Below are 112,175 nucleotides of genomic sequence, written 5' to 3' on the forward strand. Positions count from 1 at the left end.
GGGCCAGCGCGACCGTGTCGGCGAAGACCAGCGCGACGGAACCGCCATCGCCCTCCGGTTCCTCCGGCGGGGTCGATGGCCAGAGCAGCAGCGCGGCCAGCGCCGCCGCGTGCAGCCCGCCCGAGGCCGCGAGCCCGAGCGCCAGCCGGGCCGCGCGGCGCGGCGGGCGGGCGGAGGGGCTGCGCGGGCCCGCCTTCACAGCACGGGGACGCCTTCGTGCTTGGCTTTCGCCTCGGGCTCGACATGGATGGTGATGATGGCGGTCTCGAGTTCCGCCTTCAGCGCGGCCTCGATCCGGTCGCAGATCTCATGCGCTTCCCGCACCGTCATGGCGCCGGGGACGACCAGGTGGAATTCCAGGAAGGTGAAGCGGCCGGCGTGGCGGGACCGCAGGTCATGCGCCTCGATCGCGCCGGCGGCTTCCTTGGCCACGATGCGGCGGATGCGCTCCATTGTCGCGGGCGGCACGGCCTCGTCCATCAGCCCGCCCAGGCTTTCGCGCAGCAGGCGGAAGCCGGAGAACAGGATGTTGGCGGCGGTCAGCGCGGCCAGCAGCGGATCGAGCCAGAGGATCCCGGTCAGCGTCACCATCGCCACGCCGGCGATGACGCCGACGGAGGTGACGACATCCGACCAGAGGTGCCGCGCATCGGCCAGCAGCGCGGGCGATTTCAGCGCGCGGCCGCGGCGCGTCAGCAGCATCGCCCAGGCCGCGTTGGCCGCGCTCGCCACGGCCGAGACGGCCAGGCCGATCGCCGCCTGTTCCGGCGCGCGGGGGTTGAGGAAGGCGCCCCAGGCCTCGTTGAGGATCAGCAGCGCCGCGACGATGATCAGCGCGCCTTCCAGCACGGCCGAGAAATACTCGGCCTTGGCATGCCCGTAGGGATGGTTGGCATCCGCTGGCAGGGCGGAATAGCGCACGGCGATCAGCGCCGCCGCGGCGGCGGCGACGTTCACCACGCTTTCCAGGGCATCGGCCAGCAGCGCGACGCTGCCGGTCAGCCACCAGGCGGCCGCCTTCAGCGCCAGCACCGCGATGGCGACCACGACGCTGCCGGCGGCGAGCGTCGTGGCCTTGTTCGAAACGCCTTCCCTCATGGACGGGGTTTACCCCCCGCCGGTCAGACGGAAAAGTATTTCGCCCGCGGGTGGTGCAGCACGATGGCGCTCGTGGACTGCTCGGGGTGCAGCTGCCATTCGTCGCTGATCGAAACGCCGATCCGCTCGGCATCCAGCAGGCGCAGCAGCGGCTCCTGGTCCTCGAGCCGCGGGCAGGCCGGATAGCCGAAGGAATAGCGCCCGCCGCGGTAGCCCTGCTGCAGCATCCGGTCGATGTCGCGGTCGTCCTCGGCCGCGAAGCCCCATTCGGCGCGGATGCGCTTGTGGACGTATTCGGCCATCGCCTCGGCCATCTCGACCGACAGGCCGTGCAGGTACAGGTAGTCCTGGTAGCGGTTCTCCTCGAACCAGTCGCGCGCCATGTCGGACGCCTTCTGGCCGACGGTGACCACCTGCAGGCCGATCACGTCGCGATGGGCCGGGCCGTCGCCGATGTCGCGCACGAAGTCGGCGATGCACTCGCCATCCTCCTTAGGCTGGCGCGGCAGGGTGAAGCGGGTGGCCTCGGTCACGCCATCCTGCTCGAACAGGATCAGGTCGTTCCCCTGCCCGGCGCATTTCCAGTAGCCGTAGATGGCCTGCGGCTTGAGGATGTCCTGCTCCTCGGTCAGCGCCAGCATGCGCTTGAGCACCGGGCGCAGTTCCTGCTTCGCCCAGCCGAGGAAGTCCTCGAGCGACCGCCCCTGCTTCCGGAAGCCCCACTGGAACTGATAGAGGCTGCGCTCGTTGATGAAGGGCACCAGCGCCTTGGGCGCCGCCTCCATCACCTTCGCGCCCCAGAAGGGCGGCGTGGGCGCGGCACTCTCGGCGCTGACACGCCGGCGCCGCGACTCGGCATAGGCGACATCGACGGGGGCGAAGCCGCGCGGGTCGGCGGTGCCGAGCGTGCGCTTCTCGTTCTTCGCCTTGCCCGCGCGCTTGACCTGCAGCGCGCCCAGGTAGTCGTCGAAGCCGTTGCCGACCACCTTGTCCATCAGGTGCAGCCCGTCGAAGGCGTCGCGCGCATAGGCCACGCGCCCGCAGGCATAGGCCTTCACGCAATCCTCCTCGACGTAGTTGCGCGTCAGCGCCGCGCCGCCGAGCATGACCGGGATGTCGAGGTTCTGGCGCGACATCTCCTCGAGGTTCTCGCGCATCACCACCGTGGACTTCACGAGCAGCCCCGACATGCCGATGGCATGCGCGCGGTGTTCCTTGGCCGCCGTCACCATGTCGGCGAGCGGCACCTTGATGCCGAGGTTCACCACCCGGTAGCCGTTGTTGGTCAGGATGATGTCGACCAGGTTCTTGCCGATGTCGTGCACGTCGCCCTTGACGGTGGCGAGCACGATCGTGCCCTTCTCCTGCCCCTCGACCTTTTCCATGTAGGGCTCGAGGTAGGCGACGGCGGCCTTCATCGTCTCCGCGCTCTGCAGCACGAAGGGCAGCTGCATCTTGCCCGCGCCGAACAGCTCGCCCACCACCTTCATGCCGTCCAGCAGCACGTCGTTGATGATCGACAGCGGCGCGATGCCCTGGGCGAGCGCGTCGGCCAGCTCGTCGTCCAGCCCCTTGCGGTCGCCGTCGATGATGCGGTCCTTGAGCCGGCCCTCGACCGTCTCGGCCTTCTTCTTGGCAGTCGCATCCGCGGCCTTCCGGCCGGCGAACATCTCCAGCACCTTCTGCAGCGGGTCGTAGCCCTCGCTGCGCCGGTCGAAGATCAGGTCCTCCATGACCTTCACTTCCTCGGGCGGGATCTGGTGCAGCGGCTTGATCTTCGACACGTGCACGATCGCCCCCGTCATCCCCGCCTTCACGGCGTGGTCGAGGAAGACGGAGTTCAGCGCGTGCCGCGCCGCCGGGTTCAGGCCGAAGGAGATGTTCGACAGGCCGAGGATGATCTGGATGTCCGGGAACTCCTCCCGGATCATGCGGATGCCCTCCAGCGTCCACTGGCCGAGCTTGCGGTCGTCCTCGTTGCCCGTCGCGATGGTGAAGGTCAGCGGGTCGATCATCAGGTCCGACTGCGGCAGCCCGTAGCGGTTGCAGGCGAAGTCCACCAGGCGCCGCGCGATGCGCAGCTTGTCCTCGGCGGTCTTGGCCATGCCCACTTCGTCGATGGTCAGCGCGATGACGGCGGCGCCGAACTTCTTGGCCAGCACCATGCGGTCGGCCGCGGCCTTCTCGCCTTCCTCGAAGTTGATCGAGTTGATGATGGCCTTGCCGCCATGCAGCTTCAGCGAAGCCTCGATCACCGGCGTCTCGGTGGAATCGATCACCAGCGGCGCGTTCACGCTGGAGGTGAAGCGGCGGATCACCTCGCTCATCTCGGCCATCTCGTCGCGGCCGACGAAGGCGGTGCAGACGTCGAGGCTGTTGGACCCCTCCTGCACCTGCTCGCGCCCCATCGCGACGCAGCCGTCCCAGTCGCCAGCCGCCTGGCGTTCGCGCCACGCCTTGGACCCGTTCGCGTTGCAGCGCTCGCCGATCGAGAAGTAGGAGTTCTCCTGCCGCAGCGGCACTGCGGTGTACAGCGAGGCGACCGACGGCACCCAGACCGGCTTGCGTGCGACCGGCGCCGGCCGCGCGGCGGCGCCGCCCAGCTTGCGCAGCATCGAATCCAGCGCCTGGATGTGCGGCGTCGAGGTGCCGCAGCACCCGCCGATCAGGTTCAGCCCGTCCTCGGTGACGAAGCGCTCCATCCAGGTGGCGAGTTCGGCCGGGCCGAGCGGGTAATGCGTCTTGCCGTCCACCAGTTCCGGCAGGCCGGCATTGGGCTGGCAGGAGATCAGCCCGGGCCAGTTCTGCGCCAGCCAGCGGACGTGCTCGGCCATCTCCTGCGGGCCGGTCGCGCAGTTCAGGCCCATCAGTGGCACGTCGAGCGAATGCACCACCGCCGCCGCCGCACCGATGTCGGGGCCGACCAGCAGCGTGCCGGTCGTCTCGACCGTAACCTGCACGAAGACCGGGATGTCGGACTTCGCCTCGGCGCGCGCGATCTTGGCGGCATTGACCGCGGCCTTGATGAACAGCGTGTCCTGGTTCGTCTCGGTCAGCAGCGCGTCGGCGCCGCCGGCGATCAGCCCGCGGCACTGCACCACCAGCGCGGCTTCCAGCGCGTCGTAGGAGATGTTGCCGAGCGTCGGCAGCTTGGTCCCCGGCCCGATGTCGCCGATCACCCAGCGGTGGCGGCCGTCGGCGAAGCCTTCAGCCGCCTCGCGCGCGATCTCGACGGCGCGCTTGTTCAGCTCGAAGGCCTTGTCCTCGAGCTCGAACTCCGCGAGCGTCACGGGCGACCCGCCGAAGGTATTGGTCAGCACCATGTCGGCGCCGGCCTCGTAGTAGCCGCGGTGGATCTCCCGCACCACGTCGGGGCGGGAGAGAACGAGCACGTCCGTGCAGTTCTCCTTGCCCCAGAAGTCGCGGTCGACGTCGAGGTCCATCACCTGCACGCGGCTGCCCATGCCCCCGTCGCAGAGAAGCACGCGGTCGCGGAGCGCATCGAGGAGGTGCGGGCGGGACATGCGGGTAAACCCTCTAGACGTTCGAGACGGAGGCAGGCTGGGTCCGGCGTTCGGCGACCCAGAGCCGGACGGGCATCGGCCCGTCGATGGTGGCGGTGCGCGCCGGCACGCAGCCCGCCGGGCCGAGCCAGCCGGCGATGCCGGCATCGTCGAAGCCCGGCCAGCGATGCGCGAAGGCGCCGCCCAGCAATTCGGCGCGCCCATGCGGCGCGAGGTCGAGGATCAGCAGCGTCCCGCCCGGCCGCAGCACGCGCGCGGCTTCCGCCAGCGCGGCGGCCGGGTCCTCGGCGTAGTGCAGCACCATCTGCAGCGTGACGGCGTCGAAGGCGGCGTCGGGCATCGGCAGCCGGTACATGTCCGCCTGGCGGACCGAGACATGCGACAGTCCGCGCTCGGCCAGCCGCGTGCGGGCAAGCGCCAGCATGTCGCGGGAGGCATCGACGCCGATGCCTTCCTCGATCCGCGCCGCGAGGTGTTCGAGTAGCCCGCCCGTGCCGCAGCCGATGTCGAGCAGCCGGCCGACGCGGTCCGGCAGGGCGCCGAGCAGCGCCGCCTCGATCGCCGCGCCGGGCAGGCCCAGAGCGCGCATCTCGTCCCAATCCGCGCCGTGGCGGCGGAAGGATTCGGAGGCCGCGCGGGCGCGCTCGGCCGCCAGCCGCGCGGCGACGCGCCGGTCGGCGGCGAGCAGCGGGTCTTCCTCCGGCAGGCGGGCGAGGATCTGGCGCGCAAGGTCGGCTTCCGCCGCCAGCTGGAACCAGGCGTTGGAGCCTTCCGGCGTGCGCTGCAGCAGCCCGGCATCGACCAGCAGCTTGAGATGGCGCGACAGGCGCGGCTGGGACTGGCCGAGGATCGCGACGAGGTCGCTGACGCACCAGGCGCCGCGCGCGCACAGCGCGAGCAGACGCAGGCGCGTCGGCTCGGCGGCGGCACGAAGCTGGGCCAGGAGGTCATCCATGGGGCTTGCTATACTCATAAAGATATCCTTATGTCCAGCACATCATGGCCTGGACCCTCGACGCCCGCATCCCGATCACGCTGCTTTCATCGCCCGGGGCGCTGGACGCGGCGCTGGCCGGCCGGCCCGCCGCCCTGCTGGCGGAAGGCGCGGCGCCGGACGGCGCGCCGGCCGCGACGGAATGCTTCGAACCCGCGGCCGCCCCGCACCTGGCCGGATGCGCCTGCTGCGCCGGGCGCCTGCCGGCCGCGCTCGCGCTCGACAGGCTGTTCCAGGCCCGCGTGCGCGGCCAGGTCGGCTGGTTCGACCGGGTCGTGGCGCTGCCCGGCACCGAGGCCGGACGGGCGGAAATCGCGGCGGCGCTGCGGGAGGACCCGCTGACGCTCGCCCGCTACAGGCTCTCGGCCTGACCCGGCAGGGTCTTGTCCCCCTCGCCGAGCGCGCGCTGCATCTGCACCACGTCCACCCAGCGGCCGAACTTCATCCCCACCGCCTTCAGCACGCCCACCTGGCGGAAGCCGAGGGAGATGTGCAGGCCGATCGAGCCGACATTCTCGGCATCGCCGATTACGGCGACCATCTGGCGGATGCCCATCGCCTCGGCGCGGGCCAGCACCTCGGCGACCAGCGCCTTGCCCACGCCCTGGCCGCGGATGTCGTCGCGGACATAGACGGAATCCTCGGCCGTGTGCCGATAGGCCGCGCGGGGGCGGAAGGGCGCGCAATAGCCGAAGCCGAGCACCGCGCCGTCCTCGTCCTCGGCGACCAGCCAGGGGTAGCCGGCGTCCTGCACGCGGGCGATGCGCGCGGCCATCTCGGCCGCGTCGGGGGGCGTTTCCTCGAAGGTGCCGGTGCTGTGCAGCACGTGGTGGCCGTAGATCTCGGTCATGGCCGGCAGGTCGGCCGGCGTCGCATCGCGCACGCGCATGGTCAGGCCGGCAGCCCGGCGGCCGCGGCCACCTTCTCGGCCAGCGCCAGCAGCGCCCGGTCCCGGCCCGGGCCGGCGACGAGCGAGAGCCCGACCGGCGCGCCGGCGATCCGCGCGACCGGCAGGGAGATCTCCGGCAGGCCGGCAAGCCCCGCGATCGCGGTCACGCCCATCGTCCTCTCCCGCACCGCGTTCTGTTCGGCCTGCGTCGCCGTCAGCCGCGGCGCAGGCGAGGGCGAGGTCGGATAGACCAGCACCGCTCCGCCGCCGAGCAGCGCGTGCAGCCGCGCCTGGACGATGCGGCGGAAGGCGCGCCCCGCGGCGGCCTTGGCCGGGTCCATCGCGCGGGCCGCGGCGAAGCGTTCCTTCACGCCGGGGCCGAAGGCGGGATCCGTCGCCTCCACCCAGGGGCCGAGGCTGGTCCAGGCTTCCTCCGCCTGGGCGCAGCGGAAATTCTCGTAGAAGGCGTCGAGTCCCTCCGGCGCGATGGAGACCGTCAGCGAAGGCCCGAGGACCTTTTCCGCTGCCTCGAGCCCCGCGCCGCCGCAGAGCGCGGCCGCCGTGGCGGGCTCGGCATTCACCCAGGCTTCCTTGACCTTGAGCAGCGGGCCGAGCGGCGCGTCCCCGCCCGGGGGCAGCAGCACCTCGCCCGCCCGGCGCAGCACGGAAGCCCGCGCGGCGAACCAGCCCGCCGTGTCGAAGGTGGGCCCCAGCGGGCAGGCGCCGACCAGGCTCACCGAGCCCCAGCTCGGCCGGATGCCGAAGACGCCGCAATAGGATGCCGGGATGCGCACCGACCCGCCCGTGTCCGACCCCATGGCGATGTCGCACAGCCCGGCGGCGACGGCGGCCGCCGAGCCGCAGGAGGACCCGCCGGGGAATCGGTCCGGCGCGCCCGGATTGACCGGCGTGCCGTGCCAGACATTCTCGCCCGTCAACCCATAGGCGAGTTCGACCGTCTTGGTCTTGCCGACGAGGCGAGCGCCCGCGCCGAGCAGCGCCGCGACGGCCGCGGCATCCCGCGTCGCCGGCGGATGGGTGCGCGCCCAGTCCGGGTTGCCGTAGCCGGTGACGTCGCCCGCGGTGTCGTACAGGTCCTTCACCGCGAAGGTCAGCCCCGCGAGCGGCCCTTCGGCGGCACCGGCGCGCTCCGTGCGCGGCCCGGGCACGAAGGCGCCCACGCTGTCCTCGGCCATGCTCGCCGCTCCTTGCCTTGAAGGAGCGAAATTGCGGCAGCGCGGCCGGGGTTGCAACGGGGATCGGGAAGATGGCCTTCCCGATCCCCCGTCCACATCAACGGGCGCGCAGGAACTCCGGCACGCGCAGCAGGATCAGCTCGTTCGCATCGGCCTGGAAGAAGTGCCGGCCGGCGCTGAAGGGCAGGTTGTTGTCGTTGCCGACGATGATGTGGTCGGCATCGACCGCCGCGACGTTCTCGATCGTGAAGAAGGGGAAGGTGAAGCGCTCGCGCGGCGCGTTCGCCGGCAGGTCGCCGCGCACCCGCGCGAGGCCTTCCGTGTCGCGGATCGCCATCAGGTCGATATGGCCGATCTTGCGCACGAAGCCTTCCGCGTCGACCTGCTCGAAATCGACCAGGTAGACGCGCTTGAAGCGCGCCGGCAGCGGGAAGCAGGGCGCCTGGGCGGTGGGCCGCGCGCCCTGCGCGCAGGCGAGGCCGGGGTCGCCTTCGCCGTTGTCGCGCTCGATCACCAGCGCGCGCGTCGCATCGATGAAGTTGAAGTCGCCGATCGCGGTCGCGCCGGGCTCGAGCCGGTAGCGCAGGGTGCGGCCGGTCCACTCCATGCGCGGCACGTTGAATTCCAGCACGCGCAGGAACTGGCCTTCCGGCTGGTCGGAATTCGGCGCGAAGAGCGGCTGTTCCAGCATCGCCCAGAGCGTCTGCGCATCCGGCGTCAGCGCCATGCCCTCATACCCGCCCGAACGGCGCACGCGATGCGGCACGCCGGCGGTGGGGCTCGCGGCCACCTGCAGCGACGGATGGTCGGGGGACATCAGCACCTGCCCGTCCATGCGCGTCTCGATCACGCGCTGCACCACGCCGTCGGCCGCGACGTGGATCAGGAAGGGCCCGAATTCCTCGCCGATCATGAAGGAGCCGTCGGGCAGCGGCTGGATGCTCTCGAGGTCGAAATCGGCGCCGGTCAGGTAGCGCGCCTCGGTGCCCTCATACGCGATGCGGAAGGGGATGCGGCGCAGCGGGTCGCGCAGGAAGGTCGTCTGCAGCAGCGCGACCTGGCCGGTCGCGAAATCCGGGCGGACCTTGTGGAACATCAGCAGCGAATCGGGGCTGTTGCGCCGGTTGCCGAAGCCGTTGTCGGTCAGCACCCAGTACGCGCCGGGCTCGTTCGCCACCGGCTTGATGCCGGAGAAGCCCTGCACCGCCTGGCCGACGAAGGGAAAAGCGATGCCCGTCGGGCGGTTGCCGTGCATCGCGCCGGTGTCGCCCATCACCGCGCCGGGGCGGTCGATGCGCAGGTTGCCCGGGCCGGCGAACTTGCCCGACAGCAGCGCGTCGCGCGGCGCATCGGCCGGCGGCACCGCCATGGTGAAGGCGGGCAGCACGGCATGGCCGGCGAGCGTCGCCTCGAAGCGCTGGTCGGCGAACGCCGGGCCGGCGGCGATGAGCGCGGTGGCGAGAAGGAAACGACGCATGGGACCCCCGTTGGATTGCGGATGGGGGCCTCTATCGGGGTCGCGTTGCGCGCCCGTGACAGGCGCGTTGCAGGCGCGCGAAAGCGGCCTTCAGGCGCGGAAGGCCGCCAGGCTTTGCTTCGGCCGCCCGCCTGCATCCCAGTTCGCGGCATCGAGCCAGGCCGCGATCGCGTCCCGGCGGGCGGGCCATTCCTCGGCGAGGATCGAGAACCAGGCCGTGTCCCGCCTGCGTCCCTTCACCACCAGCATGTTCCGCAGCGTGCCCTCATAGGTGAAGCCGAGCCGCGCGGCCGCGCGCCGGGATGGCATGTTGAGCGCGTTGCACTTCCAGGTGAGCCGCCGGTAGCCCAGGTCGTCCATCGCGTGGCGCATCGGCAGGAACATCGCCTCGGTCGCCGCGCGGGTGCGCTGCATGCGCGGGCTGAACCAGATGTTGCCGATCTCGATATGCGCGTGGGCGGGGAAGATCTCCATCAGCGTCAGCCAGCCATCCGCCGTGCCGGTCGCATGCGGGCGCACGGCCCAGGCGATCGGGTCGTGGGTGGTCGAGAAGCCGCCGAGGAAGCCGCGCAGCGCGGCTTCGTCCGCGAAGGGCCCGTAGCCCATATAGGCCCAGGAGGCATCGCCGCGGTCGCCCTGCATCGCCCGCCACAACTCCCCGGCATGGCGCAGGTGCAGCGGCTCGAGGTCCACCGACTGGCCGCGATGGGGGATGCGCGCGGGCAACGGGCGCGGGGAGGCGTCGGGCAGCAGGGGCCCGACCGGCGGGTCGGTGGCGGGGTCGAAGGGGACGCCCTCGGGCAGGTCGGTCATGGCGCCAGGGAAGCGCCCCGCTTGCGCCGGCGCAAGGACCGGGCCGGATTCCCTGTTGCACAGGCTGCCGCAGCGCAGCACAAGACGCGGCCATGAACGACGCGACCAGCCCCGCCACGCCCGTGATCCCCGCCGCCTATTTCGGCGAGCGCGTCACCTGGGTGCATCACTGGACCGACCGGCTGTTTTCCTTCCGCTGCACGCGGGATGCGCATTTCCGCTTCCGCGCCGGGGAATTCGCCATGATCGGGCTGATGGTCGGCGCCAAGCCGCTGGTGCGCGCCTATTCCATGGCGAGCCCGACCTGGGACGAGGAACTCGAATTCCTGTCCATCAAGGTGCAGGACGGCCCGCTCACCTCCCGCCTGCAGCACATCGGCGTCGGCGACACGGTGCTGATCGGCAAGAAGCCGACCGGCACGCTGGTGACGGACAACCTCCGCCCCGGCCGGACGCTGTGGCTGCTGGCGACGGGCACCGGCCTCGCGCCCTTCCTGAGCCTGGCGCGCGAGCCCGACGTCTACGACCGTTTCGAGACGGTGGTGGTGGCGCATACGGTGCGGCAGGTGGCCGAACTCGCGCATCGCGAATTGTTCGAGCGCGACCTGCCGCGGCATGAATTCCTCGGCGAGATGGTCGCGGGCAAGCTGCGCTACTATCCCTCGGTGACGCGGGAGCCCTTCGCGACGCAGGGCCGCATCACGACGCTGATCGAGAACGGGCGCATCTTCGCCGATCTTGGCCTGCCGGCGCTGAGCCCCGAGCATGACCGCGTCATGCTCTGCGGGTCGGAAGCGATGAACCGCGACTGCAAGGCGATGCTGGAAGCGCGCGGTTTCGAGGAAGGCGCCAACAACGCGCCCGGCACCTACGTGGTCGAGAAGGCGTTTGTGACGAAATGAAGGCATTCGTCGCGACATGAAGGCGCTCGTTACGAAATAGTCTTCACGCGGGCGCGATGCATGCCTCGCATGACGAAACTTTCTGCTTCCCCCATTGCCTGTCGCCATCCGTTCACATATGGGCGGCACTGATCAATGTGCCGGCGAGCATCATCGACCGGCCAAGGGAGGATGCATGACCGAGCACAATGCGCCCGTTCCGGCGCGCCGTGGGTTCCTCAAGGCAGCAGCCGTCGGTGGCGTCGGCGCTGCGGTCCTCGCCACGCCGAATGTCAGCCGCGCGCAGACAGTCACCTGGCGCTTCCAGTCCACCTGGCCGCAGCGCGACATCTTCCATGAATTCGCGGGCGACTTCGTCAGCCGCGTGAACGCGATGGCCGGTGGCCGGCTGCGCATGGAACTGCTCGCCGCCGGCGCCGTCGTCGGCGCCTTCCAGCTGATCGACGCCGTCTCGGCCGGCACGCTCGACGGCGGGCACGGCGTCTCGGCCTATTGGTTCGGCAAGAACAAGGCGTTCAGCCTGTTCGGCACGCCGCCGGCCTGGTTCTACGACGCCAATTCCTACCTCGCCTGGTTCTACTACGGCGGGGGCGAGGCGCTGTACAATGAGCTCATCAGCCAGGTGCTGCGCGTCAACGTCGTCGGCTTCCAGACCGGGCCGATGCCGACGCAGCCGCTCGGCTGGTTCAAGAATCCGGTGCAGAACGCCGAGCAGCTGCGCGGCCTCAAGTACCGCACGGTCGGCCTGGCGACGGACCTGTTCAACGCGCTGGGCGCGGCCGTCACGGCCCTGCCGGGCGGCGAGATCGTCCCCGCGCTGGAACGCGGCGTGATCGACGGGGCGGAGTTCAACAACCCCTCCTCCGACCGCGTCCTCGGCTTCCCGGACGTGGCCAAGAACTACATGATCCAGTCCTACCACCAGAACACCGAGACCTTCGAGGTCCTGCTCAACAAGCCGAAATACGACGCGCTGCCGGCCGAGCTGAAGGCGATCATCCGCCATTCCGCGGAAGCGGCCTCGGCCGACATGTCGTGGAAGCAGCAGCTGCGCTACCCGAACGACCTGCAGCAGATGGCGGCGACGCAGGGCGTGAACGTGCAGGTCACGCCGCGCCCGGTTCTCGAAGCCCAGCTGCGCGCCTGGGACGGCGTGATCCGCAACCTGGAGAGCGACCCGTTCTTCAAGAAGGTGACGGACAGCCAGCGCGAATGGTGCCGCCGCGTCAGCGCCTTCTACCTGCGCTACCAGGCGAGCCCGGCGCTCGCCTACAACCACTTCTTCGCCCGCGGCTGACGCGCCGCGGCGGCATGCGCGCCCGCCCCGGGACACCGGGGCGGGCGTTCGCATGCGGAAGGGAGCCTCCGGATGCAGCTTCAATCCGTGCTGCTGGGGATCGATCGCCTCAGCGCCTTCGTCGGCAAGACCTTCGCCTGGTCGATCCTCGTCCTGACCTTCGCGGTCGTCTACGAGATCGTCATGCGCTACGCCTTCCGCGCGCCGACGAGCTGGGCCTACGACGTCTCCTACATGCTGTATGGCACGCTGTTCATGATGGCGGGCGCCTATGCGCTGTCGCGCAACGGGCATGTGCGCGGGGACTTCCTGTACCGGAACTTCAAGCCGACGACGCAGGCGAAGTTCGACCTGGTGCTCTACGTGCTGTTCTTCTTCCCCGCGATCTTCGCCTTCATGATCTCGGGCTGGTCCTTCGCGCACATCTCCTTCATGCAGAACGAAAGGTCCGTCTTCAGCCCGACGGGCCCGATCGTCTGGCCGTTCAAGTTCCTTATCCCGATCGTGGGCGTGCTGCTGCTGCTGCAGGGCGTGGTGGAAGTCGTGCGCTGCATCCGCTGCATCCGCACCGGCGCCTGGCCCGACCGCCTGTCGGACGTGGAGGAGCTGGAGCAGAAGATCCTCGCCGCGGCGGCCGAGAAGGACCCCGAGCAGCTGGCGCGCGAGATCGCCGCGACCGGCCACATTCCCGGCGAGAAGGCCGGCGACGAACACACCGGACGTTGAGGCCCTGACGAGATGACCGACGGCGCGCTGGGGCTGCTGCAGCTCTTCCTGTTCCTTTTCTTCATCATGCTGGGCTTCCCGATCGCCTTCACGCTGATGGCGATGGGCCTGTTCTTCGGCTACCTCGGCATGGGTGACCGGGTCTTCGACCTGCTGGTGCAGCGCACCTATTCGGTCATGTCGAACGACGTGCTGATCAGCGTGCCGCTCTTCGTCCTGATGGGCTACATCATCGAGCGGGCGAACATCCTCGACCGCCTGTTCCGATCCCTGCAGATGGCCTCGGGCAACATCCCCGGCTCGCTCGCGGTCGCGACACTCGCCACCTGCGCGCTCTTCGCCACGGCCACCGGCATCGTCGGCGCGGTCGTGACGCTGATGGGGCTGCTCGCCTTCCCGGCCATGCTGCGGGCGGGCTACGACGTGAAGCTCGCCTCGGGCGTCGTCGCCGCGGGCGGGTGCCTGGGCATCCTCATCCCGCCCTCGATCATGCTCATCCTGTACGGCGCGACGGCGGGCGTGTCGGTGGTGCAGCTCTACGCCGCGGCCTTCATCCCGGGCGTGATGCTCGCCGGGCTTTACATCGTCTACGCGATGGGAATCGCGATCGTGAAGCCGTCCGTCGCGCCGCGCCTGCCGCCGGAGGAAGTGAACATCCCCTTCGGCAAGATCCTTTTCGCGCTGGTCACGTCCTTCATCCCGCTCGCCGCGCTGATCGCCATGGTGCTCGGCGCCATCCTGTTCGGCCTCGCGACGCCGTCCGAAGCGGCGGCGATGGGCAGCCTCGGCTCGATCCTGCTCGCCATCGTCTACCGGTCCTTCAGCTTCGAGAAGCTCAAGGAAAGCGTGTTCCTCACCGCCCGCACCTCCGCCATGGTCTGCTGGCTGTTCGTGGGCAGCGCGATCTTCTCCTCGGTCTTCGGCTATCTCGGCGGGCAGGAGCTGGTCGAGCAGTTCTTCAAGTCGCTGCCGCTCAACACCTTCACCTTCATGCTGCTGGCGCAGGCGCTGATCTTCGTGCTCGGCTGGCCGCTCGAATGGACCGAGATCATCGTGATCTTCGTGCCGATCTTCCTGCCGCTGCTGGACGATTTCGGCGTGGACCCGCTGTTCTTCGGCATCCTGATCGCGCTGAACCTGCAGACGTCCTTCCTGTCGCCGCCCGTCGCGATGGCGGCCTTCTACCTCAAGGGCGTCGCACCGAAGCACGTCCGGCTCGAGGACATCTTCAAGGGCTGCATGCCCTTCATCTACATCGTCATCTTCACGATGTTCTGCGTCTACTTCTTCCCCGGCATCGTCACCTGGCTGCCGAGCGCGCTCTACGACGTGGCGCCGACCGGCGGCACCTCCAACGTGCTCGAGGCCCCGGCGGGCGGCTTCCAGGTGGACGAGGAGCCGCAGCTCCCGTCGCTCAACTGAGGCCGCGGGAGATGGACGACGCGGCGCGCCGCGTCCTCGCCGCCGCGATCGTCGAGGCGCTGGAGACAGGTAACCCGATCGCGCCGCTCGTCGCCGGGCTCCGCCCGGCGGATGTCCCGGCGGGGGAGGCGGTCGCCGAGGATGTGCTCGACGAGCTCGCCCTGCCGCCGAGCGGCCTGCGCCTCGCGCCCGGGCCGGACGGCGCGATGCTCGCCGGGCCGATGATCGATGCGCGGCTGCTGTCCTCGGGCGCCCGCGTGGCGCTCGGCGCGCTGCGCCATCCGCGCGTCAGCGCCGCGGCGATCGGCGTGCTCGCCGCCCCGCTCGGCAAGGGCGCGCCGCGCTTCGCCGCCGTCCTGCCCGCGCTCGACATCGCCGCGAGCCGCTTCCGCGACGGCGCGCCGGACGACGCGGTGGCGGCGGCCGACCTCGCCGGCCTCGGCCTGGTCGTCGCGGGACGGCGCGCGACCTGGGACGGCGCCGGCGTCGCGGCCGCGCTGACCAGGGGCAAGGCGCGTCCGCGCGACCTGCCGGTCGACCTCAAGGCGCGCTTCGCCGCCGCGGCGGCGCGGGCGCGGGACCTGGGCGGCCTGCCCGCCGGCGGATTGCTGGTGGTGGCCGGCCTGACGCCGGCGATCGTGCCGGCGGCCGGCGAGACCTGGACGGCGCGCCTCGCGGGCCTGGGCAGCGCACGGGCGGAATTCGACGGCGGCGCGGAACGCTGACGGCCGCAGGACGACGAAGCCGCGTCAGTGCCGCGCGCGGATCTTCGCGCCGCGCCTAGAGCAATATCCGACCAGCCGGAAACGACTGATCGGATTTCTTGCTCTGGAAACCATTGACTCTACAGCACGAAATCCGATCGTACTGATTCAGTGTGATCGGATAGTGCTGTAGCCGCTTATCCACGGCCCGGCCGTCGGACGTGGCAGGACCGGCGACGACTCATGCCCCTCGCACGAATGTTCGACCCTGATGCGATGACCACCGCGCGCGGCGCCGGCGGGGCGGCCGCGCGCGATGCCATGGGATGAACCCACCGCGCACAGGGTGACCCCATGCGCGGATGGACTCAGCGGCGCCACCAGCCCTGTCGGCGGGGCCGCTCGGCCGCGGGCTCGTCGCCCAGCACCACCGGTTGCACAGGCGCGCCGACCACCGGGCCGGCGGGTGCCTCGGGTTCCGGCGCTGGCGCGGGCGCGACCACGACGGGTGCGGGCTCCGGCTCGGGCGGCGCGACCACCGCCACCGGCTCGACCACCGGCGCCGCGGGCGGCTCGGCAGGGGCGGCGTGGGGTTCGGCAGGCGCCGCGGCGACGGTCTCGACGACCGGTTCGGCCGCCGGTGCGGCGACAGGCGCCGCATCCTGCGCGACATCCGGCGCGGGCGGCATCGGGGCGGGGCGGGCCGGACGGGTCGCGGCGCGCTCGGCCGCGGCCTCGGCCGCTTCCAGCGCCTCGAAGATGTCGTCGATCTGGCCGGCGAAGGGGTCGGCCGGCGTCGGCCCGGTGTAGCGCGGGGCGCGCGGCGCGGGGGCGGCGACCGGGGCGGCGGCTTCCGCCTCCGGGCGTTCCTCCTCGGCGGCACCGGCCTCGGGCGCGGCGCCGTCCTCGCGCCGGCGACGGCCGCCACGGCGGCCACGACGGCGACGGCGGGCCTCGCCCTCCTCGGCCAGGCGCGCGGCCTCGGCGGCATCGGGGGCGGCCTCGCCCTCGACGCCGTCCTCGGCGCCAGGCTGCGCCTCGGGCGACGCCTCGCGCTCGCCATCGGCCTCGGCGGCGCCCTCAGCCGCGCCCTCCTCGCCTTCGGCGGCGCCCTGCGCGCCCTCGCGGCCATCCTCGCGGCGGCCGCCACGGCGACGGCGGCGACGGCGACGGCGGCGCTCGGCCTCCTCGGCGGTCTCGCCGCCCTCGGCCTGGCGGGGCGTGTCGGCGCCTTCCTCCGCCTCGGCCTCGACCTCGGCGGGCTCCTCCGCCTCGACCGGCTCGGGGGCGTAGTCCATGCGCAGGGCGGACGGCGCGGCGGGCACCGCGCCAGGTTCCGCCGCGCGCAGCCGCTCGATCTTCACGGCGGGCGGGATCAGGCTGTCATCGGGCTCGAACAGCACGACCATGCCGAAGCGCGCCTCGATCTCGGCCAGCCGGTCGCGCTTGCGGTTCAGCAGCCACAGCGCGACGGGCGCGGCGACGCGCACCATGATCTCGGCGGCGCGGCGCTTGGCACCTTCCTCCTCGACCGCGCGCAGCACCTGCAGCGCGCTCGATTCCACGCTGCGGACGATGCCGCGCCCCTGGCAATGCGGGCAGGCCACGAAGGTCTGCTCGGCGATGGACGGGCGCAGCCGCTGGCGGCTCATCTCCAGCAGGCCGAAATGGCTGATGCGGCCGACCTGGATGCGGGCGCGGTCGTGCTTCAGCGCCTCCTTCAGGCGGCGCTCGACCATGCCGTCGTGCTTGGACGACTCCATGTCGATGAAGTCGATGACGATCAGGCCGGCGAGGTCGCGCAGGCGCAGCTGGCGCGCGATCTCGTCCGCGGCTTCGAGGTTGGTGCGCAGCGCGGTGTCCTCGATGTGCCGGTCGCGCGTCGCGCGGCCCGAGTTCACGTCGATGGCGACCAGCGCCTCGGTCTGGTTGATGACGACGTAGCCGCCGGACTTCAGCTGCACGACGGGCGAGTGCATCGCGTCCAGCTGCGCGTCGACGCTGTGCCGGGCGAACAGCGGCACCGCGTCGCGATGCATGCGGATGCGGCCGGAATTGGCCGGCATCAGCATGCGCATGAACTCGCGCGCCTGGGCGTAGGCGTCGTCGCCCTCGACGACCACCTCGTCGATGTCGCGACCGTAGACGTCGCGGATCGAGCGCTTGATGAGGTCGGCTTCCTCGTAGATCAGCGCCGGAGCGGTCGAGGCGAGCGTGCGCTCGCGGATGCTGTCCCACAGCCGCAGCAGGTATTCGCAGTCGCGCCGGATCTCGGGCTTGGGGCGCTGCGCGCCGGCGGTGCGCACGATCAGCGACATGCCGTCGGGCAGGCTCATCTCCTCCACCACCTCGCGCAGCCGCTTGCGGTCGGCGGCCGAGGTGATCTTGCGGGAGACGCCGCCGCCGCGCGGGCTGTTCGGCATCAGGACCGAGAAGCGGCCGGCGAGGGAGATGTAGGTCGTCAGCGCCGCGCCCTTGTTGCCGCGTTCCTCCTTCACGACCTGCACGAGCATGATCTGGCGGCGCCGGATCACCTCCTGGATCTTGTAGTGGCGGAGGAACTTCGGCGGGATGCGGCGCTCGCGGCGCTCCTCCTCGCTCTCGGCGGGAAGGTCCTCGCCGCCGATCGTCTCGGGCGGCGGCACCTCCTCCTCGGCGGGCAGGCTCTCGACGCGGCCATGGCCGGCCTCCTCGCCCTCGGCGGCCGGGGCCTCGGGGTCGAGCCCGGCATCGGGCGTGCCGGTGATGCGTTCCTCGGCCATGTCGAGCGGCTGCGCGGCGGCGGGCTCGCTCGGTTCCGCGGCCTCGGCGGCGGGGGCGGCGTCGGTCGCCTCCGGCGCGGCGGCGGCCGTGCCTTCCTCGCCGTTGGCTTCCTCGCCCGGGGTCCAGCCCTCGGCGCCCTCGCCGTTCCAGTCGGCGCGGTCCATCGCGGATTCCGGAGGCATGTCCGCCTCCTCCTCCTCGCGCGCTTCCTCGGCCTGCATCTCGATCAGGCGCTGCCGGTCGGCGACGGGGATCTGGTAGTAGTCCGGGTGGATCTCGCCGAAGGCCAGGAAGCCGTGGCGGTTGCCGCCATACTCCACGAAGGCCGCCTGGAGGCTGGGTTCCACCCGCACCACCTTGGCGAGGTAGATGTTGCCCTTGAGAGGGCGGCGGGTCGCGGTCTCGAGGTCGAATTCCTCGACCCGGTTGCCGTCCAGCACCACCACCCGCGTTTCCTCGGGGTGGGATGCGTCGATCAGCATGCGCTTGGTCATCGAAGGCGTTGCTCCGCGCCGCGGCGGGGCCGACGGCGCCACGAAGGGCGGGGCCCGGGCGGGGACGGGTGGGCGGCGCGGCGTCCTCTGGCACGCGCCGGACTCGTCCTCGTCCGGCGGGTCCGGCGCCGCGCGCGGCGCGGTACGGACCCTGGGGAGGGCGTGCCTGGACTCTGCCCCGGGAACCCTGGACACGGCCGCGGATCGCGGTGGTCCCAGGCACGGGCGGGCCGGCTTGATCCTGCGGCGGGTCCGGCGCCGGCGAAGGGGCGGTCGGATCCATGCGCGCATCGTCCCCGCGCTGGCGGATCCGGCAGGAGGGCACCCGGCTGAGCCACGGAACGGGCGGGGGGCATGATCGCCGCCCCGGTTCCAGGCCGGGCGCCCGTCGGTTCGAACCGGCCTCGCGCCCCGCCTCAGGCCCGGGGGTCGCGTGCCGGGCGATCCTGCCCGGGACTCCGCCCGCAGCGGTTGCCGCCGGGGCAGGTCACCATAGTCGGCGGGCGGGGGCGCCACAAGCCATGTAACGATCCCGTTCTCTTTCCCGCCCGCCCTTCACGTCGCGTCGCAAGGCGCATGTGGCAAGATGCTGGAATATTTGGCATCATGCACCCGCCCGGTGGGGGATCGGGCGTGACAGGGGATGCTGCGATGCCGCGCCTTCGCCGGCGCCATCTGCTCGGCCTCGCGCTCGGGGGCGTCCTGGCGCCCGCGGCCGCGCGCGCCGCGACCGTGGGCGGTGCGGCGATCGGCCGCGCCGGGCCCGCCGCGCGCCTGTCGCTCGCCATCGAGGGCGAGCAGCGCTGGCGCGTCACCGCCGCCGCCGAGCCCGAGCGGCTGGTCCTGCACCTGCCCGGCGCGACGTGGCGCGGCCCCGCCGCGCTGCGCGGCGCAGGCCCGGTGCGCGCGGCGCGCTTCGTCGCCGCCGACGACCTGCTGGTCATCGAGCTGGCCGGCCCCGCCCTCGCCGCCCCCGGCCCGGCGCGGGACGGCCACCTGGTTCTCGACATCGCGCCCGTCCCGCCGGCCCGCTTCGCCGCCGCCGTGCGCGCCGGGCGGGACGTGGTGGCGGGGCAGGTCCGCCCGGCCCGCGCCCTGCCGCTCGTGGTGCTCGACCCGGGCCATGGCGGGCGGGACCCCGGCGCGATCGGCACCGAGGGCACCGAGGAGAAGCGCATCGTCCTGTCGACGGCGCTCGAGCTGAAGCAGCGGCTCGAGGCCGCGCGCACCTGCCGCGTGCTGCTGACCCGGACGCGCGACGTCTTCGTCCCGCTGGCCGAGCGCGTCGAGATCGCCCGCCGGCGGGACGCCGACCTGTTCGTCTCCCTGCATGCCGATTCCGCCCCCGGGGCGCGCGGCGCCTCGGTCTACACGCTGTCTGAGACCGCCTCCGACGCCATGTCCGACGCGCTGGCGCGGCGGGAGAACCGCGCCGACCTCGCCGGCGGGTTGCGCCTGCCCTCGGTCAGCCCCGAGGTGCAGCGCATCCTGATCAGCCTGATGCGGCAGGAGACGCGGGCGGGCTCGGCACGCCTCGCCCGGCTCGCCGTGCGGGAGTTGGGGGAGGACGTGCCGCTACTGCCCAACACCCACCGGGAAGCGAGCTTCGTGGTGCTCAAGGCGCCGGAGATCCCCTCCGCCCTGGTCGAGCTCGGCTTCCTGTCGGACCCGCGGGACGAGGCGGCGCTGCGCCGGCCCGAGCATCGCGCGCGGCTCGCCGGGGCGCTGTCGCGCGCCATCGGCGGCTGGCTCGCGGCGCCGGGCTGACGCGGCGCGCGGCCGGTCCATGCCGCGGGAAGGGAAGTTGATGCGTCGCAAAATCCACGCCCTTGGTGTAATCCCTGCCCCGTGACAGCCACGCCGCTCCGCGCCGACGCCCCGCTCGATCCCGCTCGCCGCCGGCGCGCGGGCGGGCAGCCGCCTGAAGCCCCGCCCCCCGGGGGCGGCGACACCCCGCCGCCCGAGCGCCCGCGGCGCGAAAAGCCCGCGCGCCGCCGCCGCCGGGGCCTCGGCCTGTTCCGCCTGTTCTTCATGCTGCTCGTCGTCGGCGGCATCGTGGCGGGCGTCGCCGGCTACGGCATGTATCGCCAGATCGCCGAGGACCTGCCCGACCATCGCTGGCTGGCCAGCTACGACCCGCCGCAGATGTCGCGCATCTACGCCGCCGATTCGCGCCTGCAGGCGGAACTGGCGACCGAGCGCCGCGTCTTCGTGCCGATCGAGGCGATTCCCGCGCGGGTCCAGCAGGCCTTCGTCTCGGCCGAGGACCAGCGCTTCTGGGAGCATCACGGCGTCGATCCGCTGGGCATCGGCCGCGCCCTGCTGACCGCGGCCGAGCAATGGGGCAGCGGGCGGCGCATGGGCGGCGCCTCCACCATCACCCAGCAGGTCGCCAAGAACATGCTGGTGGGCGCGGAACGCTCCATGATGCGCAAGGTGCGGGAGGCGATCCTCGCCGTGCGCCTCGAACAGGCGCTGTCGAAGGACCGCATCCTCGAGCTCTACCTGAACGAGATCTTCCTCGGCCAGTCGGCCTATGGCGTCGCCGCCGCCGCGCAGGCCTATTTCAACAAGGGCCTGGACGAGCTGACCCTGGCCGAGGCCGCCTTCCTCGCCGCCCTGCCCAAGGCGCCCAACAACTACAACCCGCTGCGCTTCCCCGAACAGGCGCGCGCCCGGCGCGACTGGGTGCTCGACCGCATGGCCGAGGACGGCCACATCACGCGGGAGGAAGCGCGCTACGCCAAGGCCGAGCCGATCGTCCCGCGCCCCACGCGCCGGCCCGAGGTCGTGCCCGTCGGCCAGCACTTCACCGAGGAAGTCCGCCGCGAGCTGATCAGCCGCTTCGGCGCCGAGCAGACGACGATGGGCGGGCTCGTCGTGCGCACCAGCCTCGACCCGGAGTTGCAGGCGGCGACGGAACGCGCGCTGCGCGACGGGCTGCTTGCCTATGACCGCCGCCGCGGCGGCTGGCGCGGCGCCTTCGCGAGCATCGCCGCCGGCCAGACCGAATGGATGGCCGCGCTGGAAGCCACGCAGCGCCCGCCGGGCGGCCTGCCGGAATGGCGCCTGGCCGTGGTGCTGGAAGTGCGCGCGACGGAAGCGCGCCTCGGCTGGCTCGAGCGGCCCGAGCCGCGCGCCGCGCTGCAGCCGCGCACGGGGCTGATGTATCTCGCCGACCTGTCCTGGGCGCGCCCGGCGCGGGACGGCCGCGTCGGCGCGGCGCCCAGCCGGATGAACCAGGTGCTCAATGTCGGCGACGTGGTCTTCGCCGAACCGATGCCCACCCAGGCGCCCGCCCAGGGCCGCCCGGCGCGGCCGGAGCGGCTGGAACTGCGCCAGATGCCGCAGGTGGAAGGCGCCGTCGTGGCGCTGGACCCGCAGACCGGGCGCGTGCTGGCGATGGCCGGCGGCTGGTCCTTCGAGCGGTCCTGGTTCAACCGGGCGACGCAGGCGATGCGCCAGCCCGGCTCCTCCTTCAAGCCCTTCGTCTACATCACGGCTCTCGAGCAGGGCATGCCGCCGAACACGGAACTGCTCGACGAGCCGATCGAGGTGATGTCGGGCGGGCGGGTCTGGCGGCCGCAGAACTACACGGCCGGCACCGCGAATGGCTGGGTGACGATGCGCACCGCGATGGAGCGCAGCCTCAACCTGGTGACCGTGCGGCTCGCCCAGCAGGTGGGCATGGACGCGGTCGCGGATGCGGCCGCGCGCTTCGGCGTCATCCCCAACATGCCGCGCTTCCTTGCCCTGTCCCTTGGTGCCGGCGAGACGACGGTGATGCGCATGGCCGCCGGCTACGCCGCCTTCGTCAATGGCGGGCAGGAAGTGACGCCGACGCTGATCGATTCCGTCCAGGACCGGCGCGGCCGCGTCGTGTGGCGCGCCGACCGCCGCACCTGCGCGGCCTGCGGCGGCGGGCCGGAACAGGTGCCCGACCTCGTGGACCCGCAGCGCCGGCAGGTCACCGACCCGATCGCCGCCTATCAGATGGTGAGCCTGCTGCAGGGCGTGGTGCAGCGCGGCACCGGCGCCAACGCCATCGGCAACCGGCTCGGCCGCCCCGTCGCCGGCAAGACCGGCACGACGGACGACTACAAGGACAACTGGTTCGTCGGCTTCACCCCCGACATCGTGGTCGCGGTGTGGATCGGCCATGACGACCCGCGCAGCCTCGGCCAGGGCGAGACCGGCGGCGGCAACGCCGCGCCGATCTTCCGCGACGTGGTGGCGGCCGCGCTGCGCGACAGCCCACCCGTGCCCTTCCGCGCCCCGCCCGGCGTCGCGCTGGTGCGCGTGAACGTCGGCGGCGGCTCGATCCTGGAAGCCTTCCGCCCGGGCACCGAGAACAGCGCGCGGCGGATGCGCGACGCATCGGAAGGCGGCGGATCGGCCGTCGGCCTCGACAGCAACCTGGGTGGGCTCTATTGAGGCCGCGCCATGCGCGCTGAAGCCACATCCCTGAACGAGCAGATCACCGCTTCGGTGTCCCTGCTGAGGAGGCATCTTTGACTGGGATGCCGCTGTCCGCCGTCTCGAGGAACTGAACGCCAGGGCCGAAGACCCGACGCTCTGGAACGATGCCGCCGAAGCCGGGCGCGTGATGCGCGAACGCGGGCGCCTCGCCGACCAGGTCGAGGGCGTGCGCCGGCTTGAGCGCGAGGTCGAGGACGCGCTCGGCCTGATCGAACTGGCCGAGGCCGAGGGCGACGAGGCGACCATCGAGGCCGCCGTCGCCGATCTCGAGCGCCTGGCCGAGGAAGCCAAGCGGCGCGAGATCGAGAGCCTGCTGTCCGGCGAGGCCGATTCCAACGACGCCTATGTCGAGGTCAATGCCGGCGCCGGCGGCACCGAGGCCCAGGACTGGGCCGAGATGCTGCTGCGCATGTATGTCCGTTGGGCGGAAAAGCGCGGCTACAAGGTGACGGTGACCGAACGCAGCGACGGCGAGCAGGCCGGCGTGAAGTCCGCCACCGTCCAGGTCTCGGGCCCCAACGCCTATGGCTGGCTGAAGACCGAGGGCGGCGTGCACCGCCTCGTGCGCATCAGCCCCTTCGACGCGGCGGCGCGGCGGCAGACCTCCTTCGCCTCGGTCTACGTCTATCCGGTGATCGACGACCGGATCGAGATCGACATCAACCCGGCCGACCTGAAGACCGACACCTTCCGCGCCTCCGGCGCCGGCGGGCAGCACGTCAACAAGACGGAATCGGGCGTGCGCTTCACGCATATGCCGACCGGCATCGTCGTCGCCTCGACCCAGGACCGCAGCCAGCATCGCAACCGCGCCATCGCGATGGAGATGCTGAAGGCCCGGCTGTACGAGCTGGAACTGCGCAAGCGCGAAGCGATCAGCGACGCGGTCGAGGCCGGCAAGACCGATATCGGCTGGGGCCACCAGATCCGCTCCTATGTCCTGCAGCCGTACCAGATGGTCAAGGACCTGCGCACGAGCGTCGAGAAGGGCAATCCGGACGCGGTGCTGGACGGCGAGCTCGACGACTTCATGGCCGCCGCGCTGGCGCAGCGCGTGGGCGGCACGCGGTCCGAGGCGAGCGCCGCCGCCCGCTGATCAGGCGGCGGCGACGTCCTGTTCCAGCAGCCGCGCCAGCCGCGCGATGTCGTCGAAGTTGGTGACGATCCCGCGCTTGTCCGGCGCCGTCTGCCGGAGCGGCGAGGCGCCGAACAGGTTCGCCGCCGAGCCCGGCGGCAGGCCGACCAGCCGCGCGAGCCGTGTCGCCGTCTCCGCCGCGACGGTCTGGCCGTCGATGAAGGACGGGTAGGTCAACTCGACCATGCGGGGGTAGCCGGCGAGAGCCTCCCGCACGAAGCGGCGCGCGCGCAGGATCGGCAGCATGTAGGCCGTCGCCTGCTCGGCGCCGATCGTCACCGAGATGTCGCGCGCGGCTTCCTCCGCGTTGCCGGTGTGGTAGACGCCGCGGCTCTCGGCGATCACGTGGCTCGCCAGGCATTCGGCGAGGTCCGGCCGCACCAGGTGGATCACGCCCGCGCCGCGATGCCGCAGCCAGGTGAGGAGCAGGTTCGTGCGCGGCGCCGCCCCTGGCAGCGACCAGACGGGGGAGAAGGCGCCGAGGTTGTTGTACATCAGGTCGATGTGCAGCAGCGCCGGGGCGACCTCGGCCGACAGCCGCGCGACGAAGGCGTCGAGCATCGCGACCACCTCCCCGCTCTCGAAGCCGAAGCTGCCGCGCTGCGCGGCGAATTCGGCGAAGAAGGCGCCGAAGCGCGCCGGGCCTCCGGGCTGGAACGCTTCCCCGCGCGAACGCACCAGCGCGCCGGCGCTGAACGCCGTGCCGAGGAACTTCGTGCCGCTGCGCTGCGTCGCGATGGTGACGAGGAAGGGCGGCGTGGTGTCCGACATGCGCGGTGGCGATCCGATAGACGTTTCGATTTCATAACAAGAGGCCCGCGCGCCCCCAAGTCAAGCGGCCGCCCGGCTTGACCATTGCGATATCGCAGTATACCGCAACCGGAACGTATTCGCATGCAGTGCGGGGGCCGCGCGTGGCGCTGACGGTGATGCATCTCGCCCATGGCGCGGGCGGCGGGGCGGGCCGCGCGGCGCGGCGGGCGCATCTCGCCACGCGGTCGGCCGGCATGCTCTCCGCCTTCGCCTTCGCCGAGGGCACGGCCGGGCCGGGCGACATCCTTCTCCGCGCGGCAGCCCCCGCCGATCAGGGCGAGGCGGCGCTCGCGGCCACGCTCCGCCAGCGCGTGCAGTGGGAGATCCTGCCGCAGGCGCGGCGCGGCGACGCCAGCACGCTGTTCTCCATCCCGCATCCGGGCCTCGCGCTCGACCGCCACCCGATGATCGCCGCGGCGGACATCCTGCACCTGCACTGGACGTCCTGGCTCGCCGCGCCGGCGCTGCTGCGGCGCTGGCACGATGCCGGCCGCGCCATCGTCTGGACGCTGCACGACCTCTGGCCGATGACCGGCGGCTGCCACTACGCCGATGGCTGCGAGCAGTTCCGCACCGCCTGCATGGCCTGCCCCCAGCTGGCCGACGGCTGGTCGCTGGTGCCGAACGCCTTCGCCGAGAAGCGCGCGGGCTGGGAAGGCGTGCCGCTCGTCGTCGCACCTTCCGCATGGATGGCGGCGCAGGCGGCGGACAGCGCCATCCTCGGCGGCTGCCGGATCGAGATCGTCCCGAACGCGATCGAGACCGACATCTTCGCCCCGCCGCCGGACCGCGACGGCCTGCGCGCCGCGCTGGGCTTCGGCCCGGACGACCTGCTGATCATCGCCGGCGCCTACGACAACCGCGAAAGGCGCAAGGGCGGGGCGCTGCTCGCCGCCGCGCTGGCGCGCATCGCGGCGGATGGCAGCCTGGCCGCACTCCTGCCCGCTGGCGCGCGCGTGGCGCTGGCGGTCTTCGGCCGCTCGGCGCCCGGCGCGCCCACGGGGATCGAGACATTCGACCTGGGCGAGATGCGCGAGGATGCCGCGATCGCCGACATGCTCGGCGCCGCGGACCTCGCCTGCATCCCCTCGCTCGAGGACAACTACCCGAACCTGGCGCTGGAGGCGCTGGCCTGCGGCACGCCCTGCGTCGCGACGCCGGCGGGCGGGCTGCCCGACCTGGTGCGCGACGGACGCAGCGGCGTGCTGGCCGCGGCGACGGAGGAGGAGGCGCTCGCCGCCGCGCTGCTGCGCTTCGCCACCGACCATCGCGGCGACCGGGCGATGCGCGAGGCCTGCCGGCTTCAGGTCGAAGCCGAGAACGCGCCCGGCGTCGTCGGCGCACGCCTCGCCGAACTCTATGCCGGGATCGCGCCGCGCGGCCGCGCCGCGCCACCCGACGGCGCGTCCCATGCGCGCGCCGTGGCGGCGCTGGCCGCCGTGCCGGTGCCGGCCACAGCGATGCCCGCGGCGCCCTTCCTGGGCTTCCCGACGAACCTGCTGCTGCGGTCCGAAGCCGGGGCAGGCGCGGCGCAGCTCGCGCCATCGCCGATGCGGGACGACGCGCCGCGCATCCTCGCGCTGCAGGCGCGCCACGCGCATCACGGCGCGCGGTCGGGCCCGGCGCAGTTCCTGCGCCACCTGCCCGCCGGGCAGCGGGCGACGAGCATGGTGACGCCGCTCGGCGCCGACCTCGCCGCGGGGCGCGACGGCGACTTCCTGGCCTGGGGGCGCCTACTGCGCGCCGGGCCCTTCGGCCAGCAGGGCAATGCCTGGCTCGCCGAGGCGGAGCTCCTCGCCGCCTGCGCGGATGCGGCCCCCGACCTGATCCACGCCATCGACGGCGAACTCGCGCTCGCGCTGCTCGCGCGGCTGCCGGCGGCGCTCTGCACGGGCGGGCGGCGGCCGCGCCTGGTCGCGACCTTCCACCAGCCCGCCGCGCTGCTGGGCGCGATGGTCGCGCCGCGATGGCTCGCGCGGCTCGATGCCGCGGTGATGCTGTGCGAGGCGCAGCGCCCGGCCCTCGCCGGGCACGTCGCGGCGGATCGGCTGCACGTCATCCCGCATGGCATCGACACGGATTTCTTCACGCCGGGCCCGCGCGCCGACGTGTCGCGGGACGGCGTCCGCCTGCTCAGCGTCGGTCATTGGCTGCGCGACCACGCGACGGGCTTCGCCGCCCTCGCCATGCTGCGGCAGGTTGGCGTCCCGACGACGCTGCGCCTCGTCACGCCCGAGCCGCCGGCATCGAAGCCGGAGGGCACGGTGGTGGACGGCGGCCTGAGCGACGCGGCGCTGCGCCAGGCCTATCGCGACGCCGACGCGGTGCTGCTGCCGCTGCACGACGCCACGGCGAACAACGCGATCCTGGAGGCGATGGCCTGCGGTCGGCCGGTGATCGCGACCGATGTCGGCGGCGTGGCGGAGATGACGCAGGGCGCGGCGCGGCTCGTGCCGCCGGGCGACGCGACGGCGATCGCGGAAGCCGTGCTCGACCTCGTCGAGCAACCCGCTTCCGCGGCGGCGCTGGCCCGGGCCGCGCGCGCGCGCGCCGAGGCGCTGGACTGGCGGCACGTCGCCGCGCGCCACGCGGCACTCTATGCGCGGCTGACGGAAGGCCACGCATGCGCGGCGTGATCCGCCTGTCCGCCGCCGACTGGCTGGGCACCGACGACGGCGTGCGCGCCAGCCTGCCCGTGCCCCGCGCCGCGCGCTGCGCCGTGCTGGCCGAAGGCTGGGCGGAACCGGGCGCGGCATCGCTCGTGGCGGGCGCGGGCGCGCCGGTCGCCTTCCTGCCGCTCGGCGCGGCGGCCTTCGCGTGGTGCGCGGCGGATGGCGGGGACGCGATCACCCTTCACGCGCCCGCACCGCCCGCGCGCTGCCGCGTCGCCTTCCATCCGTCCGGCATCGCCGCGACCTTCGCCGCGGCCCTGCCGCGCGCCCTCGCGACCACCACGGCGCGGTCGGCGCAAGGCTCCGCCCCGCACGCCGAAAGCCTCGCCGAGGCGCTGGGCAGGGCGGAGCCGGACGCGGCGCTGGCGATCCTCGCCGACATGCTGATCGCCGCGCGCGAGGCGCCGGAGACGATCGCCGCCGCGCGCGCGCTGCTGCGGCACGCCGCGCGGCACCCGCTGTGGCGCGGCCCGGCGCTCGGGGCGCTCCCCGCCGCGTTGATGGAGGAGGAGGCGCGCAGCGCATGGCCCTGATCATCCTCGACCCGAACCTGGAGGGGGAATCGGGCCACCACCTGGCCTATGACCTCGCCATCGCGCGGGAAGCGATGGCGCGCGGGCAGACCGTGACGATCGTCGCCAACCGGCGCTTCGGCGTCAGCGCGATCGAGGGCGTGCGCGTCCTGCCGCATTTCACCGCGACGACCTACGCCGTCCGGCACGACGACCCGGTGACGGGCCGGTTCGACGACATCCGCCACTTCAACGACCTGCTCGGCGCGGAACTCGCGCTGCTGCCGGCGGACCTGTTCGGGCCGCGCGACGCGGTACTCGCACCGACGGTGACCGAGACGCATCTCGCCGGCCTGCTCGGTTGGATGAAGGGGTTCGAGCCGGCCTCGGCGCCCTTGTTCGTCGTGCACCTGATGTTCCCCTCCGGCGTCGCGCTCGACGCGGCGGGGGTCCTGCAGGTGGAGGACCCGATCGCGGCCCTCGCCTACCGGCTGGCCGGGCGCGTCGCCGAGGCGCCGGGGCCGCCGGTGCACCTCTTCGCCAGCGGGCGGCAGCACGCCGTGGAGTTCAGTACGCTGTTCGGCCGGCCGGTGCCGGCGCATCCCCTGCCGATCCTGCCCGATCCACCGGAGGCCGTGGCGACGTCGGGCGACCGCGTGCTCCTGTTCGCCGGCGATGCGCGCGCGGACAAGGGCATCGCGCTGCTGCCGCCGCTGGTCGACCTGCTCGCCCCCGCCCGTCCCGGCTGGACCTTCGCCGCGCATGTGAACAGCGCGGCGGCCTGGGGGGAGGCGGCGGCGGCGGCGACCGAACTGCGGTCGCGGGCGGCGCTGCATCCGAACCTCGCCCTGGCCGAGGGGCGGCTGCAGCCGGAGGCCTATACGGCGCTGCTCGCCGGCGCGCGCATCGCGCTCCTGCCCTACGACCCGCAGCGCTACCGGCGGAAATCCTCGGGCGTGCTGTGGGAAGCGGTCTGCCTCGGCCTGCCGGTGGTGGTGCCGGAGGGCACCTGGCTCGAGAACGAGGCGCGGCACTGGGGCGCGGGGCATGTCGCCTACGCCGCGCAGGATCCCGCCGCGATCGCCGCAGCGCTCGGCGGCGCGATCGCGGAACGCGACGCGCTCGCGCAGGCCTCCGCCGGCGCGGCGCTGCGCTATCGCGCGGCCAATGGCGCGGCGGCGCTGCTCGACCAGATCGGCGAGCTGTGGGTGCGCCACGCGGCGACGATGAGCCTCGTCGCGCGGCCGGCCGCCGCCGCCATCGACCTGGCGCAGCCGGAGGAAGGCTGGCACCGGCCGGAACTGCTGAAGGGCAAGCCGGTGCGCTGGACGGACCGCGAGCCGGTGCTCGTCTTCGACTGGCCCTTCGCCACGCCCTGGCAGGTCGAACTCACCCTGCTGACGCATTTCGGCGCGGCGCAGCTCGAGCGCGCCGAGGCGCAGGCCGGCGGCCTGCCGGTCACGCTCGCCTTCCAGCGGGAGGGAACCGGCGGGCGGCTGCTGGCCTCGGGGCCGGGACCCGGGCGCGCGCGCCCGCGCGTCGCGCTGCGGATCCGGCTGGCGCACACGCATCGCCCGCCGAACGACGCGCGCGACCTCGGCGTGCTGGTGGCGGCGATCCGCATCGGCCCCGCGGGCGATGCGCCGCGCGTGGAACCCGCGCCACGCCCCTGCGCGACGGTGCTGAGCGCGCCCGCGGCCGAAGGCGGCTGGCCGCTCGCGGCGAGTGGGATGGTCATGACCGAGGCCGGCGCGCCCTGCGTGCTCGCCTTCCGCTTCGCCGAATCCGCCGTGCCGGCGATGCGCGCGGTGCGGCTGTTCCTCGCTGGGCGGGAGGTGCCGCTCATCCTCTCGGCCGAGGCGGCGGGCGGCTGGCTCGCCACCGTCGAATTGCCGGCGGCGCTGCTGGCCGGCGCGGACCGGCTGCCCTGGGACCTGATGGCGGGCGAGGCGGACGCCGGCCCTGCGCCGCGCCTCGTCACCCTCGGCGCGGCGCCGCTCGGCGGCACGCCGCTGCAGCCCATCGACGCGGAGGCCCCGGCCATCGAGGCCGAGCCATCCCCCGTCGAAGCCGCGCCGCCGGAGCCGGTCCCGCCGCAGGCCGCGGAGGAGAGCGCGGGCGAGGGCTTCCTCTGGCACCGATCCGAAGGTTTCGGGGAGGCGGAAGGCCCCTTCCCCGAACTCGGCGTGCCCGCGGGGGTGCGCTGGGTCGTCTCGCGCCGCGCGCGCCTGGTCGTGCAGCGGGCGGCACCGGGCCCGGCGCGGATCCGCCTCGCCTATCGCAGCCTGCTGCTGCGCCAGCGCGCCACCGTCACGGCCCCCGGCGCGGCGGCGCAGCGCTTCGACCTGCCCGGCGGCAGGCTGCAGGACCGGCAGGAGGCGACGATCCCGATCGACCTCCCGGGCGGCACGGCGACCGTCGCGCTCGACTTCGAAGGCGCGATCCGCGAGCCCGGCACCGGGCGCGACCTGGTCCTGCTGATCGAGGCGATCGCGCTCGACTGAACGCCCGGCGCTGGCGCGGAACGGGTCGGCGGCAGAACGCCGCGCTACCGCATCGCGCCCTTCAGCACCTCGCCCACTTCCTCGAGGATCACGGGGTCGTCGATCGTCGGCGGCACGACATACTCGTCGCCATCGGCGATCTTGCGCAGCGTCGCGCGCAGTATCTTGCCCGAGCGTGTCTTCGGCAGGCGCGCGACGATGCGCGCATCCTTGAAGGCGGCGACGGGGCCGATCCGCTCGCGCACCATGGCGACGAGCTCGCCGCCGATCGTGGCCTCATCCTTCGTCACGCCGTGCTTCAGCACGACGAGGCCGAGCGGCACCTGGCCCTTCAGCGTATCCCGCACGCCGACCACGGCGCATTCGGCGACGTCGGGGTGCGATGCCAGCACTTCCTCCATCGCGCCGGTGGAAAGGCGGTGGCCGGCGACGTTGATGATGTCGTCGGTGCGGCTCATCACCCAGACATAGCCATCCGCGTCGATCATCCCGGCATCGGCCGTGCTGTAGAAGCCCGGATGCGCGGCGAGGTAGGCGTCGCGGAAGCGTTCATCGGCGTTGAACAGCGTGGGCAGGCAGGAGGGCGGCAGCGGCAGCCGCACGGCGAGGCTGCCGATCTGCCCGCGCGGGACTTCCTGGTTCGCCTCGTCCAGCACCACCACGTCGTAGCCGGGCGCCGGCTTGCCGCCCGAGCCGGGCTTCGTCGGGAACAGGCCGAGGCCGCGGAAATTGCCGGTGATGGTCCAGCCGGTCTCGGTCTGCCACCAATGGTCCACCACCGGCTTGGCCAGCAGCCGCTCGGACCAGGTGACTGTGTCGGGGTCGCAGCGCTCGCCGGCGAGGTACAGCGCCTCGAGCTTCGAGAGGTCGTGGCGCGCGAGGAAGGCGCCGGCCGGATCCTCCTTCTTGATGGCGCGGATCGCGGTCGGCGCGGTGAACAGCACCTTCACGCCGTGGTCCGCGCAGACGCGCCAGAAGGTGCCGGCATCGGGCGTGCCGACGGGCTTGCCCTCGAACAGCACCGTCGTGCAGCCCGCGAGCAGCGGCGCGTAGACGATGTAGGAATGGCCCACCACCCAGCCGACGTCCGACGCCGCCCAGAACACGTCCCCCGCGCCGACGCCGTAGACCAGCGACATGGAATTCGCGAGGGCGACGGCATGCCCGCCATTGTCGCGGAGAATCCCCTTGGGCGCGCCCGTGGTGCCCGAGGTGTAGAGGATGTAGAGCGGGTCCGTCGCCTCGACGCTGACGCAAGCGTGCGGCGCGGCGGCGGCCTCGGCGGCGAGCAGGTCCTCGTCGCGGCCGGGCGTCAGCTCGCAGGGATGCTCGGGGCGCTGGAGGACCAGCACCGCGCCGGGCTTGTGCGGCGACAGCGCGATCGCCGCGTCGATCAGCGGCTTGTACTTCACGACGCGCCCGGGCTCGAGCCCGCAGGAGGCGGAGACGATCGCCTTCGGCTTCGCATCGGCGATGCGCGCGGCGAGTTCGGCCGCGGCGAAGCCGCCGAACACCACCGAATGCACCGCGCCCAGCCGCGCGCAGGCGAGCATGGCGATCGCCGCTTCCGGCACCATCGGCATGTAGACGATGACGCGGTCGCCGCGCCCGACGCCGCGCGCGGCGAGCGCGCCGGCCACCTTCGCGACGCGCTGCTGCAGCGCGGCGTAGGTGATGGTCTCGACCCGCCCGGTCATCGGGCTGTCCCAGATGATGGCGGCCTGTTCGCCGCGCCCCGCGGCGACGTGCCGGTCCACCGCGTTGTGGCAGGTGTTCAGCCGCGCGCCGGGGAACCAGCGGCCATAGACGCCGAGCGCGGGATCGAAGACGCGCGCGGGCGGGACATCCCAGTCGATCGCCTTCGCCGCCGCGGCCCAATAGGCTTCGGGATCGCGGCGCCAGCGCGAATGCGTCTCGTCGTAGCGCGTCATCGGCGCGTTCTCCCCAAGGGCGATGATTCGTTGCGGCGGAGCGTGGACCGCGTGCCGCGCAGCATGCAAGACGCCGCGCCGGCGCGCGGTCGTTGCGCCACGTCAATCTGCTGCAATGCAGCACGATGTCGCCGCTGGCGCATGGCATGAATCGCGTGCAACCATCACGCGCATGAGCGGGTTCCATCGGCGTGCCTTCTCGACGGTCGCCAGCGGCGCGAAGCCCTCGGCGCAGGATTTCCTCCGCACGCGCGCGCAGGTCCACGCCGCGCTTCCGGCCGGTGCGCTCGCCGCGCAGCACTACGTGGTGTTCGACCTCGAATCGACCGGGCTCGATCCGACCGGCGGTGATGCGACCTTGTCGATCGGCGCGGTGCGGCTGCGCAACGCAGCACCGGTCGCGCGCTTCTCCACGCTCGTCGATCCTTGCCGCGCCATCCCCGCCGAAAGCATCCGCTTCCACGGCATCACCGAGGCGATGGCGCGCGGCCAGCCCCGCGCGGCGGAGGCGATCGCCGGCTTCCTCGACTTCATCGGCGACGACGTGCTGGTGGCGCACAACGCCGCCTTCGACCGCACGCTGCTGCTGATGGAGGAGTATCGCGGCGCGCCGGCGGTGCGGAACCCGATCCTCTGCTCGGTGGCGCTGTCCCGCTGGCTCGACCCGGATGAGCCGGACCATTCGCTCGACGGGCTCTGCGGCCGGGCGGGCATCCTGATCGCGGGGCGGCACCAGGCGCTCGGCGATGCGGAGGCGACGGCGTCGCTCTGGGCGCATCTGCTGGCCCGCGCCGCGGCGCGCGGCGTGGACGACCTGCAGGACCTCGCGCAGCGCAGCCGGATGCAGATCTCGATGTCGGCCTTGGCCGGGGACGGCATCGGCCCCTGAGCCCGCGCGCGGCGGCGCCGGTCAGCCGAGGATGATGTCGCCCGGCCCGAGCGCCGCCGCGGCGACGCCGAGCAGCACCACCATGCCGCCGCCGCCGAGGTCGATCAGCGTCGCCTCCGGCCCTTCCAGCACCCGCAGCGCGGCGATGTCCGCGAAGCGGAAGGCGCGCAGGTCGATCCGGTCCTCACCCGGCGTGAAGTCGAGCACGAGGTCGGCGCCGCCGCCCGGCGCGGCGACGAAGATGTCGGCGCCGGTCCCGCCGCGCAGTTGATCGTCGCCGGCGCCGCCATTCAGCCGGTCGCTGCCGTCGCCGCCGCTCAGCCAGTCGTCGCCCCCGTCGCCGGCCAGGCGGTCATTGCCGGCCCCGCCCGCGATCAGGTCCGCGTCGCGCCCGCCCATCAGCAGGTCGTCGCCCAGCCCCCCGGCGACCAGGTCGTCCCCGCTGCCGCCCCAGATCGTGTCGGCACCGCCGCCGCCGGCGAGAAGGTCCTCGCCGCCGAGCCCCTCGATCCGGTTGGCGCCGCCATGGCCGGCGATCCGGTCCGCCGCCGCGCCGCCGGCGCGGTCCGGGCGCGCCGCGTCGGCGACGAGCCGGTTCGGCAGCAGCGCGTCGGGCGTGTCGAGCAGGGTGGAATTGGGCCGGTAGCCCGGGGCGAGCCATGCCGGGTCGATCGCGGGCAGCGGATCGGCGGGGCCGCCCGCGGCATCGTCCCAGCCATCGCCGCCGAGCGCGTTCCAGGCGTCCAGCCCCGCCGCCCTTGCCCGTCCCCACAGGAAAAGGTCGCCGGCGCCGGCGAGGTTCGCGCCGAAGACGTTGCCGCCCCACTCCGCCCCGCCGGTCACCGCCACCGCCACGGCGCCTTCCGCGCCCGGCGCGATCCGGTTCTCGGCGAGGAGGTTGCCCAGCGTCAGGCCCGGAGCGACGCCCGCATTGCCGAGGAAGATCTCGGCCAGCACGGGCTGCCCGTCCCGCGTGTCGGCGGCATCGGCCGCGTTCGCCGACAGGCTGTTGGCGGCGACGATGTTCGCCGTGCTGCTGAACAGCGTGATGCCCGGCCCGTCATTGCCGTGCACGCGGTTGCCCCAGACCGTGTTCTGGCCGGAGAAATGGTCGAGCTGGATGCCGTGGCCGTCGAAGCCGTCGGGCTCGCGCTGGAAGGCGACGAGGTTGTTGCTGACCTGGTTGAACCAGCCCATGCCGTCGCCGTCGGTCACGCCGAAGCCATGGATGCCGGAGGTGCCGGGCAGCCCGGCGAGGCCGTTGTTCACCACCGCGTTGCCGTCGACGAGGACGTGGCTCGCATGCAGCGCGATGCCGCTTTCCCCGTTCCGCCACACCTGATTGCCCGCCACGACCGCGGGGCGCGCGGCGGTGGCCGCGGCGCCGTTCAGCCAGACGCCCTTCATGTCGTTGTCGTGGATCGCGTTGGCGAGGATGGCGAGGCCCTGGATCGAGGGCGCCTCGACATAGATGCCGGTCAATCCGTGATGGATGGCGCAGCCGATGATCGTGAGATCCGCCGCCGCGCCCTGCACATGGACGCCGAAGCCCTGGCCGCCGGCGATGTCGAGGCCGGTCAGCGTGACATGCGACGAATCCGCGACCACGACGGTCCCGGCGATGCGCGCCGCGCCCTCGCCATAGGAGCCGATGACGACCGGCGCATCGGCCGTGGCGGCGACGGAGACGGTGAAGCCGGGCGCGGTCGTGCCACCGCGCTGCAGGTAGACGGTCCCGGGCTCGAAGACGACGTCCGCCCAGGAATCGAAGGGCGATGCGATCGAACCGTCGCCGCCATCCGCCGCCGTCGGGTCGACATGCACGATGCGCGTGAAGCCGGGCGCGGTCGCGGTCGCGTCCCAGCCCGCGACGAGGATCTCCTCGGGCTGGGGACGAGGGTCGGAGAGCAGGATCGGCGCGGGCGCGTCCATCGATGCGGGGTCCGGTATCGTTCCGATATCGGATTTAAGATGGCGAGGGTTACGGGGCCGCTAACGGCGCGGCCGCCCGCCGGCCCGGAAAAGGAAAGGCGGCGCCCGTTGCCGGACGCCGCCCTTGGTCTCGCGCGCGTGGCGCCCGCGGTCAGAGCTTCGCGGCGTCGTCCGCGTAGATGTCGCGATCCTTTGTCTCCGGCACGAAGAACAGGCCGATCACGACGGTCATCGAGGCGATGACGATCGGGTACCAGAGTCCGTAGTAGACGTCGCCGGTCTGCGCGATCATCGCGAAGGCCGTTGCCGGCATCAGGCCGCCGAACCAGCCATTGCCGATGTGGTAGGGCAGCGACATGGCGGTGTAGCGGATGCGGGTGGGGAAGAGTTCCACCAGCGCCGCCGCGATCGGGCCGTAGACCATCGTCACGTAGATGACGAGCAGCGTCAGGATGCCGATCAGCACCGCCGGCTGTTCGCGGAAGATGTCGAAGGGCGAGGACATCTGCACGACCGACGGGTTGGACGCCGCCGGATAGCCTGCCGCGGTCAGCGCCGCAGCCAGGTCGCGCGCGAAGGTCGGGCTGTTGGCCGGGATGGGCGTGGCGCCCTGGATCCGGATGGCCGCGACCGTGCCCGCCGGGGCGCGCTCGACCGTGTAGTTGACCGAAGCGCGGGCGAGCGCCGCCTTGGCGACGTCGCAAGGCTCGGTGAAGCGCGCCGTGCCCGTCGGGTTGAACTGGAACGAGCACGAGGCCGGGTCAGCGACCACCTGCACCGAGATGGTGGCATGGGCGCGGGCCAGGTCCGGATTGGCTTCCGCGCTCATCAGCTTGAACAGCGGGAAGTAGGTGATGGCCGCGATCAGGCAGCCGCCGAGGATGATCGGCTTGCGGCCGATCTTGTCGGACAGCCAGCCGAAGAACACGAAGCCGCCCGAGCCCAGCAGCAGCGACCAGGCGATCAGCATGTTCGTGGTGAAGGGGTCGACCTTCAGCACCTGGCCCAGGAAGAACAGCGCGTAGAACTGGCCCGTGTACCAGACCACCGCCTGGCCGGCGACGAGGCCGAGCAGCGCGAAGAGCGCGATCTTGGCGTTCTTCCACTGGCCGAAGGCTTCCGACAGCGGCGCCTTCGAACCGGTGCCTTCGGCCTTCATGCGCTGGAAGGCCGGGCTTTCTTCCATCTGCAGCCGGATCCAGACCGAGATGGCGAGCAGGAAGATCGACAGCAGGAAGGGCACGCGCCAGCCCCAGGCGCGGAAATTGTCGGGCCCGACGGCGAGCTGGGTGAACAGGATGACCATCAGCGACAGGAACAGGCCCGCCGTCGCGGTGATCTGGATGAAGGAGGTGTAGAAGCCTCGCTTGCCGTGCGGCGCGTGCTCGGCCACGTAGGTCGCGGCACCGCCGTATTCGCCACCCAGCGCCAGGCCCTGCAGAAGGCGCAGGATGATCAGGATGATGGGCGCGGCAAGCCCGATCGTGTCGGAGGTAGGCAGGATGCCGACCACGAAGGTCGAGGCGCCCATGATCAGGATGGTGATCAGGAAGGTGTATTTGCGCCCGACCAGGTCGCCGAGCCGGCCGAAGAACAGCGCGCCGAAGGGGCGCACCAGGAAGCCGGCGGCGAAGGCGATGAGCGCGAAGATGTTCCGCGTCGTTTCAGGGAACTGCGAGAAGAAGTTCGCGCCGATGACGGCCGCGAGCGAGCCGTAGAGGTAGAAGTCGTACCATTCGAAGACCGTGCCGAGCGAGGAGGCGACGATGACCTTCCGCTCCTCCTTGGTCATCGGACGCGCGGCCTCGCCGGGCCGCCCCGTAGTTGCAGCGGAACTCATACGCATATCCTCCCTGCCCGACGTTGCGGGTGGCCTGAAGATTGTTGCCAAAACGGCGCCGAGCGTCGGATTGCCGCGCCCTGAGACACAGTCAGACACAAATCACGGCGGGTGGGAACCGCGTTGAAACATGCTTACAGGATCGTCACGTTACTCTCGCCAAACGGCCGCGGCCGCTTCACGGGCGCGTTTCGCCAGGGCCGGATCAGGGCCCTTCGACCGACGCCGCGGCGATCAGCAGCCACATCTCGTCCCGCAGCCGCTTGAGGTCGAGCGCCCGCAGCGCCGTCTTCTCGAGTCGGCAGGACAACTCGTTCGCCGCCGCCTCGGCGGGCGGCGCCAGGGCCCGCTCGGCCGCGCAGCCCGCGTCACGGAAGGCGAGGAAGGCCCGCTGCGCGCGCCGCAGCGGTTCCTGCTGCGCCGCGGGGGCGAGCAGCCCGACCTCGCGCAGCCACCGGTCCATCTGCTGCTGCCACAGCGCGGCCTCCACCTGGGCGCAGGATTCGGCCGGCATGGGGCGGCCCGGCAGGGCGGGCGGCAGGCGCGCGACGAGCAGGCCCTCCCCCGGCTCGCCCCGGCAGGTGCTCGTGATCCGCCAGGCGCAGCGGCCGAAGGCGGCGCGCGGCGGATGCGCCAGCGCGGACAGCACGCAGGCCTCGAGCCAGGCGCGCTCCGCCGGCAGGGGCCGCGGCCCGTCCGGGGCGCGCTGCGCCCGCAGCGGCGCGGCCAGGACCAGCAGCGTGAGCAGGAACGCCAGGCGTCTCATGCATCCCCTCGCTTCGCGCGGGCGCCGATGCGCGGCGCTCATCCTCGCCGCAGCGGGGGGATCGGGGAAGAGGGTGTCGGGCTAACTCGGCGCGGGCTCGCCGCGCGCGCCGTCCAGGGCGATCAAGTCGCGCGAAGGTCGATCCCTCGCGCGGGCGGAATCAGAGATCCGCGCGGCGCTCGGCGCGGCGCAGCACGGCGCAGAGGCGCGAGAAGGCGAGCCAGAAGGCGCCATGCTCCGGCGCCTGCTCCGCCTTGCCGCCGAAGGCCGGTTCGCCGCGGCGCAGCAGGCCGAGACGCGCCTCGAAGCGTCCGCGCATGTTCTCGAGGAAGGCGCCCGAGACACCGAGATACTGCTCGATCATGTCGGTCGCGATCTCGATCTCGATCTGCGCCTGGCCTTCGGTCGTGAAGCGCTTGAGCGCCCGGCTCTCATCCGCCAGCACGACATGCAGCCGGTGCAGGTCCTGCAGGTGGCGGGCGATGCGCTGGCGGGCCTCGCGCGCGGCATCGGTACCGGCGGGCATGTTGGTGTCCATGGGCGACCTCCGATGCCCATCATGCGGGCGTCGGATGAAGGTCCGGTGAAGATCGCGGCGCGGGTCGTCCCGCGCCGGGGCGATCAGCCCAGCCGCGCGGCGACGCGGGCGACCAGCGCCTCCCGCTCCGCCCGCATGCCGGCGCCGCGCGCCTTGGCCGCGGCCAGCACCCCGGCCGGCGCCGTTGCCGGCGAGCCCGCGTCGAAGGGCGGCGCCGGGGCGTATTCGATCTGCAGCTGGATCGCCTGCGCGACCTCGGGCGAAACCATTTCCGCGACCAGCGTCAGCGCGAAGTCGATCCCGGCCGTCACGCCGCCGCCGGTCACGAAGCGCCCGTCGCGCACCACCCGCCCTTGCACCGGCACGGCGCCGAGGGTGCTCAGGAAATCATGGCTCGCCCAATGCGTCGTCGCCTGCCGCCCCTTGAGCAGCCCCGCCGCCGCCAGCACCAGCGCGCCGGTGCACACCGAGGTGACGTAGCGCGCCGTCGCCGCCTGGGCGCGGAGGAAGGCGAGCACCTCCTCATCCTCCATCAGCGCCGCGACGCCGGGGCCGCCGGGCACGCAGACGACGTCGAGCGGCGGGCAATCGGCGAAGCGCGTGTCCGGCAGCATGGACAGACCGGTGTCCGACCGCACCGGGTCGGTCGTCTTCCACACCAGATGCGTGGTCGCGCCGGGCACGCGGGAGAACACCTCGAACGGTCCCGTCATGTCGAGCTGCGTCAGGCGCGGGAACAGCAGCAGGCCGAAGCGGAGCGGCGTGGTCATGGCGGTGGTCCTCCAGGAGCGGAAGGCTCGCACGGGGGCCGCGGCGGCGGAAGGGTGGCGCGCGCCCGCAGGTCCTCCGCCGTGTCGACGTCCCGCAGCACGCGCAGCAGCGCGACGCGCCGCCCGGCGAAGTTGCGCAGCGTGTCGGCCAGCGCGTGGCGGGTGGACCAGCGCACGCCGGCGAAGGGCCGGGCCGGCCGGCGCGGGCCCATCCCCACCAGCCAGTAGCCGCCATCCTCGGCCGGCCCGAACACCGCATCGGCACGGCCCAGGGCGCGGATGGCGGCGGCGATGTCGGACGGACGCAGGTCCGGGACGTCCGTCCCGGCCAGCACGGCGACGGGATGCGCGCGCATCGCGCCGGCCATCCGCGCGCCGAGGTCGCCCAGCGGCTGCGCCACGCGCCGCGTGCCGCGCGGGGCGAAGCGCGCCCAGTCCGCGCGGGCGCCGCGCGGGGTGGTGGCGAGCAGCGTCCGCCAGCGCGCATCGCGCGCGATGGGCCGCGCCACCGCCGCCAGCGTCCCGGCATAGAAGCGCAGCGCCGCGCGGTCGCCGATGCCGCGCGCCAGGCGGCGCTTCACGGCGCCCAGGCGCGGGGCGCGCGCGAAAAGGATCACGGTCGGGCGGGTCATGGCTGGGCAGCCAAGCGCATCAGCGGCGCCGGGCATAGAGCCGGGCGATGCGCGCCGGCGGCACGCCGAGGAACCAAAGCGAGAGGCAGAACAGGTTGCGCGCCGAGCGCGCCCGCCACCCCTCCCGCCGCCAGCGCTCGGCCGAGGTCACGAAGGGCAGGTCGAGCCCGACCAGCCGTGCGCGGCCGAGCCGGCGGACGAGGTCGACATCCTCCATGATCGGCAGCGGGCGGATGCCGCCGACCGCGTCCAGCAGGTCGCGCCGGACCAGCAGCCCCTGGTCGCCATAGGGCAGCGCCAGCCAGCGGCAGCGCCAGGCGACGGCGCGTTCCAGCCGGCGCGCCTGCGGCGCGGCATCGTCCAGGGCGAAGCGGAAATAGGCGGCGCGGCCGGCATGGGCGGGGTCGGCCATGAAGGCGGCCACCGCCGCGCGCCAGCCCTCCCCCGGCCGGGTATCCGCATGGATCAGCAGAAGCCAGGGCGCGGTCGCCGCGGCGGCGCCGGCGGCAAGCTGGCTGCCGCGCCCGCGCGGCGCGGGGAGGAAGCGCGCGCCCGCCGCCTCGGCGATGGCGCGGGTGGCATCGGTGCTGCCGCCATCGGCGACGATGACCTCCGCCGCCGCGCCGGACAGGGCGGCGAGCGTCGCGGCGAGGTGGGGCGCGGCGTTCAGGGTCGGAACGATGATGGACAATTCATGGTTCGTTCCCATTCAGCCGCCCATTCGTAAAAATCGCATTAACCACTCGTTCCCTACTTGTTCTTGACTCTTCTGGCCGATCTCGCCAGGATGCGTGAGAACAAAGCAAGAACTCCGAGAGGGATCCTTGCCATGCCCGACGGTACCGCCTTCCTCGACACGCCCGGCGCCGAGCCCCCCCTGCCCCTCCCCCCGGCGGCGCGGAAGGGCCGTGGGGCCGGGCTGAACCCGCCCAACCGCTTCGAGCGCAGCGCGCGGGAAGCCTTCGACGATGGCTGGGGCACGCTGGAAGCCGCCTTCGCCGACCTGCCCCCGCTGCCGACCACGCTGACCAAGGACCACGCGAAGTCGGCACTGGCCTGGAACGAGAGCCCGGATATCGGCTTCGACCGCGCCGTGAACCCCTATCGCGGCTGCGAGCATGGCTGCGTCTATTGCTATGCGCGGCCCTCCCACGCCTATCTGGGCCTGTCGCCCGGCCTCGATTTCGAGACGCGGCTGCTGTTCAAGCCCGACGTGGCGGCGCTGCTCGAAAAGGAGCTGCGCCGGCCGGGCTATGTCGCCAGGCCGATCGCGCTCGGGTCGAACACCGACCCCTACCAGCCGGTCGAGCGGACCCTGCAGCTGACGCGGGCGGTGCTGGAGGTGCTCGACCGCTTCGACCACCCGGTCACCATCGTGACGAAGTCCGCCGGCGTGCTGCGGGACATCGACATTCTGCGGAGGATGGCCGAGCGGAACCTGGTGCGGGTCTGCCTGTCGGTCACCACGCTCGATGCGCGGCTTGCCCGGATCATGGAACCCCGCGCCGCGGCGCCGGAGCGGCGCCTGGCCGCGATCCGGCATTTGTCCGAAACCGGCATTCCGGCCGCCGTGCTGGCCGCGCCGATGATCCCGGGGGTCAATGACTCGGAGCTGGAGACGATCCTGGAACGCGCCGCGGGGGCGGGGGCGACCAGCGCCGGCTACGTGCTGCTGCGCCTGCCGCTCGAGATCAAGCAGCTGTTCGAGGATTGGCTCGCCCGGCACATGCCCGACCGCGCGGCGCGCGTGCTGTCCCTGATCCGCCAGACCCGCGGCGGCGCGCTGTACGACAGCCGCTTCGGGGTGCGGCAGAAGGGCACCGGCGCCTATGCCGACCTGCTGGCGCAGCGCTTCGCGGTCGCCGCGCGGCGGCTGGGGCTGGAACGGCGCGGCGGCGGGACGGGGGCGCTCGACTGTTCGCGCTTCCAGGTGCCGCAGGCCGCGGGCGGGGCGACGCAGCTGGCGCTGTTCTAGGGTGGCGCCCGTCACGCCGCGGACAGGTGTTCCTTCAGCCGCGGCATCAGCTCGACCAGGTTGCAGGGCCGGTGTCGGCTGTCGAGCTGCCACTTCAGGATGTCGTCCCAGGCATCCTTGCAGGCGCCGGTCGAACCGGGCAGCGCGAACAGGTAGGTGCCGTCCGCCACGCCGCCCAGGGCGCGCGACTGCATCGTGGAGGTGCCGATCTTCTGGTAGCTCAGCATGCGGAACAGCTCGCCGAAGCCCTCGATCTCCTTCTCGAGCACGCGCTTGAAGGCCTCGGGCGTCACGTCGCGGCCGGTGATGCCGGTCCCCCCTGTGGTAATGACGCAATCCACCGCCGGGTCGGCGATCCAGCGCCGCAGCAGCACCTCGATGAGGTCAGCCTCGTCGCGCACGATCTCGCGGGCGACGCAGCGATGGCCGCCGGCCTCGATCCGCTCCTGCAGCGTCTGGCCGGAGCGGTCGGTGGACAGGTCGCGCGTGTCGCTCACGGTCAGCACCGCGATGTTCACGGGCAGGAAGGGCAGCTTTTCGTCGATCGGCATGGCGGGCCTCCGAGGCCCCGCAGAATGGGTCCGAGGGCATCCCGCCGCAAGGTCGCGCGCGGCCTATCCCTCCCGCACCAGCAGCAGCGCGCCGGACGGATGCATCCCCGCGCGCCAGCCCGGCGCGACGAAGGTGGTCGCGTCCAGTTGCGTGACGATCGCCGGTCCGGCGAAGCCGGCCCCCGGGCCGAGGCGCGCGCGGTCATAGACCGGCGCGTCGACGGTCCGCCCGTCGATCAGGATGGGCTGGCGCCCGACCTCCGCCGCCTCGGCCGCGCCGCCTTCGGCCGCGGCGGGCGCGGGCGCGGGCAGGACGCCGGTCGCCTCGACGCGCAGCGTCACGATCTCCATCGCGACGCCAGGCAGGTCGAAGCCGTACAGGCCGCGATGCGCGGCGGCGAAGGCCGGGCCGAGCGCCGGCAGGTCGGCGGGTTCGCGCCAGGGGACGGGGATCTCATGCCCCTGTTCCTCGTAGCGCATCAGGGCGACGCGGCGGATGCGGCGGTCGCCCGGCGCGACCTCCTCCTGCGCGAACCACTGCGCCGCCTCGGCCTCCAGCGCCGCGAACACCGCATGCAGCCGCGCGGCGTCGGCGCGGTCGAGCGGTTCGGCGACGCTGCGGGTGAACTCGGCCTTGAGGTCGGCGGCGAGCAGCCCCTGCGCGCAGAGCACGCCCGGCGCGGGCGGCACCAGCACGCGCGTGATGCCGAGCAGGTCGGCAAGCGCGCAGCCATGCAGCGGCCCCGCACCGCCGAAGGGCACCAGGGTGAAGTCGCGCGGGTCATGCCCGCGTTCCACCGAGACGACGCGGATCGCGCCCACCATGTTGTTGTCGGCGATGGCGAGGATGCCCCGCGCCGCCGCCTCCAGCCCCAGCCCGAGGGGTTCCGCCACGCGCCGCACCGCGGCTTCGGCCAGCGACCGGTCGAGCGCCATCCGCCCGCCGAGCAGCGCCGCCGGCAGGTGGCCGAGCGCCATATGCGCATCCGTCACCGTCGCCTCGGTGCCGCCGCGCCCGTAGCAGGCGGGGCCCGGATCGGCGCCCGCACTCTGCGGCCCCACGGTCAACGCGCCATCGGCGCCGAGCCGCGCAAGCGAGCCGCCGCCGGCGCCGATCGTGACCATATCGACCATCGGCAGGGCGAGCGGCCAGGGGCCGACGCGGCCGGACTGGGTCAGGCCGATCTCGCCCTTGGCGATCAGGCAGATGTCGGCGCTGGTGCCGCCGATATCGACGGTGATGATGTCGCCGATGCCCGCCGCCGCCGCGACGGTGCGCGCGCCCACCACCCCGGCCGCGGGGCCGGACAGCGCCGTCTGCGCCGGGGCGCGGCGGATCGAGGCAGCGCCCGCCACGCCGCCATTGGACTTCATCAGCAGCAGCGGCGCGGCGATGCCGGCCTCCGCCAGGCGCCGCTCGAGCCGCGCGATATAGGTCGAGACTGCCGGCATCACCGCGGCGTTGAGCACCGTCGCCATGCTGCGCTCGTACTCCCGCACCACGGGGAAGACGTCGACCGAGGCGGTCAGGGCGAGGCCCGGCGCTTCCTCGGCCAGGATCGCGAGCGCGCGGCGTTCATGCGCGGGGTTGGCGAAGGCATGCAGGAAGCACACGGCGATGGCTTCCGCCCCCGCGGCCAGCGCGCGCCGCGCGGCCTCGCGCACGGCGGCCTCATCCAGCGGGGTGAGTTCCGCGCCATCCGCCGCGATGCGGCCCGCGGCCTCGAACACCAGGGCGGGCGGGACGGGCCGGCGCGGCTTCACCCAGGCCCAGAGGTTGTCGCGCCGGGGCAGGTCGGCGCGGCCGATCTCCAGCACGTGGCGGAAGCCGGCATTGGTCAGAAGCGCGGTGCGCGCGGTGAGGCCTTCCAGGATCAGGTTGGTCGCGACCGTCGTGCCGTGCAGCACGCGCCCGATCTCCCCCGCCTGCCGCCCCGCGGCGGCGAGCGCCTGGGCGACGCCGGCGACGAAGGCCTCGGACGGGTCGCGCGGCGTGGACGGCGTCTTGGCCGTCCAGGCGCGGCCCGTCGCGGCGTCCTGCAGGGTGATGTCGGTGAATGTGCCGCCGATGTCGACGGCGACGATCAGGTCACGCGACGGCATCGCGGTACTCCCGCCGGTGGAACAGGGCCGCGGGCGGGCGATGCGCGCGCAGCGCGGCGGTCGCGGCCGCATCGACCGCGCCGTCGCGGATCGCGACGCCGTAGTCGCGCGCGGCCGCGTCCGTGCTGACGAAGCCGCCCAGCACGTCCTCGAGCACCCGCGCGGGCGGGCGGTCGAAGGGATGGCCCCATCCGCCGCCGCCGCCGGTCTCGATGCGGAAGACGTCGCCGCGGCGCAGGATGGTCCCGTCCGACAGCGGCGCGAGGATGCGCTCCCGGTCGGTGCCGGGATTGACCACGGCGCGGCCGGAGCCGCCATTCATCCCGCCCGCCACGCCCCAGGGCGGGTTGCGGACGCTGTCGATGCGCACGGCGAGCATCGCCTCATCGGCCAGCACCTCGAATTCCCGCACCACGCCGCAGCCGCCGCGATGCAGGCCCGGCCCGCCGGAATCGAGGTTCAGCCCATAGGCGCGCAGGCGGACGGGATAGGTGAGTTCCATGAACTCCGCCGGGTAGTTCTCCTGCGCGACGAAGTAGACCGCGTCGGTGCCGTCGGCGAAGGGGCGCGCGCCGTAGCCCACGCCGATGCCGTCGCTGAGCAGGAAGCGCCGGCCATCGGCCGTGCCGCGCAGGGCGATGACGACATAGGCCGAATGCGCGGCCGGTGCCTCCCCGCCGCGCGCGACGGCCACCAGCCCGTGCAGCGCCGCGAGCAGCCGCATCATCGTCAGCCCGCGCAGGCCGAGCGGTGCGGGCGCGCGCGGGGCGAGCAGCGAGCCTTCGCGCAACAGCACGCTGTCGATCGCGCGCGGGCCGCCGGCGTTCAGCACCTGGCCCGGCTGGCCCTGCAGCACATAGAGGCCGAGCGCCATCCCCGGCACGTCCGGATGCATCAGCAGGTTCACCGGGCCTGGCGCCTGGTCGTCGGTCTCGGTCGCGTCGAAGATGAAGCGGTCATCCTCGGTCCGCGTGAGCGCGAGGCGCAGCGTGAAAGGGCCGTTGCCCTGCCCGTCCGTGTCGATCGCATCCGCGAAGCGCGTGGTGCCGACGGGGAAGATGGCGCGCAGCCCGGCCCGCACCGCGGCTTCCGTGCGCGCGAGCAGCTGGGCGAAGGCATCGGCGAGCGTCGCCGCACCGAAGCGCCCGGCCATCTCGGCCAGGCGCTTCTCGCCCAGCCGCACGGCGGCCATCAGCGCGCGCGTGTCGCCCTGGGACTGGGTCGGAAAGCGGCTGTTGCGCCAGAAGGTGCGGAGAAGGTCCTCGTTCGTCTCCCCGCCGCGCATCAGGCGCACGGGCGGGACGATGATGCCTTCCTGGAAATGGTCGGTCGCGTCGGGGCTGATCGAGCCGGGCCTCAGCCCGCCGATGTCGGAGAAATGCGCCCAACCCATCACGAAGCCGACGCGCCGTCCCTCATGGAAGGCGGGGGCGAGGAAGACCTGGTCGTTGGAATGGGAGACGGCGCCGCGGCTGCCGTAGCAGTCGTTGTACCAGTACAGGTCGCCTTCCCGCATCGTCTCGATCGGATAGCGTTCCGCGACGGGGCCGACGATGTCGCCGAAGATCGGCAGGTCGCTGCCCACCGCCATGGCGCCGTCGGCGTCGAACAGCGCGGTGTAGAAATCCTTCTTCTCGCGGATGAAGGCGGACATGGCGGTGCGCTCGAGCAGCGCCTCCATCTCCGCCTGCGCGGCGCGGGCGGCGCCGCGGATGATCTCGAGCGTGACAGGGTCGCAAGCGGTCATGGTCCGGCCTTCAGGCGGCAAGGTCGCGCCAGCGCAGGCAGGCGACGGCGTGGCCGGGGTCCGCCTGCTCGATGACGGGGACGGTGCGGGCGCAGTCGGGCCTCGCCTCCGCGCAGCGCGGATGGAAGCGGCAGCCCGGCGGCACGGCGGCGAGGCTGGGCGGGTCGCCGGGCAGCGACGGCCCGCTCTCCCGCCCATCGAGATGCGGCGCGGCGGCGAGCAGGGCGCGCGTGTAGGGATGGCGCGGCGCGGCGAACAGCGTCTCCGCCGCGCCCTGTTCGACCACGCGGCCGAGATACATCACCGCGACGCGGTCGCAGACCCGCCGCACCACGGACAGATCGTGCGAGATGAACAGGTAGGTCAGGCCGAAGCGCGCGCGCAGGTCGCGCAACAGGCGCAGCACCGCCGCCTGGACGGACAGGTCCAGCCCGGCGGTGGGTTCGTCGAGGATCACCACCTTGGGCCGCAGCAGCAGGATGCGCGCCAGCCCGATCCGCCGCTGCTGCCCGCCCGACAATTCATGCGGGTAGCGATCGGCCAGCGCCGCGTCGAGGCCGACCGCGGCGAGCGTCTCGGCGATACGCGCGGCCTGTTCCGCGCGGTCGGAGATGCCGTGGATGGCGAGCCCCTCGGCCAGCGTCGCGCCGACGCGCCACCAGGGGTCGAGCGCCGCGCCCGGATCCTGGTGGACATACTGCACCGCCGCGCGCACGCGCCGCGCCGCGCGCGGATCCAGGCCCGAGACGCGCTTGCCGGCCAGACGAACCTCGCCGCCGCTTTCGCGCTGCAGGCCGAGCAGCGCGCGCGCCAGCGTGGTCTTGCCGCAGCCGCTCTCGCCGACGATGCCGAAGGTCTCGCCTTCCTCCACTGACAGGTCCACGCCATCGACCGCACGCACGCCGGCGCGGCTGCGCAGCAGCCCGCGCCGCGCGCCGAGTTCGACCGCGAGTCCGGTGGCGCCGAGGATCTCAGCCAAGGATCGCCTCCGGCAGAGGTTCGGCATGCCAGGGGCAGGCCACGGCGCGGTCGCCCGGCAATGGCTGCAAGGGCGGCGGTTCCGCCACGCAGCCCGAATGAACGATGGGGCAGCGCGGATGGAAGCGGCAGCCGCCCGGCTGCGCCGTCGCCGCCGGCACGGTGCCGGGAATGCCCAGCGGCTCCGTCGCGCGGTCCGGATGGCAGGCGAGCAGCATGCGCGTGTAGGGATGGCGCGGCGCGTCCAGCACCTCCCGCGTCGGTCCGGATTCCGCGACGCGGCCGGCGTAGAGCACCGTGACCTCGGCGCAGAGATTGGCCAGCACGCCGAAATCATGTGTGACGAACAGCAGCGAGAGCCCGCGCTCGGCGACCAGGCCGCGCAGCAGGGCGAGGATTTCCCGCTGCGTCGTGACGTCGAGCGCGGTGGTCGGCTCGTCGGCGATGATGAGCGCCGGGTCGCAGGACATCGCCGCGGCGATCAGCAGCCGCTGGCGCTGCCCGCCGGAGAACTGGTGCGGAAACTTTCGAAGCGCCGCCTCCGGGTCCGGCAGCTGGACCGCGCGGAACAGCTCGACCAGCCGGCGCTTGTGGTCGGCGCGGGACCCGCGCGCGTGGCGGCGCATGATCTCGAGGATCTGGTCGCCGGCGCGGAAGACGGGATTGAGCGAGAGATAGGGGTCCTGCGGCACGAAGCCGATCCGCCCGCGCGCGGAAGCGGCGCGGTCGCTGAGGATGTCCCGCCCCTCGAACAGGATCGCCCCGCGCGGCGTCTCCGCCCCGCGCGGCAGGATGCCGAGGATGGCGCGCAGCAGCGTCGACTTGCCGCAGCCGCTCTCGCCGACCACGCCGACGGTGCCGCCGCGCGGGACGCTGATCGAGACGTCGTCCAGGATGTCGGCGATGCCACCATCCGAGCGCAGCCGCACGCCGAGCCCCTGCACCTCGAGCACCGGCGCGTTCACCGGCGGGACCGCCGCAGCCGCGGGTCGGCCGCGTCGCGCAGCCCGTCGCCGAGGAGGTTGAAGCCCAGCACCAGCAGCAGGATGGCGAGGCCCGGAAAGGTCGGGAACCACCAGGCTTCCGGCAGGTGCTGCCGCGCCTCGGACACGGCGAGGCCCCAATCGGGCGAGGGCGGCGCGGCGCCGACGCCGAGGAAGCCGAGGATCGCCGCGGTCAGGATGGTGAAGCCCATGCCGATCGTCGCGCGCACCAGCACCGCCGGCGCCGCGTTCGGCAGCACATGCAGGAACAGGATGCGCGACGGCCGCGCGCCGATGCCCGCCAGCGCGTCGACGAAGAGCGCGCTGCGCAGCCGGCGCGTCTCGGCGAAGACGGTGCGCCCGAAGAACGGCCAGTAGGTGAGCGCGAGCGCGACCATGGCCGCCGTGATGCCCGGCGCGAGCAACTGACCGAGCGCAAGGGCGAGGATGAGCTGCGGCACGGCGAGGAACACGTCCGTCACGCGCATCAGCGTCTCGGACAGCCAGCCTTCGCGCCAGCCCGCCGCAAGCCCGATCGGCACGCCGATCGCCATCGCCGCGACCACGACGGAAACCGCGACGAGCAGCGCGTTGCGCGTGCCGAGGATGACGCGGGAGAGGATGTCGCGCCCGAGATTGTCCGTCCCGAAGGGGTGTTCGGCCGAGGGCGGGCGCAGCCGGCGCAGCAGGTGGCTTTCGAAGGCGTCGTCAGGATAGGGGGCGAGCCAGGGGGCGAAGATCGCGACGACGACCGCCAGCAGCACGATGGCGAGGCCGAAGGTCGCGACCGGGTCGCGCAGCAGCAGGCGCAGGGCGTTCACCGCGCATCCTCCGCCACGCGCGGGTCGATCAACGCCTGGGCGACGTCGACCGTCACGTTCACCACGGCATAGACGACGCCCACCACCATCGTGACCGCCAGCAGCGCCTTGTAGTCGGCCGACAGGATCGCCTGCACGGCATAGGTGCCGAGGCCGGGCCAGTCGAAGATCGCCTCCACCGCCACGGCACCGGAGATCAGCGCGCCGAACAGCAGCCCGACCTGCGTGACCACGAGCGTGACCGCGTTGCGCAGCACGTAGATCGCGGCGAGCCGCACCCGACCGTATCCGGCCGCGCGGGCATAGAGGACGAAGTCCTTCTGCAGCGTCTCGAGCACGCCCGACCGCGTGAAGCGCGCGATGGTGGCGAGCCCCGGCAGGCTGAGCGTGATCGCAGGCAGCGCGAGATGGCGCAGCGCGTCGACGAACATGTCCCCGCGCCCGGCCACCAGGCTGTCCACCAGCACGAAGCCGGTCACCCGCGGCGGCAGGCCGGTCGCGACATCGACGCGCCCGCGCAGCGGCAGCACGTCGAGGTCCATGGAAAAGACAAGCTGCAGCATGATCGCGAGCCAGAAGGAGGCGATGGCGAGCCCGCCCACCGACAGCAGCCGCACGAGGTGATCGACCGGCCCGTTGTGGTTCAGCGCCGCGACGAGGCCGAGCGGAATGCCGAGGAAGGTCGCCAGGAACAGCGCCGCGAAGGTCAGTTCGAGCGTCGCGGGCAGGCGCTGGGCGATCTCCTCCGCCACCGGGCGGCCGGAGAAGATGCTGCGGCCGAAATCCCCCGTCAGCACCTGCCGCACATGGATCACGGCCTGTTCCAGGATCGGCCGGTCGAGCCCGTATTGCGCGCGGATCTCGGCGATCTGCGCCGGCGTCGCGCCATCACCGGCCAGCGTCGCCGCCGGATCCCCCGGGATGACCCGGGAGAGCACGAAGGTCAGGATGACCAGCCCGAACAGCGCCGGCAGCGCGAGCAGCAGCCGGCGGAGGACGTAGCGCGCCACGCGGCGCGCTCAGTTGGCCAGCGACATCAACCGGATCTCACCGCCCGAGCCGACCGGGGAGAACTGGTAGCCCTCGACGCGCCGCGTCAGGCCGCGCAGGTTCAGCGTGTTGTAGACCCATATGTCCGGGCTGTCGGCGACGATCTGGCGCGTGGCCTGCTGGTAAAGCCGCTCCCGCTCCGCACGGTCGAGGCTGGCGCGCGCGCGGCGCAGCAGCGTGTCGACCTCGGCATTGGTGTACCAGGCGCTCGCCTTCCAGGTACCGTGGAACTGGCTGTCGTACATCTGCCCGACCCAGTTCTCGGGATCGACGAAATAGGTCGAGACCCAGTGGATCCACATGTCGGGCGTCGATTCCGCCCGCGCGGTGGCCGAGGTGATGTTCGCCCAGGTGTTCGGTACGATGCGCAGGTTGATGCCGATGCGCCGCAGGTCGGCCTGGAACATCTGCGCCGCCTGGGTGGTCTGCTCGAGTTCCGACTGGATGTGGATCTCGATCTCGCGGCCGATCGGCGCGCCGGCGGCGCGGGCGCGGTCGCAATGCTGGCGCGCGGTCTCGAGGTTGAAGGCATAGGGCGTGAGGTCGGGCGGATTGCCCCAGAGGTTGTTCGGGTTCGGCCCGCCATTGCGCACGACGAGGCCGCGCAGGATCACCTCGTTGAAGCCCTGGTAGTTGAAGGCGTGGGCGAAGCAGAGCCGCGCATCGCGGTTGTCGAAGGGCGGCTTGCGGTTGTTCATGCGGATGATGAAGACGCGCATGCTCTCGTCGCGCGCCACGCGCGTGCGGGCGTTGCGGTCCACGCGCTCGACCTGGTCGGTCGGCAGGTAGGAATCGGTCGCGTCGATCTCGCCGCGCAGCAGCGCGAGTACGCGGGTCGAGGTCTCCAGCACCGGGCGGGCGCGGACCTGCTCGATCGGCCGCTGGTTGTGGCCCCAGCCCATGAAATGGTCCGGGAAGCGCGCGAGGTCCATCGACACGCGCGCCTGGTAGTTGGCCGGATCGACGCGATAGGCGCCCGACCCGGCGCTGTTCGCGGCGAGCCAGGTCGCGCCCCAGTCGTTGTTCGCCACATGCGGGGCAAGCGCGCGCTGGTTGACGATGGCGACGAGCGGAATGGCCGAAAGGAACGGCGCGTAGGGGCTCGACAGCACGAAGCGGACGGTGCGCGGGCCGGTCGCCGTGACGTTCTCCGCGCGCAGCACGGGCGTGAAGGCGGCCGCGGGGGCGCGGTTCATCGCCAGCAGGCGGCGGAAGGAATAGACGACGTCCTCGGCCGTCATGGGGCTGCCGTCGTGGAAGCGGATGCCCTCGCGCAGCGTGAAGTCCCAGGTCAGGCCGTCGGCGCTGGTCGTGTGGCTCTCGGCGAGCCAGGGGACGAGCTGCGGCGGGTTGCCCTGGTAGCGGTACAGCCCGTCATACACGTTCAGCAGCACGAACTGGCTCGGCACGTCGAAGATCGCGTGCGGGTCGAGCGTCGCGGGCAGCGTGTCGCCCCAGACGAGCGGCCTTTGCTGCGCGAGCGCCGGTGCGACGGGCAACGTGGCGATGGCAGCCGCCAGGACGGCGGCGCGCAAGCGGCGGAAGCCCATGCTTCGGTTCTCCTTCGGAGGCTCGAGATGCGCATTTGAGACCCGCCCGTCGGGGCAGGCAAGCCACCTTGCAACGCGGCGGCGCGCACGCCACGCCACGCCTGCCCCTTCGGCGGGCACGCGTTGCGCGGAACCGCACACGGCGAACGCAGCCATCAGCCGTAGCGGCTGCGCGGCATGTCGAGCCCGAGATGCCCGCGCAGCGTCGTCGCGGTATAGTTCCGGCGGAACAGGCCGCGCCGCTGCAGTTCGGGAACCACCTCGTCGACGAAGCCGTCGAAGGCGCCGGGGAACCAGGCGGGCAGGATGTTGAAGCCGTCCGCCGCACCGCCCTCGAACCACTCCTGCAGCGTGTCGGCGATGTCGGCCGCGGTACCGGCGATCACCCAATGCCCGCGCGCCGCGCCGGTCAGGTTGTGCAGGTCGCGCCAGGTCATGCCTTCCCGCCGCGCCTTGGACAGCATGGCGCGGGCGAAGCCGTGCGAGGTGTCGGGCAGGGGCAGGTCCGGCACCTTGTCCTCCGGCGCGAAGCCCGAGACGTCGATGCCGAGGCGGCTCGACAGCAGGCTCGCCGCATTGGTCGAGGTGACGAAGGATTGCAGGCGGTCCAGCACGTCCCGCGCCTCCTGCCGCGTGCGGCCGAGGATGGGCATCACACCCGGCAGCACGGCGACGTCCTCCGCGCGGCGGCCGAAGCGCGGCAGGCGGGATTTCAGCGCGGCATAGGCCGCCTTGGCCTCGTCCAGGTCCTGCACGACCGAGAAGACGACATCCGCCGTCCGCGCCGCGAGGTCGAGGCCGGGCTCCGACGATCCCGCCTGCAGCACGATGGGCCGGCCCTGCGGGCAGCGCCCGATGTTGAGCGGCCCCTGGACGCGGAAATAGGTCCCCTCATGGTCCAGCCGATGGACCTTGGCGGCGTCGATGTAGCGCCCGGTGGCGCGGTCGGCGACGATCGCCCCGTCCTCCCAGCAGTCCCAGAGGCCGAGCACGACGTCGACGAATTCCTCCGCCACGCGGTAGCGCTCGGCATGCGGTGGGTGATCGCGCCCGAAATTCGGCGCCGCGCGCGGGTTGGAGCTCGTCACCGCGTTCCAGGCGGCGCGCCCGCCGCTCAGGTGATCGAGCGAGGCGAAGTAGCGCGCGACGTTGAAGGGCTCGTTGTAGCTGGTCGATGCGGTCGCGCCGAGGCCGAGATGCGTCGTCGTCGCCGCCAGCGCGGCGAGCATGGTGATCGGCTCGAAGCGCGCGGTGAAGGACGGGTGGTCGTTCGCCCCCGCCTGCAGACCGTCGCCGAGGAACAGCAGGTCGAAGCAGCCCCGCTCGGCGATGCGGGCGATGTGCTGGATGACGGGCAGGCTCTGGAAGCTGTCATAGGCGTCCGGCATCCGCCATCCGGCGATGTGGTTGCCGGTGCCGAGGACGAAGACCCTGAGATGCATCTGCCGCGCCGACATCCGAACCCTCCGACCACTCGCAGGCGCGCAGCCTTGCCCTCGTCGCGCGGCGTGGCAAGCCCGCGCGACGAGAAGGCGAAAACGTCAGCCAAGCGTGATGCCGGCGGTGCGGATGACCTCCTCCGCCGTCCGGCGCTGGCCGGAGAGCCAGGCGGCGAATTCCTCCGGCGAATTGCCGACCATGATCGCCCCGGCGGGATCCATCCTGGAGCGCACGGCCGGCGCGCGCGCGGAAACCCGCGCCACGGCGGCGAGTCTCTCGATCGCCACGCTCGGCGTCCCGGCCGCGGCAAAAAGCCCGTTCCAATCCGTCAGGTCGAAGCCCGGGAAGCCGGATTCCGCCAGCGTCGGGACGTCCGGCAGGGTCGGGACGCGCGCCAGGCTCGTCACGGCCAGGATGCGCGCGCGGCCCGACTGCACCGGCGGGCGGATGGAGGAGGTGGTGATCAGAACCGCGTCGATGCTGCCCGCCATGATGTCGCGCGCCGCGTCCGCGCCGCCGCGATAGGGCGCGTGCACTAGGCGGATGCCGGCCTGGCGCTCGAAGGCCGCGAGCGCGAGATGGCCCATGCCCGCCGCCGGCGGCGTGCCGACCGAGATGGTGGCGGGGCGTGCCTTCGCCAGATCGATGAACTCCTGGATCGTGCGCGCGGGGAAGTCCGTCTTCACCGCGATGACCTGCGGGAAGAAGGAGACGAGCGTGATCGGCACGAAGGCCGTCGCGTAGTCGAAGCCCAGGTCGCGCATCAGCACCGGGTTGGTCAGCTGGTTCGCCGCGTCGATCAGGAAGGTGTAGCCGTCGCGCGGCGCCTGCAGCACGGCGTTGGCGGCAATCACGGCGTTGCCCCCGGTACGGTTCTCGATGACGATGTTCTGGCCCAGCGCCTCCTGCATGTCGGCGGCGATGGAGCGCGCCGCCGTGTCCGCGGCGCCGCCGGCCGCGAAGGGCACCAGCCAGCGGATCGGCCGGGCCGGCCAGGCGCCCTGGGCGAAGGAGGGCCGCGCCAGCGTCGGCGCGGCGAGCATGGCGCCGAGGATGGCGCGGCGCGTCATGGATGCGGTCATTCCTGTCGTCCTCCCTGTCCGTTGTCTCTCAGGCCTTGGCGAGGCGCGCGATTTCGCGCGCCACCGCATCGCCCATCGCCTCGGTGCCGAGGCGCGTGGCGCCGTCCTCCATGATGTCTGCCGTGCGATAGCCTTCCGCAAGCACGCGGCGCACCGCCGTCTCGATCCGCTCGGCCCGCTCGGCCTGGCCGAGGGAATGGCGCAGCAGCATCGCCCCGCACAGGACCGAGGCGAGCGGATTGGCGATGTCCTTCCCCGCGATGTCGGGCGCCGAGCCGTGCACCGGCTCGTACAGGCCCCGCCCCTCGGCGTTCAGCGAGGCGGAGGGCAGCATGCCGATCGATCCGGTCAGCATCGCCGCGGCATCGGACAGGATGTCGCCGAAGATGTTGCCCGTGACGATCACGTCGAAGTCGCGCGGCCGGCGGATCAGGTGCATCGAGGCCGCGTCGACGTACAGGTGCGTCAGCTCCACCTCCGGGTAGTCGCGCCCGACCTCGCTCACCACCTCCCGCCACAGCGCCATGGTCTCGAGCACATTGGCCTTGTCCACGGAGCACAGCTTCTTCCGCCGCGTGGCCGCGGCGCGGAAGCCGGCATGGGCGACGCGGCGGATCTCGCCTTCCGTGTAGCGCATCGTGTTGATGCCGACGCGCTCGCCGTTCTCGACATGCACGCCGCGCGGCGTGCCGAAATAGATGTCGCCGGTCAGCTCGCGCAGCACGATCAGGTCGACGCCTTCCAGCGCCTCCCGCTTCAGCGTCGAGGCGCCGATGAGTTCCGGGAAGGCCATCACCGGGCGGTAGTTGGCGAAGAGGTCCATGCGCTTGCGCAGGCGCAGCAGAGCGTGGCCGCCGCGTTGCTCGGGCGGCCGCAGGTCGCTCTCGTAGGTGCCGGCGGCGCCGAACAGCACGGCGTCGGCGCGTTCGGCGAGCGCGGCCGTCGCCTCCGGCAGCGGGTCGCCGGTGGTGTCGTAGGCGGCATCGCCGATCGGCGCCTCGGTGAAGTCGAACTGAGGACCGTTGGCGGCGACGGCGCGCAGCGCCTTCACCGCCTGGCGGGTCACCTCGGGGCCGATGCCGTCGCCGGCCAGGACTGCGATATGCATGTTCGTCGCTTCCTCGGTGTCAGGAATTCTCGCGGCCGATGCGCCGCTCGAAGGCGGCGATGTCGTCTTCATGGGCCAGGGTGAAGGCGAGTTCGTCCACGCCTTCCAGCAGGCAGTGGCGGGTGAAGGGATCGATCTCGAAGGGATGCACCGTGCCGTCCGCCCCGGTCACCGTCTGCGCGGCGAGGTCCACGGTGATCTCGGCGCCGGGCCGTGCCTCGGCCTCGGCGATCAGCGACGCGACCGCCTCGGCCGGCAGCACGACGGGCAGGATGCCATTCTTGACCGCGTTGATCGCGAAGATGTCGCCGAAGGACGGCGCGATCACCGCCCGGATCCCGGCGCCCTGCAGCGCCCAGACCGCGTTCTCCCGCGAGGATCCGCAGGCGAAGTTGCGCCCGCCGATCGCGATCCGCGCATCCCGCCAGCCATCGCGGTTGAGCGGGAAGTCCGGCACCTCCGTACCGTCCGCTGCGTAGCGCAGGTCGCGGAACAGGCAGGCGCCGTGGTCGCCGTCGCGCGGCATGTGCAGGAAGCGCGCGGGCAGGATCTGGTCGGTGTCGATGTTGTCGCGGGCGAAGGGCACGGCCGCCGCGCGCAGCGTGGTGAAGCGCTCCATCCTGTTCAGCCCCCCGCCAGCCGGCGCACGTCGACGATGTGGCCGCTGACCGCGGCGGCCGCGGCCATGGCCGGGCTCATCAGGTGGGTGCGCACGCCCGGACCCTGGCGGCCGCGGAAATTGCGGTTGGAGGTGGCCGCGACCCTTTCGCCCGGCGCGGCGATCTCCCCATTCGTGCCGAGGCACATGGAGCAGCCGGCCTCCCGCCAGGCGAAGCCCGCCGCGGTGAAGACACGGTCGAGGCCCTCGGCTTCCGCCTGCCGCTTCACCGGCGCGGAGCCGGGCACGACCCAGGCGGTGACGCCATCGGCCACGCGGCGCCCGTGCGCGATGGCCGCGGCGGCGCGCAGGTCCTCGATCCGTCCGTTGGTGCAGGACCCGATGAAGACGCGGTCGATGCGCAGCGCCTCGACCGGCATCCCTGGCGCGAGGCCCATATAGGCGAAGGCATCGGCCATGGCGGCGCGGCGCTCGGGATCGGGCTCCTGCGCCGGGTCGGGAATATGGCCATCGGCGGCGACCGCATCCTGCGGCGAATTGCCCCAGGTGACGGTCGGCGAGATATCGGTCGCGTCGATCGCGACTTCCCGGTCGAAGCGCGCGCCGGCGTCGCTCGGCAAGGAGCGCCAGCGTTCCACGGCGCGATCCCATTCGGCGCCCTGCGGCGCGTAGGGCCGGCCCTTCAGGTAGGCGAAGGTCGTCTCGTCCGGCGCCACCATGCCCGCGCGGCCGCCGGCCTCGATGGACATGTTGCACAGCGTCAGCCGCCCTTCCATCGACAGGCCACGGATCGCGCTGCCGGCGTATTCGATGACATGCCCCGCCGCACCCGCGGCGCCGATCGTCGCGATGATGTGCAGGATCACGTCCTTCGCCGTCACGCCCGCGCCGAGTTCGCCATCCACCGTGATGCGCATCGTCGCCGGCTTGCGCTGCCAGAGCGTCTGCGTCGCCAGCACATGCGCCACCTCGGTCATGCCGATGCCGAAGGCGAGCGCGCCGAGCGCGCCATGGGTCGAGGTGTGGCTGTCGGGGCAGACCATCAGCAGGCCGGGCTGGCTCAGCCCCTGTTCCGGCCCGATGACATGGACGATCCCCTGCCCCGCGTCCTGCAGGCCGAACAGGCGGATGCCGTGCTCGGCCGCGTTGCGCTCCAGCGTCTCGACCATCGCGCGCAAGGCGGGATCGGGGATGGCGGCGACGTCGCGCGTGTCGGTCGGCACGTAGTGGTCGGGCGTGCCGAAGATGCGTTCCGGCGCGCGGGGCTTCAGGCCCCGGCGGCGCAGCATCTCGAAGGCGGGCTCGCTGCCGTCGTGGATCAGGTGCCGGTCGACATAGAGCAGCACCTGCCCGTCCGGCCGTTCCAGCACGCGGTGGCGGTCCCAGATCTTCTCGAACATGGTGCGCGGCGCATCGGCATCCTCGGGCGGCATGGCTGCGCTCATCCTCCGGCATGGGCGGCGCGCAGCAGGCGCAGGTAGTCGCCTTCCTCCGCGCGGCGCGGGTTGGTCTGGTGGTGGTGGTCGCGCATCGCGGCGGCCGCGACGGCGGGCAGGCTTTCGTTCGGAACGCCCATGGCGGCGAGGCTGCCGGGCAGGCCGATGCGGCGGTTCAGCGCCGCGATCGCGTCGGCCAGGGCATCCGCCGTCGGCGCGACGCCGACAGCCTGCGCAAGGCGGGGAACCACGCCGCCGATCTCCGGCGCGTTGAAGCGCAGCACCGGCGGCAGCAGCAGCGCGTTGAGCGTGCCGTGATGCGGCCGGACAGGCAGCGCACCAAGCGCGTGCGACAGCGCATGCACCGCGCCGAGCCCCTTCTGGAAGGCGAGCGCGCCCTGCATCGAGGCAAGCATCATCTCCTTGCGCGCATCCCGGTCCGCGCCGTTTTCCACCGCGCGCGGCAAGGCCCGCCAGGCGCGGCCGAGGCCGTCCAGCGCGATGGCGTCGGCGATCGGGTTCTCGCGCGCCGAGCACAGCGTCTCGATGCAATGCGCCATCGCGTCCATGCCGGTCGCGGCCGTCAGCCCCGCCGGCAGCCCCAGCGTCAGCTCCGGGGCGCAGATCGCCGCGCGCGGGATCAGATGCGGGCTGCCGATCGAGACCTTGCGCCCATCATCGAGGATGATGAGCGCGCCGCGCGAGACCTCGCTGCCAGTCCCCGCCGTGGTCGGCACGGCGACGATCGGTGCCGCGGCGGCGGTAATGCGCGCGAGGCCGCCTTCCACCACCGCATAGGGCGCGAGCCGCGGCGCATCATGGGTCGCGGCGAGCGCGACGGCCTTGGCAAGGTCGAGCGGCGAGCCTCCGCCCAGCGCGAGCACGCCATCCGCACCGGAGGACAGGTACAGCGCGACCGCCGCATGCACCGCGGCCTCGTCCGGATTGGGGGGCGTCGCGTCGAACACCGCCGCCGCCGTGTCTGCGGGCAGTTCGCCGAGCAGCCGGTCCAGCAACCCCGCGGCGCGCACCCCCGCATCGGTCACGACCAGCGGGCGGCGGATGCCGGCAAGGCGCAGTTCCTCGGCCGTCTCGGCCAGCGCGCCGAAGCCGAACTGCACCCGGTTGAGATAGACCATCAGCGCCATGGCGCGGCGCCTCCGGTCACCGCGGCGGCGCGCAGGATCCCCTGGGGACGTAGGTCGTCGGCCCGAGCGCGCGCTGCGGCGGCAGGCCGGGCTGCTCGATGCGCTGCAGCAGGAAGCGCGCGGCCATGGCGCCGAGCACGCCGTGGTCCCATTGCACGACCGAGATCGCCGGGACGTGGAACTCCGCCAGCTCGCTCTCCGCGCCCGCGACGACCGATACATCCTGCGGGATGCCGAGGCCGCGGGCCTGCAGCGCGCGCAGCAGGCCCGGCAGCAGCGCCGTGCCGGCGACGAAGAAGGCGGTCGGCGGGTCTCGCAGTTCGAGCAGCAGCGCCGCTTCGCGCTCGGCGAAGGCGGTGGCGAAGGAGCCGAGCCGGACCAGCGCAGGGTCGAGCGACAGCCCGAGCGCCGCATGCGCTTCCCGCACGCCGCGCAGGCGCTCGCTGACCGGGCTGACCATCTCGGCGCCCGAGATCACCGCGATCCTGCGATGGCCGAGCGCCAGCAGGTGCGCGATCGCCGCCCGCGTCCCCGCCGCATGGTCCACCTTCACGCTGTCCAGGCTCTCCGGCCGCGCGCGGTCGAGCAGCGTGACCGGCATCGGCGCCTCGCGCAGCAGCTTGAGCAGCCGGCGGTCGCGCTCGGAGGAAGTAGCGATCACTAGCCCGTCCACCCGCCGGCGGGCGAAGCTCGCCAGCAGCGCCTGTTCCCGCGCGAAGGCGTGGTAGGAGGACGCGACGAGGAGGCTGTAGCCCTTCGCGTCCAGTTCCTGCTGCATCTGGTCGACGAAGCTTGCCAGCACCGGGACGGTCAGGTCGCGGACCACGCAGGCGAAGGTACGGGACTGGCCGCCGCGCAGGCTCTGCGCCGCGGTGTCGGGCGTGAAGCCGAGTGCCGCGATCGCGCTCGCCACGCGGTCGCGCAGCGCAGCCCCGACATTCGGATGTCCGTTGATGACGCGCGAAACGGTGCCGATCCCGACACCGGCCGCCTGCGCCACGTCGCGTATGGTCGGCTTCGCGCATCCGCCCGCGCCGCGGGACCCGGCCATGACTTCCCCCCTCGCCGCCGGCCGCGCGCCGACGGCACCCCGGCACCTGTAGGTCGCGTGGCGGCGAGGGGCAAGCCATCGGGCCTTCAGCCCTCGACGCGGATATTGCCGTCGCGCACCGCGCGGCCCCAGCGCTCGGATTCGGCGCGCAGGAAGGTGGCGTAGGCCGCGGGGCCGTAGCCCAGGCTGCTGAATCCGTTCGTGCGCAGCGTCTCCTGGAAGGCCGCCGTCTGCTGCACCTCGGACACCGCGGCGTGGATGGCCTCGGCCACCGGCGCGGGCGTGCGCGGCGCGGCGAGCAGCCCGATCCAGGCATCGGCCAGGACGGGGATGCCCTGCTCGGTCAGCGTCGGCACGTCGGGCACCAGGGCGAAGCGCTGCGCCGCCGCCACGCCCAGCATCTTCAGGCGGGGGCGCTGCGGGTTCGCGACCGCGACCGGGACCATCATGACGTCCACCTGGTCGGCGGTGATGGCGAGCACGCCAGGCCCGGCGCCCTGATAGGGCACATGCGTCATCTCGGCGCCGATCGCCGAGCGGAACACCTCGCCCGCCACGTGGGAGACGCTGGCATAGCCATAGGACGCGTAGTTGAGCGGCGGACGCGCCCGGCGCGCCAGCTCGACAAGCTGCTGCACGTTGTCCACCGGCAGGCCCGGCCGGGCGACCAGTGCGAAGACCACGCTCGCAATGCCGCTGACGGGAACGAATTCGGCGACGTTGTAGGGCAGGCGCGGATTGGCCGCCGGCAGCACCGTGTGCGTGTCGGCAGTGGCGAGGATCAGGCTGTGCCCATCGGCCGGGGAACCGAGCAGGTTCTGCGTCGCGACCACGCCATTGGCGCCCGGCCGGTTCTCGATGACCAGCGGCTGGCCGAGCTTCTCCCCGAGGCCCTGGGCGATCAGCCGCGCCAGCATGTCCGTCGCACCCCCCGGCGGGAAGGGGACGACGACGCGCACGGGACGCGTCGCGCGCCACGGCGCCTGTCCGAGCGACGGCCGCGCGAGCGCGGGGATGGCGAGCGCCGCGGCAAGCGCGGCACGGCGATTGATGGTGATGGTCATGGCTTCCTCCTGTGTCCCGTTCTGCCCGCTCATCGCCCGGTGAAGCGCGGCGGTCTTTTCTCGTTGAAGGCGGCGATCCCCTCCCGCCGGTCCTGGGTGGGGATCAACTGGTAGTAGGCCTCGATCTCCATCTGCATGCCGGTGCGCAGATCGGCCTGCAGGCCGTGGTCGATGGCCTTCTTGGCCTGGCGGATGGCGACCGGCGCATTGGCAGCGATGCGCCGCGCGGTGGCGAGCGCCTGCGCGAGCACCTCGCCCGGCGGAACCAGGCGGTTGACGATGCCCCAGGCCAGCGCCTCCTCGGCGGTGAAGTGCGCGCCGGTGAAGATGATCTCCTTCGCACGCCGCGCGCCGATGCTGCGCGGCAGATGCTGCGTGCCGCCGCCGCCGGGCATGATGCCCCGCGTCACCTCGGTGAAGGCGAAGCGCGCGCCCTCGACCGCATAGGCGAAGTCGCAGGACAGCACGAGTTCCAGCCCGCCCGCGAAGGCCGCGCCGTTCACCGCGGCGATCAGCGGGACGGGACAGGCGAGCAGCGCGCGCATCATGCGCTCGAACATGTAGTGCTGGCGCGCGAAGGCCTCGTCGTCCATGCCGTTGCGTTCGGCGAGGTCGGCGCCCGCGCAGAAGGCGCGATCGCCCGCGCCGGTCAGGACAACCGCCTGGCAGGCATGCGGCGCGGCCTCCAGCGTGCCGAACAGGGCGATCAGCTCCTCCCCGAGCGTCGTGTTCATCGCGTTGGCACGGTGCGGCCGGTTCAGCGTGACGACGAGCAGGCCGGGCTCCGGCTCCTCGACGCGCAGCGTCTCCCAGGCCTTCGCCACGAGCGGATGCGTCATGCCTTTTCCTCCTCGCACGCACGGAGCAGGTGCTGGTGCTCGCCCAGGCGCGGCGCCGGCCCGGCGGGGGCGGGGCGCCGGCCATCGAAGGAGATCGGCAGGCCGACCGTGCTCGGCCCACCGCCCGGCAGGGCGGAGACGATCCCGAGCGCGGCGGTCTGCGGGTCCGCCAGCGCCTGCGCCACGTCCTGCACGGGCCCGCATGGAATGCCGGCTTCACGGAGCGCGGCGGAGAGTTCGGCGAGCGTCCGCCGCGCCATCGCGCCCGCCAGCAGCGGGATCAGCGCGTCGCGGTTCTCGACCCGCGCGCCATTGGTCGCGAAGCGCGCATCCTCCGCGAGGCCGGCGAGGTCCAGCACGCGGCACAGCCGGCCGAACAGCAGGTCGTTGCCCGCGGCGACCAGCAGCGTGCCGTCGGCGGCGGCGAAGGTCTGGTATGGCACGATGTTCGACACGCCTGATCCGTAGCGCTGCGGCGCGGGGCCGCCGGCGAGCAGGTCGGCGACCGGCACCGTCATCCAGGCCAGCGCGGTTTCGTACAACGACACATCCACCACGCCGCCGCGCCCATCCCTTTCGCGCCGCAGCAGCGCCGAGACGATGCCGAGCGCGGCCCAGACGCCGGTGCCGAGGTCGTTCAGCGCCACAGGCACGCGCGCGGGCGGCGCGCCGGGATGGCCGTTCATGTCCATCAGGCCGGAGGCCGCCTGGATCAGCGGGTCGTAGCCCGGCTCCTCCCGCCGCGGCCCGACGCGGCCGAAGGCGCCGATGTTGCACATGATCAGCGACGGCTTCGCCGCGATCAGCTGCTCCGCGCCCAGCCCGGCCGCTTCCAGCGTGCCGACCTTGAGGTTCTGCAGCACGACATCCGCGCGGTCGAGGATGAGTTGCCGCAGCGCCGCGGCCGTGGCCGGGTCCCGCAGTTCCGCGACGACGCCGAGCTTGCCGCGGTTGACCGCGTGGAACAGCGCCGCGGCCCCATCCACGAAGGGCGGGCCCCAGCCGCGCGCATGGTCGCCCTTCCCGGCCGCCTCGACCTTGAGGACGGTCGCGCCGAGATCGGCCAGGATGGCGCCGGCGAAGGGGCCGGCCAGGCTGTGGCCGATCTCGACCACGAAGCGCCCGGCGAGCGGCAGCGCGTCAGACATCGGCGGCCTCCACGCACAGCGCCGCGGCGTCCTGCGGCGTCAGGCCGTAGTCCCGCGTCAGGGCTTCGGGCGTGACGTAGCCATCCTTCAGATCGTCCAGCAATCGCGCGCGGTCGCGCCGGCGCGGATCGCCGTAGCCGCCGGCGCCCGCCGGCTGCAGCAGCACCACGTCGCCCGCATGGACGATTTCGTGGCTGCCCTTGGCGGGCACATGCGTCACGGCCTCACCGCGGCGCACCTCGCAGACGAAGGTGGAGCCCGCCGCGCCGCCGAACTGGCCGAGCGGCGGATGGATGCCGCGCTCCCCGCAGGCGGTGAAGGTCGCTTCGCCGTAGCCCACGCGATAGACGCGGCGGGAGGTGAGCCCGCCCCGCCATTCGCCCGCGCCGCCGGTATCGGGCACCAGGGACCATTCCTCGACCGTCAGCGGCGAGGTCTGCTCGATGATCTCGACCGAGGTGCTGCCAGCATTGCCGACGTAGACGCGCACGCCGTTGACGCCGTCCTTCGTCGCGCGCGCGCCCATGCCGCCGGCATGCGGGTCGATGACGCCGACATAGCGCCGACCGGTCGCCGCCACCCGCGCCTCGTCCGGGTCCATGCCGCCGAACAGGCCGGAGAAGGCGCCGCAATTGCTCTGGCCGACGACGCGGTCCGGCATGGCCGGGGCAAGCGCCTTGAGCAGCAGGTCGATGATGCGTGGCGACGTCTCGGTGTTCCCCGCCACCACCGGCGCGGGGAAGCTGCAATTCACCACGCTGCCCTCTGGGGCCGCGATCGTGACCGGCCGGTAACAGCCCTGGTTGATCGGGATGGTGACGTCGGTGATGGCCTTCACCGTGAACCAGGTGCTGTTGCAGGTGACGGACAGCGGGCAGTTGATGCCGCCGCGCGTCTGCGCGCCCGTGCCGGCATAGTCGAAATGGATGGATTCACCGGCCTTGGTCACCTTCACGCGCAGCGGGATCGGCGCTGTGGGCCAGCCCGGCGGGCCGGAGACGGGCTCGAGCTCGTCCTCGGCCTCATAGGTGCCGTCGGGGATGGCGCGGATCGCCTCCCGCATCAGGCGTTCGGAATGGTCCAGGGCGCGGCGCATGGCCTCGGCGAGCGCGGCGGGGCCATGGCGGCGCGCGATCGCCGCGATGCGGCGGTCCCCCACCACGCAGCCGGCGTATTGCGACTGGACATCGAGCAGCCGCACCGCGGGGTCCCGCGTGTTCTGCAGGATGATCGTCATCAGATCCTCGACCGGCCGGTCGTCGCGATAGAGCAGCACGGGCGGGATGCGGATGCCCTCGGCGAAGACGTCCCAGGTCTGGGTGGTGTAGGAGCCCGGCAGCTGCCCGCCGATGTCGCTCCAATGCCCGCGGGTCATGACGAAGGCGACGATCGCGCCATCGACGAAGACCGGGCGCGTGAACTGCACGTCCGGCTGGTGGTTGCCGCCGCCGAGATAGACGTCGTTGCTGACGATGACGTCGCCCGGGCGCAGGCGGTCTCGGCCGATCGCCTCGACCGAGGCGCGCGTCGAGATCACCGCGGAACCAAGCATGGTCGGGATGTCGTTGCCCTGCGCGACGAGCTGCATCTCCGCGTCGAACACGGCGGCGGATGCATCGCCGCCGGAATGCACGATCGGGCTGCCGGCCGTGCGCATCATGGCGAGCTTCATCTCGCGCGCCGTCGCATAGAGGCTCGAGCGCAGGATCTCGTAGGTGACGATGTCCATCACGCGGCCTCCGCCGGGGCGAGGGTGACGACGAGCAGCGCGCCGTCGGCGATCTCGGCGCGGTCGCCGGGGCCGAGCACCAGGCTGCTGCTCGCTTCCTCGACCACCGCGGGGCCCGACAGCGCAAAGCCGGGCGGCAGGTCGCGGCGGCGCCAGACCGGCAGGTCCTGCATCCCGCCGCCCATCGCCACCTTGCGGCGCCGCCAGGGCGCGGGCGCGGCGATCGGCTCGGCGAAGCGCAGCGGCCCACGCCAGCCGGTCTCGGCGCGCGCCTCGATGCGGATGTTGTTCAGCAGAACCGGCTGGTCCGGCTTGGTGAAGTTCCACAGCCGCTCATGCGCCTCCTCGAAGGCAGCGCGGATCGCCGCGACGTCCAGGGAGGGCAGGTCGACCAGGATCGAATCCGGCTGTCCGGCGTAGCGGCAGTCGAGCCTGCGCCGGATGCTGCGCGGAATCGCCGGGTCGCGCGGCAGGTCGCGCGCGATGTCGTCCTCGAGGCGCGCGTAGAGATCGGCGAGCCAGGACGCATCCACGGCGTCGAGCAGCCGTTCCACCGCCGCCTGGCGATCCGCCTGCCGGTCGGCCAGCACCATGCCGAGCGCGCTGAACAGGCCCGGCGCGGGCGGCACGACGACGCGGGCCATCTCCAGTTCCCGCGCCAGGTCGATGGCATGCACGGGGCCCGCGCCGCCGTAGCACAAATAGTCGAAGCCGCGCGGATCGTGCCCGCGTTCGACCGTCAGCAGCCGCATGGATTGCGCCATCAGCGCGTTCGCCACCGCGCGCACGGCGTGCGCGGCTTCCAGCACGCCGAGGTTCAGCGGCCGCGCGAGGTGTTCGCCCACCGCGGCCTCGGCCGCCGCGCGATCGAGGCGGAAGGCGCCGTCGAGGAAGGTCTCCCCGTCGATATGGCCGAGCAGCAGGTTGCAGTCGGTGACGGTCGGGCGCGTGCCGCCGCGCCCGTAGCAGGCCGGGCCGGGATCGGCGCCCGCGCTCTGCGGCCCGATGCGGACGCCGCCGCCGGCATCCACCCAGGCGATGGAGCCGCCGCCGGCGCCGATGCTGTCGATGTCGATGCTCGGCGTGCGCACGGCGTAGCTGTGCAGCAGCGCCTGGGTCCGCAGCTCCGGACGCCCGTCGCGGATCAGGGAGACGTCGAAGGTGGTGCCGCCCATGTCGCCCAGGATGGCGTCGCCGCGCCCCGTCGCCTCGGCCAGGCGCATCGCCGCGCTCACGCCACCGGCCGGGCCGGATTCCAGCAGCAGGACGGGCCGCGCCGCCACCGTCGCGGCTTCGGCCAGGCCGCCATTCGAGCCCATGAACAACAGCTCGCCGCCGAAGCCCTCGGCCGCGAGGCCGTCGCGGAAGGCGTGGATGTAGCGCGCGCAGACCGGGCCGAGCATGGCGTTCATCACGGTGCTGCTGGTGCGCTCGTATTCGCCCTGCTGCGGGTTCACCTCGTGCGAGCAGGTGACGAACAGGCCCGGCAGCGCGGCGCGCAGGATGTCCGCGGCGCGGCGCTCATGGTCCGGATTGACCTGCGCGTGCAGGAAGGCGATCGCGACGGCCTCGACCGGGGTGCGGGCGATGCGGGCGGCGATCTCCCGCAAGACGGCCTCGTCCGGCGGCTGGACGACATTGCCCCGCCAGTCCAGCCGCTCCGGCACCTCGTAGCGCCAGCGGCGCGGCACGAGCGGCTTCGGGTTGTCGAACTGCAGGTCATAGAGGTCGGCGCGGTCGTGCCGCGCGATGCGGCGCAGTTCGAGAAGGTCGCGGAACCCGCGCGTGGCGAGCAGCGCGGTCGGCGCGCCCGTGCCCTCGACGACCATGTTGGTCGCCATGGTCGATCCGTGGCCGATGAAGCCGATCTCGGCCGGGCCGCAGCCCGCGACCTCGAGGATGCGCCGGAAGCCCGCGATGGCACCGACCACCCGGTCGGCGGGCGTCGTCGGCACCTTCGCGGTATGGACGCGACCATCTTCCTCGATGAGGACGACATCCGTGAAGGTGCCGCCCACGTCGATCCCTATGCGCTTCAAGCCCGTTTCCTCCCGGCGATCTCAGCCGCCGCCGCGGAACGGTGAAACGTTTCCACGAAGGCGTCAATGGCCGCGCCGGACGTGGGGCGCGGCCGGTCCGGACCGGGCGGCCCGCGGTGCGCCGTCCTGGCGCGGGACGGAGGTTCCACGGTAGCGTCCCGCATGGACCTTCGTTCCCATGGCGCCAGCGTGGCCGCCCTGCGCGATCACAACCTCGCGCTTGTCCTGCGCCGGATCATCGGCGCGCCAGGCTCCTCCCGCACCGAGATCGCCGCGCGCATCGGACTGACCGATGCCGCCGTCTCACGCATCACCCGCGACCTGATCGAGGCGGGCCTGGTGCGCGAAGGCAAGGAAGTGCCTGGCGGCCCCGGGCAGCGAGGCCGGCGACAGGTCCAGCTCGCCCCGGATGGGAACGGCGCGGCCTTCGTCGCCGTCAGCCTCACCATCTCGGATCGCCGGGTCTCGATCGTCGACCTGGCAGGGCGACGCCGCGCGGAGGCCGCCCTGCCGCTCGCCTTGCCTCGGCAATATCCGCGGCTGGTCGACGACGTCGTCGCCGCGATCCGTGGATTGCTTGCGCGGACAAGGATTCCCCGGCAGCGCGTCCTCGGCCTCGCGGTCGCGACGGCCGGCGCGGTCGAACAGGGGTCGGGACGTGTCGCCGCCTCCTCCCTCTCCGTCCTCGAAGGCAGGAGCCCGTCGGTCGATCTCACCGAGAGGCTCCGCATCCCGGGCGTCGTGGAGACGATCGGCAACACCTTTGGGCTGGCCGAGGCGCATCGCGCGATGCGCGACGGCGGCGACGACATGGCCGGCGCGAGCCTGGTCGTCCATGTCGCCTTCGGCCTGGGCATCAGCGTGATGCTCGACGGGCAGCCGATCCGCACCGGCGGCGACGAGCGAACGGCAGGGCATGTGCCGGTCGCCGGCGGGACGGGTCGCTGCGTCTGCGGCGCGCGAGGCTGCCTGATGGCCGAGGCCGCGGGCTACGGCATCCTCCGCCGCCTCTCCGGCCTGTCCGCGGACGCACCGCGCCAGGGCTGGGACGAGATGCGCCCCGAGGTGCTGCGCGACGCCGTGGCACGGGCCGCCGACCCGCCCGTGGCCGAGACGATGAGCGCAGCCGGCGACCTGCTCGGGGAGCGGCTGTTCGACATCGCATCCGTCCTCGCGCCGCGGCGGATCCTGCTGGGCGGTCCGCTCGCCGGAGCGCCGGCCTTCGTCGCCGGCATCGAGAAGGGCCTTTCGCGCGCGCATGCGCGCGTCGGGACGAAGCCCCCGCCACTGCGCGTGTCCGTCATCGACTACCTGCAGGCGACCGAACTCCTGGCGATCGAGGAATTCGTCCTGCGCAGGCCGCTCGCGCTCGCGACGGAGAGCGCGGCTTGATGGGCCCCTGGCAATTAATTACCGTCGGCAAGGATATCGGACCCAGCGGAGGACGCCGTGGAACTCATCGATCTCAGCCGCGAGATCCATCACAAGATGCAGCGGCTCGTGAACCACCCGACGATCGAGGTCTATCCGTTCAGCACGCATGAGGAGAAGCGCGTGGCCGATGGCTACGAATTCTCCTCCGCGACCATGGTGCTGCACATGGGCGACCATGGCGGCACGCATGTCGACGCGCCGGTGCATTTCGACGACCGCCCCGGTGCCAGGACGATCGAGGAGATGCCGCTCGAGACCTTCTTCACCGAGGCCGTCTGCCTCGATCTCACGCACAACCCGGACCGTACCGACATCACCATCGCCGATCTCGAGGCGGCGGAGCGCAAGGCTGGCGTGACCATCCAGCCGAAGGACACCGTGCTGCTCTACACCGGCTTCTACAAGCGCGCGGCGGGGACGGAGGGCTACATCACCGACTTCCCGGGCCTGACGAAGGACAGCGCGACCTGGCTCGGGCGCAAGGGCATCACCGCCTTCACCGTCGAATCCGTCAGCCCGGGCCGGCCGGGACGGAACAATTTCGAGGTGCATCACGTCTGCCGCGACCTCGGCTTCACGCATTACGAGGGCGTGGTGAACCTCGACAAGGTCGTCGGCCGCGGGCGCTTCCGCTTCATCGCCTTCCCGCTGCGCATCCGCGCCGGAACCGGCAGCCCCGTGCGCGCCGTGGCCTGGTTCCCGTGACGGAGGCCGCGGCCTGGCCGCTCGACGCGACGGACCTTGTCGCCGCCTACCGGTCGGGCCGGCTCGATCCCGTCGCGGCGCTGGACTCCTGCCTCCAGCGGATCGCGGCGACGAACCCGGCGCTGAATGCGATCGTGACGCTGGACGAACCCGGCGCGCGCGCGGCCGCGGCGGCGAGCGCCGCGCGCTGGCGGTCAGGCGCGCCGCTCGGGCCATTCGACGGCGTGCCCATCACGGTGAAGGACAACCTGTTCGTCGGCGGCCTCCGCGCGACATGGGGCAGCAATCTGCACGCTGACCACGTCGCGCCGCGCGACGACCTTCCCGTGGCCAGGCTGCGCGCCGCGGGCGCGGTGATCCTCGGCAAGACCAACACGCCGGAGCTGGCGCTTGCCGGCTTCACGAAGAATCCGCTGTTCGGCTCGACGGGCAATCCCTGGGCGCCCGATCGCCAGCCCGGTGGATCGAGCGGCGGCGCCGTCGCGGCGGTCGCCGCCGGCATGGGGCCGATCGCCGTGGCCACCGACGCCGGCGGGTCGCTGCGGCGCCCGGCGGGGCATGCGGGCGTCGCGACGATCAAGCCGACACCGGGACGCGTGCCGCGCCGCTGGGGCTTCCCGCCCCTCGCCACGGACTTCCAGGTGATCGGCCCGATCGCGCGCAGCGTGCGCGACCTTCGCGCCGCCCTCGCCGTGATGGGCGATGCGCGGCCCGTGGCGGCGACGCCCGCTCGGCTGCGCATCCGTGCGGTGCGCCGATGCGGCGCGGCGCCGATCGATCCCGGCGTGCTCGCCGCCTTCGACGGCGCCCTCGCCGTGCTGCGGAGCCTCGGCCACGAGGTCGAGGAGGTGCCGGCGCCCTGGGACCCGGACGAGGTCGGCGCGTTGTTCTCGACCATCTCGGCCGTCGGCGTCGCGCGGGCGGTGTCCGGCCATGCCGGCTGGGAAGGGCTCGTCACGCCGGCGATCCGCGCCCAGGCGGAGGTGGGCCTGGCGATGCCCGCGACCGACTATCTCCGCGCGCTCGACCGCATCGCCGTCCTGCGGGGCGAACTCGGGGACTGGATCGCGGGCGTCGATGCCGTCGCGACGCCGTCCTCGGCCGTGCTGCCCTGGCCGCGGGAGGCACCCGGCCCCGATCTCGTAGCGGGCGTGGCGGCGGGCCCGCGCGCCGCGGCGATCTATTCCACCGTCATCAACCTCGCGGCGCTGCCGGCCATCGTGGTCCCATCCGCCCAGGTCGACGGTCTGCCGACCGGGTTGCAGCTGGTGGGCGCGGCGTTCCGCGAGGAACTGCTGCTCGACCTCGCCGAGGCCTATGAGCGGGCGGCACCGTGGCGGCAGCTCCCGCCGCCCTGACGCGGATCAGTTGCCGGTGCGGCGCACCGGCAGGGCCGAGGTATCGATGCCGGCAAGCCAGGCTGGCCCGCCATGTGCGACGAACAGCGCGGCGGCCAGCCCCGCGAAGGCCGTCTGCACGACAAGGTCGCGCTCGCCGAAGGTGCCGCGGGCCGCATTCGCGCAGATGATCACGCCCAGATAGGCATCCTTCCACAGCATCGGCGTGAACATCGAGGAGCCGGCCCGGAAGGCCTGCAGGATCTTCACGAAACTCGCATGCAGCGTCGTGTCGTGCAGCACCATCGACCGGCATGTCACAGCGACATGCCCGGGATGGCCGAGTTCGATGTCCACCAGTTCGTGGTGTTGCTCGGGCGGGAAGTTCACCGGCGCACTGATCATGTGATGCCGGCCATCCGGCATGCGCAGGAAGACGGCGCAGGCGCTGGTGACAGCAGGCTGCGGATCGTCGCGATAGGCCCGCGGCGCGAGCGCGGCGGAAGGGTCGCCCAGCAGCGCGGGCAGTGTCCGCGTCACGCTCCACAGGGCCTCCTCGGGGCCCTCGGCCGCCGAGGCTTCCGACGCCACGCGGCTGAGCGCGAGCATCGCGTCGTGGGAAAGCTCCAGCGTGTTGCGCATCGGTCGGCCTATCGCAGCAGGTTCAGCTGCCGGGCGACGGTACCCAGCGCCTCATATTCCGCGCGGATCGAGCGGGCGAAGGCCTCGCCGGTCTCGATGTTCAGCACCGCGGCCTGCTGCTGCATCAGCGTCGCGAAGTCCGGGTGCCGCGCGGCTTCGGTGAAGGCCGCGGTCAGGCGTTCGAGCCGATCGGCCGGCACGCCGCTCGGCGCGATCAGGCCCCACCAGATGGTGATCGCCATGTCCGTGAGGCCAAGCGCCGCCAGCCCCTGGCTGCCTGGCGCCTCGGGGGACCCGTCCGCTGTGGTCAGCATCAGGCATTTCGCCGTGCCGGCACGAAGCGCCGGAACCGCGCCCGTCAGCGAGCCGCCATAGAAGGTGATGTGCCCGCCGAGGAAGGCCGGCAGCGTCTGGCCCGCGCCCTGGAAGGGCACCGCCGTCAGCTCGAGCCCGAGCCGGCGCCACACGCGCTCGACGCCCAGATGCATGACGCCGCCCATGCCTTCGTTGCCCCAGGTGTACTGGCCGGGATTGGCGCGGATGCGCGCCACCATCTCCTGCAGGTTGGACGCGGGAAAGTCCGGCCGGGCGCAGATCGCGAAGGGCGAGTAGCCGACGCGCATGACGGGCGTGTAGCTGTCCATCCGATACCGCGCGCCGAGCGTATGCGGCGCCGCGGTGATGGGCGTGTTCCAGACGAAGCCGAGCGTATGCCCGTCCGGACGGGAGTCGAGAACAGCCTGGGTGCCGATCGTGCCACTGGCGCCGGCACGGTTCTCGACGATGATCGGCTGGCCGAGCGAGGCGCCGATCAGTTCGACGAGCTTGCGCGCGAAGATGTCGGTGCCGCCGCCCGGGCTGACCGGCACGATGACGCGGATCGGCCGATCGGGAAACGACTGGGCCGCGACAGGCCACGCCGCCCACGAAAACAGGCATGCCAGGAGCGTGCGGATAAGCATGGGAACCCTCCTTCCGTTCGGCCGTGCAATGGCGCGTGGCGGATTTGGCTACCGCTTGTAACCAACCCTACGACCGGATGGAGGGGTTGCAAAGCCGTGCGACGCGGCGCTGCGGAACGAGCGCCCTGCCCTGTCCCACGCAGGAGGCCGATCGCCGGGCGGCGGCGCTACTGCTCGCCGCCGGCGTCGCCCCGGCTTCGCGGCGTCTTGCGCTGTGCGGCCATCCGCACCGCGGCATTGGCCGCGCCGAAGCCCGCATACCCGCCGCCGCGCGCCGCGATCTCGAAGAAGAACCGGTCGCGGAAGGCGTGGGTGTAGGCGTGGCGGAACTCCCCGCCCGCCGCGTCGCGGTCATACAGCAGATGGTGGGCCGCGTGCCCGGCCAGCTCCTCCTCCTCCAGCCCGATCCGCGCGCCGAGATCCTCGTAGTAGTTGGCAGGAATCTCGAGCAGCGGCGCGCCGCGCGCGACGGCGCCCGCGGCCGCCTCCGCCGCATCGGCCGCGGCGAAGGCGATGTGGTGCACGCCCGCGCCCGCGAGCGCCGAGACGAAGCGCCCGGTGCCCGTCCGCCCGCTCTCGGACACGTTCAGCGGCAATCGCACCGCGCCCTGCCCGCCCACGAAAGCGCGCGACCTGACGAGGCCGTAGGGGTCCGGCAGTTCCCACGGCGCATCGGGCTCCATGCCGAACAGCGCGCGATAGAACAGCGCGAAACTGTCCATCAGCCCCGGTGCGACCGCCTGCGCGGCATGATCGATCCCGAGGAAGCCCCCGTCGGCGCGATCCTGTTCGAGATGGAAGTCATCCTCCCAGATCGGCCTCTCGCCCTCCGCGAGGTCCGCCACCAGGTAGACCAGCGTGCCGTCGGGCGCGCGCACCGCCGGGATGCGGCGCTCTCCCGCACCGATGCGTTCCCGCCAGACCGGGTATGACAGCGCCTCCGCGCGCGCGACCAGCCGCTCCGGATCGTCCAGGCGGAAGGCGATGGCGCAGACGCAGGGGCCACGCGCCTCGAAGCGCTCGCTCGCCGCGCTGTCGGGTTCGCTGTTGAGGACGAGGTTCGCGCCGCCGCTGCGCCAGAGCTCGACATCCTTCGAGCGGTGCATGCCTGCGCGTCGGAAGCCGAGGCTCGCGGCCATGCGCGCAAGGTCCTCCCGCGACTCGTGGTCGAGCGCGAACTCGACGAATTCGACGCCGGCGAGCCGGGGCAGCGCCGGAAGCTCGGCGAGGCCGACCTGCTCCTCCAGCCAGGCCAGGCTCCGCAACCCATCGCGCGCGATCCGCCGCGACGGCGCGGCGCGGAACTCGTCGTTGAAGATCTCGAGCGAAAGCGGCCCGGCATAGCCCGCCGCCATCACGCCGCGCAGGAAGTCCGCGACCGGCAATTCGCCCTGGCCCGGAAAAAGCCGGTGGTGGCGGCTCCAGGACAGCACGTCCATCGCCAGGCGCGGGGCGTCGGCGAGTTGGAGGAAGAAGAGCTTCTCCGGCGGCACCGTCGCGGCAAGGTCGTCGACATCGTCGCCGAGCGAGAGGGTGTGGAAGCTGTCGAGGCAGAGGCCGAGCGCCGGATGGTCGGCCGCGCGGACGATCTCCCAGGCCTGGCGCCATCGGCTGACATGCCGTCCCCAGGCCAGCGCTTCGTAGCAGACGCGCAGGCCGCGCTTCGCGGCGCGCTCGGCCATCTCCCGCAGGTCCGCCGCCGCGCGGTCCGCGCCAGGCAGGGCGGCCGGATGGACCGAGGAGCAGACCAGGAGGAGATCCGTCCCGAGCGCCTGCATCGTGTCGAACTTGCGTTCGGCGCGGTCCATGGCACGGACGCGAAGCCCCTCCGGCATCCCCTCGAAGTCGCGAAAGGGCTGGAAGATCGTGATGGCGAGGCCGAGATCCTCGCACATCGCGCGCACCTCGGCGGGCGTGCCGTCGAAGGTGAGGAGGTCGTTCTCGAAGATCTCCACGCCCTCGAATCCCGCCGCGGCTGCGGCCTCGAGCTTGTCGGGCAGCGAGCCCGAGAGGCAAACGGTGGCGATCGAGCGGTCGGGGCGGCGCGCGGTCATCGGGTCGCGTCTCCGGGATTGTCGGGCGTGGTCGCACCGGGCGTGGGGGAAGGGCCTTGCGCCGGGCAGGCCGGCGGGAGTCTATTGGCAATGTACGAACCAGAGGGTTCATTCGCATGCCATCCACCAGCCGGCCCGAACCCGCCGCTGAGGAAGCGCCCACGCCGCGCCGCGGCGTTCGGGCGCCGGAGCGCACGCGCCTCGAGATCCTCGATGCCGCGACGGCCGAGTTCAGCGAGAAGGGCTTCGCGGGCGGCCGCGTCGACGACATCGCGGCGCGGATGCGCACGACCAAGCGCATGATCTACTACTATTTCGGCGGGAAGCAGCAGCTCTACGCGGCCGTGCTGGAACGCGCCTATGGCGGCATGCGGGACGCGGAGGCGGCGCTCGACCTCGACGGGCTGCCACCGGCCGAGGCGCTGCGGCGCATCGTCGAGGTGACCTTCGACCATCACGCCGCGCATCCCGAATTCGTTCGCCTCGTCAGCGTCGAGAACATCCATGAGGCGCGCAACGTCGCAGCATCCCCCGTCATCCGCGCGCGCAACGCGGCGGTGATCAGCACCCTTGCCGCGCTGATCGCGCGCGGGGAACGCGAGGGCGCGTTCCGGCCGGGACTCGATGCGCTGGACCTGCACATGCTCATCTCCTCCTTCTGCTTCTACCGCGTCTCGAACCGCAACACGCTGCGCGCGATCTTCGGGCGGGACGGACGGCAGCCCGCGGTCGCCGCGCGCCACCGGCAGATGATCACGGAAGCGGTGCTTCGCTACGTGCGCCCGGGGGATTGAACCGCGGCGCCGTGGGCATGACGCGGCGCGCTCCATCTTTCAGCCCACCGGCATCCCGGCGAAGTGGCGGAGCATCCGCTCCGCGTCGGGTTCGAGGCCGGTGAACAGCCTGAAGGCGCCGACCGCCTGGAAGACCGCCATCCCGCCGCCATCGAGCGTGCGGCATCCGATCGCGCGCGCGGCGCGCAGCAGTTCCGTCTCGCGCGGGAAATACACGATCTCCGCCACCCACAGCGCGGGATGGAGGAGGCCCGGCGGCAGCGGCGTGCCGGGCAGCTTGGCCATGCCGACCGGGGTGCAGTTCACCACGCCGTCGGCCGCGGCGATGGCGGCGGGAAGGTCCTCGCACGCCACCGCCCGGCCGGCCCCGAAGCGGGCCGAGAGATCGGCGGCGAGCGCCCCGGCCCGGCCACGATCGGTGTCCGAGACCAGGAGCCGACCGACGCCTTCCGACAGCAGCGCGTGCGCGACGGCCGAGCCCGCGCCGCCGGCGCCGAGTTGGACGACGCTGTCGCGCCGGACATCGGGGAGGCCGCGGCGGAAGGCGGCGGCGAAGCCCGTGCAGTCGGTGTTGTGGCCGACCCGTCGCCCATCCTTCAGCACCACCGTGTTGACCGCGCCGAGCGCGGCTGCGTCCGGCGAAAGCTCATCGAGCAGCGGCAGCACGGCCTGTTTGCAGGGATAGGTGATGTTCAGCCCGGCGAAGCCCATCCATTCGGCGGCGCGGAGCAGGTCCGGCAGACGGTCCGCGCCGATGCGCAGCGCGTCGAGGTCGATGCGGCGATAGACCAGCCGCAACCCCTGCTCGGCGCCTTCGCGTTCGTGCATGGCGGGGGTGCGGGACCCGGCGATGCCGCTGCCGATCAGGCCGGCGAGGAGTGGCGGGCGTTCATCCCACAGGGTCATTGGCGGTGTTCCCCAGGCCCGTTGCGTCGCGATCGACGGGGCCATGATTTTCGCTTGACGGCATTTTGTACTAACCAGTACATACACGTCAACGCGGAATTCGGATGCATGCCGCAGCCGGGGACCGCGTGGGGAAAACCGTTCAGGGAGCAGCGCAATGTCGCTCGATCGTCGTCGCCTCGGCCTCGGGGCCCTCACCCTTCTCGCCGCCGGCGGCAGCGCGCTGCGCCCGCGCGCGGCGCAGGCCCAGGGCACGGAGGCCTATCCGGGCAACCGCCCCGTCACCATCGTCGTCGCATGGGCGCCCGGCGGCTCGACCGACTTCGTCGCCCGCGTGGTCGCGCAGGCCCTGTCGCGCGAACTCGGTGGGAACTTCGTCGTGGACAACCGCCCCGGCGCCTCCGGCACGGTCGGCCACGCCTCGGTCGCCCGCGCGCGGCCAGACGGCCAGACGCTGCTGCTCGGCGTGAATTCCACCTACGCCATGTCGCGCCATTTGTTCCCGAACCGCGGCTATGACGACGACACCGCCTTCGTCGGCATCGGCCGGCTCGCGGTCTCGCCGATCTTCCTCTGCGTGAACCCGCGGATCGGCGTGCGCACCATCGCCGACCTCGTCACGCGCGCGAAGGAAGCACCGGGGCGCATGTCCTACGGCTCCTCGGGCGCCGGGTCCTCGGCGCATCTCGCGACCGAGCTGTTCCTGCGCAGCGCCGACATCCGCATCGAGAACGTCACCTATCGCGGCGGCGCGCCGGCCGTGCAGGCGCTGATCACGAACGAGGTGCAGGTCGCGATGGTGGATGGCGTCACCGCCCTGCCGCTGATGGCCGCGGGGACGATCACCGCGATCGGCGTGAGCACGCCGACGCGCAACCCCCTCGCCCCGGACGTGCCGACCATCGCCGAGAGCGGCTTCCCGGGCTTCGAGGCGACGAGCAACTTCGCGCTGCTCGCCCCCGCCGGCACGCCCGCGCCGATCATCGCACGCCTCGCCGCGGCGAAGGATGCGGTGATGCGCAACCCCGAGGTGCTCGAGCGGCTGCGCCAGAACTCCATCTTCCCCACCCCCGGCACGCCGGAGCAGTGGCCCGCCTACTACCGGGCCGAGGTCGCGAAGTGGGGCGAGCTGATCCGCGTCCGCGGCATCACCGCGGAATGACGCCGGCGCGGCGGCGGTCCACCCGCCGCCGCCCCCCTCCAGGCGGAAGATCGACATGCCAGGCGCACCCTGCATCATCTCGGTCGCGATCACCGGCTCGGTGCCGCGCAAGAAGGACAATCCGGCGCTGCCGGTGACGACTTCCGAGCAGATCGAGAGCACGCATGCGGCCTATGAGGCCGGCGCCGCGCTCGTGCACGTGCATGTCCGCAACGCCGACGAGACACCGTCGAGCGACCCCGAGAAGTTCGCCGCCTTCCAGGACGGCATCCGCAAGCACTGCCCGGACATCATCGTGCAGTTCTCGACCGGCGGGCGCGGCCGCGCGCTGGACGCCCGCGGCGCGATGCTGCACCTGAAGCCGGACATGGCCTCGCTCGCCACGGGCTCGGTCAACTTCCCGACCATCGTCTACGAAAATCCGCCCGACTTCGTGCGCAGCCTCGCCGTCACGATGCGCGACGGCGGCATCAAGCCGGAGATCGAGGTCTTCGATCTCGCCATGCTGACCAACACCGCCGACCTCGTGGCCGAGGGGCTGATCCTGCCGCCGCCGCATGTGCAGTTCGTGTTTGGCGTGAAGCACGCCCTGCCGCCGCGCCGCGACATCCTGGAGTTCGAGGTGAAGCTGCTGCGCGAATTGCTGCCGGGCGCCACCTGGACGGCGGCCGGCATCGGCCGGCACCAATTCGAGGTGGCGCGCTGGGCGCTCGAGATGGGCGGGCACTGCCGCACCGGGCTCGAGGACAACATCCGTCTGGACCGCACGACGCTCGCGCCGTCCAACGCCGCGCTCGTCGCCCATGTGGCGCGGATGTGCGCGGAGCATGACCGCCCGGTCGCCACCGCCGCCGAGGCGCGACGCCTCCTCGGCCTGCCGCCGGCGCGCTGAGCAAGGAGACGAGACATGACCGCGGACCGCGAATTCGTCGCGCGCGACACGGCGGCGCATCCGCAGGCGCTGACGCCGATCTACAAGACGAGCGTCTTCCGCGCGCCGCACCGCCCGCTGCTCTCGCTGCAGAATTCCTTGTCGGAGGTCACCGGCCCGGCCTTCGGGCAGCATGAGATCGGCCCGCTCGACAACGACCTGGTGCGCAACTACGCCCGCGCCGGCGGCGCGCCGGTGGGCGAGCGCATCATCGTCCATGGCCGCGTGCTGGACGGCAGCGCGCGGCCCGTCCCCGGCGTGCTGGTGGAGTTCTGGCAGGCCAATGCGGCCGGGCGCTACCGGCACAGGAACGATAATTTCGACGCGCCGATCGATCCGAATTTCGGCGGCTGCGGCCGGTGCCTGACGGATGCGGAGGGCCGCTACGCCTTCCGCACCGTCAAGCCCGGCCCCTACCCTTACCGCAACCGCGTGAACGACTGGCGGCCGGCGCATATCCACTTCTCCGTCTTCGGATCGGGCTTCGCACAGCGGCTGATCACCCAGATGTATTTCGAGGGCGACCCGCTGATCCGCCACGACAGCATCCTGCAGACCGTGCCCGATCCGGCGGCGAGGGAGAGGCTGGTCGCGCTGCTCGACCTGAATGCCAGCGTGCCGCTGCACACCCTCGCCTATCGCTGGGACATCGTGCTGCGCGGCGCGCGGTCCACGCTGTTCGAGAACCGGCTGCAGGGGAATTGACGCCATGATCCCGCAGGACATCCTCGGCAACCTGCCCGAGACGCCGTCGCAAACCGCCGGCCCCTACGTGCATATCGGCCTGATCCCGAAGCAGGCGGGCTTCGACATCTTCGAGACCAACATCGGCGACGTGCTCGTCGGACCCGCGACGCAGGGCGAGCGCATCCGCATCGAGGGCCGGATCTTCGACGGCACGGGCGCGCTGGTGCGCGATGCGCTTGTCGAGATCTGGCAGGCCGACGCGCATGGCCGCTTCAATCATCCCGCCGACCGCCAGCCCGGGCCGCGCGACGAGACCTTCCGCGGCTGGGGCCGCACCGGTACCGATTTCGAGACCGGCCTCTGGGCCTTCGAGACGATCAAGCCGGGCCGCGTCGCCGGACGCAGCGGGCACAAGCCCATGGCGCCGCATGTCAGCCTCTGGATCGTCGCGCGCGGGATCAACCTCGGCCTCGCCACGCGGCTGTATTTCGGCGACGAGGCGGCCGCGAACGCCGAGGATCCGGTGCTGCGCATCATCGAGCAGCCGGCGCGACGCGAGACGCTGATCGCGCCGCGCAGCCTGCGCGACGGCCAACCGGTCTACACCCTCGACATCCGCCTGCAGGGCGAGGGGGAGACGGTGTTCTTCGACGTCTGACGGTCGGAGCATCCGGCCCCACGGCGACATGGCACCTCGGCCACGTGCCCAGGCGCCCTACGCCCCGGCGGCGCGCCCCAGATACAGCGCCGCCGCGCGTTCATCCGCCAGCAGCGTCGTGGCCGGACCCAGCATCGCGACGCGCCCGCCATCCAGGATGCAGCCGCGGTCGGAGATCGCCAGCGCCTGGCGCGCGCGCTGTTCGACCATCAGCACGCTGACGCCCAGCGCCGGCAGCCCGCGGATGCGCGCGAAGGATTCCGCGATGCGCGCCGGTGCCAGCGCGGCGGTCGGCTCGTCCAGGATCATCAGCCGCGGCCGGGCCATCAACGCGCGGGCGAAGGCGAGCTGCTGGCGTTCGCCGCCCGAGAGGCTGCCGGCACGGGCGCGGCGGCGTTCCGCCAACGCCGGGAAGGCAGCCAGCAATTCGTCGATGCGCGCCCGCGCGTCGCGCACGCCCTGCACGACCTGCAGGTTCTCGATCACGCTCAGCGAGGCGAAGACGTTGCCGACCTGCGGCACATAGGCGATGCCGAGCGCGAGCCGGCGTTCCACCGGTTCGGCCAGGATGTCGCGCCCATCCAGCGCGACGCGCCCGGCCACGCGCGGCAGCAGGCCCATCACCGCGCGGGCCAGCGTCGACTTTCCGGCCCCGTTGGTGCCGGCGACGGTCAGGATCTCGCCGGCCTCCACCGTCAGGTCGATGCCGTTGAGGATGTCGGTCTCGCCATAGCCGCCGGTCAGGTGCTCGATCGCCAGCAGGCTCATGCCACGGCACCGCCGAGATAGGCCTCGCGCACCGCGGGATCGGCCAGCACGGCATCCGGCGCGCCGGTGGCGAGCACGCGTCCGCGGTCCATCACCACCAGCCGCGGCACGAGGCGCGACAGCGCATCCAGGTCGTGCTCGATGACCAGGAAGCCGATGCCACGCGCGTTCAGCGCCGCGACGCGGTCCATGATCTGTCCGATCAGCACCGGATTCACGCCGGCGAAGGGTTCGTCCAACAGGATCAGCCGGGGCTTGGCCATCAGCGCGCGGCCGAGCTCCAGCAACTTCTTCTGCCCGCCCGACAGACGCCCGGCGGGCGTGTCCGCCACCGGCGAAAGCCGCAGGAAATCCATCGTGGCCTCGGCCTCGGCGCGGATCGCCGCTTCCTCCGCGCTCACGCGCCGGGGGCTGAGGAATACGCCGAGGAGGTTCTCGCCGATCTGGCCCGGCGCGGCGGCCATCAGGTTCTCCCGCACCGTCAGGTGGTGGAACTCGCGCGGTACCTGGAAGGTGCGCACCATGCCGGCGCGGGCGCGGGCCGCAGCGCCCAGCCGGTCAAGCGGCCGACCATGCAGCGACACCCCGCCCGCATCCGCCGTCATGAAGCCGGACATCACCGAGAACAGCGTGGACTTGCCCGCGCCGTTAGGCCCGATGATGCCGAGCAGCCCGTCCGCCGGCATTTCGAGCGACACGTCGTCCAGCGCGCGGAAGCCGCCGAAGGACTTGGCGATGTTGCGCACCGACAGCGTCATCGCCGGGTGTAGTCGCCCATGAGCCCCTGCGGGCGGAACAGGGTGAACAGCACCAGCGCCAGACCGACCGCGCCCAGCCGCACGGACGCCATGTCCACCGCCGAGATCAGGTCGGGTGCCACGTCGCGCAGGAAGCGCGTGCCTTCCAGGAACAGCATCAGCAGCAGCGCGCCGACCACGGCGCCGGAGACGCGCCCGACCCCGCCCATGATCATCGCCATCCAGACATAGAAGGTGACCAGCGGGATGAACTGGTCCGGCGAGAGATAGGTGATGTAGTGCGCGTAGAAGGCGCCGGCGAGGCCCGCGAGCGCCGAGCCCAGCGCCAGCACCTGGATCTTGAAGCGCGCGGGATCCTTGCCCAGCGCGCGCAGCGCGTCCTCGTTGTCGCGGATCGCCTCGATCACCCGGCCGAAGGGAGACCGCGTGATCCGCCGCAGCATCAGCGCCGCGACGGCGCAGGCCAGCGCGACGGCGGCCAGCGTCGCCAGCGCGCCCGCCATCCCGATGCCCATGCCGGCGAAGGCCTTCGGCACGCCAGGAATGCCCTGCACGCCGTTGGTCAGCCATTTCTCCGAGGTGATGGCCAGGCGCACCGTCTCCCCGAAGCCGAGCGTGACCACCGCGAAATAGTCGTCGCGCAGGCGCAGCGCGACGAGGCCGATCGGATAGGCCGCAAGCGCCGCGATGGCGGCCGCGCAGGCGAAGGACAGGACCAGCGGCACGCCCTGCATGCTGATCAGCGCCGAGGCATAGGCGCCGATCGCGAAGAAGCCGACATGGCCGAAATTCACCAGGCCGGTCAGCCCGTATTGCAGCGTCAGGCCGAGCGTCAGCAGCACGTAGATCGCGGCGATGATGGCGATGGCGACGAGATACGCCTCCATCAGCGCACGCCCTCGACCCGCCCGAACAGGCCGCGCGGGCGCAACAACAGCACCGCCAGCATCACCGCGAAGGACAGCGCGATCTTGTAGGTGAAGCCGACATAGGGGGTGGAGACCTCCTGCGCGATGCCGAGCAGAAGCCCCGCCGCCACCGCGCCGACCGGCGATCCGATGCCGCCGAGGATCGCCGCGGCGAAGGCGGACAGCAGCCCCTCCCAGCCCATCTCCGGCGCCACCACGGTCTTCACGCCCAGCATCAGCCCGGCGATCCCCGCCGCGGCGCCGGCGAGCAACCACAGCGTCACCATCACACGCAGCGGCCGGATGCCGGAGATGCGCGCGAGGTCCGGGTCGTCCGCCACCGCGCGCATCTGCCGCCCGATCGAGGTCAGGTAGAGCACGCCGAAGGCACCGGCCAGCGCGCAGGCCGCGACCCCGGCCAGCGTCAGGTCCATCGGCGGGATGCGAATGCCCGCGACCTCGATGGGCCAGGCAAGCGGCACCTGGAAGACCTGCTGCTGGTGCCCGAAGACGATGCCCAGCACCGCGCGGATCAGGAAGGCGACGCCGATCGCGGCGACCAGCAGCGACGCCACCGGCCGCCGTGCAAGCGGCCGGAACACCAGCAGGTAGCCCAACAGCGACAGCAGCCCCGAGGCCGCCACCGCCGCGCCGCCCGCGACCAGCAGCGACCCGCTGGCCTTGTGCGCGACGAGCCCGGCATAGGCGCCCGCCGTCATCGTGTCGCCCGCCGCCGCGTTGGGAAAGCGGGCGATGCCGAAGACCAGCGTCACCGCCAGCGCGGCGAGGCCGATGATCAGGCCATGCACGATGCCGGCGACGAGGAGCTGGCCGAACACCTCAGATCTTGACCACGTAGCGCCGGTTGAACTGGCCCTGCTCGATGAAGTAGGCGCCGAAATCGGGCGTCACGTCGCCGAACTGGTCGAAGTCGAGCACGGAGGACGCGCCCTCGTAGTTCACCTTCCGGCCGGCGGCGATCGCGGCCTTGCCTTCGGCGAAGGTCGCCACCGCCTCGCCCGGCGGGTTTGCCACCTGGCGGATGGCGGCGTTGATCGCCGCGGTCTCGAAGGACTTCGCCTGCTCGATCGCGAGCGCCAGCGTATTCGCCATGTCCCAGGTCATGGCGGCATACGCGTTGGCGGTGCCTGGCTGGTTGTTCATGGCGCGGCGATGCGCGGCATCGTAGGCGGCGAAGGCGGGCGCCCCCTCGTTCGAGACTGATTCGACCGCGATGATCCCCTGCGTCACCGCCGGGCCCAGCGCCTGCACCAGCTGCGGGTTCGCCGCCCAGCCGGGAATGATCCACTTCATCGGCGTGCCGGTCTGGAACCATTCGCGCAGGATGATCGTGGTGTCGGGCAGGAAGGACCCCATCACGATCACGTCCGGGCGCGTGTTCAGCACGCGCAGCAGCTCGGCGCGGTAGGAGGGCTGGTTGGGTTCGTAGACCACGTGCTCGCCGTTCTGGCTGCCCTTGGCGGCCCAGGCGCGACGGAAGCCGTCGGTGTTGCCGATGCCCGAGGCGTTGTTGAACGCCATGGTCGCCGGGCGGCGGAACCCCTCCCGCGCCGCGATCTCGGCGAAGGCGCGCCCGAAGCGGTCGTTGGTCGCCTGGAAGCGGTAGCCGAGGCCCTTTGCGTTGACCGGCGGCGTCGACAGCGCCGGCGCGCCGGAGGTGTGCATCAGCAGGATGTCGGCGTCGTTGGTCAGCGGCATGACGGCGAGCGACACGCCCGAGGACCAGGTGCCGACAATGGCGCGCACCCGGTTCACCTCGATCAGCTTCTTGGCGGCCAGCACGGCGGCCTGCGGGCTGGTCTGGCTGTCCTCGCTGAACAGCTCGATGCGGCGGCCATTGACGCCACCGGCGGCGTTGATCGCCTCCACCGCCGCGGCGATCATGCGCTGCATGCCCGAGCCATAGGGCGAGCCCGCGCCGGTCACGGGGTTCAGCGCGCCGACGCGGAAGGTTTCGCCCTGTGCGCGCACGACATTCGGCATGGCAAGCGCGCCGGCGCCGCCGGCCAGCACGATGCGACGGGTGATGGTCATGGTCCTGGTCTCCCTGTTGGGCGGCTCAGGCCGCCAGCTGGTCCTTCACGAAGCGGCCGCCGAGCATGATGGCGGAAAGATGCTTGCCCTGCCCCGTCAGCAGCGCCAGGTCCTTGAGCGGATCGCCCTCGACCACGATCAGGTCGGCATGCGCGCCCGGGGCGACGCAGCCGATGCGCCCTTCGGACATCAGCAGCTTCGCCGCGTTCAGCGTGGCGCTGCGGATCACCTCGATCGCCGGCAGCACGCGGCCGCGGATGACGAATTCCTCCGACTGGTGGCGGTGCAACTCGCCCAGCAGGTCGGTGCCATAGGCCATGGTCAGCCCGGCATCACGCATGATCTCGAGCGAGCGCAGCCCCGCGAGGCGCACATCGTCGATCTTCGCGACGGATTCGGCCGGGAAACCCATCGCCGCCCCCTCGTCCTTCAGCGCCTGGTAGGTGACCAGGGTCGGGCAGGCGATGGCGCCGCGATGGGCGGCGAAGCGCGCGGTCTCCTCCTCGATCAGGTTGCAGTGCTCGAGGCTGCGCACGCCGCATTCCACGGCGCGGCGGATCGCGCTGTCGGTGTACAGGTGCGCCGCGACATAGGTGCCGGCGTTCTCGGCCTCCTCGACCGCGGCCAGCACTTCCTCCCGCGAGAAGCCGACGAAGGCGATGGGGTCGGTGGGCGAGGCGACGCCGCCATTGGCCATGATCTTGATGTAGTCGGCGCCGGCCTTGATCTCCTCCCGGCAGGCGCGCCGCACATCGGCGACGCCATCGACCAGCCGGCCGAGGCTGCCCAGCCGCGCGGCGAAGAAGGCGGTGTCGCGCGTGTCGTGCCGGCCGCGGAAGTCGCAATGCCCGCCGGTCTGCGACAGCGCCTTGCCCGAGATGTTCAGCCGCGGCCCGTCGAAATGCCCTTCGTCCCGCGCCATGCGCAGCCCGTGGGTGCAGCCGCCCAGGTCGCGCACGGTGGTGAAGCCCCGCATCAGCATCCCGTGCATGATCCTGGCCGCGCGGAAAGCGACCAGCGGGTCGGGCAGCATGGCGTTCAAGCCGAGGTTCACCACCCCGGCCACGACATGCACATGGGCATCGATCAGCCCCGGCATCAGCGTGCGGCCGCGCAGGTCGACGCGGCGCGCGCCGGCTGCGGCGATCGGGGTGTCGCTGACCTCCTTGATGACGCCGGCCTCCACCAGGACGTGGCCCGGCACGGCGCCATCGGCGCTGCCGTCCAGGATGGCTGCGTTCTCGAAAAGGACGGCGTCGGTCATGCGGGTGGTCTCCGGTCGAAGCGCGCGACGCTAATCCGCCCGCGCGGCGGCGGCCAGATGGGCCGCGCGGCGCAGCGCGCCCGGCAGGAATCCTGCGATCACCTCCGCCGCGGCGACGTCGGGCTCGGCATAGGCGCCGGCGGCGTCGAGGATGTTGAGCGTGCCGACCACCTCGCCGCCCTCGCGCACCGGCACGTTGATGCAGGCGGCGCAGCCCAGGCTTGCGATCAATTCGTGGTCGGGGAAGGCCCAGCGGATCTCCTCGGCGGTATTGCCCATCCAGCATCGGCCCTGCGCCAGGACATGCTCGCCCCAGGGCGTCGGGCCCATGCGCTTGCGCCCGGTCAGGGGATAGGCGCCGGGGTCGGAGGAATAGACGCGCTCGACCTCCGCCCCGCCGGGGACAACGAACAGCACGGTGAACAGGCGATGGCGGATGAGCGCCGCGGATGCGGCCTCGGCTGCGCGGAACACCGCGACGGGATCGACGGAGGCCGCGGCGGCGCGGGCCAGGGCGACGAGTGCGGGCGTCATGCGGGGGCCTTCTGGTTCAGTTCGGGGAAGATGCCGCTCTGGCGGAAGCGCAGCAGCAGGATCAGCGCGATGCCGACCGCCATTTCGCGCAGCGCCGCGGCCTGCAGGGCGCTGACGCCGGGCACGACCTCCGCGGCGAACCGTGTCGCCTCCAGGAAGGCGATCAGCAGATAGGCGCCCACCGTCGCACCGGTCGGCCGCCCGTTGCCGCCCGCCGTCACGGCGAGGAAGACGTAGATCGTGACCAGCGGCTGGAAGATCTCGGGCGCGATGTAGGAGGTGTAGTGGCCATAGAGCGCGCCCGCGAGCGCCGCGATGGCGGCGGAGATGGCGAAGGCTTCCGCCTTCAGCCGTGTCACGCGCTTGCCGGCGACGGCGGCGACGATCTGGTCCTCGCGCACCGCGCGCAGCGCGCGGCCCCAGGGCGAAGCGACCAGCCGCCGCAAGGCCAGCCACACAAGGCCGACCACCGCGCTGACCACCGCGAGCGACGCCAGGTGGAAGCCCTGCCCCCAGTCGCGCGGCAGACCGGCGGGGATGCCGGAAATCCCGTCCGTCCCGCCGGTCAGCCAGATCTCGTTGGAGGCGACGACGCGCACCGCCTCGGCGAAGCCGAGGGTGACGATCGCCAGGTAGTCGTCGCGCAACCGAAGCGTCGAGACGCAGACGACGAACCCCGCGACGGCCCCCGCGGCCAGTGCCGCGACCAGCCCAAGCGGCACCGGCGCGCCGCCCCACTTCACCACCGTGGCGGAGGCATAGGCGCCGATGGCGAAGAACCCAGCGAGACCGAGATTGACCAGCCCGGTGACGCCCCAGGCGAGGCAGAGGCTCTGCGCCAGCAGCGCATAGATGCCCGCGATCACCAGCAGAAAGACGATGTAGGAAACCATCAGCCGGCCCGCGCGCCGAACAGCCCCGACGGGCGCAGCGTCAGCACCGCCAGGATGGCGACGAAGCCCACCACCAGCCGATAGGCGGGGTTGAAGGCGAGCACCGCGACTTCCTCCGCCACGCCGATCGCGATGGCACCCGCCACCGCGCCTGGGATGGAGCCAAGCCCGCCGAGCACGGCCGCGGCGAAGATCGACAGCACCAGCCGCGTGCCCACCAGGGGATCGACCGAGGTGTCGAGCCCGACCAGCATCCCGCCCATGCCCGCAAGCCCCGCGCCCACCGCGACGGTCACCGCCGCGACGCGCACCGGATCCACGCCGCGCAGCAGCGCGAGATCCCGGTTGTCCGCCACCGCGCGCATCGCCCGACCGGTGCGGCTGAAGCGCAGGAAGGCCCAGAGCAGCGCCATGCAGGCCAGGGCGAGCACGAAGTTCTCCACCTGCTGCGGCCCGACGCGGAAGGCGCCGAAGCGCCAGTCGCGCAGCAGCGGCAGGTCGAAGCCGCGCAATTCGTTGCCGAAGCCGAAGCGCAGCATGTTCTCGAGCACCAGGCCCGCGGCGAGCGAGGCGATCGCCATCATCAGCGCCCCGGCGGCTTCGAGCGGCTTCACCGCCATCCATTGCACCGCGAGCCCCGCCAGGGCCGCGGCGAGGAAGGCGACCGGCAGCGCCGCGGCCATCGGCAGGCCGAAGGCGGTGTTGCCGACCCACCCCGCATAGGCACCGACCGTCGCCAGCGCGCCGATGGCGAAGTTCGGATAGTTCAGCACCGCGAAGATCGCCGTGAAGCCGAGCGCCGGCACCGCGAGGATGGTGCCGGCGATCACGCCGTTGATCAGCGCCTGGGCCAGCGCCTCGGCCATCAGGCGATGCGCAGCAGGGTCTGGCGCCCGGCGCGCACCTGCTCGTAGCGGAACCTGCAGTCGCTGATGTCGCCGGCATCGGTGAAGTCGCAGGGGCCCGAGGCGCCGTCGTAATCCACCTTCCCCCCCGCCGCGACGATGCGCAGCCCGTCCACCGCATTGTCGACCCGGTCGCCGCCGCCCTGGCTGACGCGGCGGATGCTGTCGCGGATCGCCTGGCCCGTGCCGTCGCGGCCGGCGGCCATGGCCATCACCACCAGGTTCACGTGGTCGTAGATCTGGCAGGTGTAGGGGTCGGGGTTGTCGTTGCCGACAATGCGCCGCACCCGCGCATAGCCGCCCGAATCCTCCGCCGGGGACGGCGCCAGGGTGTGGATGCCTTCGGTCACCTCGTTGGGCAGGGCCGAGAGCATCTGCTGATTCACCGAATAGGCGAAGGCGAGCTTCCGGCCCGTGTAGCCCGCGCGGAAGATGTCGCGCAGCAGCACGGTGGTGTCCGGCGTATAGCCACCCATGACGATGATGTCGGGGCGGAAGCGCAGCGCCTGGTCCACCTCGGTGCGCAGGGACGGCTTGTTGGCGTCGTAGACCAGCAGCTCGGCCGCACCGCCGCCGCGTTCCAGCGCCGCCTTCATGTTGGTGAACTGGGACTGGGTGAAGGGCGTCTGCGGCGCCATGAAGAAGGCGCGCCTGGCACCGAGTTCCAGCGCGTATTCGCCGAACTTCCGCCCCTGCAGCGTCGTATTGGGCTGGGTGCGCACCAGCCAGCCATTGTGCGGCAGGGCGGTGATGGAATCGGCGCCCGACACGGTGGCGAGGAAGGTGCGGCTCTCCCAGCACAGCGGCGCCACCGCGGTGGTCACGGAGGATGCCCAGGTGCCCATGATGGCGGCGACGCGGTCGACGTCGATGAGCTTCCGCGCGGCCCGCACGCCCGCTTCGGGATTGGTCTGGTCGTCCTCGCTGACCAGCTGCAGCTGGCGGCCGAGCACGCCGCCGGCGCCGTTCACCTCGGCGATCACCGCGCGCACGCAATTGGCCATGACAGGGCCATAGGGGCCGCCGGCGCCGGTCAGCGGCGTCAGCGTGCCGAGCCGGATGGGCGCCCCCTGCGCGCGCGCCAGCGACGGCGCGGCAAGCATGGCGGCGCCCGCGGCCAAGGCCGCGCGGCGGGTGAGAAGCGTCATCGCTGTGTCTCCCTTCCAGTCCCTGAGGCATCCATCCTGCCCGCTCCGCGCCCGCCGAGGAACAGGCGTCGGATCTCGGGGTCGCGCGCCAGGGCCGGCGCCGGGCCCTCATGCGCGTTGCGGCCATCGACCAGCACCAGCGCGCGGTCGGAGACCTGCATCGCCTGCAGCGCGTTCTGTTCGACCATGAGCACCGCGACGCCCGATTCAGCCGTGGCGCGCACCAGCGCGAAAAGGTCATCCGCCGCCTTGGGCGACAGGCCGGCGGTGGGTTCGTCCAGCAGGAGAACGCGCGGCTCGCTCATCAGCGCCTGACCCATGGCGAGGATCTGCCGCTGCCCACCGGACAGGGTGCGCGCGGCCTGGCGGCGGCGCTCGGCCAGCAGCGGGAAGCGCTCCGTCACCGCCGCCATCCGCGCCCGCGCGCGGCGCGGGTCGAGGAAGCAGCCCATCGCCAGGTTTTCCTCGACGGTGAGGGTCCCGAAGACGTTGCGCTCCTGCGGCACCAGGACAAGCCCGGCCTCGATCATCCGGCGCGGCGACAGCCCGGTGACGTCCCGCCCATCCAGCGCGACGCGCCCGGCGCGCGGCCGCAGCAGCCCCGTCAGCAGCTTCAGGACCGTGGACTTGCCCGCGCCGTTTGGCCCGATGACGCAGAGCAGCTCCCCGGGCGCGACGGCAAGCGACACGCCCTTCACCACATGGTCGGCAGCCGCATAGCCGCCGCTCAGCGCGTCCACCGCGAGGGCCGTCACCGCGCGCCGCCCAGATAGGCGTCCTGCACGGCGGCATCGTCGCGGATCGCCGCGAAGGTCCCTTCGGCCAGCGTCCGGCCCGCCGCCATGACGACGACGTGGTCGGAGATCCGTTCGATCAGCGCCATGTCGTGCTCGACGAGCAGGATGGTCCGCCCTTCCGCGACAAGCGCCCGCAGCAGGTCACCGATCTCCTCCGCCAGCGTCGGGTTCACCCCGGCCGCGGGTTCGTCGAGCAGCAGCAGGACCGGCTCGGCCATCAGCACGCGCCCGATCTCGAGCAGCTTCTTCTGTCCGCCCGACAGCGCCGTGACCTGGTTGTCGATGACCGCGGCAAGGCGCAGGCGGCGCGCGACCGCGAGCGCCTGCTCCGCGAGCGCGGCTTCCCGCCGCCGTGCCGCGGCGGAGCCCAGCAGCGCGGCGGCCCAGCCCTCCCCCGGCTGGTCGCGGCCATAGAGCAGGAGGTGTTCGAAGACCGAGAGCCTGGGAAAGCCACGCGCGATCTGGAAGGACCGCACCAGCCCCTGCGCCGTGATCCGCTCCGGCGGCAGCCCGAGCAGTTCCACCCCGCGCAACCGCACGCTGCCGGATTGCGGGCGCAACAGGCCCGAGACGGCGTTGAACAGGGTTGTCTTGCCCGCGCCGTTCGGGCCGATCAGCGCGGTGATGCGTCCCGGCGCGACTTCGAAGGTCACGCCGTCCAGCGCCGCAAGCCCGCCGAAGGACAGGCGCAGCCCTGCGACCCGCAGCAGCGCATGGTCGTTCCGGGAGACATTCATGATGTCACAGCACGGCGGATTTCGTGGCGCGTTGCAAGGGGGCCTCGTCCGGCGTCCCGGGATTCCGTGGCGCCGTGCCGCGAAGATGTCGCGCACGCCTGCGCCCGCGGATGCCCCCGCCGCAGGTCGAGCGTCAGAGCGAACTGCCGCCGCAGACGACGATCTGCTGGCCGGTGATCGCGCCGGCCTCCGGGCCGAGCAGAAAGGCCGTCAGCGCGGCGATCTCCTCGGGCAGGATGTAGCGCCCGATCGGCGGCAGCTTCGGCGCCACCGCGCTGCGCGCGGGGTCGCGCAGCATCGGCGTGTCGGTGGCCGCCGGCGCGACGACATTGGCCGTGATGCCCCGCGGGGCGAGTTCGATCGCCCAGGACCGCGCCATGGCGACCAGCGCCGCCTTGGACGCGGCGTATTGGCTGCGCCCGGCCGATCCCGCGGCGGTACGGCTGCCGACCAGCACGATGCGCCCACCTTCCGTCATGCGGGGCACCAACAGGTCCGCCAGCAGCGAAGCCGCCTCGACATGCAGGCGCCAGAGCATCCGGCCCGCCTCGGCATCCAGCGAACCGACCGCGCCGCCGCGCATCAGGCCCGCGGCATGCACCAGGGCGGTGGGGCGAAGATCGGCGACGGCGTCCGGCAGGGCGGCCGCGTCCAGCAGGTCCACCGCACGGTGGGCGAAGCGCGGATCAGCGAGGCCCGGATCCCGGCGGCTGAGGCCGGTGACACGCCATCCGTCACGCAGCAACCGCGCGACGATGGCCGCGCCGATGCCCGAACTGGCACCGGTGACGATCGCGTGGCCTGCGGCGGTCTCCGGCGTCATCCGGCGTCTCCATGGATGGTGGCGCCCAGCTTGACAGCGCGGGCGACCGCCAGATAGCAAAGCGAGACATTTCGAACAAATGTTCGCATTCCGATCAAGCGTGAAGAAGGGGGAGAAGGCGGCGGTGGACGGCACGCGGGGACGCGTCGAGAACCCGAAGAACCTGGTCCAGTCCGTCGCCAAGGCCTTCGCCGTGCTGAAGGCCTTCGGCCCAGGCCAGCCCGAGCTGACGGTCGCCGAGGTCGCCGCCCACACGGGCCACGACCGCGGGACCGCCTTCCGGCTGATTCACACCCTGGTCGGCCTGGGCTATCTGCGCACCGTGCCGGACGGGCGGCGCTTCCGGCTGACACTGAAATGCCTGGAACTCGGCTATGCCGCGCTCTCGGCCGGCGACCTGCCGGCCCTGGCGCAGCCGCTGCTGCGCGAGCTGGTGCCGGAGGTGGCCGATGCCGGCTCCCTCGGCCTGCTGGAGAAAGGCGAGGTGATCTACCTCGCCCGCGTCGAGGCCGGGCTGGAGCGCCACGGCGTGGTGCGCCGCCCTGGCACGCGCATCGGCGCCTACGCCACCGCGCTCGGCCAGGCGATCCTGGCGTGGCTGCCGCGCGACGAGCAGGTCGCGCAGCTCGAGAGCGTGCCCCGCGTGAAGCTGTCGGACCGCACGCTGACCGACCTCGACGCGCTGCTCCTGCGGCTCGATGAGGTCAGGGCCCGTGGCTACGCGGTCTCCGATGGCGAGAACGCCTATGGCCTGCGCACCGTTGCCGCCCCCGTGCTCGATGCACGCGGCGCGCCGGCGGCGGGGGTGAGCCTGACCGCCGGCGGCGACCGCCTGACGCTGGCCGAGTTCACCGCCCTGACCGCACCGCGCGTCCGTGCGCTGGCAGATGAACTCGGCACCGCGCTGCGCCTGTCCCTCGGCGCCATCGGCCTGGGCGGGGGGACGCGATGACGCGACCGGTCCTGCGGCTGCTGGCCGACGACCTGACCGGCGCGCTGGACACGGCGGCCGAGCTGACGGGACTGTGCGGCGCAGTGCCGGTGGGCTGGGCGGTCGATGCCGCCACGGGCAGCCTCGCCATCGATGCCGGCACGCGGGAGATCTCGCGGGAGGAGGCGACGGCGAGGGTGCGCGCGCTGGCACCCGCGCTGCGCGGCGCGGACATCGCCTTCAAGAAGATCGACAGCCTGCTGCGCGGCCATGTCGCGGCGGAACTCGCCGCCTGCCTTGGAACAGACGCCTGGCAGCATGTCGTTCTCGCCCCCGCATTCCCCGCGCAGGGGCGCGTCACCCGCGGTGGCCGCGTGATGCTGCGGCAGCCCGACGGGACGCTGTCCGGCGTCGGGCCGGGGCTGTCCGACCTGCTCGCGCCGGAGGGTCTGCGGCCGCGACGCGGTGATCCCTCGGCGCCCCTGCCGCCGGGCCTGTCGATCTTCGACGCCGAGGACGAGGCGGATCTGGCCCGCATCGCCACACTCGGCCGCGCCGCGGCCGGCCCGGTCCTGTGGTGCGGCAGCGGCGGCCTCGCCCGTGCCCTGGCAGCCCACGCGCCGGCGGCCGCGAGCAGCGCGCTGCGCGGCCCGGTGCTTGGGCTGTTCGGCTCCGACCAGCCGGCGACGGCGCGTCAACTCGCCGCCTGCGCGCCTTGCACGATCGCCGTGGCGGAAGGCGACGCGCAGGCGGCGGCCGACATCGCGCGCATGTTGGCGGAGACGGGCGTGGCCATGGTCACCATCGCCTTGCCCGATGGGCTCGGCCGCGCCGATGCCGCGCGCCGCATCGCCGCGGCCATGGCGGGACTCACGCGACGACTGCCACCGCCCGGCACATTGATCGCCGCGGGCGGGGAGACCTTGCGCGCGATCTGCGACGCGCTCGGCGCGCGCGGCCTGGAGGCGACGAGCCTCGTGCAGCCGGGCGTGCCGCGTTCCGTCTTCCGCGGCGGCGCCTGGGACGGCGTCGCCGTCATCTCGAAATCCGGCGCCTTCGGCGGGGATGCGCTGTGGCGCGACCTGCTGGCCGAAACCATCGTGCCCTCCTGGAGCATTCCCGCATGACGCCGCGCCATCTCGCAATCACCATGGGCGACCCGGCGGGCATCGGGCCGGAGATCATCGTCAAGGCGTGCCTTGCGCTGACGGACCGGATCGCCGCCGGCGCATTGCGGCTTCTCGTGATCGGCAGCGGCGTCGCGCTGGAGCGCGCGCGCGCGGCACTGGCGCCGGAGCTCGCGATACCGGAGGTCTCGGCCAGTGACCGCGACTGGCCGGCGCTCGGCTTTCTCCAGGCCGGGCCAGAGGGCGCGCCGATCGCGCCGGGGATGCTCAGCGCCGATGCGGGCCGCTTCGCCTATCTTGCGGTCGAGCACGGCGTGCGGCTCGCCCAGGCGGGCAAGGTCGGCGCCATCGTCACCGCGCCGCTGAACAAGGAAGCGCTGAACAAGGCCGGCTACCACTATGCCGGCCATACCGAGATGCTGGCCGAACTGACCGGCGTGAAGGGCAGCGTCATGCTGCTGGCGCACGGCAACATGCGCGTCAGCCACGTCACCACCCATTGCGCGCTCGAGGATGTGCCCAGGCGCGTCACGCCCCACCGCATCCGCCTCGTCCTGGACCTGACGCAGCAGGCGCTGCGCGGCCTCGGCATCGAACGCCCGCACATCGCCGTAGCCGCGCTGAACCCGCATGCGGGGGAAGGCGGGCTGTTCGGTCGCCAGGATATCGACGTGGTCGCCCCCACCATCGCGCAGGCGGTGGCCGACGGGCTGCATGTGACGGGCCCGGTGCCGGGCGACACCGTCTTCGTGAAGCTGCGCGCCGGGCAGTTCGACGCGGTGGTGGCGATGTACCACGACCAGGGGCACATCCCTGTGAAGCTGCTCGGCTTCCATGTCGATCCGGCGACGGGGCGATGGGATGCGCTGTCGGGGGTGAACATCACCCTTGGGCTGCCGGTGATCCGCACCTCGGTCGACCACGGCACCGCCTTCGACATCGCCGGCAAGGGCATCGCCAGCGAGCGCAGCCTGATCGAGGCCATCGAATACGCCGAGCGGCTCGCCGCCCATCGCCCCGCCACGCTGGACCCCGGCCCATGACCGACCTGCTTCGCGCCATCGAGATCGACCGCCCGGCGCGCATAGCCTTCGGCCCCGGCCAGGTGGCCGCCATCGGGCCCTGGGCACGCGAGCGGGACATCACGCGCAGCCTCGTCATCGCTGGCGCGTCCAACGCCGCGCGCGTCGAGCTGCTTGGCCTGCCGGGCGAGGTGACGGTCTTCGGCGCGGTGAAGCCTGAGCCCGACATCCCCAACCTCGAAGCCGCCCTGGCGATCGCCGAGCGCACGCGGCCGCAGCTGGTGGTGGGCTTCGGCGGCGGCAGCGCGATGGACCTCGCCAAGCTCGTCGCCGTGCTGCCAGGCAGCGGCCAGACGCTGGCCGAGGTGGTTGGACCGGAGAAGGTGGCCCGCCGCAGCGTGGCGCTGGCGCAGGTGGCGACGACCTCGGGTACCGGCAGCGAGGCGGGATCGCGCGCCCTCGTCACCGACCCCACGAGCCGCAACAAGCTCGCGGTGCAGAGCCGGCACATGGTCGCCGACCTCGCCGTGATTGATCCCGACCTGACCATGAGCGTGCCCGCCGCGGTGACAGCGGCGACCGGCGTCGACGCGCTGGCGCATTGCGCCGAGGCATTCACCAGCCGCAAGGCGCATCCGCTGATCGATCTCTATGCGCTGGAGGGCATCCGCCTCGTCGGCCGCTTCCTGGCCCGCGCCGTGGCGGATGGCAGCGATAGGGAGGCGCGGGCCGGGCTCGCCCTGGCGTCGCTCTATGGTGGCTTCTGCCTCGGTCCCGTGAACACGACGGCGGGGCATGCGGTGGCCTATCCGCTCGGCACCCGGCACCATGTCGCGCATGGCCTCGCCTGCGCGGTGATCTTCCCGCACACGCTCGCCTTCAACGCGTCGGCGATGCCGGAAAAGACGGCGCTGGTCCTGGACGCGCTCGGCCTCGGCGGCGCGCGGGACGCGCTCGCCGCCGCCCATGGCTACTGCACCGCGCTCGGCATCGAGATGCGCCTGTCCCGCCTCGGCGTGCCGGAGGACGACTTGCCCGCCATGGCAACGGAGGCGCATGCCATCCGCCGCCTGCTCGACAACAACCCGCGCGAGATGAGCCGCGAGCAGATCCTTGAGATCTATCGCGCGGCGCTGTGAGGAGATGCCCATGCCCGACGCCGCCGGCGTGATCGAACGCCCCGAGATCCTGACCCCGGCGCCCGGCGATCCGACGCGCATCGAAGCGTTCATCCCCACGCCCTGCGTGCAGAACCACGCAGCCTTCCTGCTGCCGCTGCCCGGCGGCGACATGGGCTGCGTGTGGTTCGGCGGGACGCAGGAGGGCGTGCCCGACATCTCGGTGCACTTCTCACGCCTCGCCGCGGGGGCGGATCGCTGGTCGCCGGCGGTGCGGCTTTCCAACGACCCGACACGGTCGGAGCAGAACCCGCTGATGTTCCACGCGCCCGACGGGAAGCTCTGGCTGCTCTGGACAGCACAGGTCTCGGGGAACCAGGACACCGCCATCATTCGCCGCCGTATCTCGAGCGATGGCGGCCGCAACTGGGGACCGATCGAGACGCTGTTCGGCGAGCAGCCCGGCTTCGGCACCTTCATCCGCAGCCCGATAACGGTGCTCGACAGCGGCGACTGGCTGCTGCCGATCTGGCGCTGCACGAAGCCGCCGGCGGGCGCCTGGACAGGCGACCTCGACACCAGCTCGGTGATGATCTCCTCGGATTCCGGCGCGACCTGGACGGAGCACGCGGTGCCTGGGAGCACGGGCTGCGTCCATATGAGCATCGTCGACCTGCGCGACGGCACGCTGGTGGCCTTCTATCGCAGCCGCTGGGCTGACTCGATCCATATGAGCCGGTCTTCCGACGGCGGGCGGGCCTGGTCGGCGCCGGTGCCGACGGACCTGCCGAACAACAATTCCTCGGTGATGGCGATCCGCCTGGCCGATGGCCGGCTCGCCATGGCCTACAATCACGCGAGCGTGGCCGATGCGACCGGACGGCGCGTGTCGCTCTACGACGACATCGGCGGCGAGGAGCTTGCACCGGCGGTGCCGCCCAGCACCGGCCGTACCGCCTTCTGGGGCGCGCCGCGCGCACCGATGACGCTGGCGCTCTCGTCCGACCAGGGCCGCAGTTGGCCCGTCCGGCGCAACCTCGAGACGGGCGACGGCTACTGCATGACCAACAATTCGAAGGACCGGCTTAACCGGGAATTCTCATACCCGTCGCTGTGCCAGACGCCGGACGGGATGCTGCACGTCGCCTACACCTACTGGCGGCAGACCATCAAATACGTCCGCATCGCACCCGGCTGGGTCGCGGGAGAGGGCAAATGACCATGCTGAATCCGCGCGGCGTGTTCTGCGCCGCGCTTACGCCCGTGACGGCGGCGCTCACGCCCGACCATCCGCTGTTCGTGGCGCATTGCCGTCGGCTGCTTGCGCAGGGTTGCGACGGCATCGCCCTGCTTGGCACGACCGGGGAGGCGAATTCCTTCTCATCCGACGAACGCCGCGCGCTGCTGGAGGCAGTGGTCGCCGCGGGCATTGCGCCGGAGCGCCTGCTGCCCGGCACCGGCGTCACGGCGCTAAGCGAGACGGTGGCGCTGACGCGCCATGCGCTCTCGCTCGGCGTCACCACCGTCGTGATGCTGCCGCCCTTCTACTACAAGGGCGTGACGGATGACGGCCTGTTCGCCGCCTATGCCGAGGTGGTGGAGCGCGTGGCGGATCCGCGCCTGCGTGTCGTGCTCTACCACATCCCGCAGATGTCGGCGGTGCCGATCCCCTTCCCCGTGATCGCGCGGCTGCGCGACGCCTTTCCCGGCACCTTCACCGGCATCAAGGATTCGGCCGGGGATCTCGCGCACATGAACGCGCTGGTCGACACCTTCCCCGGCCTCGCCGTGCTGGCCGGCGCCGATCCGCTAATGCTGCCGCTGCTGCGCAAGGGCGGTGCAGGTTGCATCACCGCCACATCGAACCTGGTCGGCGCCGACCTCGCCTTCGTCTTCCGCCATCATGCCGATCCCGCCCGTGCGGCGGAGGTGGAGGCGGCGCAGGCGCGCATCGTCGGCATGCGCAACCGCGCATCGCGCTTCGCGCAGATGGCGTCGCTGAAGGCGCTGCTGGCGCATCGCACCGGGGAGGACGGCTGGCATCGGCTCCGCCCACCCCTGCTGCCGTTGAGCGAGGCGGAGCGCCGAGTGCTGCTGGACGAGTGAGGAATCTACCTGGCCGCGGCAACGCCCGCGCCCATTCACCGTGAGGGAGGACACCATGAATCGACGCAAAGTTCTGGCCACGGCCGCCGCAGGCGGCCTCGGGTTGCTGGCGACGCCGGCCGTCCATGCGCAGGATGCCTGGCCGCGCGGCCGGCCGATCCGCGTCATCTGCCCCTGGCCGCCGGGAGCGGCGAACGACGCGCTGGCGCGCCTGCTGGCGCAGCGGCTCCAGGAGAAGCTGGGGGCCACCGCGGTGGTCGAGAACCGCACCGGCGGCGCCGGCCTGATCGGCACCAACGCCGTGCTGCAGGCGGCGCCGGACGGCTACACCCTGCTCGCCTCGGCCTTCAACACCGCGGTCATGCCGCTGGTGCTGCGGGGCGCGACCTTCGATCCGCAGCGCGACCTCGAAGTGATGGCGCGCACGGCGCAGGCGCCGCTGGTCATGGTGATCAGCGGCCAGCGCCCGCAGCGCACGCTGGCCGAGGTCGTCGCCGCGGCCCGGGAGAAGCCGCGCGAATGGAGCTTCGCGATCTCCTCCCTCGGGTCGGCCGGCCATCTCGCGACGATCGAGTTCCGGCGCCGTACCGGCGTCGAGATCGACATGGTGACCTATCGCGGCACGCAGCCCGCCCTGACGGACCTGATGGGCGGGAACGCGCATCTGCTGATCGACCCCAGCTTCGCTCTTCTGCCAGCGACCGGGGACGGCCGGGTCCGGGCGCTGGGCATCGCGACGGCACAGCGTTCCGCGCTGGCGCCCGACGTCCCGACCATGGCCGAGGCAGGGCTGCCGGACTACCGCTTCCAGTCCTGGTACGGCGTCTGGGCCCCGAAGGGCACGCCGGCCGAGATCAACCAGCGGGTCAACGCGCTGATGCAGGAGACGATGCGCGAACCAGCCATGGTCGATCGCCTGAAGAGCCAGGTGCTGGAGCCTGTGACCGAGAGCATCGAGGAAACGCGGCGCTTCATCGCGGCGGAGATCACCCGCGCCACCGAACTGCTGCGCAGCGTCAACTACCAGCCGGAATAGCCGCAGGGCGCTCTCACGCTGCCCGGGGGGAGCACTCGCCCCCCACGCCCCGCCGCACAGGCCCCCGGCCTTGTGCGGCCCCCTGGCGTGCCGCAGTCTCCGCGTGGGAGCAGGAACGGCCATGCAGGACGCCGAGATCGCGTGGTGGCCGTCGGACGCCGTCCGGCGGGACGCCAACTGGACGAACTTCGTCGCGCAGTGCGGACTGCCGGACTACGGCGCGCTTGCGGCCCGCGCCTCGAGCGAACCCGAGTGGTACTGGCGGGCGCTGTCGCGCTGGCTTGGCTTCCGCTTCCGCCAGACGCCCAACCGCATGCTCGATCTCGCCGACGGAGTCGCGCATCCGCGCTGGTGCCTCGGCGGGACGGCCAATCTCTACGACACCGCCGTCGGTGCGACGCTCGACCTGGCACCCGACCGCGCCGCGGTGATCTGGGAAGGCGAGGAAGGCGACACGCGGTCCTGGACCTATGCGGATCTCGACCGCGAGGCGGGGCATCTGGCCGCGGGGCTCGCGCGGCTCGGACTTGAGGCGGGCGACGTCGTCGGCTTCTATCTGCCGATGCTGCCGGAAACCATGGCCGCCTTCATGGCTTGCCTGCGCCTCGGCTGCGTCACGCTGCCGCTGTTCTCCGGCTTCGGCGGCGACGCCGTCGCGCAGCGCCTGGCGATGAGCGACGCGACAGTCGTCCTTACCGTCGACGGCACACGGCGTCGTGGCCAGGACGTGGCCATGAAGCCCGTGCTGGACGAGGCACTGCGCGGCAACGGCCGCGTCCGCCACATCGTCGTGCTCGATCATCGTGGCCTGCCGACGCCGATGACGGCGCCGCGGGACGTCTGGTGGCACGCGGTCGCGACGCCGACCGAACAGGTGCCGCCGCCACGCGAACTGCCCGCCGAGCACACGGCACTGGTGATGTATACCTCGGGCACCACGGGGCGGCCGAAGGGCGCGGTGCACACGCATTGCGGGCTCGGCATGAAGCTGGGGCAGGATGCGCGGCTCACGCTCGACATGAAGGCCGGGGACCGGCTCCTCTGGCCGACGGATTTCGGCTGGTTCGGCGGCACCGTCACGATCCTCGGCAGCCTGCTCGCCGGAGCGACGCTGGTGATCGCCGAAGGCGCGCCGACCTGGCCCGAACCCGACCGCCTGCCGCGCCTGATCGCGAAGCATCGCGTCACGCATTTCGGCACTGCACCGACACTGGCCCGCATGCTGCGGCGTGACGCGGGGACCATGCTCGAACGCCACGACCTGTCGTCGATACGCGCCATCCCTTCCAGCGGCGAGGCGTGGGACCGCGAGACCTGGCTGTGGGTGATGCAGCGCGTCGGGGGTGGCCGCGCGCCAATCCTGAACTTCTCAGGCGGCACGGAGATGTGCGCCATCGTCGCCTCCAACATCCTGTTTCCGCAGAAGCCCTGCAGCTTCAACGGCGCCGTGCCCGGAACCGGCGGGGACATCGTCGATCCTTCGGGTCGCAGCGTGGCACCGGGCGAGGTCGGCGAACTGGTGATGCGCGAAGCCTGCATCGGCACGACGCGTGGCCTGTGGCGCGACGAGGCCCGCTACATCGAGAGCTACTGGACGCAGATTCCTGGGATGTGGGTGCAGGGCGACCTCGCATCCCGCGATGCCGATGGCTTCTGGTTCCTGCATGGGCGCTCGGACGACACGATGAAGGTCGCAGGCAAGCGCATCGGCCCGACCGAGATCGAGGAGGTGCTGCTCGCCAGCGGCACGGTGACCGAAGCCGCCGCGGTCGGCGTGCCGGATCCTGTCACGGGTTCGGCCGTCGTCTGCGTCGCGGTAGCCGCGCCGGGACAGCCAGGGGATGACGCGCAGGGTTCGAGGCTGGCAGACGCCGTCGCGGCGGCGCTCGGCAAGTCCTTTCGGCCGAGCCGGGTGCTCTTTGTCGCCGACCTGCCCAAGACACGATCGATGAAGGTGATGCGCCGCCTGGTGCGCGCGACCTTGACGGGCCAGGCGGCAGGCGATCTGTCGAGCCTGGTCAACCCCGAAGCGGTGCGCGACCTCGCACGCCATGTTTAAGCCACGAAGGAATAAACGGCATGACCGGCACCTATGAAGGCTACCAGCGCCTGCGCTTCGATCGCCCTCATCCGCGCGTGCTGCGGATCACGATGGACAATGGCAAGATGAACACCGCGGACGCGGCCATGCATGCCGAGCTGGTGCGCATCTGGCGCGACATCGACGCCGACGACAGCGTCGGCTGCGCCATCATCACCGGCGCCGGCAACACCTTCTCGGCCGGCGGCGACTTCGCGATGGTGCAGGCCATCACCGAGGATTTCGACACGCGCACCCGCGTTTGGCGCGAGGCGCGCGACATGGTCTACAACATCATCAACTGCCGAAAGCCCGTGGTCAGCGCCATGCGCGGCGTGGCGGTCGGCGCGGGGCTCGTCTGCGGCATCCTGGCCGATGTGTCGATCGCCACGAAGGACTGCCGGATCACGGACGGCCATACGCGGCTCGGCGTCGCGGCAGGCGATCACGCAGCGATCATCTGGCCGCTGCTGTGCGGCATGGCGAAGGCCAAGTACTACCTCATGACCTGCGATCTGCTGACGGGCGCCGAGGCGGAGCGCATCGGGCTGATCTCGCTTGTCACCGAGGACGACGAACTCGACGCCAAGGCCGTGCAGGTGGCTTCGCGGCTGGCGGAAGGCGCGCAGAGCGCCATCCGCTGGACGAAGTACGCACTGAACAACTGGCTGCGCATGGCCGGGCCAAGCTTCGACGCATCCCTGGCGATGGAGTTCATGGGCTTTACCGGGCCGGAAGTGAAGGAAGGCCTCCAGTCGCATCTCGAGAAGCGGCGGCCGGCCTTCCCGCCGGCCAGCGAGGTCTAGAAGGCCTTCCGCCGGCTCGCGATCCCGCCATCGACGGTCACGATCGTGCCGGTGGTATAGCCGGACAGGTCGGAAGCGAGGAACGCCACCAGCGCGCCGATCTCGTGCGGATGGCCGGCGCGGCCGAACGGCATCGGCGCCATTGTCTCGCGCCAGCGTTCCGCGTCGCCCAAGCTGTCCTGCGCGCGACGGCGCAACAGCCCCTCCAGCCGCTCCGTCAGGATAGGGCCCGGGTTGATGCCGACCACGCGCAGCCCGTCGGAAGGCGCCGCGCCGCCCAGCGCGCGCGTCAGCCCCATCAGCGCGGCGTTGCCGGTGGAACCGGCGACATAGGTCGCGTCGGGATTCTCGCCGGCCGAGCCGATGACGTTGACGATGACGCCGCGCCCGCGAGCGCGCATCAGCGCGTAGAAGCGGCGGCACATGTTGATGTAGCCGAAGACCTTCAGGTCCCAGGCCGCGCGCCAGCGCGCTTCCTCGACCTCGTCGATCGACCCGCCGGGGATGGCGCCGGCATTGTTGACCAGGATGTCGATCCCCGGGAACTCCGCCGCCAGCGCATCGACACTGGCGCTGGCCGAGAGGTCGAGCGCACGAACCGTCACGCCCACCTGGCGGGTGGCGCGCAGCCTTTCCTCCGCCGCCGCAAGGTCGGCGGCGGTGCGCGACACCAGAACCAGGTCGCAGCCTTCGGCCGCCAGTGCCTCGGCAGCGGCAAGGCCGATGCCCTTGGACGCGCCGGTGATCAGCGCACGGCGCCCGCGCAGGCCGAGATCCATCAGAACTGCATCCTGCACTTGCTCTGTTCGATCGTCCGGAAGGCCTCCGTGGCAGGCACCACGCCGACGATCTCGTAGTAGTCCCAGGGGTGGCGCTGTTCGGAAGGCGCCTTGATGCGTGCCGTCAGCATGTCGTGGATCAGGCGGCCATTGGGCAGGAGCCTGGCGTTGCGGGCGAAGAAATCCTCGAAGGGCCGGTCTCGCATATAGCCGCGCACGTCCTCGGCCTTCGTGCTCCCGGTCGCCTTCACCGCGTTCAGGTATTGCGAGACGGCTGAATAGACCCCAGCCTGGAACATCGTCGGCTGCTTCTGGCGCGTGGCGAAGAAGCGCCGCGCGAAGGCACGCGTCTGCTCGTCCCGGTCCCAGTAGAAGGCGGTGACGAAGTTCAGTCCCTGCAGCGCGTCGAGCCCAATGGCATGTACGTCGGTGATGACCGTGAACATCGTGCCGATCTGCTGGCCGCGCTGCACCAACCCGAATTCGCGCACCTGCTTCAGCGCGTTGATCAGGTCCGTCCCGCCGGCGGTGAACATCACGAATTTCGCGCGGCTCGCCTGCGCCTGCAGCAGGTAGGCAGCGAAGTCCGTGGTACCGAGCGGATGCGCGACCGACCCCACGACGCGCCCGCCGGCGCCCTGCAGCGTGTCGCGCGCCGCGGCGGCCAGCGCGTGGCCCGCGGCATAGTCCTGGTGAATGATGAACCAGGTGTCGAGGCCGCGGCGCATCTGCAGAAGGGCGCTGCTGCGCGCCACCGAATAGATGTCCCAGGTCCAGGACAGGCCGTAGCCGTTGCAGTCTTCTTCCGTCAGGCGGTCGATGATGGCGGTGCTGAAGATGCACAGCTTCTTCGCCTGGCCGGCCACGGTGTTGACCGCCAGCGCGACCGAGGAGGTCGGGCAGTCGAAGATCGCGTCCACGCCCTGCGTGTCGTACCAGCTTCGCGCGGTGTTGGAACCGACATCGGGGCGGTTCTGGTGGTCCGCCGAGACCAGCTGCACGCGCTCGCCAAGCCCGGAATCCGCGATCGCCATGCGCGCGGCCTCGACCGAGCCGACGCCGGCATAGTCGGCGTAGACCGAGCTCATGTCGCTCAGCACGCCGATCTTCAAGGCCGGGGCCTGGGCGCGCAGCGAGGGCGGCGCAGCGAGACCGGCAAGGGCGGTGCCGAGCACCGTGCGGCGGCCGAGCCTAGCGAACAGATCGTTGGTCATGGCGTTCCTCCGGGTGCCGGCATCGTGGCGCGGCTTTCCGGCACGGATGCTTCCATGCCGGGCCGCCGGCAGCAATGGCCCGGCCTTGCCGATACGGCACGGAAGGATCGATAGTCCGCGGAAAGGGACAGGAAACGTCGATGGCCCGGCTGGCAGGCAAGGTCGCGCTCATCACCGGTGCGGGCACCGGGATCGGGCGCTGCACCGCGGAGCTTTTCGCCCGCGAAGGTGCGAAGGTGGTGATCGCCGAGATCGACGCGCCAAGCGGCGAGGAGACGGCGCATCGGATCCACGCCGCCGGCGGGCAGGCGATCGCGGTCACGACCGATGTGGGCGACCCCGACAGTTGTGCCGCCGCCATCCGGACCGCGGTGCAGCATTATGGCGGCCTGCACGTGCTGCACAACAATGCGGGCGGGTCGACCAGCGTCGATTCCAACGTGGTGGACGCGCCGCTCGAGGAATTCTGGCGCGCCATCCGGCTCGACCTGTTCGGCACCTTCCTCGGCTGCCGCTTCGGCATTCCCGAGATCGCGAAGAGCGGTGGAGGCTCGGTCATCAACATGGCTTCGGTGGTCGCGCTGATGGGCTTCCCGGGGCGGGACTGCTACACGGCGGCGAAGGGCGGCGTGGCGGCCTTGACGCGGTCGCTTGCGGTCGAGTTCGCGCCGCGCAAGGTGCGGGTGAACGCCATCGCGCCGACGATCACCCTGACCGAGCGCGTCCGCGGGATCCTCGCCGGCAATCCGGCTATGCAGGGGCTGACGGAGATGCACCTGCTCGGTCTCGGCGAGCCGATGGACATGGCGCAGGCCGCGCTCTACCTCGCCTCCGATGAATCCCGCATCGTCACGGGCATCGTCCTGCCAGTCGACAGCGGCCTGGTGACGGTGTGATGCGCATGCCGACGGCCCAGATCCTTGTCGCGCGCGACATCGCGCTGGTCGATAAGCCGATCACCGTCGGCCAGCCCGGTGTACGGGACCTCCAGGCGCTTGCACGAACCTCGGAACGCCGATCGGTGTCCGAGATCGTCAGCCGCGGTGAGGGCTGACATGGACACCGCCTGGATCCCGCCACCCGAGGTCATCGCCCGCGCGCAGGTCACGCGGCTGGCGCGTGAACTCGGCTGCGCGGACTTCGCGGCGCTGCAGCGCTTCTCCGTCGCGCAGCCGGAGGCCTATTGGCGCCACCTGATGGGCTTCCTGCGCATCGCCTGGTCGCGCGATCCCACGGGCTACGTCTCGCTGCCCGACGGCCCTGCCTTCCCGGACTGGTTCCCCGACGGCGAACTCAACTGGGTGGACACGATCTTCGGCTGGGGCCGCGACCCCGCACGCCGCGATCGCCCCGCCATCATCGCGGAATGCGAGGACGGCACGGTGCGCAGCATCACCTGGGGCGAGATGGAAGCGCGCGTGCTCTCCTTCGCTGCCGGGCTGCGCGCGCGCGGGCTTCAGCGCGGCGATCGCATCGGGCTGCTGATGGAAGGCGGCATCGAGGCGGTGGTGACCTTCCTCGGGATCTCTGCGCTGGGGGCGATCTGCGTGCCGCTGTTCAGCGGTTTCGGCGTCGATGCCATCGTCGCGCGACTGTCGGGCTGCGGCGCGCGCGCGCTCGTCGCCACCAGCGGCTTCCACCGCCGCGGCCGCCTGGTGGACATCGCCGGGCTTATCCGCGAGGTCCGCCCGAACCTGCCAGGCCTCGAGCTCCTGATCCAGAAGGGAGCGCCCGCACCGGATGCGGTGGCGTGGGAGGATGTGGAAGCGCCGCCCACGCAGGACCTGCCCGCGCGGATGGGGCCCGATGACCCGCTGATGGTGATCTATACCTCCGGCACCACCGGCAAGCCCAAGGGCGCGGTGCACACCCATGGCAGCTTTCCGCTGAAGGTCGCGCACGACGCCGCGGTGCATTTCGACATCGCGCCCGACGACCGTTTCTGTTGGCCAGCCGACATGGGCTGGATCGCAGGGTCGCTGATCCTGTCCTGCGCACTCACGCGCGGCGCCACGCTCGTCTGCTATGATGGCGCACCGGATTTTCCCGATTGGGGCCGCATGGCGGGGCTCGTGGAACGCCACCGCGTGACACATTTCGGAGCCTCGCCAACGCTGATTCGCAGCCTGGCCGGCAACATGCCGCATTCGATCGCCGCGGACCTGTCATCGCTGCGATTGCTGGTTACGGCGGGCGAAGGCATCGATCCCGAACACTTCCTCTGGTACCAGCGCCACATCGGTGGCGATCGCTGCCCAGTGATCAACTACACCGGGGGCACCGAGGTCACCGGCGGGCTTCTCGGCAACGTGCCGGTGCTCCCGATCGTGCCAGCCGGGTTCAACGCCATCTCGCCGGGCGTGAGCGTCGATGTCCTGGACGACAGCGGCCGGCCCGTGCGCGAGCAAGTCGGCGAGCTTGCCATCCTCGCCCCCTTCGTCGGGATGACGCGCGCCTTCTGGCAGGATCGCGAGCGCTACATCGAGACCTACTGGTCGCGCTTCCCCGGCATCTGGGTGCATGGCGACCTCGCGATACGGCGCGAGGATGGCGTGTTCTTCCTGCGCGGACGGTCCGACGACACGCTCAAGATCGCCGGCAAGCGTTTGGGATCGGCAGAGGTGGAGGAAGTCCTGCTGGCGATCCCCGGCGTGGCGGAGGCCGCCGCGATCGGCGTGGAAGATGCCGCCAAGGGCCAGAAGCTGGTGGTGTTCGTCGTCGCGGCGAAGGATGCGCCAGCCGACTTCGCGGAGGCCATCGTACCGCGCGTGGAGCGCCACCTTGGCCGCGCCTTCCGCCCGGCCGCAGTGCATGTGGTGGCGGAACTGCCCAAGACGCGCAGTCTCAAGATCATGCGGCGGGTCATCCGCAACCTCTATTCCGGCCAGCCGCCGGGCGACCTGACGGCGCTCGACAACCCCTCGGCGCTGGCGCCGCTCAGGGCGCTGGCGGTCTAGCGAAACATCATCGCAAGGGAGGCGATCCATGCTGCACCGCCGAGACATCCTGCTCGCCGCCGCCGCCGTGACGCCGCTTTCGGCACCCCGGGCGCAGCGCGCCTGGCCGGGCGGGCCGATCCGGCTGATCGTCTCCTTTCCGCCCGGCGGCAGCGTCGACCTCGTGGCGCGCAGCCTGCAAGCACCGCTGCAACGCATCCTCGGCGTGCCAGTTGTGGTGGAGAACCGCACCGGCGCCAGCGGGGCGATCGGCACTGGCGCGGTGGTACGGTCAGCACCCGATGGCCTGACCTTCCTCGTCGTGTCCGACGTGCACGCGGCACTGCCGGCTTTGATCCCGGACCTGCCCTTCGACAGCAGGCGCGACCTCGCGCCCGTCATGCTGGTCGGCACCGCGCCGATGCTGCTGTGTGCGCATCGGACACGACCTTGGCGGACAATGCAGGACATGATGGCGGCGGCGAAAGCGCAGCCCGAGCGCATCACCTGCGGCACAAGCGGCAATGGCACACTCGCGCATCTGGTGATGGAAATGATGCAGCAGGTGGGCGAGTTCCGCACCACGCACGTGCCCTATCGCGGCGGCGCGCCACTGGTGCAGGCTGTGATGGCCGGCGAGATCGACCTGTGCATCGCCTCCGCCGCGCCGATCGGCGGGATGGTGCGCGATGGCACGCTGCGGCCGCTGGTACAGACCGGCGGCGCGCGCTCCACCCTCCTGCCGGACCTGCCGACAGCAAGGGAGGTGGGGCTCGCGGGCATCGACGCCAATGCATGGTGGTGCGTTCTCGCGCCCGCCGCCGTGCCGCCAGCGATCCTGGACACATTCCACGCCGCACTGGTCGAGGCGCTGGCACCGCAGGAGATGCGCGCGCGCATGCTCGCCACACTCGGCATCGAGGTGGTGGCCTCCTCACGCGCCGAGTTTGGTACCTTCGTGAACGCGGAGTTCGACACCTGGACCCGCGTCATCCGTGAGCGGAACATCAGGGCCGACTGACGAGCGCCTTCAGCTTCGCCACCGCGCTTCCCGGCGTGGTGAGAACCGCCCGGCCCAGCGCCTGCTCCACCACTGGCGCCGCGCGCGACAGGCTGAACTGCGCCAGCGCGATCGCGTCGCAATCGGCCAGTTCGCGCGCCGCGGCCACCACCAACCGGTCATGCTCCGCCATGTCGCCGGCCTGCAGCGCGGCGAACGCGCCCTCGGCCAGTTTCGGCACCAGCGTGATGCCAGGCGGGAACTCCGCCGGCATGGTCGCGAGCGTGCCGGGGAAGGTCGCGAGCAGGCCGATGCGCGATCCGGCGGCACAGGCGGCCTCGACCATTGCCTCGTTCGGCTTGAGCACGGGCAGTGGCGCGAGGGCAACCGCACAGGCCTCGATGCAGGGACCGAAGGCGCTGCAGGTGAACAGGATGCCGTCCGCGCCGGTGCCAGCGGCGTAGCGGGCCAGTGACAGGAACCGCGCGGTCATGCCCGGCGGCAGCACGCCCTCGCCGCGGTCGGCAAAGAGGCTGTCGTCCAGCAGGTTCATCACCACCGCTTCCGGCCACAGCCGCGCGAAGGCAGTCTCGATCGGCGGAATGGAGACGGCGCCGGCGTGAATGAGCGCGATGCGCATAGCGCCTCAGTCCGCGGTGATTCGGTGGTCGCGGATCACCGCGCCCCAGGTCGCAACCTGGCCAGCGAGAAAGATGCGCATCGCCTCCGGCCCGTCGAGGCGCAGCCGCGCCTGCTGTGTCTGCGTGACCTGCTGTGCCACGCGCGCCTCCTGGAATGCCGCACGCGTGGCACCGAGCATTGCGTCGATCATTGCCGCCGGCGTGCGGGCCGGCGCGAGCACGCCCCACCAGGTCTCGGCAAGGAAGTCGGGGAAGCCTTCCTCGGCCGAGGTCGGTACCGACGCCATCGCCGGCAGGCGCGCTTCGCCGAGCTGCACGATCGGGCGTAGCCGGCCGTCCGCGATCTGCGGCGCCAGCAGGGCGGCGCTGCCGATGATCATGTCCACATGTCCGGCGACGGCGTCGTTCAGCGCAAGCCCGCCACTGCGATAAGCCGCATGCGCCATGCGCACGCCGGCACCTGCCGCGAAGCGCGTCATCGCCAAGTGCCCCGTCGTGCCGTTGCCGGTCGAGGCGTAGCTCAGGTTTCCGCCGCGTGCCGCGGCCACGACCTCGGCCAGGGCCCGCCAAGGGCGCGAGGGATGCACCGCGATGACATTGGGCGCAGTCGCAATCAGCGTCACGGGCGCGAAGTCCCGCGTCACATCGAATGACAGGTTCGGAACCAGCGCCGGGAGCACCGCGAAGCTGTCAGAGGTGACCAGCCAGGTCTGCCCGTCCGGCGCGGCGCGGGCGGCGAGCTCGGTGCCGAGCGAAGTGGCCCCGCCGCCGCGGTTCTCCACCACGACCTGCACGTTCAGGTTCTGCTGGAGGCCACTCGCGAGCAGTCGCCCCATGATGTCGGTCGAGCCGCCGGGCCCAAAGGGGACGAGAAGCTTCAGCGGCCCGGCCGGCCATGACTGCGCGCGCGGCGATCCGATCGGCATGGTGGCGATGGCGCCGATCATGACGCTTCGCCGCCGCAGACGGTGATTGTTCATCGCGTGCATTCCCTTCCCTGACGCAATCCTTCCATTATGCGGTGCAGGCGGCAATGCTTGGCTGATCGCAGGGCGGGAAGGCGTGGCGATGGCGCATCCGGCCCATTCGCGCGTGGCCGGCGGCATGCGGCGAGGGCGCAGCCGTTTGTCTCATCGCCCACCGTGACAGGACTAGGCCCCGGGTCTGGAGGCATGACCGCGCGCGACAATGCGGATCCGGCACCGAGCGCTGATCGGTTGGTGCCGGAGTTTCCTCGCGATCGTCTCTTCGGTAGAAGCCGGCCATGGACAACAGCACGGCGACCAAGCCTTACAGCAAGCTGAAGGGCGACCCCTATCGGGCGTATGAGGAACTGCCCTCCGAGGTACGCCGGGCGCTGCAGGAAGCCCTTGTGGACTGGTGCCCATTGCGTGCCCGGGAATGGCACTCTCAGTTGCTGCGCCAGCGGGGGTTGCGACCATCCCAGGTGTCGTCGTTCCTCGTCGACGCCATTCGTCGGTACGACAATGCCGAGATCGCCGCATTCGCGAGGACATGGCCCAAGGGTCCAAAGGCCTATCCGCACCTGGCGGCCGGCGCGACTCTCCAGCGCTACGCCGGAAAGGAGGGCATTCCTGCTCCGCATGACAAGGCTGCCGCGACAACGTCGAAGCGGCCCAAGGCCTCAGCGCAGCGGAAGGCGCAGCGCCGCGCACGGCGCTGAGGGACTACAAGGAGTGGGCCATTCGCCGTGCCGGATCATATCCGGCTGCAGTTTGTCCGGCTCGCAAGCGTCGTGCGGTGTGGCTCCCGCGGCAAGTAACCTTGATCGGCCGGACGCGAAGCATTCGGAGGCGACCGCTGCCCTTTAGGACGCCGTCCGTTCGCGCTGCATCTGGACGAACGGTGCAGACGTTGGGTGGCGAAGCACGAGACAGCTGAGCAACCCGTCGCCGGTCCGTCGCCCGGGTGTCGGCCGTCGTTCTCGTCGGGAGTACGGGGTCGGCGCCCTTTCCGATCGGCGGTGGCCGCGGTTGCGGATTTCGCTGCGTCGGTGGCGGCATCGGCTCAGAACACGACCACAAAGTCGAATCTCGAACAGAACCTGCGCCCGGCAGTGAGAGCATTTCCAACCTTGACAGGCAGCCGCGCCGAGAGGGCCGATGGCCCGCGTGCGCCGGAAACCAGTGCTCACCATCCTCGATAAGGTTCTCGGTGACGGAGAACGTGAGTTACCTGGCACTCAGGTCTCTCGGACCCGCAACGACCCGCTGCCGGCTCGGCCGGATATTCTGGACCGGTTTGACGCAGGTCAACGCGTTCCCGACTGAAATACCACGATATCTCGTCGCCGCGGGAGCGCTCGGGAGCATCGATCCATGAAGAAGACTGCCAAGAAGATCCCTCAGTCGGCGCAGCAGGATCGGGCGCAATCGCTTCCAGCCGAAGACGCGCCCCGCGCCCTGGACCCGCATGGCCCCTCGGTCGCCGAGCGCATGGAGGCGGGGAAGGCGCTGCGTGCACGCCACCCTCGCACCGCGCACGCGGAATGGAAGCGGCCGGCGCAGCGACAGGATCCGGTCGCCATGTTGCAGGCATCGGATGCGGAGCGGCTGCCCGAACTCATCCCGATCCGATACGGACGGATGCTGCAGTCGCCCTTCGCGTTCTTCCGCGGGTCAGCCGCCGTGATGGCCGCCGACCTGTCAGCCACCCCGGCCACCGGGCTCCGGGTGCAGGCCTGTGGAGATTGCCACCTGGCGAATTTCGGCGGGTTCGCGACGCCGGAACGCAACATCATCTTCGACATCAACGACTTCGATGAGACGCTGCCGGCCCCATGGGAGTGGGACGTGAAGCGGCTCGCGGCTTCCTTCGTGCTCGCGGCGCGATCCATCGGCCTGTCGGACGGCAAGGGGCGGGACGCCGCGGTATCCGTGGTGCGCGCCTACCGCAAGCGCGTTCGCGAGTTTGCCGAGATGCATCCGCTCGAAGTCTGGTACGCACGCATCACGGCCGAGGATGTCCTGGCCATGGTGCCAGCAGCACGCGTGCCGCTCCTCAGGGCGCGCATCGACAAGGCGCTGTCGGGCAGCGGCTCGGAGTTCGACTTCCCGAAGCTCGCAGGCGTGGTCGGCGGCCGTACGTCGATCCGGGATACGCCGCCGCTCATCTTCCATCCCGATCTTGCGCGCTCGAAGCAGTTCGACGAGATCCTGAACCAGGTCTTCGCGGCCTACCGGGAAACGCTGAGCGACGATCGGCGCGTGCTGCTCGACCGCTACCGCGTGGTCGATGCCGCGATCAAGGTGGTGGGCGTGGGCAGCGTCGGCCGGCGATGCTGGATCGTGCTGATGATGTCCGCGTCGAACGATCCCCTCTTCCTGCAGTTCAAGGAGGCCGCGGCCTCCGTGCTCGAACCCTTCGCCGGCGCAAGCGCCTATGGGCATCACGGGCAGCGCGTGGTGGCCGGGCAGCGGTTGATGCAACCGGCCTCGGATCTTTTCCTCGGCTGGGTCACCGCCGCCAACGGAAAGCAGTTCTATGTCCGGCAGCTCCGCGACGCGAAGATCAAGCCGCTGATCGAGACCTTCGACGACGAGTTGCTCGAGCTGTATGCGCGCATCTGCGGCTGGTCGCTCGCGCGCGCTCACGCCAAGAGCTCGGACGTCGCCGGCATCGCCGGGTATCTCGGTTCCGGCGACGCCTTCGACGATGCCGTGGGCAACTTCGCGGTGGCCTATGCCGACCAGGCGGAGCGTGACCATGCCGTGCTGAAGGCTGCGGTGAGGCGCGGCGCCGTGACCGTACACCTGGAATCTTAGCCTCACGAGAGGCGTGAGAACTGGCCGTGATGGCTCCTTTCGAGAAGACACGGCGATCGGCAGGCTTCACCGGCGGCTTCGCATCGGCGCTGCTCGGCGGCCAGTTCGACGGACTGCCGGTGCAGGAGAAGCCCTTCGCGGCGACGCTGGGAGTGCTAGGCGCCGACGAGATGGTGGTACAGGATGTTCGGGCGTCGCGGCATCTACCACGATGGCTGCTACGCCAACACGACGCCGCCGAACCCGCCTGGGACAGCGCGACGCGGCCGCCGACGGACGTGGTCAACGGCTATCGCTGGGAAATGTAGAACCTCGCCGAGGACCCGACCCAGTCGCGCGCCCTCGCGGCGCAGCACCCGGACAAGCTGCGCGACCTTACGATCAGCCCGGACGCGAGCACGCCGCCGCGGCCCGCGGCGCCCAACTGACGCGGCACTCGCCACGGCGAGGTCCCGCATGGGAACATGCGGGGCCGTGATCGCCTCCGATGCCAATCTCCATGAAGACTGACCCTCCACCAATCGCCTGGCGCGCAGCGATGCTCGTCGTGCTGGTCGCACTACCGTTCCTGATCGCCGCGCTACTGGTCGGCCCACCCGCGCCACGCGCGGCGGAGCGCGCGCGCCAGGGCTTCGTCGGCTCAACGACCTGCGCCACCTGCCACGCGGCGGAAGCCGCCGCCTGGCGGGATAGCGACCACGCCCGCGCCATGGGCGCGGCAACGCCCACGAATGTGTTGGGCGATTTCTCTGGTGTGAGCATCGTCGACGGCCGCCACACCGCGACGTTCCTGCGTGATGGCGAGCGATATGTCATCCGCACGGATGGGCCCGATGGAACGGTCGCCGATTTCGTCATCACCGAAACCTTCGGCGTCGATCCGCTTCAGCAGTACCTGGTGCTGTTTCCCGATGGCCGCCGGCAGGCACTGCCCTGGGCATGGGACAGCCGGTCGCGTGAACAGGGTGGCCAGCGCTGGTTTCATCTTGCGGCGAATGACCCATTGCCCGCGACCGACCCGTTGCACTGGACAGGGCGCGAGCAGACCTGGAACTTCATGTGCGCCTCGTGCCACTCGACGGGCCTCGAACGCGGCTACGACGCGACGACGGACCGCTACGCCACGACCTGGACCGAGATCAGCGTCGGATGCGAGAGCTGCCATGGGCCGGGTGCCGCGCATGTCGCATGGGCGCAGGCCGGCGCGCGCAACGATGACCCGCATCGCGGCCTCTCCACCTGGCTACGTGATCGTTCTGGCGGCGCCTGGCGCTTCGCGGCCGACGACCCGCGCGGCATAGCGCGCTGGGAAGGCCCGCCACGCCAGTCCACCCCGGCGCAGGTCGAGACCTGCGCCCCCTGCCACGCGCGCGCCCGCCCGCTGGTGCCGGACCCGTCGCCCGGTGGCCGCTTCCTCGATACCCACGCACCGATGCTACTCGAGCGCGGCGAGTACCACGCCGATGGCCAGATCCAGGGCGAGGTCTTCGAATGGGGCTCCTTCGCGCAGTCCCGCATGAGCCGCGCCGGGGTGGTCTGCGCCGATTGCCACGATCCGC

Annotated in this window: 98 protein-coding genes (1 of these 98 running past the window's edge); 39 read left to right on the forward strand and 59 right to left on the reverse strand. The window is 72.0% G+C overall.

The window, feature by feature from the left end:
* From J5Y09_RS15495 to J5Y09_RS15510, 4 genes are all read right to left on the reverse strand, one after another.
* On the reverse strand, positions 1-199 hold a 199-nt coding region (locus J5Y09_RS15495; RefSeq protein ID WP_209352721.1), incomplete at its 3' end, for a hypothetical protein.
* Entirely contained in the window at positions 196-1,098 is a 903-nt protein-coding gene (locus J5Y09_RS15500) for a cation diffusion facilitator family transporter (RefSeq protein WP_209352722.1), read from the reverse strand. The genes J5Y09_RS15495 and J5Y09_RS15500, both read right to left, overlap by 4 nt.
* A 23-nt stretch (positions 1,099-1,121) precedes the next feature.
* A complete protein-coding gene (gene metH / locus J5Y09_RS15505; RefSeq protein WP_209352723.1) occupies positions 1,122-4,622 on the reverse strand; it encodes a methionine synthase in 3,501 nt (1,166 codons plus the stop codon).
* A 13-nt stretch (positions 4,623-4,635) separates the two neighbouring features.
* The gene (locus J5Y09_RS15510; RefSeq protein ID WP_209352724.1) at positions 4,636-5,577 is read right to left on the reverse strand and encodes an ArsR/SmtB family transcription factor; all 942 of its coding nucleotides are present in this window, start codon (positions 5,575-5,577) and stop codon (positions 4,636-4,638) included.
* A 44-nt stretch (positions 5,578-5,621) separates the two neighbouring features.
* Here J5Y09_RS15510 and J5Y09_RS15515 point away from each other — a divergent pair, with 44 nt between their 5' ends.
* Positions 5,622-5,987 (forward strand): P-loop NTPase family protein, encoded by a 366-nt coding sequence (locus tag J5Y09_RS15515; protein WP_209352725.1) that lies wholly within the window; start codon positions 5,622-5,624, stop codon positions 5,985-5,987.
* Here J5Y09_RS15515 and J5Y09_RS15520 read toward each other — a convergent pair.
* The 4 genes from J5Y09_RS15520 to J5Y09_RS15535 all read right to left on the reverse strand — a co-directional run bounded on the left by J5Y09_RS15520 (position 5,969) and on the right by J5Y09_RS15535 (position 9,991).
* Positions 5,969-6,505, reverse strand: coding sequence for a GNAT family N-acetyltransferase (locus J5Y09_RS15520; protein ID WP_209352726.1), 537 nt, complete (start codon positions 6,503-6,505; stop codon positions 5,969-5,971). The genes J5Y09_RS15515 and J5Y09_RS15520 overlap by 19 nt on opposite strands.
* 2 nt (positions 6,506-6,507) lie before the next feature.
* Positions 6,508-7,701, reverse strand: a complete 1,194-nt coding sequence (locus J5Y09_RS15525) for an amidase (RefSeq protein WP_209352727.1) — start codon at positions 7,699-7,701, stop codon at positions 6,508-6,510.
* 97 nt (positions 7,702-7,798) lie between these two features.
* On the reverse strand, positions 7,799-9,178 hold the full coding sequence (locus J5Y09_RS15530; RefSeq protein ID WP_209352728.1) for an esterase-like activity of phytase family protein: 1,380 nt from the start codon (positions 9,176-9,178) through the stop codon (positions 7,799-7,801).
* 90 nt (positions 9,179-9,268) lie between these two features.
* A complete protein-coding gene (locus J5Y09_RS15535; RefSeq protein WP_209352729.1) occupies positions 9,269-9,991 on the reverse strand; it encodes a GNAT family N-acetyltransferase in 723 nt (240 codons plus the stop codon).
* 92 nt (positions 9,992-10,083) lie between these two features.
* Between J5Y09_RS15535 and J5Y09_RS15540 the strand changes: the two genes are divergently transcribed.
* The 5 genes from J5Y09_RS15540 (at position 10,084) to J5Y09_RS15560 (ending at position 15,063) form a co-directional block, all read left to right on the forward strand.
* Positions 10,084-10,893 (forward strand): ferredoxin--NADP reductase, encoded by an 810-nt coding sequence (locus J5Y09_RS15540; RefSeq protein WP_209352730.1) that lies wholly within the window; start codon positions 10,084-10,086, stop codon positions 10,891-10,893.
* A 175-nt stretch (positions 10,894-11,068) separates the two neighbouring features.
* A complete protein-coding gene (locus J5Y09_RS15545; RefSeq protein ID WP_209352731.1) occupies positions 11,069-12,190 on the forward strand; it encodes a TRAP transporter substrate-binding protein in 1,122 nt (373 codons plus the stop codon).
* Positions 12,191-12,262: 72 nt separating this feature from the next.
* Positions 12,263-12,916 carry a TRAP transporter small permease subunit gene (locus J5Y09_RS15550; protein ID WP_209352732.1) on the forward strand — a complete coding sequence of 218 codons (654 nt, stop codon included), beginning with the start codon at positions 12,263-12,265 and terminating at the stop codon, positions 12,914-12,916.
* A 12-nt stretch (positions 12,917-12,928) separates the two neighbouring features.
* A complete protein-coding gene (locus J5Y09_RS15555; protein ID WP_209352733.1) occupies positions 12,929-14,338 on the forward strand; it encodes a TRAP transporter large permease in 1,410 nt (469 codons plus the stop codon).
* A gap of 11 nt (positions 14,339-14,349) precedes the next feature.
* Complete coding sequence (locus tag J5Y09_RS15560) at positions 14,350-15,063, forward strand: hypothetical protein (protein WP_209352734.1); 714 nt, start codon at positions 14,350-14,352, stop codon at positions 15,061-15,063.
* Positions 15,064-15,410: 347 nt separating this feature from the next.
* Here the strand turns inward: J5Y09_RS15560 and J5Y09_RS15565 are convergent, their stop codons facing one another.
* A complete protein-coding gene (locus J5Y09_RS15565) occupies positions 15,411-18,299 on the reverse strand; it encodes an Rne/Rng family ribonuclease (RefSeq protein WP_209352735.1) in 2,889 nt (962 codons plus the stop codon).
* 651 nt (positions 18,300-18,950) lie between these two features.
* On the opposite strand from J5Y09_RS15565, the gene J5Y09_RS15570 reads away from it, so the two are divergent.
* From J5Y09_RS15570 to prfB, 3 genes are all read left to right on the forward strand, one after another.
* Positions 18,951-20,066 (forward strand): N-acetylmuramoyl-L-alanine amidase, encoded by a 1,116-nt coding sequence (locus J5Y09_RS15570; RefSeq protein ID WP_209352736.1) that lies wholly within the window; start codon positions 18,951-18,953, stop codon positions 20,064-20,066.
* An 81-nt stretch (positions 20,067-20,147) separates the two neighbouring features.
* The gene (locus tag J5Y09_RS15575; protein WP_342451490.1) at positions 20,148-22,733 is read left to right on the forward strand and encodes a penicillin-binding protein 1A; all 2,586 of its coding nucleotides are present in this window, start codon (positions 20,148-20,150) and stop codon (positions 22,731-22,733) included.
* A gap of 9 nt (positions 22,734-22,742) precedes the next feature.
* A protein-coding gene (gene prfB / locus J5Y09_RS15580; protein WP_209352737.1) for a peptide chain release factor 2 occupies positions 22,743-23,874 on the forward strand; the annotation gives its coding sequence in 2 pieces (ribosomal slippage) (positions 22,743-22,811 and positions 22,813-23,874; 1,131 coding nt in all).
* Here prfB and J5Y09_RS15585 read toward each other — a convergent pair.
* Positions 23,875-24,684 (reverse strand): hypothetical protein, encoded by an 810-nt coding sequence (locus tag J5Y09_RS15585; RefSeq protein WP_209352738.1) that lies wholly within the window; start codon positions 24,682-24,684, stop codon positions 23,875-23,877.
* Positions 24,685-24,827: 143 nt separating this feature from the next.
* On the opposite strand from J5Y09_RS15585, the gene J5Y09_RS15590 reads away from it, so the two are divergent.
* The 3 genes from J5Y09_RS15590 to J5Y09_RS15600 are packed head-to-tail and all read left to right on the forward strand — an operon-like array spanning position 24,828 to position 30,414.
* Entirely contained in the window at positions 24,828-27,362 is a 2,535-nt protein-coding gene (locus J5Y09_RS15590) for a glycosyltransferase (protein ID WP_209352739.1), read from the forward strand.
* Positions 27,350-27,931 carry a hypothetical protein gene (locus J5Y09_RS15595; protein ID WP_209352740.1) on the forward strand — a complete coding sequence of 194 codons (582 nt, stop codon included), beginning with the start codon at positions 27,350-27,352 and terminating at the stop codon, positions 27,929-27,931. Before J5Y09_RS15590 ends, J5Y09_RS15595 begins: the two co-directional genes overlap by 13 nt.
* Positions 27,922-30,414: a hypothetical protein gene (locus J5Y09_RS15600; RefSeq protein ID WP_209352741.1), complete on the forward strand. Its 2,493-nt coding sequence runs from the start codon at positions 27,922-27,924 to the stop codon at positions 30,412-30,414. The genes J5Y09_RS15595 and J5Y09_RS15600 overlap by 10 nt, the downstream gene beginning before the upstream one ends.
* A gap of 44 nt (positions 30,415-30,458) precedes the next feature.
* Here J5Y09_RS15600 and J5Y09_RS15605 read toward each other — a convergent pair whose 3' ends face one another.
* A complete protein-coding gene (locus J5Y09_RS15605) occupies positions 30,459-32,345 on the reverse strand; it encodes an AMP-binding protein (protein ID WP_209352742.1) in 1,887 nt (628 codons plus the stop codon).
* Positions 32,346-32,517: 172 nt separating this feature from the next.
* On the opposite strand from J5Y09_RS15605, the gene J5Y09_RS15610 reads away from it, so the two are divergent.
* Positions 32,518-33,234: a 3'-5' exonuclease gene (locus J5Y09_RS15610; RefSeq protein WP_209352743.1), complete on the forward strand. Its 717-nt coding sequence runs from the start codon at positions 32,518-32,520 to the stop codon at positions 33,232-33,234.
* Positions 33,235-33,255: 21 nt separating this feature from the next.
* On the opposite strand, the gene J5Y09_RS15615 is transcribed toward J5Y09_RS15610, so the two are convergent.
* The 7 genes from J5Y09_RS15615 to J5Y09_RS15645 all read right to left on the reverse strand — a co-directional run bounded on the left by J5Y09_RS15615 (position 33,256) and on the right by J5Y09_RS15645 (position 40,421).
* A complete protein-coding gene (locus J5Y09_RS15615) occupies positions 33,256-35,166 on the reverse strand; it encodes a right-handed parallel beta-helix repeat-containing protein (protein ID WP_209352744.1) in 1,911 nt (636 codons plus the stop codon).
* A gap of 151 nt (positions 35,167-35,317) precedes the next feature.
* Positions 35,318-36,958, reverse strand: coding sequence for an MFS transporter (locus tag J5Y09_RS15620; protein WP_245217163.1), 1,641 nt, complete (start codon positions 36,956-36,958; stop codon positions 35,318-35,320).
* A gap of 253 nt (positions 36,959-37,211) precedes the next feature.
* Positions 37,212-37,772, reverse strand: a complete 561-nt coding sequence (locus J5Y09_RS15625) for a lysozyme inhibitor LprI family protein (protein ID WP_209352746.1) — start codon at positions 37,770-37,772, stop codon at positions 37,212-37,214.
* A gap of 160 nt (positions 37,773-37,932) precedes the next feature.
* Positions 37,933-38,310 carry a hypothetical protein gene (locus J5Y09_RS15630; protein WP_209352747.1) on the reverse strand — a complete coding sequence of 126 codons (378 nt, stop codon included), beginning with the start codon at positions 38,308-38,310 and terminating at the stop codon, positions 37,933-37,935.
* Positions 38,311-38,393: 83 nt separating this feature from the next.
* Entirely contained in the window at positions 38,394-39,080 is a 687-nt protein-coding gene (locus J5Y09_RS15635; protein WP_209352748.1) for a DJ-1/PfpI family protein, read from the reverse strand.
* A complete protein-coding gene (locus J5Y09_RS15640; protein ID WP_209352749.1) occupies positions 39,077-39,712 on the reverse strand; it encodes a TIGR04282 family arsenosugar biosynthesis glycosyltransferase in 636 nt (211 codons plus the stop codon). Before J5Y09_RS15640 ends, J5Y09_RS15635 begins: the two co-directional genes overlap by 4 nt.
* Positions 39,713-39,731: 19 nt before the next feature.
* Positions 39,732-40,421 carry a TIGR04283 family arsenosugar biosynthesis glycosyltransferase gene (locus J5Y09_RS15645; protein ID WP_209352750.1) on the reverse strand — a complete coding sequence of 230 codons (690 nt, stop codon included), beginning with the start codon at positions 40,419-40,421 and terminating at the stop codon, positions 39,732-39,734.
* 120 nt (positions 40,422-40,541) lie between these two features.
* Between J5Y09_RS15645 and J5Y09_RS15650 the strand changes: the two genes are divergently transcribed.
* The gene (locus tag J5Y09_RS15650; RefSeq protein ID WP_209352751.1) at positions 40,542-41,687 is read left to right on the forward strand and encodes a PA0069 family radical SAM protein; all 1,146 of its coding nucleotides are present in this window, start codon (positions 40,542-40,544) and stop codon (positions 41,685-41,687) included.
* An 11-nt stretch (positions 41,688-41,698) separates the two neighbouring features.
* Here J5Y09_RS15650 and moaB read toward each other — a convergent pair whose 3' ends face one another.
* From moaB to J5Y09_RS15750, 20 genes are all read right to left on the reverse strand, one after another.
* Positions 41,699-42,238 carry a molybdenum cofactor biosynthesis protein B gene (gene moaB, locus J5Y09_RS15655; protein WP_209352752.1) on the reverse strand — a complete coding sequence of 180 codons (540 nt, stop codon included), beginning with the start codon at positions 42,236-42,238 and terminating at the stop codon, positions 41,699-41,701.
* A 63-nt stretch (positions 42,239-42,301) separates the two neighbouring features.
* Complete coding sequence (locus J5Y09_RS15660; RefSeq protein ID WP_209352753.1) at positions 42,302-44,341, reverse strand: hydantoinase/oxoprolinase family protein; 2,040 nt, start codon at positions 44,339-44,341, stop codon at positions 42,302-42,304.
* Complete coding sequence (locus J5Y09_RS15665) at positions 44,328-46,088, reverse strand: hydantoinase B/oxoprolinase family protein (RefSeq protein ID WP_209352754.1); 1,761 nt, start codon at positions 46,086-46,088, stop codon at positions 44,328-44,330. The genes J5Y09_RS15660 and J5Y09_RS15665 overlap by 14 nt, the downstream gene beginning before the upstream one ends.
* Positions 46,089-46,098: 10 nt before the next feature.
* The gene (locus tag J5Y09_RS15670; protein WP_245217164.1) at positions 46,099-47,067 is read right to left on the reverse strand and encodes an oligopeptide/dipeptide ABC transporter ATP-binding protein; all 969 of its coding nucleotides are present in this window, start codon (positions 47,065-47,067) and stop codon (positions 46,099-46,101) included.
* Positions 47,060-48,031 (reverse strand): ABC transporter ATP-binding protein, encoded by a 972-nt coding sequence (locus J5Y09_RS15675; protein ID WP_209352756.1) that lies wholly within the window; start codon positions 48,029-48,031, stop codon positions 47,060-47,062. The genes J5Y09_RS15670 and J5Y09_RS15675 overlap by 8 nt, the downstream gene beginning before the upstream one ends.
* Entirely contained in the window at positions 48,028-48,870 is an 843-nt protein-coding gene (locus tag J5Y09_RS15680; protein WP_209352757.1) for an ABC transporter permease, read from the reverse strand. Before J5Y09_RS15680 ends, J5Y09_RS15675 begins: the two co-directional genes overlap by 4 nt.
* Positions 48,867-49,880: an ABC transporter permease gene (locus J5Y09_RS15685; protein WP_209352758.1), complete on the reverse strand. Its 1,014-nt coding sequence runs from the start codon at positions 49,878-49,880 to the stop codon at positions 48,867-48,869. The genes J5Y09_RS15680 and J5Y09_RS15685 overlap by 4 nt, the downstream gene beginning before the upstream one ends.
* A 9-nt stretch (positions 49,881-49,889) precedes the next feature.
* Entirely contained in the window at positions 49,890-51,470 is a 1,581-nt protein-coding gene (locus J5Y09_RS15690) for an ABC transporter substrate-binding protein (protein WP_209352759.1), read from the reverse strand.
* Between the two features lie 155 nt (positions 51,471-51,625).
* Entirely contained in the window at positions 51,626-52,912 is a 1,287-nt protein-coding gene (locus tag J5Y09_RS15695) for an LLM class flavin-dependent oxidoreductase (RefSeq protein WP_245217165.1), read from the reverse strand.
* Positions 52,913-53,011: 99 nt separating this feature from the next.
* The gene (locus J5Y09_RS15700) at positions 53,012-53,992 is read right to left on the reverse strand and encodes a Bug family tripartite tricarboxylate transporter substrate binding protein (RefSeq protein WP_209352761.1); all 981 of its coding nucleotides are present in this window, start codon (positions 53,990-53,992) and stop codon (positions 53,012-53,014) included.
* A 28-nt stretch (positions 53,993-54,020) separates the two neighbouring features.
* Positions 54,021-55,100: a 3-isopropylmalate dehydrogenase gene (gene leuB / locus J5Y09_RS15705; protein ID WP_209352762.1), complete on the reverse strand. Its 1,080-nt coding sequence runs from the start codon at positions 55,098-55,100 to the stop codon at positions 54,021-54,023.
* A gap of 19 nt (positions 55,101-55,119) precedes the next feature.
* Entirely contained in the window at positions 55,120-55,719 is a 600-nt protein-coding gene (gene leuD / locus J5Y09_RS15710; protein ID WP_209352763.1) for a 3-isopropylmalate dehydratase small subunit, read from the reverse strand.
* Between the two features lie 5 nt (positions 55,720-55,724).
* Complete coding sequence (gene leuC / locus J5Y09_RS15715) at positions 55,725-57,152, reverse strand: 3-isopropylmalate dehydratase large subunit (RefSeq protein WP_209352764.1); 1,428 nt, start codon at positions 57,150-57,152, stop codon at positions 55,725-55,727.
* An 8-nt stretch (positions 57,153-57,160) separates the two neighbouring features.
* A complete protein-coding gene (locus J5Y09_RS15720; RefSeq protein ID WP_209352765.1) occupies positions 57,161-58,303 on the reverse strand; it encodes an iron-containing alcohol dehydrogenase in 1,143 nt (380 codons plus the stop codon).
* Positions 58,304-58,319: 16 nt separating this feature from the next.
* The gene (locus tag J5Y09_RS15725; protein ID WP_209352766.1) at positions 58,320-59,354 is read right to left on the reverse strand and encodes a LacI family DNA-binding transcriptional regulator; all 1,035 of its coding nucleotides are present in this window, start codon (positions 59,352-59,354) and stop codon (positions 58,320-58,322) included.
* Positions 59,355-59,440: 86 nt separating this feature from the next.
* On the reverse strand, positions 59,441-60,418 hold the full coding sequence (locus J5Y09_RS15730) for a tripartite tricarboxylate transporter substrate binding protein (RefSeq protein WP_209352767.1): 978 nt from the start codon (positions 60,416-60,418) through the stop codon (positions 59,441-59,443).
* 29 nt (positions 60,419-60,447) lie between these two features.
* Positions 60,448-61,257: an enoyl-CoA hydratase-related protein gene (locus J5Y09_RS15735; protein ID WP_209352768.1), complete on the reverse strand. Its 810-nt coding sequence runs from the start codon at positions 61,255-61,257 to the stop codon at positions 60,448-60,450.
* The gene (locus tag J5Y09_RS15740) at positions 61,254-62,405 is read right to left on the reverse strand and encodes a CaiB/BaiF CoA transferase family protein (RefSeq protein WP_209352769.1); all 1,152 of its coding nucleotides are present in this window, start codon (positions 62,403-62,405) and stop codon (positions 61,254-61,256) included. Before J5Y09_RS15740 ends, J5Y09_RS15735 begins: the two co-directional genes overlap by 4 nt.
* Positions 62,398-64,134 (reverse strand): hydantoinase B/oxoprolinase family protein, encoded by a 1,737-nt coding sequence (locus J5Y09_RS15745; RefSeq protein WP_209352770.1) that lies wholly within the window; start codon positions 64,132-64,134, stop codon positions 62,398-62,400. The genes J5Y09_RS15740 and J5Y09_RS15745 overlap by 8 nt, the downstream gene beginning before the upstream one ends.
* Complete coding sequence (locus J5Y09_RS15750) at positions 64,134-66,173, reverse strand: hydantoinase/oxoprolinase family protein (protein ID WP_209352771.1); 2,040 nt, start codon at positions 66,171-66,173, stop codon at positions 64,134-64,136. The genes J5Y09_RS15745 and J5Y09_RS15750 overlap by 1 nt, the downstream gene beginning before the upstream one ends.
* 162 nt (positions 66,174-66,335) lie before the next feature.
* Here J5Y09_RS15750 and J5Y09_RS15755 point away from each other — a divergent pair, with 162 nt between their 5' ends.
* From J5Y09_RS15755 to J5Y09_RS15765, 3 genes are read left to right on the forward strand one after another with little or no spacing between them, the layout of a single operon-like run.
* Positions 66,336-67,565 (forward strand): ROK family transcriptional regulator, encoded by a 1,230-nt coding sequence (locus J5Y09_RS15755; RefSeq protein ID WP_209352772.1) that lies wholly within the window; start codon positions 66,336-66,338, stop codon positions 67,563-67,565.
* A 57-nt stretch (positions 67,566-67,622) separates the two neighbouring features.
* Entirely contained in the window at positions 67,623-68,312 is a 690-nt protein-coding gene (locus tag J5Y09_RS15760) for a cyclase family protein (RefSeq protein ID WP_342451491.1), read from the forward strand.
* Positions 68,309-69,670: an amidase gene (locus tag J5Y09_RS15765; RefSeq protein WP_209352773.1), complete on the forward strand. Its 1,362-nt coding sequence runs from the start codon at positions 68,309-68,311 to the stop codon at positions 69,668-69,670. Before J5Y09_RS15760 ends, J5Y09_RS15765 begins: the two co-directional genes overlap by 4 nt.
* A 6-nt stretch (positions 69,671-69,676) precedes the next feature.
* Here J5Y09_RS15765 and J5Y09_RS15770 read toward each other — a convergent pair whose 3' ends face one another.
* From J5Y09_RS15770 to J5Y09_RS15780, 3 genes are all read right to left on the reverse strand, one after another.
* Positions 69,677-70,291 (reverse strand): GAF domain-containing protein, encoded by a 615-nt coding sequence (locus tag J5Y09_RS15770; protein WP_209352774.1) that lies wholly within the window; start codon positions 70,289-70,291, stop codon positions 69,677-69,679.
* Positions 70,292-70,299: 8 nt separating this feature from the next.
* Entirely contained in the window at positions 70,300-71,253 is a 954-nt protein-coding gene (locus J5Y09_RS15775) for a Bug family tripartite tricarboxylate transporter substrate binding protein (RefSeq protein ID WP_209352775.1), read from the reverse strand.
* Positions 71,254-71,420: 167 nt separating this feature from the next.
* Positions 71,421-73,307 carry a bifunctional sugar phosphate isomerase/epimerase/4-hydroxyphenylpyruvate dioxygenase family protein gene (locus tag J5Y09_RS15780; RefSeq protein ID WP_209352776.1) on the reverse strand — a complete coding sequence of 629 codons (1,887 nt, stop codon included), beginning with the start codon at positions 73,305-73,307 and terminating at the stop codon, positions 71,421-71,423.
* A gap of 116 nt (positions 73,308-73,423) precedes the next feature.
* Between J5Y09_RS15780 and J5Y09_RS15785 the strand changes: the two genes are divergently transcribed.
* Positions 73,424-74,101 carry a TetR/AcrR family transcriptional regulator gene (locus J5Y09_RS15785; RefSeq protein ID WP_209352777.1) on the forward strand — a complete coding sequence of 226 codons (678 nt, stop codon included), beginning with the start codon at positions 73,424-73,426 and terminating at the stop codon, positions 74,099-74,101.
* A gap of 39 nt (positions 74,102-74,140) precedes the next feature.
* Here the strand turns inward: J5Y09_RS15785 and J5Y09_RS15790 are convergent, their stop codons facing one another.
* Positions 74,141-75,007 (reverse strand): shikimate dehydrogenase, encoded by an 867-nt coding sequence (locus tag J5Y09_RS15790; RefSeq protein WP_209352778.1) that lies wholly within the window; start codon positions 75,005-75,007, stop codon positions 74,141-74,143.
* Positions 75,008-75,164: 157 nt separating this feature from the next.
* Here J5Y09_RS15790 and J5Y09_RS15795 point away from each other — a divergent pair, with 157 nt between their 5' ends.
* The 4 genes from J5Y09_RS15795 to pcaG are packed head-to-tail and all read left to right on the forward strand — an operon-like array spanning position 75,165 to position 78,445.
* Positions 75,165-76,169, forward strand: coding sequence for a Bug family tripartite tricarboxylate transporter substrate binding protein (locus J5Y09_RS15795; RefSeq protein ID WP_209352779.1), 1,005 nt, complete (start codon positions 75,165-75,167; stop codon positions 76,167-76,169).
* Between the two features lie 55 nt (positions 76,170-76,224).
* On the forward strand, positions 76,225-77,061 hold the full coding sequence (locus tag J5Y09_RS15800) for a 3-oxoadipate:acetyl-CoA acetyltransferase (protein WP_209352780.1): 837 nt from the start codon (positions 76,225-76,227) through the stop codon (positions 77,059-77,061).
* 15 nt (positions 77,062-77,076) lie between these two features.
* Positions 77,077-77,805 (forward strand): protocatechuate 3,4-dioxygenase subunit beta, encoded by a 729-nt coding sequence (gene pcaH, locus J5Y09_RS15805; protein ID WP_209352781.1) that lies wholly within the window; start codon positions 77,077-77,079, stop codon positions 77,803-77,805.
* 4 nt (positions 77,806-77,809) lie between these two features.
* Positions 77,810-78,445: a protocatechuate 3,4-dioxygenase subunit alpha gene (gene pcaG / locus J5Y09_RS15810; RefSeq protein WP_209352782.1), complete on the forward strand. Its 636-nt coding sequence runs from the start codon at positions 77,810-77,812 to the stop codon at positions 78,443-78,445.
* A 57-nt stretch (positions 78,446-78,502) separates the two neighbouring features.
* Here pcaG and J5Y09_RS15815 read toward each other — a convergent pair whose 3' ends face one another.
* The 13 genes from J5Y09_RS15815 to J5Y09_RS15875 form a co-directional block, all read right to left on the reverse strand.
* Positions 78,503-79,213: an ABC transporter ATP-binding protein gene (locus J5Y09_RS15815; RefSeq protein WP_209352783.1), complete on the reverse strand. Its 711-nt coding sequence runs from the start codon at positions 79,211-79,213 to the stop codon at positions 78,503-78,505.
* A complete protein-coding gene (locus J5Y09_RS15820) occupies positions 79,210-79,971 on the reverse strand; it encodes an ABC transporter ATP-binding protein (RefSeq protein ID WP_209352784.1) in 762 nt (253 codons plus the stop codon). The genes J5Y09_RS15815 and J5Y09_RS15820 overlap by 4 nt, the downstream gene beginning before the upstream one ends.
* On the reverse strand, positions 79,968-80,858 hold the full coding sequence (locus J5Y09_RS15825) for a branched-chain amino acid ABC transporter permease (RefSeq protein ID WP_209352785.1): 891 nt from the start codon (positions 80,856-80,858) through the stop codon (positions 79,968-79,970). Before J5Y09_RS15825 ends, J5Y09_RS15820 begins: the two co-directional genes overlap by 4 nt.
* On the reverse strand, positions 80,858-81,718 hold the full coding sequence (locus tag J5Y09_RS15830) for a branched-chain amino acid ABC transporter permease (RefSeq protein WP_209352786.1): 861 nt from the start codon (positions 81,716-81,718) through the stop codon (positions 80,858-80,860). Before J5Y09_RS15830 ends, J5Y09_RS15825 begins: the two co-directional genes overlap by 1 nt.
* A gap of 1 nt (position 81,719) precedes the next feature.
* A complete protein-coding gene (locus J5Y09_RS15835) occupies positions 81,720-82,934 on the reverse strand; it encodes an ABC transporter substrate-binding protein (protein ID WP_209352787.1) in 1,215 nt (404 codons plus the stop codon).
* 25 nt (positions 82,935-82,959) lie between these two features.
* The gene (locus J5Y09_RS15840) at positions 82,960-84,198 is read right to left on the reverse strand and encodes a metal-dependent hydrolase family protein (RefSeq protein ID WP_209352788.1); all 1,239 of its coding nucleotides are present in this window, start codon (positions 84,196-84,198) and stop codon (positions 82,960-82,962) included.
* A 30-nt stretch (positions 84,199-84,228) separates the two neighbouring features.
* The gene (locus J5Y09_RS15845; protein WP_209352789.1) at positions 84,229-84,732 is read right to left on the reverse strand and encodes a GAF domain-containing protein; all 504 of its coding nucleotides are present in this window, start codon (positions 84,730-84,732) and stop codon (positions 84,229-84,231) included.
* Entirely contained in the window at positions 84,729-85,625 is an 897-nt protein-coding gene (locus J5Y09_RS15850) for a branched-chain amino acid ABC transporter permease (RefSeq protein ID WP_209352790.1), read from the reverse strand. The genes J5Y09_RS15845 and J5Y09_RS15850 overlap by 4 nt, the downstream gene beginning before the upstream one ends.
* Positions 85,625-86,491 (reverse strand): branched-chain amino acid ABC transporter permease, encoded by an 867-nt coding sequence (locus tag J5Y09_RS15855; protein WP_209352791.1) that lies wholly within the window; start codon positions 86,489-86,491, stop codon positions 85,625-85,627. Before J5Y09_RS15855 ends, J5Y09_RS15850 begins: the two co-directional genes overlap by 1 nt.
* Positions 86,491-87,678 carry an ABC transporter substrate-binding protein gene (locus J5Y09_RS15860; protein WP_209352792.1) on the reverse strand — a complete coding sequence of 396 codons (1,188 nt, stop codon included), beginning with the start codon at positions 87,676-87,678 and terminating at the stop codon, positions 86,491-86,493. The genes J5Y09_RS15855 and J5Y09_RS15860 overlap by 1 nt, the downstream gene beginning before the upstream one ends.
* Positions 87,675-88,433 carry an ABC transporter ATP-binding protein gene (locus J5Y09_RS15865; protein WP_209352793.1) on the reverse strand — a complete coding sequence of 253 codons (759 nt, stop codon included), beginning with the start codon at positions 88,431-88,433 and terminating at the stop codon, positions 87,675-87,677. The genes J5Y09_RS15860 and J5Y09_RS15865 overlap by 4 nt, the downstream gene beginning before the upstream one ends.
* Positions 88,430-89,212 carry an ABC transporter ATP-binding protein gene (locus J5Y09_RS15870; protein ID WP_209352794.1) on the reverse strand — a complete coding sequence of 261 codons (783 nt, stop codon included), beginning with the start codon at positions 89,210-89,212 and terminating at the stop codon, positions 88,430-88,432. The genes J5Y09_RS15865 and J5Y09_RS15870 overlap by 4 nt, the downstream gene beginning before the upstream one ends.
* A gap of 133 nt (positions 89,213-89,345) precedes the next feature.
* Positions 89,346-90,035, reverse strand: coding sequence for an SDR family NAD(P)-dependent oxidoreductase (locus J5Y09_RS15875; RefSeq protein WP_209352795.1), 690 nt, complete (start codon positions 90,033-90,035; stop codon positions 89,346-89,348).
* A 79-nt stretch (positions 90,036-90,114) separates the two neighbouring features.
* On the opposite strand from J5Y09_RS15875, the gene J5Y09_RS15880 reads away from it, so the two are divergent.
* The 9 genes from J5Y09_RS15880 (at position 90,115) to J5Y09_RS15920 (ending at position 100,261) form a co-directional block, all read left to right on the forward strand.
* Positions 90,115-90,987 (forward strand): IclR family transcriptional regulator, encoded by an 873-nt coding sequence (locus J5Y09_RS15880; protein WP_209352796.1) that lies wholly within the window; start codon positions 90,115-90,117, stop codon positions 90,985-90,987.
* The gene (locus J5Y09_RS15885) at positions 90,984-92,093 is read left to right on the forward strand and encodes a four-carbon acid sugar kinase family protein (protein WP_209352797.1); all 1,110 of its coding nucleotides are present in this window, start codon (positions 90,984-90,986) and stop codon (positions 92,091-92,093) included. The genes J5Y09_RS15880 and J5Y09_RS15885 overlap by 4 nt, the downstream gene beginning before the upstream one ends.
* Positions 92,090-93,136, forward strand: coding sequence for a 4-hydroxythreonine-4-phosphate dehydrogenase PdxA (gene pdxA / locus J5Y09_RS15890; protein WP_209352798.1), 1,047 nt, complete (start codon positions 92,090-92,092; stop codon positions 93,134-93,136). The genes J5Y09_RS15885 and pdxA overlap by 4 nt, the downstream gene beginning before the upstream one ends.
* Complete coding sequence (locus J5Y09_RS15895) at positions 93,133-94,254, forward strand: iron-containing alcohol dehydrogenase (protein ID WP_209352799.1); 1,122 nt, start codon at positions 93,133-93,135, stop codon at positions 94,252-94,254. The genes pdxA and J5Y09_RS15895 overlap by 4 nt, the downstream gene beginning before the upstream one ends.
* 10 nt (positions 94,255-94,264) lie before the next feature.
* Positions 94,265-95,452, forward strand: coding sequence for a sialidase family protein (locus J5Y09_RS15900; protein WP_245217166.1), 1,188 nt, complete (start codon positions 94,265-94,267; stop codon positions 95,450-95,452).
* Entirely contained in the window at positions 95,449-96,339 is an 891-nt protein-coding gene (locus J5Y09_RS15905) for a dihydrodipicolinate synthase family protein (RefSeq protein ID WP_209352801.1), read from the forward strand. The genes J5Y09_RS15900 and J5Y09_RS15905 overlap by 4 nt, the downstream gene beginning before the upstream one ends.
* A gap of 55 nt (positions 96,340-96,394) precedes the next feature.
* Complete coding sequence (locus J5Y09_RS15910; protein WP_209352802.1) at positions 96,395-97,375, forward strand: Bug family tripartite tricarboxylate transporter substrate binding protein; 981 nt, start codon at positions 96,395-96,397, stop codon at positions 97,373-97,375.
* A gap of 121 nt (positions 97,376-97,496) precedes the next feature.
* Positions 97,497-99,434: an AMP-binding protein gene (locus tag J5Y09_RS15915; RefSeq protein ID WP_209352803.1), complete on the forward strand. Its 1,938-nt coding sequence runs from the start codon at positions 97,497-97,499 to the stop codon at positions 99,432-99,434.
* A gap of 20 nt (positions 99,435-99,454) precedes the next feature.
* A complete protein-coding gene (locus J5Y09_RS15920; protein ID WP_209352804.1) occupies positions 99,455-100,261 on the forward strand; it encodes an enoyl-CoA hydratase/isomerase family protein in 807 nt (268 codons plus the stop codon).
* Here J5Y09_RS15920 and J5Y09_RS15925 read toward each other — a convergent pair.
* Together J5Y09_RS15925 and J5Y09_RS15930 are read right to left on the reverse strand one after the other, a co-directional pair.
* Positions 100,258-101,040 carry a short-chain dehydrogenase/reductase gene (locus J5Y09_RS15925; protein ID WP_209352805.1) on the reverse strand — a complete coding sequence of 261 codons (783 nt, stop codon included), beginning with the start codon at positions 101,038-101,040 and terminating at the stop codon, positions 100,258-100,260. The genes J5Y09_RS15920 and J5Y09_RS15925 overlap by 4 nt on opposite strands.
* Positions 101,040-102,254, reverse strand: coding sequence for an ABC transporter substrate-binding protein (locus J5Y09_RS15930; protein ID WP_209352806.1), 1,215 nt, complete (start codon positions 102,252-102,254; stop codon positions 101,040-101,042). The genes J5Y09_RS15925 and J5Y09_RS15930 overlap by 1 nt, the downstream gene beginning before the upstream one ends.
* Positions 102,255-102,394: 140 nt before the next feature.
* Here J5Y09_RS15930 and J5Y09_RS15935 point away from each other — a divergent pair, with 140 nt between their 5' ends.
* The 4 genes from J5Y09_RS15935 to J5Y09_RS15950 are packed head-to-tail and all read left to right on the forward strand — an operon-like array spanning position 102,395 to position 106,211.
* Positions 102,395-103,150, forward strand: coding sequence for an SDR family NAD(P)-dependent oxidoreductase (locus J5Y09_RS15935; protein ID WP_209352807.1), 756 nt, complete (start codon positions 102,395-102,397; stop codon positions 103,148-103,150).
* Positions 103,150-103,308, forward strand: coding sequence for a hypothetical protein (locus tag J5Y09_RS15940; RefSeq protein WP_209352808.1), 159 nt, complete (start codon positions 103,150-103,152; stop codon positions 103,306-103,308). The genes J5Y09_RS15935 and J5Y09_RS15940 overlap by 1 nt, the downstream gene beginning before the upstream one ends.
* Before the next feature lies 1 nt (position 103,309).
* Positions 103,310-105,211: an AMP-binding protein gene (locus tag J5Y09_RS15945; protein WP_209352809.1), complete on the forward strand. Its 1,902-nt coding sequence runs from the start codon at positions 103,310-103,312 to the stop codon at positions 105,209-105,211.
* A gap of 28 nt (positions 105,212-105,239) precedes the next feature.
* Positions 105,240-106,211 carry a Bug family tripartite tricarboxylate transporter substrate binding protein gene (locus tag J5Y09_RS15950; protein WP_209352810.1) on the forward strand — a complete coding sequence of 324 codons (972 nt, stop codon included), beginning with the start codon at positions 105,240-105,242 and terminating at the stop codon, positions 106,209-106,211.
* Here the strand turns inward: J5Y09_RS15950 and J5Y09_RS15955 are convergent.
* The gene (locus J5Y09_RS15955; protein WP_209352811.1) at positions 106,198-106,830 is read right to left on the reverse strand and encodes an aspartate/glutamate racemase family protein; all 633 of its coding nucleotides are present in this window, start codon (positions 106,828-106,830) and stop codon (positions 106,198-106,200) included. The two genes, J5Y09_RS15950 and J5Y09_RS15955, sit on opposite strands and share 14 nt — an antisense overlap.
* 6 nt (positions 106,831-106,836) lie before the next feature.
* A complete protein-coding gene (locus tag J5Y09_RS15960; RefSeq protein ID WP_209352812.1) occupies positions 106,837-107,820 on the reverse strand; it encodes a Bug family tripartite tricarboxylate transporter substrate binding protein in 984 nt (327 codons plus the stop codon).
* Positions 107,821-108,095: 275 nt separating this feature from the next.
* Between J5Y09_RS15960 and J5Y09_RS15965 the strand changes: the two genes are divergently transcribed.
* The 4 genes from J5Y09_RS15965 to J5Y09_RS15980 all read left to right on the forward strand — a co-directional run.
* Entirely contained in the window at positions 108,096-108,515 is a 420-nt protein-coding gene (locus J5Y09_RS15965; protein WP_209352813.1) for a DUF6525 family protein, read from the forward strand.
* Positions 108,516-109,170: 655 nt separating this feature from the next.
* Positions 109,171-110,616, forward strand: coding sequence for a DUF2252 domain-containing protein (locus J5Y09_RS15970; protein WP_245217167.1), 1,446 nt, complete (start codon positions 109,171-109,173; stop codon positions 110,614-110,616).
* Between the two features lie 29 nt (positions 110,617-110,645).
* Entirely contained in the window at positions 110,646-110,924 is a 279-nt protein-coding gene (locus J5Y09_RS15975; protein WP_209352814.1) for a hypothetical protein, read from the forward strand.
* Positions 110,925-111,115: 191 nt separating this feature from the next.
* Positions 111,116-112,175 carry the start of a tetratricopeptide repeat protein gene (locus tag J5Y09_RS15980; protein ID WP_209352815.1) on the forward strand. The gene runs 1,295 nt beyond the window's last position, so the window shows 1,060 of its 2,355 coding nt (coding positions 1-1,060); its start codon is at positions 111,116-111,118; its stop codon lies beyond the right edge, outside the window.

Origin of the sequence: Roseomonas nitratireducens (assembly GCF_017813355.1) — a bacterium.
Lineage (GTDB): Bacteria > Pseudomonadota > Alphaproteobacteria > Acetobacterales > Acetobacteraceae > Neoroseomonas > Neoroseomonas nitratireducens.

Excerpts from the sequence above, each read along its gene's own strand:
- J5Y09_RS15540 (WP_209352730.1), top strand. The coding sequence starts at position 10,084 with ATGAACGACGCGACCAGCCCCGCCACGCCCGTGATCCCCGCCGCCTAT.
- J5Y09_RS15945 (WP_209352809.1), top strand. The coding sequence starts at position 103,310 with ATGGACACCGCCTGGATCCCGCCACCCGAGGTCATCGCCCGCGCGCAG.
- J5Y09_RS15855 (WP_209352791.1), bottom strand. The coding sequence starts at position 86,491 with ATGGCCGAGGCGCTGGCCCAGGCGCTGATCAACGGCGTGATCGCCGGC.
- J5Y09_RS15740 (WP_209352769.1), bottom strand. The coding sequence starts at position 62,405 with ATGTCTGACGCGCTGCCGCTCGCCGGGCGCTTCGTGGTCGAGATCGGC.
- J5Y09_RS15730 (WP_209352767.1), bottom strand. The coding sequence starts at position 60,418 with ATGACCATCACCATCAATCGCCGTGCCGCGCTTGCCGCGGCGCTCGCC.
- J5Y09_RS15630 (WP_209352747.1), bottom strand. The coding sequence starts at position 38,310 with ATGGACACCAACATGCCCGCCGGTACCGATGCCGCGCGCGAGGCCCGC.
- J5Y09_RS15880 (WP_209352796.1), top strand. The coding sequence starts at position 90,115 with ATGTTCGCATTCCGATCAAGCGTGAAGAAGGGGGAGAAGGCGGCGGTG.
- J5Y09_RS15755 (WP_209352772.1), top strand. The coding sequence starts at position 66,336 with ATGGACCTTCGTTCCCATGGCGCCAGCGTGGCCGCCCTGCGCGATCAC.
- J5Y09_RS15910 (WP_209352802.1), top strand. The coding sequence starts at position 96,395 with ATGAATCGACGCAAAGTTCTGGCCACGGCCGCCGCAGGCGGCCTCGGG.
- J5Y09_RS15895 (WP_209352799.1), top strand. The coding sequence starts at position 93,133 with ATGACCGACCTGCTTCGCGCCATCGAGATCGACCGCCCGGCGCGCATA.
- J5Y09_RS15500 (WP_209352722.1), bottom strand. The coding sequence starts at position 1,098 with ATGAGGGAAGGCGTTTCGAACAAGGCCACGACGCTCGCCGCCGGCAGC.
- J5Y09_RS15775 (WP_209352775.1), bottom strand. The coding sequence starts at position 71,253 with ATGCTTATCCGCACGCTCCTGGCATGCCTGTTTTCGTGGGCGGCGTGG.
- J5Y09_RS15885 (WP_209352797.1), top strand. The coding sequence starts at position 90,984 with ATGACGCGACCGGTCCTGCGGCTGCTGGCCGACGACCTGACCGGCGCG.
- J5Y09_RS15785 (WP_209352777.1), top strand. The coding sequence starts at position 73,424 with ATGCCATCCACCAGCCGGCCCGAACCCGCCGCTGAGGAAGCGCCCACG.
- J5Y09_RS15735 (WP_209352768.1), bottom strand. The coding sequence starts at position 61,257 with ATGACGCATCCGCTCGTGGCGAAGGCCTGGGAGACGCTGCGCGTCGAG.
- J5Y09_RS15850 (WP_209352790.1), bottom strand. The coding sequence starts at position 85,625 with ATGGTTTCCTACATCGTCTTTCTGCTGGTGATCGCGGGCATCTATGCG.
- J5Y09_RS15940 (WP_209352808.1), top strand. The coding sequence starts at position 103,150 with ATGCGCATGCCGACGGCCCAGATCCTTGTCGCGCGCGACATCGCGCTG.
- J5Y09_RS15700 (WP_209352761.1), bottom strand. The coding sequence starts at position 53,992 with ATGACCGCATCCATGACGCGCCGCGCCATCCTCGGCGCCATGCTCGCC.
- J5Y09_RS15925 (WP_209352805.1), bottom strand. The coding sequence starts at position 101,040 with ATGGATCTCGGCCTGCGCGGGCGCCGTGCGCTGATCACCGGCGCGTCC.
- J5Y09_RS15790 (WP_209352778.1), bottom strand. The coding sequence starts at position 75,007 with ATGACCCTGTGGGATGAACGCCCGCCACTCCTCGCCGGCCTGATCGGC.
- J5Y09_RS15555 (WP_209352733.1), top strand. The coding sequence starts at position 12,929 with ATGACCGACGGCGCGCTGGGGCTGCTGCAGCTCTTCCTGTTCCTTTTC.
- J5Y09_RS15570 (WP_209352736.1), top strand. The coding sequence starts at position 18,951 with ATGCCGCGCCTTCGCCGGCGCCATCTGCTCGGCCTCGCGCTCGGGGGC.
- leuB (WP_209352762.1), bottom strand. The coding sequence starts at position 55,100 with ATGCATATCGCAGTCCTGGCCGGCGACGGCATCGGCCCCGAGGTGACC.
- J5Y09_RS15560 (WP_209352734.1), top strand. The coding sequence starts at position 14,350 with ATGGACGACGCGGCGCGCCGCGTCCTCGCCGCCGCGATCGTCGAGGCG.
- pcaH (WP_209352781.1), top strand. The coding sequence starts at position 77,077 with ATGACCGCGGACCGCGAATTCGTCGCGCGCGACACGGCGGCGCATCCG.
- J5Y09_RS15835 (WP_209352787.1), bottom strand. The coding sequence starts at position 82,934 with ATGACCATCACCCGTCGCATCGTGCTGGCCGGCGGCGCCGGCGCGCTT.
- metH (WP_209352723.1), bottom strand. The coding sequence starts at position 4,622 with ATGTCCCGCCCGCACCTCCTCGATGCGCTCCGCGACCGCGTGCTTCTC.
- J5Y09_RS15770 (WP_209352774.1), bottom strand. The coding sequence starts at position 70,291 with ATGCGCAACACGCTGGAGCTTTCCCACGACGCGATGCTCGCGCTCAGC.
- J5Y09_RS15970 (WP_245217167.1), top strand. The coding sequence starts at position 109,171 with ATGAAGAAGACTGCCAAGAAGATCCCTCAGTCGGCGCAGCAGGATCGG.
- J5Y09_RS15640 (WP_209352749.1), bottom strand. The coding sequence starts at position 39,712 with ATGACCCGCCCGACCGTGATCCTTTTCGCGCGCGCCCCGCGCCTGGGC.
- J5Y09_RS15600 (WP_209352741.1), top strand. The coding sequence starts at position 27,922 with ATGGCCCTGATCATCCTCGACCCGAACCTGGAGGGGGAATCGGGCCAC.
- J5Y09_RS15695 (WP_245217165.1), bottom strand. The coding sequence starts at position 52,912 with ATGCATCTCAGGGTCTTCGTCCTCGGCACCGGCAACCACATCGCCGGA.
- J5Y09_RS15620 (WP_245217163.1), bottom strand. The coding sequence starts at position 36,958 with ATGACCAAGGAGGAGCGGAAGGTCATCGTCGCCTCCTCGCTCGGCACG.
- J5Y09_RS15955 (WP_209352811.1), bottom strand. The coding sequence starts at position 106,830 with ATGCGCATCGCGCTCATTCACGCCGGCGCCGTCTCCATTCCGCCGATC.
- J5Y09_RS15795 (WP_209352779.1), top strand. The coding sequence starts at position 75,165 with ATGTCGCTCGATCGTCGTCGCCTCGGCCTCGGGGCCCTCACCCTTCTC.
- leuD (WP_209352763.1), bottom strand. The coding sequence starts at position 55,719 with ATGGAGCGCTTCACCACGCTGCGCGCGGCGGCCGTGCCCTTCGCCCGC.
- J5Y09_RS15840 (WP_209352788.1), bottom strand. The coding sequence starts at position 84,198 with ATGACCGACGCCGTCCTTTTCGAGAACGCAGCCATCCTGGACGGCAGC.
- J5Y09_RS15950 (WP_209352810.1), top strand. The coding sequence starts at position 105,240 with ATGCTGCACCGCCGAGACATCCTGCTCGCCGCCGCCGCCGTGACGCCG.
- J5Y09_RS15725 (WP_209352766.1), bottom strand. The coding sequence starts at position 59,354 with ATGGCCGGGTCCCGCGGCGCGGGCGGATGCGCGAAGCCGACCATACGC.
- J5Y09_RS15530 (WP_209352728.1), bottom strand. The coding sequence starts at position 9,178 with ATGCGTCGTTTCCTTCTCGCCACCGCGCTCATCGCCGCCGGCCCGGCG.
- J5Y09_RS15515 (WP_209352725.1), top strand. The coding sequence starts at position 5,622 with ATGGCCTGGACCCTCGACGCCCGCATCCCGATCACGCTGCTTTCATCG.
- J5Y09_RS15825 (WP_209352785.1), bottom strand. The coding sequence starts at position 80,858 with ATGGAGGCGTATCTCGTCGCCATCGCCATCATCGCCGCGATCTACGTG.
- J5Y09_RS15510 (WP_209352724.1), bottom strand. The coding sequence starts at position 5,577 with ATGGATGACCTCCTGGCCCAGCTTCGTGCCGCCGCCGAGCCGACGCGC.
- J5Y09_RS15820 (WP_209352784.1), bottom strand. The coding sequence starts at position 79,971 with ATGACGCTGTCGGTGCGCAACATCGCCAAGTCCTTCGGCGGCTTCCGC.
- moaB (WP_209352752.1), bottom strand. The coding sequence starts at position 42,238 with ATGCCGATCGACGAAAAGCTGCCCTTCCTGCCCGTGAACATCGCGGTG.
- J5Y09_RS15525 (WP_209352727.1), bottom strand. The coding sequence starts at position 7,701 with ATGGCCGAGGACAGCGTGGGCGCCTTCGTGCCCGGGCCGCGCACGGAG.
- J5Y09_RS15935 (WP_209352807.1), top strand. The coding sequence starts at position 102,395 with ATGGCCCGGCTGGCAGGCAAGGTCGCGCTCATCACCGGTGCGGGCACC.
- J5Y09_RS15650 (WP_209352751.1), top strand. The coding sequence starts at position 40,542 with ATGCCCGACGGTACCGCCTTCCTCGACACGCCCGGCGCCGAGCCCCCC.
- pcaG (WP_209352782.1), top strand. The coding sequence starts at position 77,810 with ATGATCCCGCAGGACATCCTCGGCAACCTGCCCGAGACGCCGTCGCAA.
- J5Y09_RS15965 (WP_209352813.1), top strand. The coding sequence starts at position 108,096 with ATGGACAACAGCACGGCGACCAAGCCTTACAGCAAGCTGAAGGGCGAC.
- J5Y09_RS15645 (WP_209352750.1), bottom strand. The coding sequence starts at position 40,421 with ATGGGAACGAACCATGAATTGTCCATCATCGTTCCGACCCTGAACGCC.
- J5Y09_RS15615 (WP_209352744.1), bottom strand. The coding sequence starts at position 35,166 with ATGGACGCGCCCGCGCCGATCCTGCTCTCCGACCCTCGTCCCCAGCCC.
- J5Y09_RS15625 (WP_209352746.1), bottom strand. The coding sequence starts at position 37,772 with ATGAGACGCCTGGCGTTCCTGCTCACGCTGCTGGTCCTGGCCGCGCCG.
- J5Y09_RS15660 (WP_209352753.1), bottom strand. The coding sequence starts at position 44,341 with ATGCCGTCGCGTGACCTGATCGTCGCCGTCGACATCGGCGGCACATTC.
- J5Y09_RS15690 (WP_209352759.1), bottom strand. The coding sequence starts at position 51,470 with ATGGGCTTCCGCCGCTTGCGCGCCGCCGTCCTGGCGGCTGCCATCGCC.
- J5Y09_RS15975 (WP_209352814.1), top strand. The coding sequence starts at position 110,646 with ATGGCTCCTTTCGAGAAGACACGGCGATCGGCAGGCTTCACCGGCGGC.
- J5Y09_RS15745 (WP_209352770.1), bottom strand. The coding sequence starts at position 64,134 with ATGGACATCGTCACCTACGAGATCCTGCGCTCGAGCCTCTATGCGACG.
- J5Y09_RS15610 (WP_209352743.1), top strand. The coding sequence starts at position 32,518 with ATGAGCGGGTTCCATCGGCGTGCCTTCTCGACGGTCGCCAGCGGCGCG.
- J5Y09_RS15900 (WP_245217166.1), top strand. The coding sequence starts at position 94,265 with ATGCCCGACGCCGCCGGCGTGATCGAACGCCCCGAGATCCTGACCCCG.
- J5Y09_RS15635 (WP_209352748.1), bottom strand. The coding sequence starts at position 39,080 with ATGACCACGCCGCTCCGCTTCGGCCTGCTGCTGTTCCCGCGCCTGACG.
- pdxA (WP_209352798.1), top strand. The coding sequence starts at position 92,090 with ATGACGCCGCGCCATCTCGCAATCACCATGGGCGACCCGGCGGGCATC.
- J5Y09_RS15720 (WP_209352765.1), bottom strand. The coding sequence starts at position 58,303 with ATGGCGCTGATGGTCTATCTCAACCGGGTGCAGTTCGGCTTCGGCGCG.
- J5Y09_RS15860 (WP_209352792.1), bottom strand. The coding sequence starts at position 87,678 with ATGACGCTTCTCACCCGCCGCGCGGCCTTGGCCGCGGGCGCCGCCATG.
- J5Y09_RS15550 (WP_209352732.1), top strand. The coding sequence starts at position 12,263 with ATGCAGCTTCAATCCGTGCTGCTGGGGATCGATCGCCTCAGCGCCTTC.
- J5Y09_RS15780 (WP_209352776.1), bottom strand. The coding sequence starts at position 73,307 with ATGACCGCGCGCCGCCCCGACCGCTCGATCGCCACCGTTTGCCTCTCG.
- J5Y09_RS15960 (WP_209352812.1), bottom strand. The coding sequence starts at position 107,820 with ATGCACGCGATGAACAATCACCGTCTGCGGCGGCGAAGCGTCATGATC.
- J5Y09_RS15535 (WP_209352729.1), bottom strand. The coding sequence starts at position 9,991 with ATGACCGACCTGCCCGAGGGCGTCCCCTTCGACCCCGCCACCGACCCG.
- leuC (WP_209352764.1), bottom strand. The coding sequence starts at position 57,152 with ATGCCGCCCGAGGATGCCGATGCGCCGCGCACCATGTTCGAGAAGATC.
- J5Y09_RS15520 (WP_209352726.1), bottom strand. The coding sequence starts at position 6,505 with ATGCGCGTGCGCGATGCGACGCCGGCCGACCTGCCGGCCATGACCGAG.
- J5Y09_RS15800 (WP_209352780.1), top strand. The coding sequence starts at position 76,225 with ATGCCAGGCGCACCCTGCATCATCTCGGTCGCGATCACCGGCTCGGTG.
- J5Y09_RS15595 (WP_209352740.1), top strand. The coding sequence starts at position 27,350 with ATGCGCGGCGTGATCCGCCTGTCCGCCGCCGACTGGCTGGGCACCGAC.
- J5Y09_RS15815 (WP_209352783.1), bottom strand. The coding sequence starts at position 79,213 with ATGAGCCTGCTGGCGATCGAGCACCTGACCGGCGGCTATGGCGAGACC.
- J5Y09_RS15875 (WP_209352795.1), bottom strand. The coding sequence starts at position 90,035 with ATGACGCCGGAGACCGCCGCAGGCCACGCGATCGTCACCGGTGCCAGT.
- J5Y09_RS15605 (WP_209352742.1), bottom strand. The coding sequence starts at position 32,345 with ATGACGCGCTACGACGAGACGCATTCGCGCTGGCGCCGCGATCCCGAA.
- J5Y09_RS15915 (WP_209352803.1), top strand. The coding sequence starts at position 97,497 with ATGCAGGACGCCGAGATCGCGTGGTGGCCGTCGGACGCCGTCCGGCGG.
- J5Y09_RS15870 (WP_209352794.1), bottom strand. The coding sequence starts at position 89,212 with ATGAATGTCTCCCGGAACGACCATGCGCTGCTGCGGGTCGCAGGGCTG.
- J5Y09_RS15905 (WP_209352801.1), top strand. The coding sequence starts at position 95,449 with ATGACCATGCTGAATCCGCGCGGCGTGTTCTGCGCCGCGCTTACGCCC.
- J5Y09_RS15920 (WP_209352804.1), top strand. The coding sequence starts at position 99,455 with ATGACCGGCACCTATGAAGGCTACCAGCGCCTGCGCTTCGATCGCCCT.
- J5Y09_RS15845 (WP_209352789.1), bottom strand. The coding sequence starts at position 84,732 with ATGACGCCCGCACTCGTCGCCCTGGCCCGCGCCGCCGCGGCCTCCGTC.
- J5Y09_RS15565 (WP_209352735.1), bottom strand. The coding sequence starts at position 18,299 with ATGACCAAGCGCATGCTGATCGACGCATCCCACCCCGAGGAAACGCGG.
- J5Y09_RS15545 (WP_209352731.1), top strand. The coding sequence starts at position 11,069 with ATGACCGAGCACAATGCGCCCGTTCCGGCGCGCCGTGGGTTCCTCAAG.
- J5Y09_RS15585 (WP_209352738.1), bottom strand. The coding sequence starts at position 24,684 with ATGTCGGACACCACGCCGCCCTTCCTCGTCACCATCGCGACGCAGCGC.
- J5Y09_RS15930 (WP_209352806.1), bottom strand. The coding sequence starts at position 102,254 with ATGACCAACGATCTGTTCGCTAGGCTCGGCCGCCGCACGGTGCTCGGC.
- J5Y09_RS15665 (WP_209352754.1), bottom strand. The coding sequence starts at position 46,088 with ATGACCGCTTGCGACCCTGTCACGCTCGAGATCATCCGCGGCGCCGCC.